92 protein-coding genes, 1 pseudogene and 1 riboswitch are annotated in these 111,055 nt (G+C 72.9%); of the genes and pseudogenes, 65 read left to right on the top strand and 28 right to left on the bottom strand.

The window, feature by feature from the left end; genetic code table 11:
- Window positions 1–97: 97 nt before the first annotated feature.
- On the bottom strand, window positions 98–601 hold the full coding sequence (gene bldD / locus LG395_RS36750; RefSeq protein WP_020938842.1) for a transcriptional regulator BldD: 504 nt from the start codon (window positions 599–601) through the stop codon (window positions 98–100).
- Between the two features lie 263 nt (window positions 602–864).
- Here bldD and pyrR point away from each other — a divergent pair, with 263 nt between their 5' ends.
- From pyrR to LG395_RS36680, 14 genes and pseudogenes are all read left to right on the top strand, one after another.
- Complete coding sequence (gene pyrR, locus LG395_RS36745) at window positions 865–1,446, top strand: bifunctional pyr operon transcriptional regulator/uracil phosphoribosyltransferase PyrR (protein ID WP_225813291.1); 582 nt, start codon at window positions 865–867, stop codon at window positions 1,444–1,446.
- Window positions 1,447–1,537: 91 nt separating this feature from the next.
- Window positions 1,538–2,515, top strand: coding sequence for an aspartate carbamoyltransferase catalytic subunit (locus LG395_RS36740; RefSeq protein WP_171158167.1), 978 nt, complete (start codon window positions 1,538–1,540; stop codon window positions 2,513–2,515).
- Between the two features lie 5 nt (window positions 2,516–2,520).
- Window positions 2,521–3,807, top strand: a complete 1,287-nt coding sequence (locus LG395_RS36735; protein WP_225813290.1) for a dihydroorotase — start codon at window positions 2,521–2,523, stop codon at window positions 3,805–3,807.
- Window positions 3,804–4,364 carry a PH-like domain-containing protein gene (locus LG395_RS36730; RefSeq protein WP_171158172.1) on the top strand — a complete coding sequence of 187 codons (561 nt, stop codon included), beginning with the start codon at window positions 3,804–3,806 and terminating at the stop codon, window positions 4,362–4,364. The genes LG395_RS36735 and LG395_RS36730 overlap by 4 nt, the downstream gene beginning before the upstream one ends.
- Window positions 4,361–5,503: a glutamine-hydrolyzing carbamoyl-phosphate synthase small subunit gene (carA, locus tag LG395_RS36725; RefSeq protein ID WP_225813289.1), complete on the top strand. Its 1,143-nt coding sequence runs from the start codon at window positions 4,361–4,363 to the stop codon at window positions 5,501–5,503. Before LG395_RS36730 ends, carA begins: the two co-directional genes overlap by 4 nt.
- The gene (gene carB / locus LG395_RS36720; protein WP_225813282.1) at window positions 5,496–8,804 is read left to right on the top strand and encodes a carbamoyl-phosphate synthase large subunit; all 3,309 of its coding nucleotides are present in this window, start codon (window positions 5,496–5,498) and stop codon (window positions 8,802–8,804) included. Before carA ends, carB begins: the two co-directional genes overlap by 8 nt.
- 75 nt (window positions 8,805–8,879) lie before the next feature.
- A complete protein-coding gene (locus LG395_RS36715; RefSeq protein ID WP_171158178.1) occupies window positions 8,880–9,986 on the top strand; it encodes a quinone-dependent dihydroorotate dehydrogenase in 1,107 nt (368 codons plus the stop codon).
- Window positions 9,983–10,828 carry an orotidine-5'-phosphate decarboxylase gene (gene pyrF / locus LG395_RS36710; protein WP_171158180.1) on the top strand — a complete coding sequence of 282 codons (846 nt, stop codon included), beginning with the start codon at window positions 9,983–9,985 and terminating at the stop codon, window positions 10,826–10,828. The genes LG395_RS36715 and pyrF overlap by 4 nt, the downstream gene beginning before the upstream one ends.
- 298 nt (window positions 10,829–11,126) lie before the next feature.
- Window positions 11,127–11,450, top strand: a complete 324-nt coding sequence (locus LG395_RS36705) for an integration host factor (RefSeq protein WP_003977346.1) — start codon at window positions 11,127–11,129, stop codon at window positions 11,448–11,450.
- A 27-nt stretch (window positions 11,451–11,477) separates the two neighbouring features.
- Window positions 11,478–12,068 (top strand): annotated as a pseudogene (gmk, locus tag LG395_RS36700) (guanylate kinase); the annotation flags it as partial.
- A gap of 53 nt (window positions 12,069–12,121) precedes the next feature.
- Entirely contained in the window at window positions 12,122–12,394 is a 273-nt protein-coding gene (gene rpoZ, locus LG395_RS36695) for a DNA-directed RNA polymerase subunit omega (RefSeq protein ID WP_003982715.1), read from the top strand.
- A 126-nt stretch (window positions 12,395–12,520) separates the two neighbouring features.
- Complete coding sequence (gene coaBC / locus LG395_RS36690) at window positions 12,521–13,723, top strand: bifunctional phosphopantothenoylcysteine decarboxylase/phosphopantothenate--cysteine ligase CoaBC (protein WP_171160152.1); 1,203 nt, start codon at window positions 12,521–12,523, stop codon at window positions 13,721–13,723.
- A 249-nt stretch (window positions 13,724–13,972) separates the two neighbouring features.
- Window positions 13,973–15,181: a methionine adenosyltransferase gene (metK, locus tag LG395_RS36685; protein WP_171158183.1), complete on the top strand. Its 1,209-nt coding sequence runs from the start codon at window positions 13,973–13,975 to the stop codon at window positions 15,179–15,181.
- A gap of 114 nt (window positions 15,182–15,295) precedes the next feature.
- The gene (locus LG395_RS36680; RefSeq protein ID WP_171158185.1) at window positions 15,296–17,443 is read left to right on the top strand and encodes a primosomal protein N'; all 2,148 of its coding nucleotides are present in this window, start codon (window positions 15,296–15,298) and stop codon (window positions 17,441–17,443) included.
- A 110-nt stretch (window positions 17,444–17,553) separates the two neighbouring features.
- On the opposite strand, the gene LG395_RS36675 is transcribed toward LG395_RS36680, so the two are convergent.
- On the bottom strand, window positions 17,554–18,087 hold the full coding sequence (locus LG395_RS36675) for a hypothetical protein (RefSeq protein ID WP_171158186.1): 534 nt from the start codon (window positions 18,085–18,087) through the stop codon (window positions 17,554–17,556).
- Window positions 18,088–18,301: 214 nt separating this feature from the next.
- Between LG395_RS36675 and fmt the strand changes: the two genes are divergently transcribed.
- The 11 genes from fmt to LG395_RS36620 all read left to right on the top strand — a co-directional run bounded on the left by fmt (window position 18,302) and on the right by LG395_RS36620 (window position 30,310).
- Window positions 18,302–19,234, top strand: a complete 933-nt coding sequence (fmt, locus tag LG395_RS36670; protein ID WP_225813277.1) for a methionyl-tRNA formyltransferase — start codon at window positions 18,302–18,304, stop codon at window positions 19,232–19,234.
- 161 nt (window positions 19,235–19,395) lie between these two features.
- On the top strand, window positions 19,396–20,814 hold the full coding sequence (locus LG395_RS36665; RefSeq protein ID WP_225813276.1) for an RsmB/NOP family class I SAM-dependent RNA methyltransferase: 1,419 nt from the start codon (window positions 19,396–19,398) through the stop codon (window positions 20,812–20,814).
- 120 nt (window positions 20,815–20,934) lie between these two features.
- Complete coding sequence (gene rpe / locus LG395_RS36660; RefSeq protein WP_225813275.1) at window positions 20,935–21,621, top strand: ribulose-phosphate 3-epimerase; 687 nt, start codon at window positions 20,935–20,937, stop codon at window positions 21,619–21,621.
- A gap of 90 nt (window positions 21,622–21,711) precedes the next feature.
- Window positions 21,712–22,755: a sugar-binding transcriptional regulator gene (locus LG395_RS36655; RefSeq protein WP_171158193.1), complete on the top strand. Its 1,044-nt coding sequence runs from the start codon at window positions 21,712–21,714 to the stop codon at window positions 22,753–22,755.
- A gap of 60 nt (window positions 22,756–22,815) precedes the next feature.
- A complete protein-coding gene (locus tag LG395_RS36650; RefSeq protein ID WP_171158195.1) occupies window positions 22,816–23,232 on the top strand; it encodes a guanyl-specific ribonuclease in 417 nt (138 codons plus the stop codon).
- Window positions 23,229–23,582 carry a barstar family protein gene (locus tag LG395_RS36645; protein WP_225813274.1) on the top strand — a complete coding sequence of 118 codons (354 nt, stop codon included), beginning with the start codon at window positions 23,229–23,231 and terminating at the stop codon, window positions 23,580–23,582. The genes LG395_RS36650 and LG395_RS36645 overlap by 4 nt, the downstream gene beginning before the upstream one ends.
- 108 nt (window positions 23,583–23,690) lie before the next feature.
- The gene (locus LG395_RS36640) at window positions 23,691–25,133 is read left to right on the top strand and encodes a GuaB1 family IMP dehydrogenase-related protein (protein WP_171158198.1); all 1,443 of its coding nucleotides are present in this window, start codon (window positions 23,691–23,693) and stop codon (window positions 25,131–25,133) included.
- A 370-nt stretch (window positions 25,134–25,503) separates the two neighbouring features.
- A complete protein-coding gene (locus tag LG395_RS36635) occupies window positions 25,504–26,991 on the top strand; it encodes an amino acid permease (protein ID WP_225813272.1) in 1,488 nt (495 codons plus the stop codon).
- A gap of 27 nt (window positions 26,992–27,018) precedes the next feature.
- Entirely contained in the window at window positions 27,019–27,471 is a 453-nt protein-coding gene (locus tag LG395_RS36630; protein WP_014671501.1) for an Lrp/AsnC family transcriptional regulator, read from the top strand.
- Window positions 27,472–27,776: 305 nt separating this feature from the next.
- Entirely contained in the window at window positions 27,777–28,565 is a 789-nt protein-coding gene (locus LG395_RS36625) for a carbon-nitrogen hydrolase family protein (protein ID WP_225813269.1), read from the top strand.
- A 47-nt stretch (window positions 28,566–28,612) separates the two neighbouring features.
- Entirely contained in the window at window positions 28,613–30,310 is a 1,698-nt protein-coding gene (locus LG395_RS36620) for a flavin monoamine oxidase family protein (RefSeq protein ID WP_171158203.1), read from the top strand.
- A gap of 75 nt (window positions 30,311–30,385) precedes the next feature.
- Here LG395_RS36620 and LG395_RS36615 read toward each other — a convergent pair whose 3' ends face one another.
- Complete coding sequence (locus LG395_RS36615; protein ID WP_225813268.1) at window positions 30,386–31,072, bottom strand: DUF5995 family protein; 687 nt, start codon at window positions 31,070–31,072, stop codon at window positions 30,386–30,388.
- 76 nt (window positions 31,073–31,148) lie between these two features.
- Window positions 31,149–32,564 carry a uracil-xanthine permease family protein gene (locus LG395_RS36610; protein ID WP_171158207.1) on the bottom strand — a complete coding sequence of 472 codons (1,416 nt, stop codon included), beginning with the start codon at window positions 32,562–32,564 and terminating at the stop codon, window positions 31,149–31,151.
- 149 nt (window positions 32,565–32,713) lie between these two features.
- On the opposite strand from LG395_RS36610, the gene LG395_RS36605 reads away from it, so the two are divergent.
- Window positions 32,714–33,973, top strand: coding sequence for an alginate lyase family protein (locus LG395_RS36605; protein WP_225813267.1), 1,260 nt, complete (start codon window positions 32,714–32,716; stop codon window positions 33,971–33,973).
- A 116-nt stretch (window positions 33,974–34,089) separates the two neighbouring features.
- A complete protein-coding gene (locus LG395_RS36600; RefSeq protein WP_225813266.1) occupies window positions 34,090–34,548 on the top strand; it encodes an acyl-CoA thioesterase in 459 nt (152 codons plus the stop codon).
- On the opposite strand, the gene LG395_RS36595 is transcribed toward LG395_RS36600, so the two are convergent.
- A complete protein-coding gene (locus tag LG395_RS36595) occupies window positions 34,508–35,719 on the bottom strand; it encodes an MFS transporter (protein WP_171158212.1) in 1,212 nt (403 codons plus the stop codon). The two genes, LG395_RS36600 and LG395_RS36595, sit on opposite strands and share 41 nt — an antisense overlap.
- A 139-nt stretch (window positions 35,720–35,858) precedes the next feature.
- On the opposite strand from LG395_RS36595, the gene LG395_RS36590 reads away from it, so the two are divergent.
- On the top strand, window positions 35,859–37,397 hold the full coding sequence (locus tag LG395_RS36590) for an ROK family transcriptional regulator (protein ID WP_225813265.1): 1,539 nt from the start codon (window positions 35,859–35,861) through the stop codon (window positions 37,395–37,397).
- Between the two features lie 53 nt (window positions 37,398–37,450).
- On the opposite strand, the gene LG395_RS36585 is transcribed toward LG395_RS36590, so the two are convergent.
- Window positions 37,451–37,789, bottom strand: coding sequence for a hypothetical protein (locus LG395_RS36585; protein WP_225813264.1), 339 nt, complete (start codon window positions 37,787–37,789; stop codon window positions 37,451–37,453).
- A 300-nt stretch (window positions 37,790–38,089) separates the two neighbouring features.
- A riboswitch (FMN riboswitch) is annotated at window positions 38,090–38,220 on the top strand.
- Window positions 38,221–38,383: 163 nt separating this feature from the next.
- On the opposite strand from LG395_RS36585, the gene LG395_RS36580 reads away from it, so the two are divergent.
- The 9 genes from LG395_RS36580 to LG395_RS36540 all read left to right on the top strand — a co-directional run bounded on the left by LG395_RS36580 (window position 38,384) and on the right by LG395_RS36540 (window position 45,711).
- The gene (locus tag LG395_RS36580; protein ID WP_171158216.1) at window positions 38,384–38,989 is read left to right on the top strand and encodes a riboflavin synthase; all 606 of its coding nucleotides are present in this window, start codon (window positions 38,384–38,386) and stop codon (window positions 38,987–38,989) included.
- A complete protein-coding gene (locus tag LG395_RS36575; RefSeq protein ID WP_171158217.1) occupies window positions 38,986–39,627 on the top strand; it encodes a nicotinamide mononucleotide transporter family protein in 642 nt (213 codons plus the stop codon). The genes LG395_RS36580 and LG395_RS36575 overlap by 4 nt, the downstream gene beginning before the upstream one ends.
- Window positions 39,624–40,937, top strand: coding sequence for a bifunctional 3,4-dihydroxy-2-butanone-4-phosphate synthase/GTP cyclohydrolase II (locus LG395_RS36570; protein WP_225813263.1), 1,314 nt, complete (start codon window positions 39,624–39,626; stop codon window positions 40,935–40,937). Before LG395_RS36575 ends, LG395_RS36570 begins: the two co-directional genes overlap by 4 nt.
- Window positions 40,938–40,960: 23 nt before the next feature.
- A complete protein-coding gene (gene ribH / locus LG395_RS36565; RefSeq protein ID WP_225813262.1) occupies window positions 40,961–41,446 on the top strand; it encodes a 6,7-dimethyl-8-ribityllumazine synthase in 486 nt (161 codons plus the stop codon).
- 34 nt (window positions 41,447–41,480) lie between these two features.
- Entirely contained in the window at window positions 41,481–41,753 is a 273-nt protein-coding gene (locus LG395_RS36560) for a phosphoribosyl-ATP diphosphatase (protein ID WP_171158221.1), read from the top strand.
- Window positions 41,754–41,808: 55 nt separating this feature from the next.
- On the top strand, window positions 41,809–42,657 hold the full coding sequence (hisG, locus tag LG395_RS36555; protein ID WP_171158223.1) for an ATP phosphoribosyltransferase: 849 nt from the start codon (window positions 41,809–41,811) through the stop codon (window positions 42,655–42,657).
- Window positions 42,658–42,671: 14 nt separating this feature from the next.
- Window positions 42,672–43,142, top strand: coding sequence for a PH domain-containing protein (locus tag LG395_RS36550; RefSeq protein WP_225813259.1), 471 nt, complete (start codon window positions 42,672–42,674; stop codon window positions 43,140–43,142).
- Window positions 43,143–43,306: 164 nt separating this feature from the next.
- Complete coding sequence (locus tag LG395_RS36545) at window positions 43,307–44,641, top strand: hemolysin family protein (protein WP_171158226.1); 1,335 nt, start codon at window positions 43,307–43,309, stop codon at window positions 44,639–44,641.
- Window positions 44,638–45,711 carry a hemolysin family protein gene (locus tag LG395_RS36540; RefSeq protein WP_171158228.1) on the top strand — a complete coding sequence of 358 codons (1,074 nt, stop codon included), beginning with the start codon at window positions 44,638–44,640 and terminating at the stop codon, window positions 45,709–45,711. Before LG395_RS36545 ends, LG395_RS36540 begins: the two co-directional genes overlap by 4 nt.
- A 76-nt stretch (window positions 45,712–45,787) precedes the next feature.
- Here LG395_RS36540 and LG395_RS36535 read toward each other — a convergent pair whose 3' ends face one another.
- Both LG395_RS36535 and LG395_RS36530 read right to left on the bottom strand, forming a co-directional pair.
- Complete coding sequence (locus LG395_RS36535) at window positions 45,788–47,659, bottom strand: AAA family ATPase (RefSeq protein ID WP_171158230.1); 1,872 nt, start codon at window positions 47,657–47,659, stop codon at window positions 45,788–45,790.
- Between the two features lie 430 nt (window positions 47,660–48,089).
- Window positions 48,090–48,689, bottom strand: coding sequence for a uridine kinase family protein (locus LG395_RS36530; RefSeq protein ID WP_225813256.1), 600 nt, complete (start codon window positions 48,687–48,689; stop codon window positions 48,090–48,092).
- Between the two features lie 261 nt (window positions 48,690–48,950).
- Between LG395_RS36530 and LG395_RS36525 the strand changes: the two genes are divergently transcribed.
- From LG395_RS36525 to LG395_RS36505, 5 genes are all read left to right on the top strand, one after another.
- Window positions 48,951–49,907 (top strand): hypothetical protein, encoded by a 957-nt coding sequence (locus tag LG395_RS36525; protein ID WP_225813255.1) that lies wholly within the window; start codon window positions 48,951–48,953, stop codon window positions 49,905–49,907.
- A 53-nt stretch (window positions 49,908–49,960) separates the two neighbouring features.
- A complete protein-coding gene (locus tag LG395_RS36520; protein WP_263983469.1) occupies window positions 49,961–51,487 on the top strand; it encodes an amino acid permease in 1,527 nt (508 codons plus the stop codon).
- A gap of 226 nt (window positions 51,488–51,713) precedes the next feature.
- Window positions 51,714–53,081 (top strand): C39 family peptidase, encoded by a 1,368-nt coding sequence (locus tag LG395_RS36515; protein WP_171158236.1) that lies wholly within the window; start codon window positions 51,714–51,716, stop codon window positions 53,079–53,081.
- Between the two features lie 118 nt (window positions 53,082–53,199).
- Window positions 53,200–53,340: an SCO1431 family membrane protein gene (locus LG395_RS36510; RefSeq protein WP_103816500.1), complete on the top strand. Its 141-nt coding sequence runs from the start codon at window positions 53,200–53,202 to the stop codon at window positions 53,338–53,340.
- A 100-nt stretch (window positions 53,341–53,440) separates the two neighbouring features.
- Window positions 53,441–54,088 (top strand): TetR/AcrR family transcriptional regulator, encoded by a 648-nt coding sequence (locus tag LG395_RS36505; protein ID WP_171158238.1) that lies wholly within the window; start codon window positions 53,441–53,443, stop codon window positions 54,086–54,088.
- A gap of 14 nt (window positions 54,089–54,102) precedes the next feature.
- On the opposite strand, the gene LG395_RS36500 is transcribed toward LG395_RS36505, so the two are convergent.
- Entirely contained in the window at window positions 54,103–55,335 is a 1,233-nt protein-coding gene (locus tag LG395_RS36500; protein ID WP_225813253.1) for a glycoside hydrolase family 18 protein, read from the bottom strand.
- Window positions 55,336–55,667: 332 nt separating this feature from the next.
- Between LG395_RS36500 and LG395_RS36495 the strand changes: the two genes are divergently transcribed.
- The gene (locus tag LG395_RS36495) at window positions 55,668–56,840 is read left to right on the top strand and encodes an acyl-CoA dehydrogenase family protein (protein WP_171158242.1); all 1,173 of its coding nucleotides are present in this window, start codon (window positions 55,668–55,670) and stop codon (window positions 56,838–56,840) included.
- Between the two features lie 575 nt (window positions 56,841–57,415).
- Here LG395_RS36495 and LG395_RS36490 read toward each other — a convergent pair.
- The gene (locus LG395_RS36490) at window positions 57,416–57,850 is read right to left on the bottom strand and encodes a hypothetical protein (protein WP_225813252.1); all 435 of its coding nucleotides are present in this window, start codon (window positions 57,848–57,850) and stop codon (window positions 57,416–57,418) included.
- Window positions 57,851–58,087: 237 nt separating this feature from the next.
- Between LG395_RS36490 and LG395_RS36485 the strand changes: the two genes are divergently transcribed.
- The 4 genes from LG395_RS36485 (at window position 58,088) to fxsA (ending at window position 62,215) form a co-directional block, all read left to right on the top strand.
- Entirely contained in the window at window positions 58,088–58,528 is a 441-nt protein-coding gene (locus tag LG395_RS36485) for an Lrp/AsnC family transcriptional regulator (protein WP_014671472.1), read from the top strand.
- 83 nt (window positions 58,529–58,611) lie between these two features.
- Complete coding sequence (locus LG395_RS36480) at window positions 58,612–60,219, top strand: amidohydrolase (protein ID WP_225813251.1); 1,608 nt, start codon at window positions 58,612–58,614, stop codon at window positions 60,217–60,219.
- Between the two features lie 557 nt (window positions 60,220–60,776).
- The gene (locus LG395_RS36475; protein ID WP_171158247.1) at window positions 60,777–61,571 is read left to right on the top strand and encodes a polyprenol monophosphomannose synthase; all 795 of its coding nucleotides are present in this window, start codon (window positions 60,777–60,779) and stop codon (window positions 61,569–61,571) included.
- Window positions 61,572–61,663: 92 nt separating this feature from the next.
- Complete coding sequence (fxsA, locus tag LG395_RS36470; protein ID WP_225813250.1) at window positions 61,664–62,215, top strand: FxsA family membrane protein; 552 nt, start codon at window positions 61,664–61,666, stop codon at window positions 62,213–62,215.
- Between the two features lie 93 nt (window positions 62,216–62,308).
- Here the strand turns inward: fxsA and LG395_RS36465 are convergent, their stop codons facing one another.
- From LG395_RS36465 to yczE, 4 genes are all read right to left on the bottom strand, one after another.
- Complete coding sequence (locus LG395_RS36465) at window positions 62,309–62,683, bottom strand: RNA polymerase-binding protein RbpA (protein ID WP_003977404.1); 375 nt, start codon at window positions 62,681–62,683, stop codon at window positions 62,309–62,311.
- A 278-nt stretch (window positions 62,684–62,961) separates the two neighbouring features.
- Entirely contained in the window at window positions 62,962–64,308 is a 1,347-nt protein-coding gene (locus LG395_RS36460) for an MFS transporter (protein WP_225813247.1), read from the bottom strand.
- Between the two features lie 57 nt (window positions 64,309–64,365).
- On the bottom strand, window positions 64,366–65,142 hold the full coding sequence (locus LG395_RS36455) for a glycerophosphodiester phosphodiesterase family protein (RefSeq protein ID WP_225813246.1): 777 nt from the start codon (window positions 65,140–65,142) through the stop codon (window positions 64,366–64,368).
- Entirely contained in the window at window positions 65,139–65,810 is a 672-nt protein-coding gene (gene yczE / locus LG395_RS36450) for a membrane protein YczE (protein WP_171158255.1), read from the bottom strand. Before yczE ends, LG395_RS36455 begins: the two co-directional genes overlap by 4 nt.
- 103 nt (window positions 65,811–65,913) lie before the next feature.
- Here yczE and LG395_RS36445 point away from each other — a divergent pair, with 103 nt between their 5' ends.
- Window positions 65,914–67,422 carry an SCO1417 family PLP biosynthesis transcription factor gene (locus LG395_RS36445; protein ID WP_225813244.1) on the top strand — a complete coding sequence of 503 codons (1,509 nt, stop codon included), beginning with the start codon at window positions 65,914–65,916 and terminating at the stop codon, window positions 67,420–67,422.
- A gap of 45 nt (window positions 67,423–67,467) precedes the next feature.
- Here the strand turns inward: LG395_RS36445 and LG395_RS36440 are convergent, their stop codons facing one another.
- Together LG395_RS36440 and LG395_RS36435 are read right to left on the bottom strand one after the other, a co-directional pair.
- Window positions 67,468–69,117, bottom strand: coding sequence for a hypothetical protein (locus LG395_RS36440; protein ID WP_225813242.1), 1,650 nt, complete (start codon window positions 69,115–69,117; stop codon window positions 67,468–67,470).
- Between the two features lie 40 nt (window positions 69,118–69,157).
- Window positions 69,158–69,352 carry a hypothetical protein gene (locus tag LG395_RS36435; RefSeq protein ID WP_014671463.1) on the bottom strand — a complete coding sequence of 65 codons (195 nt, stop codon included), beginning with the start codon at window positions 69,350–69,352 and terminating at the stop codon, window positions 69,158–69,160.
- A gap of 294 nt (window positions 69,353–69,646) precedes the next feature.
- On the opposite strand from LG395_RS36435, the gene LG395_RS36430 reads away from it, so the two are divergent.
- The 5 genes from LG395_RS36430 to LG395_RS36410 all read left to right on the top strand — a co-directional run bounded on the left by LG395_RS36430 (window position 69,647) and on the right by LG395_RS36410 (window position 75,326).
- The gene (locus LG395_RS36430; RefSeq protein WP_171158262.1) at window positions 69,647–70,039 is read left to right on the top strand and encodes an ankyrin repeat domain-containing protein; all 393 of its coding nucleotides are present in this window, start codon (window positions 69,647–69,649) and stop codon (window positions 70,037–70,039) included.
- Window positions 70,040–70,339: 300 nt separating this feature from the next.
- Entirely contained in the window at window positions 70,340–71,758 is a 1,419-nt protein-coding gene (locus LG395_RS36425; protein WP_225813239.1) for a HEAT repeat domain-containing protein, read from the top strand.
- Window positions 71,759–71,986: 228 nt separating this feature from the next.
- Window positions 71,987–73,114: a glycosyltransferase family 4 protein gene (locus tag LG395_RS36420; RefSeq protein WP_171158265.1), complete on the top strand. Its 1,128-nt coding sequence runs from the start codon at window positions 71,987–71,989 to the stop codon at window positions 73,112–73,114.
- On the top strand, window positions 73,111–74,286 hold the full coding sequence (locus tag LG395_RS36415) for a glycosyltransferase (RefSeq protein ID WP_171158267.1): 1,176 nt from the start codon (window positions 73,111–73,113) through the stop codon (window positions 74,284–74,286). Before LG395_RS36420 ends, LG395_RS36415 begins: the two co-directional genes overlap by 4 nt.
- The gene (locus LG395_RS36410; protein WP_225813238.1) at window positions 74,283–75,326 is read left to right on the top strand and encodes an SGNH/GDSL hydrolase family protein; all 1,044 of its coding nucleotides are present in this window, start codon (window positions 74,283–74,285) and stop codon (window positions 75,324–75,326) included. Before LG395_RS36415 ends, LG395_RS36410 begins: the two co-directional genes overlap by 4 nt.
- An 88-nt stretch (window positions 75,327–75,414) precedes the next feature.
- Here LG395_RS36410 and LG395_RS36405 read toward each other — a convergent pair whose 3' ends face one another.
- From LG395_RS36405 to LG395_RS36385, 5 genes are all read right to left on the bottom strand, one after another.
- Window positions 75,415–76,284: a 5-oxoprolinase subunit C family protein gene (locus tag LG395_RS36405; protein WP_225813237.1), complete on the bottom strand. Its 870-nt coding sequence runs from the start codon at window positions 76,282–76,284 to the stop codon at window positions 75,415–75,417.
- 223 nt (window positions 76,285–76,507) lie between these two features.
- Entirely contained in the window at window positions 76,508–77,125 is a 618-nt protein-coding gene (locus tag LG395_RS36400) for a 5-oxoprolinase subunit B family protein (RefSeq protein ID WP_225813236.1), read from the bottom strand.
- The gene (locus LG395_RS36395) at window positions 77,122–77,880 is read right to left on the bottom strand and encodes a LamB/YcsF family protein (protein ID WP_225813234.1); all 759 of its coding nucleotides are present in this window, start codon (window positions 77,878–77,880) and stop codon (window positions 77,122–77,124) included. The genes LG395_RS36400 and LG395_RS36395 overlap by 4 nt, the downstream gene beginning before the upstream one ends.
- A gap of 75 nt (window positions 77,881–77,955) precedes the next feature.
- Window positions 77,956–78,795 carry a putative hydro-lyase gene (locus LG395_RS36390; protein WP_171158276.1) on the bottom strand — a complete coding sequence of 280 codons (840 nt, stop codon included), beginning with the start codon at window positions 78,793–78,795 and terminating at the stop codon, window positions 77,956–77,958.
- A complete protein-coding gene (locus LG395_RS36385) occupies window positions 78,792–80,117 on the bottom strand; it encodes an MFS transporter (protein WP_225813233.1) in 1,326 nt (441 codons plus the stop codon). The genes LG395_RS36390 and LG395_RS36385 overlap by 4 nt, the downstream gene beginning before the upstream one ends.
- 127 nt (window positions 80,118–80,244) lie before the next feature.
- Between LG395_RS36385 and LG395_RS36380 the strand changes: the two genes are divergently transcribed.
- The 4 genes from LG395_RS36380 to LG395_RS36365 all read left to right on the top strand — a co-directional run bounded on the left by LG395_RS36380 (window position 80,245) and on the right by LG395_RS36365 (window position 88,285).
- The gene (locus LG395_RS36380; protein ID WP_225813232.1) at window positions 80,245–80,946 is read left to right on the top strand and encodes a GntR family transcriptional regulator; all 702 of its coding nucleotides are present in this window, start codon (window positions 80,245–80,247) and stop codon (window positions 80,944–80,946) included.
- A gap of 175 nt (window positions 80,947–81,121) precedes the next feature.
- Window positions 81,122–82,651, top strand: coding sequence for a hypothetical protein (locus LG395_RS36375; RefSeq protein WP_225813231.1), 1,530 nt, complete (start codon window positions 81,122–81,124; stop codon window positions 82,649–82,651).
- Between the two features lie 40 nt (window positions 82,652–82,691).
- Window positions 82,692–83,570: a hypothetical protein gene (locus LG395_RS36370; protein ID WP_171158284.1), complete on the top strand. Its 879-nt coding sequence runs from the start codon at window positions 82,692–82,694 to the stop codon at window positions 83,568–83,570.
- Between the two features lie 71 nt (window positions 83,571–83,641).
- Window positions 83,642–88,285: a hypothetical protein gene (locus LG395_RS36365; protein ID WP_171158286.1), complete on the top strand. Its 4,644-nt coding sequence runs from the start codon at window positions 83,642–83,644 to the stop codon at window positions 88,283–88,285.
- A gap of 161 nt (window positions 88,286–88,446) precedes the next feature.
- On the opposite strand, the gene LG395_RS36360 is transcribed toward LG395_RS36365, so the two are convergent.
- Window positions 88,447–88,980 carry a hypothetical protein gene (locus LG395_RS36360; RefSeq protein ID WP_225813229.1) on the bottom strand — a complete coding sequence of 178 codons (534 nt, stop codon included), beginning with the start codon at window positions 88,978–88,980 and terminating at the stop codon, window positions 88,447–88,449.
- Between the two features lie 421 nt (window positions 88,981–89,401).
- Here LG395_RS36360 and LG395_RS36355 point away from each other — a divergent pair, with 421 nt between their 5' ends.
- The 5 genes from LG395_RS36355 to LG395_RS36335 are packed head-to-tail and all read left to right on the top strand — an operon-like array spanning window position 89,402 to window position 97,345.
- Entirely contained in the window at window positions 89,402–92,260 is a 2,859-nt protein-coding gene (locus tag LG395_RS36355; RefSeq protein WP_225813228.1) for a nitrate- and nitrite sensing domain-containing protein, read from the top strand.
- Window positions 92,257–92,691, top strand: a complete 435-nt coding sequence (locus LG395_RS36350) for a roadblock/LC7 domain-containing protein (protein WP_225813226.1) — start codon at window positions 92,257–92,259, stop codon at window positions 92,689–92,691. The genes LG395_RS36355 and LG395_RS36350 overlap by 4 nt, the downstream gene beginning before the upstream one ends.
- A gap of 9 nt (window positions 92,692–92,700) precedes the next feature.
- On the top strand, window positions 92,701–93,096 hold the full coding sequence (locus tag LG395_RS36345) for a DUF742 domain-containing protein (RefSeq protein ID WP_171158294.1): 396 nt from the start codon (window positions 92,701–92,703) through the stop codon (window positions 93,094–93,096).
- Window positions 93,097–93,120: 24 nt separating this feature from the next.
- Window positions 93,121–96,759 carry a hydantoinase B/oxoprolinase family protein gene (locus LG395_RS36340; RefSeq protein ID WP_225813224.1) on the top strand — a complete coding sequence of 1,213 codons (3,639 nt, stop codon included), beginning with the start codon at window positions 93,121–93,123 and terminating at the stop codon, window positions 96,757–96,759.
- Window positions 96,740–97,345: a GTP-binding protein gene (locus tag LG395_RS36335; RefSeq protein ID WP_225813222.1), complete on the top strand. Its 606-nt coding sequence runs from the start codon at window positions 96,740–96,742 to the stop codon at window positions 97,343–97,345. Before LG395_RS36340 ends, LG395_RS36335 begins: the two co-directional genes overlap by 20 nt.
- A 102-nt stretch (window positions 97,346–97,447) precedes the next feature.
- On the opposite strand, the gene glpK is transcribed toward LG395_RS36335, so the two are convergent.
- The 3 genes from glpK to LG395_RS36320 form a co-directional block, all read right to left on the bottom strand.
- Window positions 97,448–98,968, bottom strand: a complete 1,521-nt coding sequence (gene glpK, locus LG395_RS36330; protein ID WP_225813220.1) for a glycerol kinase GlpK — start codon at window positions 98,966–98,968, stop codon at window positions 97,448–97,450.
- A gap of 82 nt (window positions 98,969–99,050) precedes the next feature.
- Window positions 99,051–99,800, bottom strand: a complete 750-nt coding sequence (locus LG395_RS36325) for an MIP/aquaporin family protein (protein WP_225813213.1) — start codon at window positions 99,798–99,800, stop codon at window positions 99,051–99,053.
- A gap of 347 nt (window positions 99,801–100,147) precedes the next feature.
- Entirely contained in the window at window positions 100,148–101,800 is a 1,653-nt protein-coding gene (locus LG395_RS36320) for a GGDEF domain-containing protein (RefSeq protein WP_225813212.1), read from the bottom strand.
- A 425-nt stretch (window positions 101,801–102,225) separates the two neighbouring features.
- Between LG395_RS36320 and LG395_RS36315 the strand changes: the two genes are divergently transcribed.
- Entirely contained in the window at window positions 102,226–102,762 is a 537-nt protein-coding gene (locus LG395_RS36315) for an NUDIX domain-containing protein (protein ID WP_171158306.1), read from the top strand.
- A gap of 60 nt (window positions 102,763–102,822) precedes the next feature.
- Here the strand turns inward: LG395_RS36315 and LG395_RS36310 are convergent, their stop codons facing one another.
- The gene (locus tag LG395_RS36310) at window positions 102,823–105,183 is read right to left on the bottom strand and encodes a glycoside hydrolase family 31 protein (RefSeq protein WP_225813211.1); all 2,361 of its coding nucleotides are present in this window, start codon (window positions 105,181–105,183) and stop codon (window positions 102,823–102,825) included.
- Between the two features lie 215 nt (window positions 105,184–105,398).
- Here LG395_RS36310 and LG395_RS36305 point away from each other — a divergent pair, with 215 nt between their 5' ends.
- Both LG395_RS36305 and LG395_RS36300 read left to right on the top strand, forming a co-directional pair.
- Window positions 105,399–107,366, top strand: a complete 1,968-nt coding sequence (locus LG395_RS36305) for an acetoacetate--CoA ligase (protein WP_225813210.1) — start codon at window positions 105,399–105,401, stop codon at window positions 107,364–107,366.
- A 163-nt stretch (window positions 107,367–107,529) separates the two neighbouring features.
- Window positions 107,530–108,423: a DUF8829 domain-containing protein gene (locus LG395_RS36300; RefSeq protein ID WP_171158311.1), complete on the top strand. Its 894-nt coding sequence runs from the start codon at window positions 107,530–107,532 to the stop codon at window positions 108,421–108,423.
- A 111-nt stretch (window positions 108,424–108,534) separates the two neighbouring features.
- Here LG395_RS36300 and ptsP read toward each other — a convergent pair whose 3' ends face one another.
- Both ptsP and LG395_RS36290 read right to left on the bottom strand, forming a co-directional pair.
- Complete coding sequence (ptsP, locus tag LG395_RS36295; RefSeq protein ID WP_225813209.1) at window positions 108,535–110,205, bottom strand: phosphoenolpyruvate--protein phosphotransferase; 1,671 nt, start codon at window positions 110,203–110,205, stop codon at window positions 108,535–108,537.
- A gap of 79 nt (window positions 110,206–110,284) precedes the next feature.
- On the bottom strand, window positions 110,285–110,734 hold the full coding sequence (locus LG395_RS36290; protein WP_171158315.1) for a PTS sugar transporter subunit IIA: 450 nt from the start codon (window positions 110,732–110,734) through the stop codon (window positions 110,285–110,287).
- Between the last annotated feature and the right edge of the window lie 321 nt (window positions 110,735–111,055).

The raw sequence follows: 111,055 nt of genomic DNA, 5'->3' as shown, positions 1-111,055 counted from the left end.
GGGGGGCGCGCCCGGCCCCCCCCCCCCCGGGGGGGGGCCCCCCCCCGCCGGGGCCCCCCCCCCCGGCGGCACGTTTCTGCTGAGGCGTACGAGGCGGTTAGGCGTCTTCGTGCGTCGCCACCGCGCGGCGCGCGTCCGCGTCCAGGACGCCCCAGCTGATCAGCTGCTCGGTGAGGACCGAGGGGGACTGGTCGTAGATGACGGCGAGTGTGCGCAGGTCGTCCTGGCGGATGGAGAGCACCTTGCCGTTGTAGTCACCGCGCTGGGACTGGATCGTCGCCGCGTAGCGCTGCAGGGGGCCCGCCTTCTCGGCCGGCACGGTGGCCAGCCGCTCCAGGTCCAGGACCAGCTTCGGCGGCGGCTCGGCGGCGCCGCCCGGCGTGGTGCCCGGCAGGAGCTCCTGCACCGGAACGCCATAGAAATCGGCCAGCTCGGCCAGGCGCTGCACGGTCACGGCGCGGTCGCCGCGCTCGTAGGAACCGACCACCACGGCCTTCCAGCGACCCTGGGACTTCTCCTCGACACCGTGGAGGGAAAGGCCCTGCTGGGTGCGGATGGCCCGGAGCTTGGCCCCGAGCTGTTTGGCGTATTCGCTGGACATATAGCTCCCCGGACACTGTGTCGACGCGGCCGGCTGCATTCCCGCCGCGCGGCTGGTAACTCACTGTGAGGTTACGCAGCGTGACTCTGATGCGTCAAGCCGAATGGTCCACACCGACTCTTCCGTGGTAGTGACGACCGATTGAGCCAAGCGGGTGACAGGGGGGCGTCCGGGGCCGGTCAGGTGACCTGCTACCGTGGTTGGCGCAATTCCGACGTCCTTTAAGGTCCGTCCCGTGAGGCGGAGAAGGAGGTCCGTTTCGTATGGACAAGCACGTCACGCCCGCGCCCGCGCAGGCTTCCGATGCCCGGCCCGTTCTCGAGGGCCCCGACATCGCACGGGTGCTCACCCGCATCGCCCACGAGATCGTCGAGCGCGCCAAGGGCGCCGACGACGTGGTGCTCCTCGGCATTCCGACCCGCGGCGTCTTCCTCGCCCAGCGGCTCGCCGCCAAGCTGGAGCAGATCACCGACCGCGCGGTCCCGGTCGGCTCGCTCGACATCACCATGTACCGCGACGACCTGCGCATGCACCCGCCGCGCGCGCTGGCCCGCACCGAGATCCCGGCCGACGGCATCGACGGCCGGCTGGTCGTCCTCGTCGACGACGTGCTCTTCTCCGGACGCACCATCCGCGCCGCCCTCGACGCCCTGAACGACATCGGGCGCCCGCGCGCGGTGCAGCTCGCGGTCCTGGTCGACCGCGGCCACCGGGAACTGCCCATCCGCGCCGACTACGTCGGCAAGAACCTCCCCACGTCGCTGCGGGAGACGGTCAAGGTCCAGCTCGCCGAGGAGGACGGTCGCGACACCGTGCTGCTCGGTGCGAAGCCGGCCGCTCAGTAGCAAGTCAGGCGCACGGCCGCTGCGGCGTGCCGTGAACACGCGCCCGCATGCCCGAAATCTCCTGAATGAACTGCCTTACGGAGCCTGACAGATGCAGCGTCATCTCATCTCGGCCGCCGACCTCACCCGCGACGACGCCGTCCTGATCCTCGACACCGCCGAGGAGATGGCCCGGGTGGCGGACCGGCCGATCAAGAAGCTGCCGACCCTGCGCGGCCGGACGATCGTCAACCTCTTCTTCGAGGACTCCACGCGCACGCGCATCTCCTTCGAGGCCGCCGAGAAGCGCCTGTCCGCGGACGTCATCAACTTCTCCGCCAAGGGGTCCTCGGTGTCCAAGGGCGAGTCCCTGAAGGACACCGCGCAGACCCTGGAGGCCATGGGCGTCGACGCGGTGGTCATCCGGCACGGCGCCTCCGGTGCCCCGTACCGCCTGGCCAACTCCGGCTGGATCGACGCGGCCGTCATCAACGCCGGCGACGGCACCCACCAGCACCCCACCCAGGCCCTGCTGGACGCCTTCACCATGCGCCGCCGGCTCATCGGCCGCGACGCCGGGCTCGGCCAGGACCTGTCCGGCAAGCGGATCACCGTCGTCGGAGACGTCCTGCACAGCCGGGTCGCCCGCTCCAACGTCGACCTGCTACACACCCTCGGCGCCGAGGTCACCCTGGTCGCCCCGCCCACGCTGGTGCCGGTCGGCGTCGACTCCTGGCCGTGCGCGGTCTCCTACGACCTCGACAGCACGCTGCCCAAGTCCGACGCCGTGATGATGCTCCGCGTCCAGCGCGAGCGCATGAACGCCGCCTTCTTCCCGACCGAGCGCGAGTACTCGCGGCGCTACGGTCTCGACGGCGACCGGATGGCGCGGCTGCCCGAGCACGCCATCGTCATGCACCCCGGCCCGATGGTGCGCGGCATGGAGATCACCGCCGAGGTCGCCGACTCCGGCCGCTGCACCGCCGTCGAGCAGGTCGCCAACGGCGTCTCCATCCGGATGGCCGTCCTGTACCTGCTGCTCGGCGGAAACGAGCCTGCCGTCACCCACTCCCGTACCGAGGAGAAGTAAGACACATGAGCAAGATCCTGATCCGTGGTGCGAAGGTGCTCGGCGGCGCGCCGCAGGACGTGCTGATCGACGGCGAGACCGTCGCCGAGGTCGGCACGGGGCTGTCCGCCGACGGCGCCGAGGTCGTCGAGGCCGGCGGCAAGGTGCTGCTGCCGGGCCTGGTCGACCTGCACACCCACCTGCGCGAGCCGGGCCGCGAGGACTCCGAGACCGTCCTCACCGGCACCCGCGCGGCGGCGAGCGGCGGCTACACGGCCGTCTTCGCCATGGCCAACACCTTCCCGGTGGCCGACACCGCCGGTGTGGTCGAGCAGGTCTGGCGGCTCGGCCAGGAGCACGGCTACTGCGACGTCCAGCCCATCGGCGCCGTCACCGTCGGCCTGGAGGGCAGGAAGCTCGCCGAGCTGGGCGCCATGCACGAGTCCGCCGCCGGCGTCACCGTCTTCTCCGACGACGGCAAGTGCGTGGACGACGCCGTGATCATGCGCCGCGCGCTGGAGTACGTGAAGGCCTTCGGCGGTGTCGTCGCCCAGCACGCGCAGGAGCCGCGGCTCACCGAGGGCGCCCAGATGAACGAGGGCGTCGTCTCCGCCGAGCTGGGCCTGGGCGGCTGGCCGGCCGTCGCCGAGGAGTCGGTCATCGCCCGTGACGTCCTCCTCGCCGACCACGTCGGCTCCCGGGTCCACATCTGCCACCTGTCGACCGCCGGCTCCGTGGAGATCGTCCGCTGGGCCAAGTCCCGGGGCATCCAGGTCACCGCCGAGGTCACCCCGCACCACCTGCTGCTCACCGACGAGCTGGTGCGCACCTACAACCCGGTCTACAAGGTCAACCCGCCGCTGCGCACCGAGCGCGACGTGCTGGCCCTGCGTGAGGCGCTCGCCGACGGCACGATCGACATCGTCGCCACCGACCACGCCCCGCACCCGCACGAGGACAAGGACTGCGAGTGGGCCGCGGCCGCCATGGGCATGGTCGGCCTGGAGACCGCGTTGTCGGTGGTCCAGGAGACGATGGTGGACACGGGCCTGTTGGACTGGGCCGGCGTCGCCGACCGCATGTCCTTCAAGCCCGCGCGGATCGGACAGGCCACCGGCCACGGCCGTCCCGTCTCGGCTGGTGAGCCCGCCAACCTCACCCTGGTCGACACGGAATACCGTGGCCGGGTGGACCCCGCGGGCTTCGCCTCGCGCAGCCGCAACACCCCCTACGAGGGGCGTGAGCTGCCGGGCCGTGTGACGCACACGTGGCTGCGGGGCAAGGCCACGCTCGTCGACGGGAAGCTCACGTGACACCTGTAATCCTGCTGGCCGAGGCCAAGCGGTCGGCCGACGTCACCGACTGGCCGGCCCGTATCGGCTGGCTCGTCGGACTGGTCCTCTTCATCGCGCTCGTCTACTGGCTGATGCGCGAGGGCTGGAAGTGGCGCGGCACCCTCCAGAGCGACCTGCCGGAGCTGCCTGCCGCGCCGGAGGAGACCGGCCCGGCCAGACTGAGCATGAGCGGCCGCTACCACGGCTCCACCACCGCCGGACAGTGGCTGGACCGCATCGTGGCCCACGGCCTGGGCACCCGCAGCCGGGCCGAGCTCACCCTGACCGACGCGGGCCTGGAGGTCGAGCGCCCCGGCGCGACCGACTTCTTCGTCCCCAAGGCCGCGCTGCGCGGGGCCCGGCTGGACAAGGGCATCGCCGGCAAGGTCCTCACCGAGGGCGGACTGCTGGTGGTGACCTGGGCGCTCGGCGACAAGCTGATCGACTCGGGCTTCCGCTCCGACCACGCGGCCGAGCACACCGAGTGGGTCGACACCCTGAACCAGATGACCAACGACACGGAAGGCGCACGATGACGACCTCCACCAGGGGAGCCGCGAAGACTCCCGCCGTACTCGTCCTGGAGGACGGCCGCACCTTCCGCGGCCGCGCCTACGGGGCCGTGGGGGAGACCTTCGGCGAGGCCGTGTTCTCCACCGGCATGACCGGCTACCAGGAGACCCTCACCGACCCGTCCTACGACCGCCAGATCGTCGTCGCGACCGCCCCCCAGATCGGCAACACCGGCTGGAACGACGAGGACGACGAGTCCGGCCGCATCTGGGTCTCCGGCTACGTCGTGCGCGACCCCGCGCGCGTGCCGTCCAACTGGCGGGCCAAGCGCTCCCTGGACGACGAGCTGGAGCGGCAGGGCGTGGTCGGCATCTCCGGCATCGACACCCGCGCCCTCACCCGTCACCTGCGCGAGCGCGGCTCCATGCGCGCCGGCATCTTCTCCGGCGAGGCGGTCGCCCCGGAGGCCGAGCTGCTCCGGCGCGTGCAGGCGCAGCCGCACATGAAGGGCGCGAGCCTCTACGAGGAGGTCGCGACCAAGGAGGCGTACGTCGTCCCGGCGGTCGGCGAGAAGCGGTTCACGGTCGCCGCCATCGACCTCGGCATCAAGGGCATGACCCCGCACCGCATGGCCGAGCGCGGCATCGAGGTGCACGTCCTGCCCGCCACCGCCACGGCCGACGACGTCTACGCCGTCGAGCCGGACGGGGTGTTCTTCTCCAACGGTCCCGGCGACCCGGCCACCGCCGACGGCCCGGTCGCGCTGATGACCGCCGTCCTGGAGCGCAGGACCCCGCTGTTCGGCATCTGCTTCGGCAACCAGATCCTCGGCCGCGCCCTCGGCTTCGGCACCTACAAGCTGAAGTACGGCCACCGGGGCATCAACCAGCCGGTCCAGGACCGTACGACCGGCAAGGTCGAGGTCACCGCGCACAACCACGGCTTCGCCGTGGACGCGCCGCTCGACAAGGTCAGCGAGACGAAGTTCGGCCGTGCCGAGGTCTCGCACGTCTGCCTGAACGACGACGTCGTGGAGGGGCTCCAGCTGCTCGACCAGCCGGCCTTCTCCGTCCAGTACCACCCCGAAGCGGCAGCCGGCCCGCACGACGCCGCCTACCTCTTCGACCGCTTCGTTTCCCTGATGGAGGGCCAGCGTGCCTAAGCGCACCGATATCCAGTCCGTCCTGGTCATCGGCTCCGGCCCGATCGTCATCGGCCAGGCCGCCGAGTTCGACTACTCCGGCACCCAGGCCTGCCGTGTGCTCAAGGCCGAGGGGCTGCGCGTCGTCCTCGTCAACTCCAACCCGGCGACGATCATGACCGACCCGGAGATCGCCGACGCCACCTACGTCGAGCCGATCACCCCCGAGTTCGTCGAGAAGATCATCGCCAAGGAGCGCCCGGACGCCCTGCTGCCCACCCTGGGCGGCCAGACGGCCCTGAACACCGCCATCTCCCTGCACGAGAACGGCGTCCTCGCCAAGTACGGCGTGGAGCTGATCGGCGCCAAGCCCGAGGCGATCCACAAGGGCGAGGACCGCGACCAGTTCAAGGCGGTCGTGGAGGAGGTCCGCCGCAAGATCGGGCACGGCGAGTCCGCCCGCTCGGTCATCTGCCACTCCATGGACGACGTCCTCAAGGGCGTCGAGACCCTCGGCGGCTACCCGGTCGTCGTCCGCCCGTCCTTCACCATGGGCGGCGCCGGCTCCGGCTTCGCGCACGACGAGGAGGAACTGCGCCGCATCGCCGGCCAGGGCCTCACGCTCTCCCCGACCACCGAGGTCCTCCTGGAGGAGTCCATCCTCGGCTGGAAGGAGTACGAGCTGGAGCTGATGCGCGACAAGAACGACAACGTCGTGGTCGTCTGCTCCATCGAGAACTTCGACCCGATGGGCGTGCACACCGGTGACTCCATCACCGTGGCGCCCGCGATGACGCTCACCGACCGCGAGTACCAGATCCTGCGGGACGTCGGCATCGCCGTCATCCGCGAGGTCGGCGTGGACACCGGCGGCTGCAACATCCAGTTCGCGGTGAACCCCGAGGACGGCCGGGTCATCGTCATCGAGATGAACCCGCGCGTGTCGCGGTCCTCCGCCCTCGCCTCCAAGGCGACCGGTTTCCCGATCGCCAAGATCGCCGCCAAGCTGGCCGTCGGCTACACGCTGGACGAAATCCCGAACGACATCACGCAGGAGACCCCGGCCTCCTTCGAGCCCACGCTCGACTACGTGGTCGTCAAGGCCCCGCGGTTCGCCTTCGAGAAGTTCCCGCAGGCCGACTCCACGCTGACCACCACCATGAAGTCGGTCGGCGAGGCCATGGCCATCGGCCGCAACTTCCCGGAGGCCTTCCAGAAGGCGCTGCGCTCCCTGGAGAAGAAGGGCAGCCAGTTCGCCTTCACGGGCGAGCCCGGCGACAAGGAGACCCTGCTGCGCGAGGCCGTACGGCCCACCGACGGCCGGATCAACACGGTCATGCAGGCCATCCGCGCCGGCGCCACCCCCCAGGAGGTCTTCGAGTACACGAAGATCGACCCCTGGTTCGTCGACCAGCTCTTCCTGATCAAGGAGATCGCCGACGAGCTGGCCGAGGCGCCCGAGCTGACCCGCGAGCTGCTCGCCGAGGCCAAGCGGCACGGCTTCTCCGACCAGCAGGTCGCCGAGATCCGCGGCCTGCGCGAGGACGTCGTCCGCGAGGTGCGGCACGCCCTCGGCGTCCGCCCGGTCTACAAGACGGTAGACACCTGCGCCGCCGAGTTCGCCGCGAAGACGCCGTACTTCTACTCCTCCTACGACGAGGAGAGCGAGGTCGCGCCGCGGGAGAAGCCCGCCGTGATCATCCTGGGCTCCGGCCCGAACCGCATCGGCCAGGGCATCGAGTTCGACTACTCCTGCGTCCACGCCTCCTTCGCGCTGTCCGACGCCGGGTACGAGACCGTGATGGTCAACTGCAACCCGGAGACCGTCTCCACGGACTACGACACCTCCGACCGCCTGTACTTCGAGCCGCTGACGCTGGAGGACGTGCTGGAGATCGTCCACGCGGAGCAGCAGGCCGGCCCGGTCGCGGGCGTCGTCGTCCAGCTCGGCGGCCAGACCCCGCTCGGCCTGTCGCAGGCCCTGAAGGACAACGGCGTGCCGATCGTCGGCACGTCCCCCGAGGCCATCCACGCGGCCGAGGACCGCGGCGCCTTCGGCCGCGTCCTCGCGGAGGCGGGCCTGCCGGCGCCCAAGCACGGCACCGCCACCACCTTCGCGGAGGCCAAGGCCATCGCCGACGAGATCGGCTACCCGGTCCTGGTGCGGCCGTCGTACGTCCTCGGCGGGCGCGGCATGGAGATCGTCTACGACGAGACCCGCCTGGCCTCCTACATCGCCGAGTCGACCGAGATCAGCCCCTCCCGGCCGGTCCTCGTCGACCGCTTCCTGGACGACGCCATCGAGATCGACGTCGACGCCCTGTACGACGGCGAGGAGCTGTACCTCGGCGGCGTCATGGAGCACATCGAGGAGGCCGGCATCCACTCCGGCGACTCGGCGTGCGCCCTGCCCCCGATCACCCTCGGCGGCTTCGACATCAAGCGCCTGCGCGCCTCCACCGAGGCCATCGCCAAGGGCGTCGGCGTGCGCGGCCTGATCAACATCCAGTTCGCGATGGCCGGCGACATCCTCTACGTCCTGGAGGCCAACCCGCGCGCCTCCCGCACGGTCCCCTTCACCTCCAAGGCGACCGCGGTGCCGCTCGCGAAGGCGGCCGCCCGCATCTCGCTGGGCGCGACCATCGCCGAGCTGCGCGCCGAGGGACTGCTGCCGAAGGACGGCGACGGCGGCGAGCTGCCGCTGGACGCGCCGATCTCCGTCAAGGAGGCCGTCATGCCGTGGTCGCGGTTCCGCGACATCCACGGCCGCGGTGTCGACACCGTCCTCGGCCCGGAGATGCGCTCCACCGGCGAGGTCATGGGCATCGACTCCGTCTTCGGCACGGCCTACGCCAAGTCGCAGGCGGGTGCGTACGGCCCGCTGCCCACCAAGGGCCGCGCGTTCATCTCGGTCGCCAACCGCGACAAGCGCTCGATGATCTTCCCGGCGCGCGAACTGGTCGCCCACGGCTTCGAGCTGCTCGCCACCTCCGGCACCGCCGAGGTCCTCAAGCGCAACGGCATCAACGCCACGGTCGTGCGCAAGCAGTCCGAGGGCACCGGCCCGAACGGCGAGCGGACCATCGTCCAGCTCATCCACGACGGCGAGGTCGACCTCATCGTCAACACCCCGTACGGCACCGGCGGCCGACTCGACGGCTACGACATCCGTACGGCGGCCGTGGCGCGGTCCGTGCCGTGCCTGACGACCGTCCAGGCGCTCGCGGCGGCCGTCCAGGGCATCGACGCCCTCAACCACGGTGACGTGGGCGTCCGCTCGCTCCAGGAACACGCGGAACACCTGACCGCGGCCCGCGACTAGCAGCCCCGAGGGGGACACCGGAAACGGTGTCCCCCTCGTCATGAGGGCTCCCTGAAGCTTCAGAAGGACACGCACATGTACGAGCTTTTCTTCCGTCTGGTCTTCCGCCGGATGGACCCGGAGCGGGCCCACCACCTCGCCTTCCGCTGGATCCGCCTCGCCGTCCGCGTCCCGGTGCTGCGCACCTTCCTCGCCGCCGCCCTCGCGCCCCGCCACGAGGAGCTGCGCACGGAGGCGTTCGGACTGCGCATGCACGGCCCGTTCGGGCTCGCGGCCGGGTTCGACAAGAACGCGGTGGCCATCGACGGGATGTCGATGCTCGGCTTCGACCACGTCGAGATCGGCACGGTGACGGGGGAGCCGCAGCCCGGCAACCCCAGGAAGCGGCTGTTCCGCCTCGTCGCGGACCGCGCGCTGATCAACCGCATGGGCTTCAACAACGACGGCTCCCTGGCCGTGGCGGCCCGCCTGGCCACCCGTGAGCCGGTCTTCAGGACGGTGGTCGGCGTCAACATCGGCAAGACCAAGGCGGTCCCGGAGTCCGAGGCCGTCGCCGACTACGTGAAGTCCGCCGAGCGCCTCGCGCCGTACGCGGACTACCTGGTCGTCAACGTCTCCTCGCCGAACACGCCCGGTCTGCGCGACCTCCAGGCCGTGGACCACCTGCGTCCGCTGCTCACCGCCGTGCGCGAGGCCGCCGACCGCACGGTGGCGAACCGGCGCGTCCCGCTGCTGGTGAAGATCGCCCCCGACCTCGCCGACGAGGACGTCGACGCGGTCGCCGACCTCGCCGTGGAGCTCGGCCTGGACGGCATCATCGCCACCAACACCACCATCGCGCGCGAGGGCCTCGGACTGCGGTCCTCCGCCGCGCTGGTCAAGGAGACCGGCGGCCTGTCCGGCGCCCCGCTCAAGGAACGCTCCCTGGAGGTCCTGCGGCGCCTGTACGCGCGCGTGGGCGACCGGATCACCCTGGTGGGCGTGGGCGGCATCGAGACCGCCGAGGACGCCTGGCAGCGCATCCTGGCCGGTGCCACGCTGGTCCAGGGCTACAGCGCCTTCATCTACGAGGGCCCCTTCTGGTGCCGCGCCCTCCACAAGGGCCTCGCCGCCCGCCTGCGCACCAGCCCGTACGCCACCCTCGCCGACGCGGTCGGCGCCGACGTGAGGAAGCCCGCATGAGCCCGTTGGAGCCCTTCGGCGCCCGGCTGCGCCGCGCCATGGACGAGCGCGGGCCGCTGTGCGTCGGCATCGACCCGCACGCGTCGCTGCTCGCCGAGTGGGGCCTGGACGACGACGTCGCCGGCCTGGAGCGGTTCAGCCGCACGGTCGTCGAGGCCCTGGCCGGCCGGGTGGCCGTCCTGAAGCCGCAGAGCGCCTTCTTCGAGCGGTTCGGCTCGCGCGGCCTCGCCGTCCTGGAGAAGTCGGTCCAGGAGGCGCGCGCGGCCGGCGCCCTGGTCGTGACGGACGCCAAGCGCGGCGACATCGGCTCGACCATGGCCGCCTACGCCGAGGCGTTCCTCCGCCCGGACGCCCCGCTGTTCTCCGACGCCCTGACGGTCTCGCCCTACCTCGGCTACGGCTCGCTGAGCCCGGCCGTCGCGCTCGCCCGGGAGAGCGGGGCCGGCCTGTTCGTGCTGGCGCTGACCTCGAACCCGGAGGGCGGCGAGGTGCAGCACGCCGTCCGCGCCGACGGCCGGACCGTCGGGGCGACGGTGCTGGCCCACCTGGCGGCCGAGAACGCGGGGGAGGAGCCGCTGGGCTCCTTCGGCGCGGTCGTCGGGGCCACGCTCGGCGACCTGTCCTCGTACGACCTGGACATCAACGGGCCGCTCCTCGCGCCCGGCATCGGTGCCCAGGGCGCGACCCCGGCCGATCTGTCCCGGGTCTTCGGGGCGGCCGTCCGCAACGTGGTGCCCAACGTCAGCCGGGGTGTTCTGCGTCACGGTCCCGACGTCAGCGCGCTGCGCGGGGCGGCGGAGCGGTTCGCGGCGGAGATCCAGGCCGCCGTCACGGCCGCCTGAGCAGCGGCCGCGTGCTCGGCTGAGCGGTCCCGCGCCGACTTGAGCTTGAATACATGCTCAAATCGAGGGCAGTATGTCTGAAATGTCTGGCCTCACGGAGGCTGACCAGGACTTTTCCGCTGTTCTCGCTGACTCCGGCGGACTTGCCCGCTAGTCTCCGAGCAGTGGGGGCACCTCCCGCGCCCCTCAGGCAGTGGGGGAGAACGGGCAGCGTGTTGCTCGTGGCTCCCCAGGTGTGGGGCGACTAGGTTCCTCACCGGTCCGTATCCGACAGTTCGACATCCGAGGTGACGTAGGCGTGGCTCTTCCGCCCCTTACCCCTGAACAGCGCGCAGCCGCGCTCGAAAAGGCCGCCGCGGCTCGCCGGGAGCGGGCCGAGGTCAAGAATCGACTCAAGCACTCCGGCGCCTCCCTGCACGAGGTCATCAAGCAGGGCCAGGAGAACGACGTCATCGGCAAGATGAAGGTCTCCGCCCTGCTCGAGTCCCTGCCGGGCGTGGGCAAGGTCCGCGCCAAGCAGATCATGGAGCGTCTGGGCATCTCCGAGAGCCGCCGCGTGCGCGGTCTCGGTTCCAACCAGATCGCCTCCCTGGAGCGTGAGTTCGGCAGCACCGGCTCCTGAGTCCGCCGCCCGGCGGACCGGGAGTCCCGGGCACTCCGGGATTGCTGGAATAATCGCTGCATGAGTGAACGTCCGCGGCTGACCGTGCTCTCCGGCCCCTCGGGGGTCGGCAAGAGCACGGTCGTCGCCCATATGCGCAAGGAACACCCCGAGGTCTGGCTCTCGGTGTCGGCGACGACCCGCAAGCCGCGCCCCGGTGAGCAGCACGGAGTCCACTACTTCTTCGTCACCGACGAGGAGATGGACAAGCTGATCGCCAACGGCGAGCTGCTGGAATGGGCCGAGTTCGCCGGCAACCGCTACGGCACGCCCCGCGCGGCGGTACTGGAGCGGCTGGAGAACGGCGAGCCCGTCCTGCTGGAGATCGACCTCCAGGGCGCCCGGCAGGTCCGCGAGTCCATGGCCGACGCCCAGCTGGTGTTCCTCGCTCCGCCCTCCTGGGAGGAGCTGGTGCGCAGGCTGACCGGCCGGGGGACCGAGCCGCCGGAGGTCATCGAGCGCCGCCTGGCGGCGGCGAAGACCGAGCTGGCGGCCGAGCCGGAGTTCGATACGACCTTGGTCAACACCTCCGTCGAGGACGTGGCCCGTGAGCTGCTAGCCTTGATGGACGTTGTGTGATCGTGACTGTGATCACGATGTCTGATTCTTTCCCATCCATCGGAAGGTAGAGCGTGTCCTCTTCCATCACCGCGCCCGAGGGCATCATCAACCCGCCGATCGACGAGCTTCTCGAGGCGACCGACTCGAAGTACAGCCTCGTGATCTACGCGGCCAAGCGTGCCCGCCAGATCAACGCGTACTACTCCCAGCTCGGTGAGGGCCTCCTCGAGTACGTCGGTCCGCTCGTCGACACCCACGTCCACGAGAAGCCGCTGTCGATCGCCCTGCGCGAGATCAACGCCGGTCTGCTGACCTCCGAGGCCGTCGAGGGCCCGGCGCAGTAGTACCTTCAGATTGCGCCTGACGTATCCGCAGGCCCGGCAGTCACTCCCCCTGCCAACGCCGGGGGACCCCTGCCGGGCCTGTGGTGTGTCAGGGGTGGTGCACATTCTCGAACGCGAGGAGCCATGGTGGACAAGCCGAAGGTCGTGCTGGGGGTCAGCGGTGGCATCGCCGCCTACAAGGCCTGTGAGCTGCTGAGGAGGTTCACGGAGTCGGGCCACGACGTCCGCGTCGTGCCGACCGCCTCCGCGCTGCACTTCGTCGGCGCCGCCACCTGGTCCGCGCTGTCCGGGAACCCGGTCGCCACCGAGGTCTGGGACGACGTCCACCAGGTGCCGCACGTCCGCATCGGCCAGCACGCCGACCTGGTCGTCGTGGCCCCGGCCACCGCCGACATGCTCGCCAAGGCCGCCCACGGCCTCGCCGACGACCTGCTGACCAACACCCTCCTCACCGCCCGCTGCCCGGTCGTCTTCGCCCCGGCCATGCACACCGAGATGTGGGAACACCCGGCCACCCAGGAGAACGTGGCCACGCTGCGCCGCCGCGGCGCCGTGGTCGTCGAGCCCGCCGTCGGCCGCCTCACCGGCGTCGACACCGGCAAGGGCCGGCTGCCCGACCCGGCGGAGATCTTCGAGCTGTGCCGGCGGGTGCTGGCCCGCGGTGTCACCGAGCCCGACCTCAAGGGGCGGCACGTCGTCGTCTCCGCCGGCGGCACCCGCGAGCCCCTGGACCCGGTCCGCTTCCTCGGCAACCGCTCCTCCGGCAAGCAGGGCTACGCCCTCGCCCGCACCGCGGCGGCCCGTGGTGCCCGGGTGACCCTGGTCTCCGCCAACGCCGGCCTGCCCGACCCGGCGGGCGTGGACGTCGTCCGGGTCGGCACCGCCGTCCAGCTGCGCGAGGCCGTCCTCAAGGCCGCCGCGGACGCCGACGCCGTGGTGATGGCCGCCGCCGTCGCCGACTTCCGCCCGGCCGCCTACGCCGCCGGGAAGATCAAGAAGAAGGACGGCCAGGACCCGGACCCGGTCGTCCTGGTGCGGAATCCGGACATTCTCGCGGAGATCTCCGCCGACCGGGCCCGGCCGGGACAGGTCGTCGTCGGCTTCGCCGCCGAGACCGACGACGTCCTCGCCAACGGCCGCGCCAAGCTCGCCCGCAAGGGCTGCGACCTGCTCGTGGTCAACGAGGTGGGGGAGCGCAAGACCTTCGGTTCCGAGGAGAACGAGGCGGTCGTGCTCGGTGCCGACGGCAGCGAGACCCCGGTGCCGCACGGTCCCAAGGAGGCCCTGGCCGACACCGTCTGGGACTTGGTCGTACGGCGTCTGGACTAACCCCCGGCAGGCGATCGGGCGAACTCGGCATCACGTTCACGCCACGCCGAAATCCGGTGTGGCGGCCCTGGCCAAGGCCGCTCGCCATTGTGCAGAATGCCCGTGCCGCAGGTCACAGCGCTCCCGAGAGGCGAGACGGTGGCCCGCCGGTCGAGTGCGACCGATAAACTGTTCACGGTCGGCGCCAGGCGCAGCCCCGCGCCGACCGTAAATGATCAGCCAGCAGCCGCTGCAACCACAGGGAGCGTTGTGTCCCGTCGCCTGTTCACCTCGGAGTCCGTGACCGAGGGTCACCCCGACAAGATCGCTGACCAGATCAGCGACACCATTCTCGACGCGCTCCTGCGCGAGGACCCGTCTTCCCGGGTCGCCGTGGAGACGCTCATCACCACCGGCCTGGTGCACGTGGCCGGCGAGGTGACGACGAAGGCGTACGCGGACATCGCGACCCTCGTCCGCAGCACGATCCTGGAGATCGGCTACGACTCCTCCAAGAAGGGCTTCGACGGCGCCTCCTGCGGTGTGTCGGTGTCCATCGGAGCGCAGTCCCCGGACATCGCGCAGGGTGTCGACGCGGCGTACGAGGCCCGGGTCGAGGGCGACGAGGACGAGCTCGACCGGCAGGGCGCGGGCGACCAGGGCCTGATGTTCGGCTACGCCTCCGACGAGACGCCGACCCTGATGCCGCTGCCGATCTTCCTGGCGCACCGGCTGTCCAAGCGCCTGTCCGAGGTCCGCAAGAACGGCACCATCCCCTACCTGCGCCCCGACGGCAAGACGCAGGTCACCATCGAGTACGACGGTGACAAGGCCGTCCGCCTGGACACGGTGGTGGTCTCCTCCCAGCACGCCTCCGACATCGACCTGGAGTCGCTGCTCGCCCCGGACATCCGTGAGTTCGTGGTGGAGCCGGAGCTGAAGGCGCTGCTGGACGAAGGCATCAAGCTGGACACCGAGGGCTACCGGCTGCTGGTCAACCCCACCGGCCGCTTCGAGATCGGCGGCCCGATGGGCGACGCCGGTCTGACCGGCCGGAAGATCATCATCGACACCTACGGCGGCATGGCCCGGCACGGCGGCGGCGCCTTCTCCGGCAAGGACCCCTCCAAGGTGGACCGCTCGGCGGCGTACGCGATGCGCTGGGTGGCGAAGAACGTGGTGGCGGCGGGCCTGGCCTCCCGCTGCGAGGTCCAGGTCGCCTACGCCATCGGCAAGGCCGAGCCGGTGGGTCTGTTCGTCGAGACCTTCGGCACCCACAAGATCGAGCCGGAGAAGATCGAGAAGGCGATCGACGAGGTCTTCGACCTGCGTCCGGCCGCGATCATCCGCGACCTCGACCTGCTCCGCCCGATCTACGCCCAGACGGCGGCCTACGGCCACTTCGGCCGCGAGCTGCCCGACTTCACCTGGGAGCGCACCGACCGCGTGGACGCCCTGCGCAAGGCCGCCGGTCTGTAACCCGGCGCCGCCCGCTGCCGCCGAGGCCCGGTTCCCTTCGGGGGGCCGGGCCTCGGCGTCGCCGTCGACCCGCGGACCGGCCGCGTTGTCAGTGGGGTTTGCAAGAATGCAAGCGTGAGCAGCGAGAACGGGTCGGGGGGCGGCGGGGCCGAGGGGTCGCCGCCAGAGCAGCTCGCGCTCATCCGGGAGAGCGTGCGGAAGGCGAAGGTGCCGCGGGCCAAGCCCCGCACCTGGCGGGGAGCCGCGCTCGCCGAGAACCTGCCCGTGGCACGGGTGCTGGTCGACAAGGGCGTGCTGCACCTCGACCGGTACTTCGACTACGCCGTGCCCGCGGAGCTGGACGCGGACGCCCGGCCCGGGGTGCGCGTGCGGGTGCGGTTCGGGGCCGGCCGGCACCGGGTCCGCGACGGACGCCGGGAGGGCGGCGGGCTCATCGACGGCTTCCTCGTCGAGCGGCGCGCCGAGTCCGACTACTCCGGACCGCTGGCCGCGCTCGCCCAGGTGGTGTCGCCCGAGCCGGTGCTGAGCGAGGAACTGCTCGGCCTCGCCCGGGCCGTCGCCGACCGGTACGCGGGCAGTCTCGCCGACGTCCTCCAGCTGGCCGTGCCCCCGCGCAGCGCCCGCGCCGAGCAGCGCCCGTCCCCCGAGCCGCTGCCCCCGCCCCCGGCCCCGGAACACGGCTCCTGGGCCCGCTACGAGCACGGGGGCGCCTTCCTCGACGCCCTGGCGTCCGCGGGGGCGCCCAGGGCCGTGTGGACCGCGCTGCCGGGACCGCTGTGGAGCGAGGAGCTGGCCCGCGCCGTCGCCGCCACCCTCGCCTCCGGGCGCGGCGCCCTGGTCGTCGTACCGGACGGGCGCTCGGCCGCGCGCGTGGACGCCGCGCTCACCACGCTGCTCGGCCCCGGCCGGCACGCGCTGCTCACCGCCGACGCCGGGCCCGAGAAGCGGTACGCGCAGTGGCTGGCGGTGCGGCGCGGATCCGTGCGCGCCGTCGTCGGGACCCGGGCGGCGATGTTCGCGCCCGTCCAGGACCTGGGGCTCGTCGCGATCTGGGACGACGGGGACGACAGTCACAGCGAGCCGCACGCCCCGCAGCCGCATGCCCGCGATGTCCTGCTGCTGCGCGCCGCGCTGGACAAGTGCGCCTTCCTGCTGGGCAGTTGGGGCTGCACCGTGGAGGCGGCCCAGCTCGTCGAGAGCGGCTGGGCCCGGCCGCTGGTCGCCGGGCGGGAACAGGTGCGCCGGGCCGCGCCCCTGGTCCGGACGGTCGGGGACGGCGACCTCGCCCGCGACGAGGCCGCCCGTGCCGCCCGGCTGCCCACGCTCGCCTGGCAGGCGGCCCGTGAGGGGCTGCGGCAGGGGCCGGTGCTGGTGCAGGTGCCCCGGCGTGGTTACGCGCCCCGCATGGCGTGCGCCCGGTGCCGGGCGCCCGCCCGGTGCCGGCACTGTTCCGGCCCGCTCCAGGGGCAGGACGCGGGCGTCCTGCGCTGTGAGTGGTGCGGGCGCGAGGAGGGCGCCTGGCACTGCCCGGAGTGCGGCGGTTTCCGGCTGCGGGCCCAAGTCGTGGGCGCGCGCCGGACCGCCGAGGAGCTGGGGCGCGCCTTCCCCGCCGTACCGGTGCGCACCTCGGGGCGCGAGCACGTGCTGGACACCGTCCCGGACACCCCCGCGCTGGTCGTCAGCACCCCGGGCGCCGAACCGGTCGCCGAGGGCGGCTACGCGGCGGCCCTGCTGCTGGACGGCTGGGCCATGCTCGTACGGCCCGACCTGCGGGCCGGCGAGGACGCGCTGCGCCGGTGGATCGCGGCCGGGGCGCTGGTGCGGCCCCAGAGCGAGGGCGGCACGGTGGTCGTGGTGGCCGAGCCGACCCTGCGGCCCGTCCAGGCGCTGGTGCGCTGGGACCCGGTCGGGCATGCCGTGCGGGAGCTGGCCGAGCGGGCCGAGCTGGGCTTTCCTCCGGTGTCCCGGATGGCGGCCGTGTCCGGGCCGGCCGCGGCCGTCGCCGAGTTCCTGGCGGCCGTCGACCTGCCGCCGGACGCCGAGGTGCTGGGACCGGTGCCGCTGCCCCCGCCCCCGCCCGGCGGAGCACGCAGACCCGGCGCGCCGCCGCCCGGCGAACACTGGGACCGGGCGCTGGTGCGCGTACCACCGGGCAGCGGTGCCGCCCTGGCCGCGGCTCTGAAGACCGCGCAGGCGGCGCGGATGGCACGAGGCAGCGGGGAGGCGGTCCGGGTGCGGATCGATCCGCCCGACATCGGGTGACGGGGGACGCCCGGCCGGACGGGGTCCCCGGGCACACGCGACGGCCCCGGCCGGGTGGGAGACACACCTGCCCTCCCGGTCATGGGCCGGGAGGGGCAGCGGTGGGGGCGTCAGCCGTTGCGGGGGCCCGGGAAGGCCGTCGGGCGGGCGTCGTCGCGCAGTGTGGGGCTGCCCGCCGTCGGCTGCGTCGGCATGGAGCGGGCCGCCGGAACCGTGGGCAGTCCGGTGTTCACGTTGATCGTGCGGGTGCCGGACGGCTCCGGCGTCCGCTCCGTCTCCGCCGCCGCCTGGGCCGCGGCGCGGCGGGCGCCGTACCGGCGGTGCACGGCCTGCTTGGTGACCCCGAGCGCGGAGCCCACCGCGTCCCACGAGAAGCCGAGCGAGCGGTCGAAGTCCACGGCGGCCGTGACCAGGGTCTCCACACTGTCCCGGAGTTCCTGGGCGAGGCGGACCGTCGGGGCCGGGGCGCGTCCGTAGACGACGAAGCCCGTGGACGGGCCGGAGCGGCGCGGGCGGTAGACGTTGCCCAACTGGGCGGTGAGCGTGCGCAGCGCGTCCACCTGCCGGCGGACCCTCTCGATGTCCCGCACCAGCAAGTGCAGGCTGGCCCGGGCCTGGGCGTCGTGGGTTGCGTGGTCGGCCATGAACAAGCCTCTCGAACCGGCGTTGAAAGGAATTGGGCCGCGACAGCGGCCCGATGTGGTCAACTCTTTCTTGACCAACGCGCTTACGCTCCGCTGGTCACGGGGTGGGGGCGTACGGGCATATGCGTACGCCGCCCACCCGCTCGTGCGCCGCCCATGGTCATAGACTGGTGCGCTGCCCGCGCATCCCCGCCCGAGAGGCCCGATCCCGCCCATGAAGCTCGTCTTCGCCGGTACCCCCGAGGTCGCCGTTCCCGCTCTGGACGCTCTGCTCGCCTCCGGGCGGCACGAGGTGGCCGCCGTCGTCACGCGGCCCGACGCGCCGGCCGGGCGCGGACGCAGGCTGGTCGCGTCACCCGTGGCCGAGCGTGCGGAGGAGGCCGGGATCGAGGTGCTCAAGCCGTCGAAGCCACGGGACGCGGAGTTCCTGGAGCGGCTGCGCGAGATCGCCCCGGACTGCTGCCCGGTCGTCGCCTACGGCGCCCTGCTGCCGAGGGCCGCTCTGGACATCCCCGCCCACGGCTGGGTGAACCTGCACTTCTCGCTGCTGCCCGCCTGGCGCGGTGCCGCGCCGGTCCAGCACGCCATCATGGCGGGCGACGAGATCACCGGGGCGTCCACCTTCCTCATCGAGGAGGGGCTGGACTCCGGGCCCGTCTACGGCACCGTCACCGAGGAGATCCGCCCCACCGACACCAGCGGCGACCTGCTCACCCGGCTCGCCTTCGCGGGCTCCGGGCTGCTCGCGGCCACCATGGACGGCATCGAGGACGGCACGCTGAAGGCCGTGCCGCAGCCCGCCGAGGGCATCACCCTCGCGCCGAAGATCACCGTCGAGGACGCCCAGGTGGACTGGGCGGCGCCCGCGCTGCGCGTCGACCGGGTCGTGCGCGGCTGCACGCCCGCGCCCGGCGCCTGGACCACCTTCCGCGGCGAGCGGCTCAAGCTCGTCCAGGTCACGCCCGTGCCAGGGCGCACGGACCTCGCGCCGGGCCGGCTGGCGGTGGGCAAGAACAGCGTCCACGTGGGCACGGGGTCGTACGCCGTCGAGCTGCTGTGGGTCCAGGCCCAGGGCAAGAAGCCGATGCGCGCGGCCGACTGGGCCCGTGGAGTACGCATCGCGGACGGCGAGACGCTGGGCGGCTGACCTCCCGAGCGAGGGTGAGGACGGGGGAGCGCAGGCCGGCGTTCCCGGGCGACGCCGTGCGAGCCTGCGCGGCGGCACACGCGAGCCCGGGCGGTGGGCCCGTGCGTCCGGCGACGTAGGCTGGAGGCGCATCCCCTCTTCACACCCGGAGCACCTTTTTCGTGAGCGAGCAGTCCCGGCGGCCCCGCAAGCCCGCCAAGCCCTACCGCCGTCCCCAGAAGGACCCCGTCCGCATCCTGGCCTTCGAGGCGCTGCGCGCGGTGGACGAGCGGGACGCGTACGCCAACCTCGTGCTGCCGCCGCTGCTGCGCAAGGCCCGCGAGCAGGGCGACTTCGACGCCCGGGACGCCGCCCTCGCCACCGAGCTGGTGTACGGCACACTGCGCCGCCAGGGCACGTACGACGCCGTCATCGCCGCCTGCGTCGACCGGCCGCTGCGCGAGGTCGACCCGCCGGTGCTCGACGTGCTGAGCCTGGGCGCGCACCAGTTGCTCGGCACGCGCATCCCCACGCACGCGGCCGTGTCCGCCTCGGTCGAGCTGGCCCGGGTCGTGCTCGGTGACGGACGGGCCAAGTTCGTCAACGCCGTGCTGCGGAAGGTGGCCCAGGACGACCTCGACGGCTGGATCGAGAAGGTCGCGCCGCCCTACGACGACGACCCTGAGGACCACCTCGCCGTCGTGCACTCGCACCCCCGCTGGGTCGTCTCCGCGCTCTGGGACTCCCTCGGCGGCGGCCGGTCCGGCATCGAGCGGCTCTTGGCGGCGGACAACGAGCGGCCCGAGGTGACGCTCGTCGCCCGGCCGGGCCGCGCCAGCACCGGGGAACTGCTCCGCGAGGACGCCGCCGTACCCGGACGCTGGTCGCCGTACGCCGTGCGGCTCGCCGAGGGCGGCGAGCCGGGCGCGGTCGAGGCCGTGCGCGAGGGACGCGCCGGCGTCCAGGACGAGGGCAGCCAGCTGGTCGCCCTCGCGCTGGCCAGCGCCCCGCTCGACGGCCCCGACGAGAAGTGGCTCGACGGCTGCGCCGGACCGGGCGGCAAGGCCGCGTTGCTGGCCGCGCTCGCCGCCGAGCGCGGGGCCGCGCTGCTCGCCTCGGAGAAGCAGCCGCACCGGGCCGGGCTGGTGGCCCGTGCCCTGCACGGCAATCCGGGGCCGTACCAGGTCATCGCCGCCGACGGCACCCGCCCGCCGTGGCGGCCCGGCAGCTTCGACCGGGTGCTGGTGGACGTCCCGTGCACCGGCCTCGGCGCCCTGCGCCGCCGCCCCGAGGCCCGCTGGCGCCGCCGTCCCGAGGACCTGGACAACTTCGCCCCGCTCCAGCGCGGTCTGCTGCGCACGGCCCTCGACTCCGTCCGCGTCGGCGGCGTCGTCGGCTACGCCACCTGCTCGCCGCACCTGGCGGAGACCCGCGCGGTCGTCTCCGACGTGCTCAAGCAGCTCCCGGAGACGGAACTGATCGACGCCCGCCCCCTCCTGCCCGGCGTCCCCGACCTGGGTGAGGGCCCGGACATCCAGCTGTGGCCGCACATCCACGGCACGGACGCGATGTACCTGGCCCTCATCCGCCGAACCGGATAACGCACGGTCCCGAAAGGGGCGCGGGGAACCGCGCGATCGACCCCCGCCGGCCCGGCCGCCAACCCCCACCTCGAGGGACCGCCGCTACAGCCCGGCGCGGCGGCATGGCAGGCTTGGGTCATGGCCGTGCAGATCAACCCCAGCATCCTGTCCGCCGACTTCGCCCGCCTCGCGGAGGAGGCCGAGGCGGTCCGAGGCGCCGATTTCCTCCATGTCGACGTCATGGACAACCACTTCGTCCCGAACCTCACGCTCGGCGTGCCGGTGGTGGAGTCCCTGGCCCGTGCGACGGACACCCCGCTGGACTGCCACCTGATGATCGAGGACCCCGACCGGTGGGCGCCCGGGTACGTCGAGGCGGGGGCGTCGTCGGTCACCTTCCACGTGGAGGCCGCCGCCGCTCCGGTACGGCTCGCCCGGGAGATCCGCGCCAAGGGCGCCCGCGCCTCCATGGCGCTCAAGCCGGCGACGCCGATCGAGCCGTTCGAGGATCTGCTGCCGGAACTGGACATGCTGCTCGTCATGACGGTGGAGCCCGGCTTCGGCGGCCAGGCGTTCCTCGACATCATGCTGCCGAAGATCCGCCGCACCCGTGAGCTGATCAAGAAGCACGGTCTGGAGCTGTGGTTGCAGGTCGACGGCGGGGTCTCGGCCTCGACGATCGAGCGGTGCGCGGACGCGGGAGCGGACGTCTTCGTCGCCGGCTCGGCCGTCTACGGTGCGAAGGACCCGTCCGAAGCCGTACGTGCCCTGCGCGCCCAGGCGGAGGCGGCCACCGGCAAGGCGTCCTGGGCATGCGACCACTGAGCCACGGCCAAGTGAACGGTTAAGTGAACGGCGCCCATCAGGGCAGATCAGTCGCCCCGAATCTGCAAGGATGAACGGCGAATCCAGAGTGTGAACAGCAGTGAGGAGATCGCCGTGTCGGGTATGTCGGCGGGCCGGTCAGCCATGCGGATGGGACCCGCTGAGCTGGTGCAGGCGGCGGCCATGGCCCGCCGCTTCTACCTCGAGGGCAAGTCCAAGATCCAGATCGCGGAGGAGTTCGGCGTCAGCCGCTTCAAAGTGGCCCGGGTACTGGAGACTGCCCTCGAAAGGGACCTCGTACGCATCGAGATCCGCGTGCCGGCCGAACTGGACGCCGAGCGCTCCGACGCGCTCCGCGCCCGCTACGGCCTGAGGCACGCCGTCGTGGTCGAGTCCCCGGCCGATGCCGAGGAGACCCCCGACCCCGAGAACCTCGGCGAGGTCGCCGCCGACCTGCTCGGCGAACTCGTCAACGAGGGGGACGTGCTCGGGCTGGCCTGGGGCCGGTCCACCATCCACATGGCGGCGGCGCTCGACCGGCTGCCGCCGTGCACGGTGGTGCAGCTGACGGGCGTGTACGACGCCGGGACCGCCGAGCGCGGCTCGGTCGAGGCCGTCCGCCGGGCCGCCCAGGTCTCCGGTGGCGACGCCCACCCCATCTACGCGCCGATGCTGCTGCCGGACGCGGCCACCGCGGCGGCGCTGCGCCACCAGACCGGGATCGCCCGGGCCTTCGAGTACTTCGACAAGGTCACGGTCGCCTGTGTCTCCATCGGCTCCTGGGAGCCGGGCATCTCGACCGTGCACGACATGCTCAGCGACGAGGAGCGCGCGCACTACGCCTCGCTCGGGGTCGCCGCCGAGATGTCGGCACACCTCTTCGACACCGAGGGGCGCCGGGTCGGACGGGACCTGGGGGAGCGGTGCATCACGGTCAAGGCCGACCAGCTGCGCCGTGTCCCGGAGGTCGTGGCCATCGCGGGCGGGCAGCGCAAGGCCGCCGCGATCGACGCGGTGCTGCGCTCCGGGCTGGTCACCAGCCTGGTGACCGACACCTCGGCCGCCGACTACCTGATGACGGCGGGCCCGGCCCCGAAGCCGGCGCTCAGCCGTCAGGACCCCGACGGCGTCTGACGGAGTCCGGCCGGGCCCGGTGGCGGGTCGTGACGGGACGGCCGTGGCAGCATCGTCCGCATGCTGCCACGGTTCGTCCCGCGTGCCCTCGCCGGGCTGCTGGTCTGTCTCGCCGTTCTCCTGACGGGGTGCGCCGGCGACCCCGGCCCCGCCTCCCGGGCGTCCCCTGCGTCCCGTACGTCCCCCGCGTGGGCGCGGGGCACGGCCACCGTCGAGGAGTCCCGGCTGCCGGCCGAGGCCCGCAGGACACTCGCCCTCATCGACCAGGGCGGCCCCTTCCCCTACGCCAAGGACGGGACCGTCTTCGGGAACTTCGAGGGACGTCTGCCGGAGCACCGGCGCGGCTACTACCACGAGTACACCGTGCCGACCCCCGGCTCGCCCGACCGCGGTGCCCGGCGCATCGTCACGGGGCAGGGCGGGGAGTACTACTACAGCGGTGATCACTACGAGTCGTTCCGGGCGGTGCTGAGATGAGCGAAGACCTGAGCGGCCGCCTCGTGGTCGCGCTCGACCTCGCGGGCGTCACGGACAAGGCCGGCCTGATGGACCGAGCCGCGCGGGCCCTGTCGCTGCCCGACTGGTTCGGCCGGAACTGGGACGCGCTGGCCGACTCCCTGTCCGACCCGTCCGTGTGGCCGGCCCAGGCCGAGGACAGGGGCCTTCTGGTCGTCGTTCAGGACTGGGAGGCCTACGCGCGGGAGCGGCCCGAGGAGTGGGAGACCGCTCAGGAGGTGTTCACGCACGCCATGAGCGTGCTGCCGGCGCTCACCGTCGCCCTCGCCCTTGGAGGAACCTCCCAGCCGGTCCGCGACGACCCTGGATGATCCGTCGGGGCATGACACCGACCCCGACATGGGACAATGAAGTACGTGCTCTTTCCCCCTGGCACACCTGTCAGGGGGTCGCCTCTGATCGACTGGGATGTGCAGCACGTGCGTTTCCTCAATGACATCCAGCCCGCGTACGACCTGACGTACGACGACGTGTTCATGGTGCCGAGCCGTTCCGCGGTCGGCTCGCGTCAGGGCGTGGACCTCGCCTCTCCGGACGGCACGGGCACCACCATCCCGCTCGTCGTCGCCAACATGACCGCCATCGCCGGCCGCCGCATGGCCGAGACGGTGGCCCGCCGGGGCGGCCTGGTGGTCATCCCGCAGGACATCCCGATCGACGTCGTCACCGACGTGATCTCCTGGGTGAAGAGCCGCCACCTGGTGCTCGACACCCCGATCGTGCTGGCCCCGCACCAGACCGTCGCCGACGCCCTGGCGCTGCTGCCCAAGCGGGCGCACAACGCCGGCGTCGTCGTGGACGAGAACCAGCGGCCCGTCGGTGTCGTCACCGACGCCGACCTCTCCGGCGTCGACCGCTTCACCCAGCTCGAGGTGGTCATGTCCAAGGACCTGCTCCTGCTGGACGCCGACATCGACCCGCGCGAGGCCTTCAACACCCTCGACCAGCACAACCGCCGCTACGCCCCGGCCGTCGACAAGGACGGCAAGCTCGCCGGCATCCTCACCCGCAAGGGCGCGCTGCGCGCCACGCTGTACACGCCGGCCGTGGACGCGAACGGCAGGCTGCGGATCGCCGCCGCCGTCGGCATCAACGGTGACGTGGCGGGCAAGGCCAAGCAGCTGCTCGACGCGGGCGTGGACACGCTCGTCATCGACACCGCGCACGGCCACCAGGAGTCGATGATCAACGCCATCAGGGTGGTGCGCGCGCTCGACCCGCGGGTGCCGATCGCCGCGGGCAACATCGTCTCGGCCGAGGGCGTCAAGGACCTGATCGACGCCGGCGCGGACATCGTCAAGGTCGGTGTCGGGCCGGGCGCCATGTGCACCACCCGCATGATGACCGGCGTGGGCCGGCCGCAGTTCTCCGCCGTCCTGGAGTGCGCCGCCGAGGCGAGGAAGTACGGCAAGCACGTCTGGGCCGACGGCGGTGTCCGCCACCCGCGCGACGTCGCCATGGCGCTCGCCGCCGGCGCGTCCAACGTGATGGTCGGTTCCTGGTTCGCGGGCACCTACGAGTCGCCCGGTGACCTCCAGCACGACGCGGGCGGACGCGCCTACAAGGAGTCGTTCGGCATGGCCTCGGCGCGTGCGGTGGCCAACCGCACGTCGGAGGAGTCGGCGTACGACCGCGCCCGCAAGGCGCTGTTCGAGGAGGGCATCTCCACCTCCCGCATGTTCCTCGACCCCGCCCGCCCGGGCGTCGAGGACCTGATCGACTCGATCATCGCGGGCGTCCGCTCCTCCTGCACCTACGCCGGTGCCGCCAGCCTGGAGGAGTTCGCCGACAAGGCCATCGTCGGCATCCAGAGCGCGGCGGGCTACGCCGAGGGCAAGCCGCTGCACGCCAGCTGGAGCTGATCCCCGCTCCGCACCCGCGAACGGCCCTCTCGATTCCCTGGCACGGGAATCGACGGGGGCCGTCGTCGTGTCCGTGCGGCCGGGAAGCCGGCCGGGAAACGAACGCCCGGGAAACCGTGTGCAACGGTCGCCAGGTGGCGCGCAACGATTTGTCGTTCCGCCCCGATGAACGCAATGATCATGCGGGAATACGCAAGGTTGCTGCATTACGCCCGTGAAGGCCCGCCTCATAGGGTGCTGCGCTAGTACGTGGCGTGGCGGGGACCCCGCTCGGCGGTCCCTGCCCCATCGGGGTCCGCCGGTTCCCGCGCACGAGGGCCGGCGCTCTTGCCGGTCCGCCCGACCACCGGCAGCGATAAGGAGCCAGCGCGTGCTCGACCAAGGCGCACCCCCGCACAACCAGATACCGGCCGCCCCCGCGTCCCCGGGCGTCGCCGCGCGCCTCATGCGTCGCAAGCCCGTGGAACGCCTGGTCGCCGAGGGCGGCCACGGTGAGGGAGGGCAGCTTCGGCGCTCTCTCGGACTGTGGCAGCTGACCATGATCAGCATCGGGGCCACCCTCGGCACCGGCATCTTCGTCGTCCTCGGCGACGCCGTGCCCAAGGCCGGTCCGGCGGTCACCCTCGCCTTCGTCATCGCCGGTCTCACGGCGCTGTTCTCGGCCCTGTCCTACGCCGAACTGGCCGGCAGCATCCCGGTCGCCGGCTCCTCCTACTCGTATGCGTACGCAACGCTGGGCGAACTGGTCGCCTGGGTCTGCGGCTGGTGCCTGGTGCTGGAGTACGGCGTGTCGGTGGCCGCCGTCGCCGTCGGCTGGGGCCAGTACCTGAACGAGCTGCTGGACGGCACCATCGGCGTCACCATCCCGGCCGCGCTGTCCTCCGCGCCGGGCGAGGGCGGCATCATCAACCTGCCGGCCCTCATCGTCGTCCTGCTGGCGATGGCCTTCCTGCTCGGTGGCGCGCGGGAGTCCGCCCGCGCCAACACGATCATGGTCTGTGTGAAGATCGCCGCGCTGGTGCTGTTCTGCGCGATCGGCGTCATGGGCTTCAAGTCCGGCAACTACGCCGACTTCATGCCGCTCGGCATGAGCGGGGTCAGCGCCGCCGGTGCCACGCTGTTCTTCTCGTACATCGGCTTCGACGCCGCCTCCACCGCCGGTGAGGAGGCGAAGGACCCCAAGCGTGACCTGCCGCGGGCGATCATGCTGTCGCTGATCATCGTGACGGCGCTGTACGTGCTCGTCGCGGCCGTCGCCGTGGGTGCCTGGAACTGGAAGAAGTTCGACGGTTCCGAGGCGTCCCTCGCCGGGATCATGAACGACGTCAGCGGCCAGACCTTCTGGGGCACGCTGCTCGCGCTCGGCGCCGTCATCTCCATCGCGAGCGTGGTGCTCACCGTGCTCTACGGCCAGACCCGCATCCTCTTCGCGATGGCCCGCGACGGCCTGGTGCCGAAGGCGCTCGGCAGGATCCACCCGAAGACCCGCGCGCCCCGCCTCAACACGGTGATCGTGTCCCTCTTCTGCGGAGCGCTCGCCGCCCTCATCCCGCTGGGCAAGCTCGTCGACGCCACCAGCATCGGCACGCTGTTCGCCTTCGGCCTGGTCAACATCGCGGTGATCGTGCTGCGGGTCAGGCGCCCGGGTCTGGAGCGCACGTTCAAGGTGCCGTTCGGCCCGGTCCTGCCGGTGCTGGGCTTCCTGTTCTGCGCGTACAACATGTCCAGCCTCGACACCGTCACCTGGGTGGTCTTCGGATGCTGGATGGCCGCCGGGCTCGTGTTCTACTTCCTCTACGGCTACCGCCGTTCCCGTCTCGCGACCGATGACGCCCTCGCGGCGACGGCAGAGAAGTGACCGGACCGAAGAAGTGAACGACCCCCTGTGCTGAACGATCTCGACGAACGCATCGTGCACGCCCTCGCCGAGGACGCCCGCCGCTCCTACGCGGACATCGGGCAGATGGTAGGCCTGTCCGCGCCCGCCGTGAAGCGGCGCGTCGACCGGCTGCGGGCCACCGGGGCGATCACCGGCTTCACCGTGCGGGTGGATCCGGCGGCGCTCGGCTGGGAGACCGAGGGCTTCATCGAGATCTACTGCCGGCGGAACACCTCGCCGGAGACGATCCAACGGGGGCTGGAGCGGTACCAGGAGGTCGTGGCCGCGTCCACCGTCACCGGGGACGCGGACGCCGTCGCGCAGGTCTTCGCCTCCGACATGCGTCACTTCGAGCGGGTGCTGGAGCGGATCGCCGGGGAGCCGTTCGTGGAGCGGACCAAGTCGGTGCTGGTGCTGTCGCCGCTGCTGCGCCGCTTCTCCTCCGGGGCGCCCGGGTAGGAGCGGACACCTGGGCTCGGGGCGCCTCGTCGTCACCGGGAGCGGATCAGCGCTCCGACGGGGCGCGGGGGACCGCGCGAGCCCCCCCGGACCACCCGCACCCGGCCGGCGACGAGGCGCCCCGAGCCGTTTTCCGCCCTCCTCGCCGGCACCCTCACCGGCCCGCGCAACGAATCGCCGCCCGGACCCCCTTCGGCGCAACAAACCCCGCACCGGCGCGCAACGGCTCCTTCTTGTCCCGCCGCGCGCGCCGAACGTACCTTCTTCCTGACCCCCCAAACCCTCCGTTCCGGTGAGGATCACGCATGCGTACCGCCCTGCTCCAGAGCTCCGGCCGTCCCGGCTCGGTCACCGAGAACCTGAAGGTCCTCGACGAGGCCGCGGGCCGGGCCGCCGCCGCGGGCGCCGGGCTGCTGGCCGCACCGGAGATGTTCCTCACCGGGTACGCGATCGGCGACGACATCGCCCGCCTCGCCGAGCCCGCCGACGGCGACTCCGCCGACGCGATCGCCGAGATCGCCACCCGGCACGGCCTCGCCCTCGCCTACGGCTACCCCGAGCGCGACGGCGACGCGGTCTTCAACTCCGCCCAGCTGATCTCCGCCGACGGAACCCGGCTCGCGAACTACCGGAAGACCCACCTCTTCGGCTGCTTCGAGCGCGACCACTTCACGCCGGGCGGGCAGCAGGTCGTCCAGGCCGAGCTGAACGGCCTCACCGTGGGCCTGCTGATCTGCTACGACGTCGAGTTCCCGGAGAACGTCCGGGCCCACGCCCTGGCCGGCACCGACCTCCTGGTCGTGCCGACCGCGCAGATGCACCCCTTCCAGTTCGTCGCCGAGTCGATGATCCCGGTGCGCGCCTTCGAGAACCAGATGTACGTCGCCTACGTCAACCGCGTCGGTCAGGAAGGCGAGTTCGAGTTCGTCGGCCTCTCCGTCCTCGCCGGTCCCGACGGCGTCGCCCGCACCCGCGCCGGCCGGGCCGAGCAGCTGGTGCTCGCCGACGCCGACCCCGCCTTCCTGGCCGTCTCCCGCGAGCACAACCCGTACCTGAAGGACCGCCGCCCCGGTCTGTACGGGTCCCTCGTCTGACACCCGAGCCTTCCCCCGAACCACCCCGTGCAAGGAGTCCGTACCCCATGACGTCCACGGTGCCCAACGCCGTCGAGCACACCGACGAGCAGCAGCCGCCGATCACCATGTTCGGCCCGGACTTCCCTTACGCCTACGACGACTTCCTCGCCCACCCGGCGGGCCTCGGCCAGGTCCCGGCGACCGAGCACGGCACCGAGGTCGCGGTCATCGGTGGCGGCCTGTCCGGCATCGTGGCCGCCTACGAGCTGATGAAGATGGGCCTCAAGCCCGTCGTCTACGAGGCCGACCAGATCGGCGGCCGGCTGCGCACGGTCGGCTTCGAGGGCTGCGACGACTCGCTGACCGCCGAGATGGGCGCGATGCGCTTCCCGCCGTCCTCCACCGCGCTCCAGCACTACATCGACCTGGTCGGCCTGGAGACCAGGCCCTTCCCGAACCCCCTGGCCGAGGCGACGCCGTCCACCGTGGTCGACCTCAAGGGCGAGTCGCACTACGCCGAGACGATCGACGACCTGCCCCAGGTGTACCGGGACGTCGCCGACGCCTGGAACAGGTGCCTGGAGGAGGGCGCCGACTTCTCCGACATGAACCGCGCGATGCGCGAGCGGGACGTCCCGCGCATCCGCGAGATCTGGGCGAAGCTCGTCGAGAAGCTGGACAACCAGACCTTCTACGGCTTCCTCTGCGACTCCGAGGCCTTCAAGTCCTTCCGGCACCGCGAGATCTTCGGCCAGGTCGGCTTCGGCACCGGCGGCTGGGACACCGACTTCCCGAACTCCATCCTGGAGATCCTCCGCGTCGTCTACACCGAGGCCGACGACCACCACCGCGGCATCGTCGGCGGCTCCCAGCAGCTGCCGCTGCGCCTGTGGGAGCGCGAGCCGGAGAAGATCGTCCACTGGCCGTACGGGACGTCCCTGAAGTCGCTGCACGTGGACGGCGAGCCGAAGCCCGCCGTGACCCGGCTGCATCGCACGGCCGGCAACCAGATCACCGTCACCGACGCGAACGGCGACATCCGCACCTACAAGGCGGCGATCTTCACCGCCCAGTCCTGGATGCTGCTGTCCAAGATCGCCTGCGACGACTCGCTCTTCCCGATCGACCACTGGACCGCGATCGAGCGCACCCACTACATGGAGAGCTCCAAGCTCTTCGTGCCCGTGGACCGGCCGTTCTGGCTGGACAAGGACGAGGACACGGGCCGGGACGTCATGTCGATGACGCTCACCGACCGTATGACCCGCGGCACCTACCTGCTGGACGACGGCCCGGACAAGCCCGCCGTGATCTGCCTGTCCTACACCTGGTGCGACGACAGCCTGAAGTGGCTGCCGCTGTCCGCGAACGAGCGGATGGAGGTCATGCTGAAGTCGCTCGGCGAGATCTACCCGAAGGTCGACATCAGGAAGCACATCATCGGCAACCCGGTGACGGTCTCCTGGGAGAACGAGCCCTACTTCATGGGCGCGTTCAAGGCCAACCTGCCCGGCCACTACCGCTACCAGCGGCGTCTTTTCACGCACTTCATGCAGGACCGGCTGCCCGAGGACAAGCGGGGCATCTTCCTCGCCGGCGACGACATCTCCTGGACGGCCGGCTGGGCCGAGGGTGCCGTGCAGACGGCGCTGAACGCGGTCTGGGGCGTCATGCGCCACTTCGGTGGCGAGACCGACGCGGCGAACCCGGGCCCGGGTGACGTCTACGACGAGATCGCGCCGGTGGAGCTTCCCGAGGACTGACCCGGGGGACCTACCAGGGCGCGGGCGGCCGGTCACGGACCTCGGCCGCCCGCGCCCTTTCCACGCGCCGCAACCTCAGCCGGCCAGCGGTGTCAGCAGCATCCGGCCGGCGAACCCCACCGCCGCGTCCAGCCGTTCGGCGAACTCCCCGGCCACGTCGGCGCAGTGCCGCAGAGCCCACAGGGCCCGGGCCGCCGCCCAGGTCGCCTCCCGGGCCCGCTCCAGGCTCCAGGAGCCCAGCAGATGGGTGAGCGGGTCGGCGATCTGGAACAGGTCGGGGCCCGGCATCAGATCCTCGCGGATGCGCTCCTCCAGCGACACCAGCAGATCGCCGACGCGGTCGAACTCGTCCTCCAGGTCGGCCGGTTCACAGCCGAGCGTGTGGCAGGCGTCGACCACGGCCAGGGCGAGGTCGTGCCCGATGTGCGCGTTGATGCCGGCCAGCGCGAACTGCAGCGGTCGTACGCCGGGGTGGCGGCGGAACTGGAACAGGGGCCGCCAGCAGGCGGGCGGGCGGCGGTCCGCGGCGGCCGCGTCCACCGCCGCCAGGTAGCGCTCGGCGAACCGCACGTCCAGCGCGGTCGCCGCGCGGGGGTCCGCGAACTCCCCGGCGTCCAGGCGCCGGTCGACCTCCTCGGTGACGGCGAGGTAGACCCGGTTGAACACGGCGACGCCGTCGCGCGGGTGGAGCGCCGCGTCCAGCGCGCGCATCCGGGCGACGACGGCGTCGACGGGGGCGGTGAGGTGTTCCAACTGCACCATGGGGGAAGGGTCCCAGCCCGGGGCCGGCCGGCGTGCCGACCGGCCCGGTGCTTCGCCGGAACGGGGGAACGCCGGGCTACGGCTCGGCGCGCGGGGCGGGCGTGTCGGAGTCGGGGTCCGCCCCGGTGTCGTAGGAGGACGTGCCCTCGTCCAGCAGCGGCTCCTGCTTCTTCAGGTGGGCCGGCGCGAAGGCGCGCAGCGCGTGGTAGCCGGTGATGACGACCAGCGTGCCGAGGGCGATGCCGCTGAGCGAGAAGGTGTCGGTGAACTTCATGGTGACGTTGCCGACGCCGATGATGATGCCCGCCGCGGCCGGGACCAGGTTCAGCGGGTTGCGCAGGTCCACCTTGGCGTTCAGCCAGATCTGGGCGCCGAGCAGGCCGATCATGCCGTAGAGGATGACGGTGATGCCGCCGAGCACCCCGCCCGGGATCGCGGCCACGACCGCGCCGAACTTGGGACAGACGCCGAAGAGCAGCGCGAAGCAGGCGGCGGCCCAGTAGGCGGCGGTGGAGTACACGCGGGTCGCGGCCATCACGCCGATGTTCTCGGAGTAGGTGGTGTTGGGCGGTCCGCCGACGGCCGTCGACAGCATGGAGGCGACGCCGTCCGCCGAGATCGCCGTACCGAGCTTGTCGTCCAGCGGGTCGCCGGTCATCTCGCCGACGGCCTTGACGTGGCCCGCGTTCTCGGCGACCAGCGCGATGACGACCGGCAGTGCGACCAGGATCGCCGACCACTGGAAGGACGGGCCGTGGAAGGACGGCAGGCCGATCCAGTCGGCCTTGGAGACGCCGGAGAGGTCCAGGCGCCAGTGGTCGGTGACCTTGCCGCTCGCGTCCACCGAGTGGATCCTGCCGAAGACCCGGTCGGAGGCCCAGGACAGGCCGTACCCGAACACGAGGCCCAGGAAGATCGCGACGCGGGACCAGAAACCGCGCAGACACACGACCGCCAGGCCGGTGAAGAGCATCACCAGCAGGGCCGTCCACTGGTCCTGCGGCCAGTAGGTGGACGCGGTCACGGGCGCCAGGTTGAAGCCGATCAGCATGACGACCGCGCCGGTGACGATCGGCGGCATGGCCGCGTGGATGATCCGCGCGCCGAAGCGCTGCACGGCGAGGCCGACCAGGAAGAGCACGGCACCGACGACGAGGATCGCGCCGGTCACGGTCGCGCTCGTACCGCCCTGGGCGCGGATGACGGCGGCCACGCCCACGAAGGACAGGGAGCAGCCGAGGTAGCTCGGCACCCGGCCCCGGGTGGCGAGCAGGAAGATCATGGTCGCCACGCCCGACATCATGATCGCCAGGTTGGGGTCCAGGCCCATGAGCACGGGGGCCACGAACGAGGCGCCGAACATCGCGACCACGTGCTGGGCGCCCAGGCCCACGGTGCGGGGCCAGGACAGCCGTTCGTCGGGGCGTACCACCGCTCCGGGCGCGGGCGTGCGCCCGTCACCGTGCAGCTTCCAGCGCACGCCGAGATCCATGAGGGGTTTCGCTTTCTCTGTACGTGAAGAGGGTCCGCACCATTGTCAGGGGTACCTGGCGGCTCTACGCTCACACGGTCCTCCTCATGAACTGCGTTCACATACCTGATCGGGTGCTGATCGGGTCGAGCGAAGATCGGAGTGCCTGAATGAGTGGCAGAACCCGTGCGGCCGCGCTCCTCACCGCGGTGGTGGCCTTCGGAGCCCTGCTCGTCCCCTCCGCCCACGCGGCCCCGTCCAAGGTCCCGCGGACCGCCGTCCTCGACGGCGTCCGCCTCCAGCAGACCCGGGCCCGCCTGCCCCGCGACCCCCGGCTGCGGCACGCACTCGCGGCCCTGACCGCCCGCGCCGACGCCTGGCTGGACCAGGGCCCCTGGACGGTCGTCGACAAGCCGAAGCCCGCCCCCGGCGGTGACGTCCACGACTACCTGAGCCAGGCCCCCTACTGGTGGCCCACGACCGCCCCCACCGCCGACAACCCCTGGGGCTGCCCGTACGTCCAGCGCGACGGCCAGCGCAACCCGGAGGTCGACAGCGGGACCGACCGGCAGGACGCGGAGAAGGTCTTCGACGCGTCGTACGACCTCTCGCTCGCCTGGTACTACACCGGCAGGCGCAGCTACGCCGAGAAGGCGGGACAGATCCTGCGCACCTGGTTCCTCGACCCGGCCACCCGCATGAACCCCGGCCTCGACCACGCCCAGTTCATCCCGTGCAAGTACGACGGCCGGGCCATCGGCATCATCGACTTCTCGCAGTCCTACACCAGCGTCCTGGACGCGCAGGCGATCCTCGCCACCGGCGCACCCGGCTGGACGCCCGCCGACCGCACCGCGATGACCCGGTGGAACGAGGACTTCCGCGACTGGCTGACGGACAGCGACTTCGGCCGGCAGGAGGGCGCGGCCGCCAACAACCACGGCACCTTCTACGACATGCAGCTCGCCGCCCTCGCCTACGCCACCGGCGACACCGCGCTCGCCCGGCGGACCGTGCTGGACGCGCGCGCGAGGCGGATCGACCCGCAGATAGCGGCCGACGGCAGTCAGCCCCAGGAGCTGACCCGGACCCGCAGCTGGCACTACTCGACCTTCGACCTGGTCGCCTACACCCGGCTCGCGGCCATCGGCCGGCACGTGGGCGTGGACCTGTGGGCCTACGCGGGGCCGGACGGGCAGAGCCTGTCCAAGGCGGTCGACTACCTGCTGCCCGCCGCGACCGGCGCCGCCGCCTGGCCCCACCCCGAGCTGGAGTTCCACCGCTACGCGGCGGCCGACGTGGTGCACGCGGCGGCCGACGCCGGTGACCCGTCGGCCAGGGCGGCCGTGCCGAAGCTGGAGGCACCGCCCGGGGGAGACCTCTGGGCGCTGCGGCCGGCCGCCGAGCAGCTGGACTCGATAGCGGGCTGAACCCCGCCGCCCCGCCGTCCTCGGGAGGCTTGCCGACCAGGCTCCTGAGCGGTCGCTTAGTATGGTGGCGTACGAGGGTGTCGCCACCCCAACAGCGCTGCTCAGGAGCCCTTCCCGTGACCGCCGAAGCCCCGACCGCCCCCGCCGTCTCCTACGGCCGGCTGATCCCCGTCACCGTCCACTTCGACGACCTCGACGCGCTCGGGCTGCTGCACAACGCCCGCTACCCGCTGATGGTCGAGCGCGCCTGGACCGAGCTGTGGAACGAGCACGGCGTCCGCTTCGACGGCGACTGGGCGGCGGCCGGCGACGCCTGCAACGCGGTCCGCGAACTGCGCATCGGCTACGAGGCGCCGGTCACCCGCCCCGGCACCTACGCCGTCCACCTCTGGCTGGAACGCCTCGGCACCACCGGCCTCACCTACGGCTTCCGGTTCTGCTCGGCCGACGGGACCGAGACCTACGCCCGGGGCACCCGGGTGCTGGTCCGGCTGGACGCGTCGACCCTGCGTCCCGCGCCCTGGAGCGAGACCTTCAGGGCCGTGGGTCGGGAACTGCTGCGGCCCGCCGGCTGACCTCGCCGCCGCCGCGCTCGGCGGTGCGCAGCACGCCCGCGCACACCGCCAGCCCGCACGCCAGCGCCGTCACCACCACGAAGGACACCATCAGGCTCGTCGCCTGGGCCACCCCGCCGATCAGGCTCGGCGCGACCAGCCCCGAGGTGTAGGTGATGGTCGCCACGCCCGCGATGGCCTGGCTGGGGTTCGGGCCCGCGTGCCCGGCCGCCGCGAAGCACAGCGGTACGACCACCGCGATGCCGAGCCCCATCAGCGCGAACCCGGTCATCGCCACCACCGGGTGCCCGGCGAGCACGATCAGCAGCCCGCCCAGCCCGGCCAGGACACCGCCGGCGCGCACCGTGCGGACCGCGCCGAATCGGTTCACCACCGCGTCCCCGGCGATCCGGGCCACCGCCATGGTCAGCATGAACCCGGTCGTGGAGGCCGCCGCCAGCCCGGCCGAACTGTCCAGCCGGTCCCGCAGGAAGACCGCGGACCAGTCCAGGCTCGCGCCCTCCGCGAACACCGCGCAGAAACCGACGGCGCCGATCAGCAGGGCGGAGCGCGGCGGCAGCGCGAACCGCGGGGGCGGCTCCTCGTCCTCGGCGGGCTGGAGGTCCAGCACCCAGGTGCAGGCCACCAGGCCGAGCAGAGTGAGGACGGCCGACGCCAGGGCGAAGTGCACGCGCGCGTCCGCGCCGAGATGCGCGGCGAGGGTGCCGGCCGCCGAGCCGATCAGGGCGCCCGCGCTCCACATGCCGTGCAGCCCCGACATGATCGACTTGCCGAGCCGCCGCTCGACCTCCACGCCGAGCGCGTTCATCGCGACGTCGGCCATGCCCGCGCTCGCGCCGTAGACGAACATCGCCAGGCACAAGGTGACCAGGTTCGGCGCGACCGACGGCAGGATCAGGGACAGCGTCCACAGCGCGAGCAGCCCGCGCAGGGCCGCGCGGCTGCCGAAACGGTGGGTGATCCCGCCCGCCAGCGGCATCGCGCACGAGGCGCCGAGCGCCGTGAAGGCCAGCGCGAACCCCAACTGGCCCGCGCCGAGCGAGGTGTGGTCCTGGACCCATGGCACACGGGTCGCGAACGAGCCGGTCACGGCGCCGTGCACGGCGAAGACGGCCGCCACGGCGTACCGGGCGCGCCTGACCTCGTGGCCCGCACGCGTCACGTCACTCATGATCCTGTCCCCTCCCCGGGAGTGCCCGGCCCCGTAGCGCCGCTCCAGTGCGACGCGCCGTAAACTATCAGGAACCCTGCCTGATAGATAGCGCGTACCAGGCCAGGTGCCGCCACGGCGATCTGGGAGGATTCCCGTCATGCCCGCATCACCCAGCACCGCCCGGGCCCTCAACGACCGGCTGGCCCTGCGGCTGTTGCAGCAGGAAGGCCCGCTCACCGCGGGGCAGTTGAAGCAGCTGACCGGTCTGTCCCGGCCCACGGTCGCCGACCTGGTCGACCGGCTCACGGCCTCCGGGCTGATCACGGTGGTCGGCGAGTCCGGCGAGCAGCGCCGGGGCCCCAACGCCAAGCTCTACGGCATCGTCGCCGACCGCGCCCTCCTCGCCGCGCTCGACGTCCGCACCGAGGGCGTCTTCGTCCTCGTCTCCGACCTGGTCGGACGGGTGCTCGCCGAGGCGTCCGTGCCGATCGGCCCCGATGCCGGGACCGGGCCCGCCGTGGAACAGGCGGTGGCGGCGGTGGAGAGCGCCGCGAAGGAGGCCGGCGCCATGGGGGCGCCCCCGCGCGAGGGCGTCCGGGCGTGGGGGACGCTGCACACCGTCGGCATCGGCGCGCCGGGCCTGATCGACCCGGCCACCGGCGACCTCCGCGACTCGGCGGGGCTGCCCGCCTGGCACCGCAGCCTGGCCGCCACCCTCCAGGAACGGCTGCCCGGCGCGCGGGTGACCGTCGAGAACGAGACCAACCTGGCCGCCCTGGCCGAACAGCGCGAGGGCGCCGCGCGTGACCGGGACACCTTCGTCCTGCTCTGGCTCGGCCACGGCGTCGGCGCCGCGGTCGTCCTGGACGGCAGGTTGCGCCGCGGGGCCTCCGGCGGCACCGGCGAGATCGGCTTCCTGCCGGTCCCGGGAACGGCCACCCTGCCCTCGGGGACCGACTGCGCCGGCGGCTTCCACTCCCTCACCGGCGCGGCGGCGGTCGTGGCGCTGGCCGCCGAGTGCGGCCTCCCGACTCCTGCCGCACCGGACGGCCCCGGGGCGGCGGAGGCGGTGCGGGCCGCGGTGGCGCGGGCCGAGAAGGCGGGGGAGGCGGCGGCTGAGCCCGTGGCGGAGCCGGGCGGGGCGGTGCCGGCGCCGATGGAGCGGGCGAGCGCCAGGGTGCCGGTGGCGGGGCCTGTCGCGGAGGCGAGCGGGGCGGTGTGGGAGGCGGGTCCTGTGACGGGACCGAGCGGGGCGGTGCCCGTGGCGTCGCTCGTGGCGGGGCCGGGGGCCGGTGCGGAGCGGTCGGACGGGACGGACCTCGAAGCGGGCACGGGGCCGGGTGCCGTCACCGCGGCTGCCTCGGGGGAGGGGCCCGAGACGGGGCGTACGGGTGCCGGGCAGGACCCCGCCGCCCGTTTCCTCCGCGTCCTCGCGGACCGGATCGCCGTTGGTGCCGCTTCCGTGGTGGCCGTGCTGGACCCTGGCTGCGTGGTGCTCGGCGGGGAGGTCGGCCAGGCCGGGGGCGCGTTGCTCGCCGGGCTGGTGGAGGAGCGGCTGCGCCGGATGTCGCCGCTGGTCACCGAGGTGCGGGCGAGCAGCCTGGGCGGGGCGGCCGTACTCCGCGGCGCTCTCCTCACCGCCCGGGAACGGGCCCAGGACGAACTGTTCGCGCCTCCCGAGCGCCCGGGCGGCTGACCCCCGGCCGGAGCAGCGGGCCACCCGGCGCCGCGCTGCCGGACGTCGGGGCGTTACCGGCTCCCGCTAGGGCCTCTCGGCCACGGCACCCACGGCAGCGCCTCGCGCCAGCCCGGCCGATCGAACGCCCAGGCCCGCACCACCTCGGCGACGGGCTCGACCGCGAACACCTCGTGCTCACGGGGCACCCGGGCCTGGAAGTGCCGGTCGGGGCCGCCCTCGCGGTACTCCACCCGGTAGCTCAGGTCGTCGTCGAGACACACCTGCGTGTAGTGGTGCCCGGCAGGCTCCCGGTCCAGCCGCTCGACGATGACGACGCGCCAGGTCAGGCTCATGTCCGCGAGCAGGCCGTGGAGTTGGTCCTCGGAAGGGTCGTCCCACGCCCGTCCCACGCCGTCCCGTCCCACGCGACCGCGCGGATCACCGGTGCCGTCATGCGGTGACCGTACCCGGCGCGGTGGCGGCCCGGCGGCGGGCAAGGGCCGTCGTCACCGCCGCCGGGCCCGACCGCACCCTAAAAGGACTAGACCAGTACGGTCAATGGTCCGTACCTGGTCAACCCTGCTCGCGTGCCCGCCAGTTGGCGAGTGGGTCGCGTCGCGCAAGGCCGGCGACACGTACTGTGAGCGACCCCACACCCGTCACCCTCATGGACGCCTGCCGGGCGTGGCACACTGGCTCTGTACCAGAAGCAGCGCACTCCGGGGTCGGTGAAACTCCGAACCGGCGGTTACAGTCCGCGACCCGGTCGCTTCCAGCGGCCGGTTGACCAGGTGAAATTCCTGGACCGACGGTTAAAGTCCGGATGGGAGGCAGTGCGCGGCGGGCGGGCATGCGTCTTCCGTGTGCGCGCCGCCGTATCCGGACGTGTCCGTACGCGGACGCGTTCCTTTCGGCGACGCTCCCGGTGTGTGCTCATCCGTTTCTTTCTGTCGTCATCGACAGGCCCCGGAGTCCGTGCCCGAAGAGGCAGGAGGACCCGGGAAGTGTTCACCGGAATCGTCGAAGAACTGGGTGAAGTCACCGCCGTCGAGAACCTCGGCGACTCCTCCCGCTTCCGGCTCCGCGGCCCCGTCGTGACCGAGGGCGCACGCCACGGCGACTCCATCGCCGTGAACGGGGTCTGTCTCACGGTCGTCGAGCACGAGGGCGACGAGTTCACCGCCGACGTCATGGCCGAGACGCTGAAGCGCTCCAGCCTGGGCGCGCTGACCCTCGGCTCCCGTGTCAACCTCGAGCGCCCCACCGCCGTCGGCGCCCGCCTCGGCGGACACATCGTGCAGGGCCACGTGGACGGCACCGGCGAGATCCTGGCCCGCACGCCCTCCGAGAACTGGGAGATCGTGAAGATCTCCCTCCCCGCGGACCTCTCCCGCTACGTCGTGGAGAAGGGCTCCATCACCGTCGACGGCATCAGCCTCACCGTCGTGGAGGCCGGCCCCGCCCACTTCACCGTCAGCCTCATCCCGACCACCCTCGCCCTGACCACGCTCGGCGTGAAGCAGCCCGGCGACCCGGTCAACCTCGAAGTCGACGTCATCGCCAAGTACGTGGAGCGGCTGCTCGCGGCCGGACAGGGGGCCGGCAGGTGAACTGGATGAACTCCGAGGCGTTCACCCTCTTCGGCCAGCACATCATCTGGTCCGACATGACCGGCAACATCCTGGGCCTCATCACCCTCGCCCTGGGCTGGCGCCGCTCCCTGTGGACCTGGCCCGTGCAGTTCCTGTCCGGCCTGGTCCTCTTCGCCGCCTTCTACGGCCACCTGACCGGCAGCGCCGGCAAGCAGGTCGTCGTCATGGCCGTGGCGCTGTACGGCTGGTGGCAGTGGCAGCGCACCAAGGACCGTGCCGGCGACGGCCACATCACCCCCCGCTTCGCCACCTGGCGGGAGCGCGCGGCCATGCTCGCCGCCGCCGCCGCGGGCACGGTCGCCGTCGCCCTGCTCTTCACGGCCTACCCGAAGCTCTCCTGGGACCCCTGGCCCGACGCCTACATCTTCGTCGGCACCGTCGTCGCGATGTACGCGCAGGCCAAGGGCATGGTCGAGTTCTGGATCGCCTGGCTGCTCGTCGACGCCGTCGGCGTCCCCCTCAACTTCGCCAACGGCTACGCCTTCTCCGGCTTCGTCTACGTCATCTACGGCGCACTCGTCCTGTGGGGCATGCGCGACTGGTGGCTGCGCTCCCGCCGGGGCCCGCAGCCCGCACTGGAAGGAGCCCCGGCATGACCTCGGCACCGCCGCTGTACGGCACCGACGACATCGAGAACTTCGCCCTCGACCCGGTCGAGCAGGCCATCGCCGACATCGCGGCGGGCCGCCCGGTGGTCGTCGTGGACGACGAGGACCGGGAGAACGAGGGCGACCTCGTCATCGCCGCCGAGAAGGCGACCCCCGAGATCGTCGCCTTCATGATGAGCGAATGCCGGGGCCTGATCTGCGCCCCCATGGAGGGCGAGGAGCTGGACCGGCTGCGGCTGCCGCAGATGGTCCAGGACAACACCGAGTCGATGAAGACCGCGTTCACCATCTCGGTGGACGCCTCCGCCGCCCACGGCGTGACCACCGGCATCTCGGCCGCCGACCGCGCGACGACGCTCCAGCTGCTCGCGAGCGGCACGGCGGAACCCACCGACCTCGTCCGCCCCGGCCACGTGTTCCCGCTGCGCGCCCGGCCCGGCGGCGTCCTCGTGCGCAACGGGCACACCGAGGCCGCCGTCGACCTCGCCCGGCTCGCGGGGCTCCGCCCGGCCGGCGCCATCGTGGAGATCGCGGGCGAGGACGGCCGGATGCTCCGGCTGCCCGAGCTGATCCCGTTCGCCCGCAAGCACGGCCTGACGATCATCTCCATCGCGGACCTGATCGCCTACCGACGCGGCAGCGAGCCCACCGTCCGCCGCGAGGCCGAGACCCGTCTGCCCACCCGGCACGGCACCTTCACCGCCTACGGCTACCGGTCCGCCGCCGACGGCGTCGAGCACGTCGCCCTCGTCCACGGCGAGATCGGCGACGGCGAGGACGTCCTGGTCCGCGTCCACTCCGAATGCCTCACCGGCGACGTCTTCGGCTCCCTGCGCTGTGACTGCGGCCCTCAGCTGGACACCGCCCTGGAACGCATCCAGGCCGAGGGCCGGGGTGTCGTCGTCTACCTGCGCGGACACGAGGGACGCGGCATCGGCCTGCTGTCCAAGCTGCGCGCCTACGCGCTCCAGGAGCAGGGCCACGACACCCTGGACGCCAACCTGGAACTCGGTCTGCCCGCCGACGCCCGCGATTACGGCGCCGGCGCGCGGATCCTCGCCGACCTCGGCGTCCGGGGCGTCCGGCTGATGACCAACAACCCCGAGAAGACCGAGGCGCTGCTGCGCCACGGCCTGAAGGTCACCGGCCGCGAGCCGATGCCCGTCCAGGCCGGCGAGCACAACCTCCGGTACCTGCGCACCAAGCGGGACCGGATGGGACACGACCTGCCCTGGCTCGACACGCCCGCCGTGTCGGCTCCGGTGGCCGCGTCCGCGACCACCTGCGGCAACCAGTAAGCACGAGAGCACTGAGGAGAGACGTGAGCGGCAAGGGTGCACCGGAGCTGTCCGTACACAATGTGAGCGACCTGCGGGTCGCCGTCATCGCAGCGCAGTGGCACGAGCAGGTGATGGACGGTCTGGTGAACGGCGCCCTGCGCGCCCTGAGTGACCTGGGCATCGACGAGCCGACCCTGATCCGGGTCCCCGGCAGCTTCGAGCTGCCGGTCGCCGCCAAGGTCCTGGCGGGCCGCGGCTACGACGCCGTGGTCGCCCTCGGCGTCGTCATCCGGGGCGGCACGCCCCACTTCGACTACGTGTGCCAGGGCGTCACCCAGGGCCTCACCCAGGTGTCCGTCGAGACCGGCGTGCCCGTCGGCTTCGGCGTGCTCACCTGCGACACCGAGGAGCAGGCCCTGGACCGGGCCGGCCTGGAGGGCTCGAACGAGGACAAGGGCCACGAGGCGGTGACCGCCGCCGTCGCGACCGCGGCGACGCTCCGCTCGGTATCCGAACCCTGGCACTGAGGAGCCGGCCCGACCGCGTAGGGTGGGCAGCACCATGTCCAAGAAGACGTTCGAGGAGCTCTTCACCGAGCTCCAGCAGAAGGCCGCCCAGGGCGATCCCGCCACGTCCCGCACCGCTGAGCTGGTCGGCAAGGGTGTCCATGCCATCGGCAAGAAGGTCGTCGAGGAGGCCGCCGAGGTCTGGATGGCCGCCGAGTACGAGGGCAAGGAGGCGGCGGCCGAGGAGATCTCGCAGCTGCTGTACCACGTCCAGGTAATGATGGTCGCCCGCGGGATCTCCCTGGACGACGTCTACGCCCACCTCTGACCCGCCCGCCGCACACACCTGTAGAAAAACCCTTCACGCAAAGGAAGCCGACCTCATGCTGCGCATCGCCGTCCCCAACAAGGGTTCACTGTCCGGCCCTGCGGCGGAGATGCTGCATGAGGCCGGCTACCAGCAGCGCCGCGAGTCCAAGGAGCTGCGCATCGTCGACCCGGAGAACGAGGTCGAGTTCTTCTACCTCCGCCCCCGGGACATCGCGATCTACGTCTCCTCCGGCCGCCTCGACATCGGCATCACCGGGCGTGACCTGCTGATCGACTCCGGCGCCGACGCCGAGGAGATCCTGCCGCTCGGCTTCGCCCGCTCCACCTTCCGCTTCGCCGCCAAGCCCGGCACGGCCGACCACATCGAGGACCTCAAGGGCAAGACGGTCGCCACCTCCTACGAGGGCATCGTCGACAAGCACCTGGCGGACCGCGGGGTCGACGCCTCCGTCGTCCACCTGGACGGCGCCGTGGAGACCGCGATCGAACTGGGGGTCGCCGAGGTCATCGCCGACGTCGTCGAGACCGGCACCAGCCTGCGCAACGCGGGTCTGGAGGTCTTCGGCGAGCCCATCATGAAGTCCGAGGCGATCGTGATCCGCCGCACCGGGGCCGACGCCGACGAACCGAAGGTCCAGCAGTTCCTGCGCCGCCTCCAGGGCGTCCTGGTGGCCCGCACGTACGTGATGATGGACTACGACTGCCGGGTCGAACAGCTGGAGAAGGCCGTCGCGCTCACCCCCGGCCTGGAGTCCCCGACCGTCTCCCCGCTGCACAACGAGGGCTGGGTCGCCGTCCGTGCCATGGTCCCCGCCAAGGAGGCCCAGCGGATCATGGACGACCTCTACGCCATCGGTGCACGCGCCATCCTGACCACGGCCATCCACGCCTGCCGCCTGTAAGAGGTACGCCCGAGATGTCCGACCTGACCCCTCCTTCCCGCCTCCCCGTCACCTTCCGGCCGGGACACACCCGGGCGATCCTGCTCACCGCCGGGGTGGTGATCTTCCTGGTGATATCCGGCATCGGCATGCTGCTGGAGCACCTGGGCCCGGGCTCGCGGCTCAGCTTCGTCGTCACCGGGGCGCTGATCTTCTGGGCCCTGGCCCGGCTCGCCCGGGTGAAGGTGGTCGCCGACGAGTCCGGCGTCACCGTCGTCAACATCGCCGGCAAGCGCCGCCTGGCATGGGCGGAAATCCTCCGGGTGAACCTCCGGCCGGGTGACCCGTGGGTCTTCCTCGACCTCAGCGACGGCACCAGCCTGCCCGCGCTCGGCATCCAGCCGGGCATCGCCAAGCAGCGTGCCATCGCCGACGCACAGGCCCTGCGCGCGCTCGCCGAGGCCCACTCGGCGCCCTCCGCCCTGCCGCATGAGCCCAGATCTTGATTAATCTGGTGGGCGGAGGTCGTTTCGCTGCGCCTCCGCCCCTGCGTGCCGCCCGGTGCACAGGGGTTCCTGCTACCCGAGGAGTGACTCCCTCCGGCGATGGACGGATCGTCCTGTAGTACCTGCGCCACCCCTGCCCGACGGAACGGGAAGGCGGTGGCAGCGTGACCATCCCCCTGCTGCTCCTCGGAGCGGCGTTCCTGCTGATTCTCGCCAACGGTTTCTTCGTGGCCGCCGAGTTCGGCCTGGTGACCGTCGAGCGCCCGGAGGCCGAGAAGGCCGCCGCGGACGGCGACCCCCGCGCCCGTACGGTCGTGGAGTCGCTGAAGGAGCTGTCCTTCCAGCTCTCCGGCACCCAGCTCGGCATCACCATCACCTCCCTGGTCGTCGGCATGCTCGCCGAACCGGCCCTGGCCGAGCTGCTGCGCGGCCCGTTCGCCGCCCTCGGCATCCCCGAGGGCGCCGCCTCCGGCGTCGCCGTGGTCGTCGGCATGCTGCTGGCTTCCGCGATCCAGATGGTGATCGGCGAACTCGTCCCCAAGAACTGGGCGGTGTCCCGGCCGCTGCAGGTCGCGCGCTTCGTCGCCGGCCCGCAGCACCGCTTCGCCCGCCTGTTCCGCCCGGTGATCTCGGCGCTGAACACGGTCGCCAACCGGCTGGTCCGCGCCCTCGGCGTGGAACCCGCCGACGAACTGGCCTCCGCCCGAACCCCCGGCGAACTCGTCTCCCTGGCCCGGCACTCCGCCCAGGCCGGGGCCCTGGAGCAGGACACGGCCGACCTGTTCGTCCGCACCCTGTCCCTGGGCGAGCTGACCGCGCAGCACGTCATGACCCCGCGTGTGAAGGTGAGCGCGCTGCAGGACTCGGCCACCGCCGAGGACGTCGTGAACCTCACCCGGGCCACCGGCCTGTCCCGCTTCCCCGTCTACCGGGAGAAGATCGACGAGATCGTCGGCATGGCCCACCTCAAGGACGCGCTGGCGGTCCCCGTGCACGACCGGCTGCGTACGCCGGTCGGCCGGATCGCCCGCAGGGCGCTCCTGGTCCCCGAGACCCTGCCGGTCCAGCCCCTGCTCGCCCGCCTGCGCAGCGAGCAGCCCATCGCGGTCGTCGTCGACGAGTACGGCGGCACGGCCGGTGTGGTCACCCTGGAGGACATCGTCGAGGAACTCGTCGGCGAGGTCCGCGACGAGCACGACGCCAAGGACGTGCCCGAGCTGGCCCCCGCCCCGCCCGAGGACGGCAGGCCCGCCTGGGACGTGGACGGCAGCTGCCGCGTCGACATCCTCCAGCGCATAGGCCTCGACGTGCCCGAGGGGCCGTACGAGACCGTCGCCGGCCTGGTCGCCGACCTGCTCGGCAGGATCCCGGCCCCCGGTGACCGGGCCGAGCTGCCCGGCTGGCGGCTCTCGGTCCGCCAGGTCGGCCACTACCGCGCCGAACGGGTCCGCCTGGTCAGGACGGTCCCGGTGGCGAACGTGATGGAGGCCGCCCGATGAGCGTCCTCCAACTGGTCTTCGCGGCGCTGCTCGTCCTCGCCAACGGTTTCTTCGTCGGCGCCGAGTTCGCCCTCGTCTCCGTCCGCCGCAGCCAGATCGAACCGCTCGGCACCGCCCGGGCCCGGCAGGTGCTGTACGGCCTCGAACACCTGCCGCAGATGATGGCCGCCGCCCAGTTCGGCATCACCGTCTGCTCGCTGACGCTCGGCGCGGTCGCCGAGCCGACGGTGGCGCACCTGCTCGAGCCGGTGTTCGAGTGGATCCACCTCCCGGACGGCGTGATCCACCCGCTGGGCTACGTGATCGCGCTGGCCGCGGTGGTCTTCTTCCACCTCGTGATCGGCGAGATGGTCCCGAAGAACCTCGCGATGGCCGCCCCGGAGAAGGCCGCGCTGTGGCTCAGCCCGGGCCTGGTCTGGTTCGCCCGCCTGTGCAGGCCGATCACGGTCGCCCTCGGCGCCTGCGCCCAGGGCATCCTGCGGCTGTTCCGGGTCGAGCCGAAGGACGAGGTGGAGGCGGTCGTCACCACCGAGCAGCTCAACCGGCTCCTGGAGGACTCCGGCCAGGCCGGTCTCCTCGACCCGGAGGAGCAGGAGCGCCTGGAGGACGCCCTGGAGCTGGGCTCGCGCCCGGTGACGGACGTCCTGCTGCGCCGGGAGACCCTGGTCACGGTGACCCCGGCGGTCACTCCGGGCGAGATCGTGGAGCTGACCGCCCGCACGGGCTACTCCCGCTTCCCGGTCGCGGCCGGGGAGAAGGGGCCGTTCATGGGGTACGTGCACGTGAAGGACGTCCTCGACCTGGAGGACTCCGACCGGGCCGTCCCGCAGCACGTGTGGCGCCCGATGGCCACGCTCCGCGCCGAGCTGCCGCTGGACGACGCGCTGACGGTCATGCGCCGGGCGGCCACGCACCTGGCCCAGGTGGCGGACGCGACCGGCAGGGTGCTCGGCCTGGTGGCCCTGGAGGACGTGCTGGAGATGCTGGTGGGCGAGGTGCGGGACCCGGCGCACCGGGAGATGCCGGAGCCGCGGGTGAGCGGGGAGCCGGAGGAAGCGCTCGCGGGCTAGGTGTGCTGTCCCGGGGTGGAGTCGGGGAGCTGTGTGACCGCCGGCCGGTCGCGCGGCTCCCCGCGCCCCGGGCGCTTCACATGCCCGGCGGGTCCTGGGGCCCCCGCCCCGACAGCACCTCACCGTAGGCCTGCATCAGGTCCGGCAGCCGGAGCGTCGCCAGGTCGTTCCGGGTGAGCGGACCGGCGTACACCGACAGCCGCAGGTCCCGGTACGCACAGCTCTTCTCGTACAGCGTCCGCAGGAACCGCCCGTTGCCCAGCTCGTCGATCCACCCCTGGTCGACCACGTGCCCGGCGATGGACCGCAGCTCGTCCAGCGCCTCCTCGTCCCACAGGTCCCCGTTCTCCGCCGCGAGCACCTTGCCGATCTCGGTCAGCTCCAGCGGCCGGTAGGAGGGGAAGTCCACCCGGGTGGTGAAGCGGGAGGACAGGCCGGGGTTGGCGGCGAGCAGGCGGTCCATGCCCTCCGGGTAGCCGGCCAGGATCACCACCAGGTGGTCCCGGTTGTCCTCGGCCCGCTTCAGCAGCACCTGGAGGGCCTCGTCGCCGTAGGCGTCCCCCTTGCCGTACCCGGAGTTGGACAGCGAGTAGGCCTCGTCCACGAACAGCACCCCGCCGATCGCGGAGTCGATCAGCTCATTGGCCTTCACAGCCGTCTGCCCCAGGTACTCGCCGACCAGGTCGGCGCGCTGGGCCTCCACGAGGTGGTCCCCGCCCAGCAGCCCCAGCGCGTAGAACACCCGGCCGAGGATCCGCGCGACCGTGGTCTTGCCCGTGCCGGACGGGCCGGAGAAGACGAAGTGCCGCTTGGGCGGCTGGACCGGCAGCCCCTGCCCCGCCCGCAGCCGGGCCATGTTCAGCTGCGCCGACAGCGCCTTGACCTGGCGCTTGACCGGTTCGAGTCCCACCATGCGCTCCAGTTCGGCGAGCGCCTCCTCCAGTAACGCGGGGTCGGTGGGTCCGGCCGGGATCGGGGCGGTGGACACCCCGGGCATCCCCGTCTTGGTCCGCACCGAGGGGTCGGCCACCGACGGCAGCGGCCCGGTCGGCAGATCGGGCTCCGGCAGCCGCAGATCACGGCCCTCCGTGCCGAAGAGCGGATCGAACGCGTCCGGTCCGTCCACCACGTCCTGCCCCGCGCCGGTGAGCGTGATCGCGGCGTAGTCGGCCGTCTCGTCGTACCCGTCGCCCTCGGAGATCGCGGCGAGCCGGGCGGAGGTGTCCATGAAGGCCGGGTCGACCCGGTGCACCGCGCGGTACAGGGGGAGCGCGGCGGCCGAGCGTCCCGTTCCCTCGTGCGCCCTCGCCAGCCAGTACCGCAGCTCCTTGCGCTGCGGCTGCTCGCTGCGGCACCGCATCAGCGCCGTCGCCAGCAGGGGCTCGGCCTGGCCGTACATCTCCAGCCGGACCCGGGCCATGCCGCCGAACAGGCCGGCCTCGATGCCGAGCAGGGGGTCGTCCAGCAGGGGATCGGTGTGCCGGACGAGCTGCTCCCAGTCCTTGATCAGATAGGCGCGGCAGGCGTGCAGGAAGCGGACCTGCGGGTCGGCGTCGACCGGTGGCAGTCCGGCGAGGGCGCGGTCCAGCTCGGGCACGTGGCGGCCGTCCAGCCAGTGCGAGGCGTGCGCCAGCAGCAGATCGCGCGGGCTCTCCAGCACCGGCTGCACCCACCAGCCCAGCCAGTACCAGGAGTTGAGGCTGCGGCGGTGCCGGGCGCGCTGTTCGCCGAAGCGGTCGCGGTGCCGGAACATCCGCAGCAGCGCGGTGGTCGTGTCGACCCGGAGCGCGTGCAGTCCGAGCCAGGCGTCCGCCATGCCCGGGTCCATCCGCACCGCGGTGCGGAACTCCTCCTCCGCCTGCGGGTAGGCGCCCATCGTGTAGGCGTCCACACCCCGCAGCCAGGCGAGGTCGGCCGGGGCCTCGGGGCCCTGCGTGCCGAAGTCCATCACGTCCCCCCACAGACCGTGTCCCCGTGGTTCACCACCGGGCGGTCGCCCGACGGCCGCCGCGGTCGAACCGCTGTGCCGCGGACCGGAGTTGCAGGTGCGCGAGGCAGCCGCTCGAAGGTCGCACCGAGGGCATCGTACCCGCGGTACCGCGCGGGCCGAAGGGTGCCGCACAGGGCGTTCGACGAGGTGGGAGCAGACGGGGCGCACGGCGTTTCGTGACCGAGGGTGAGACCGCGGGTGCGCGGGGCGCCGGGAATCGCGCCTGCGCGGGCAGAACGAAGCCCCCGGTCACGGGGGAACAACCGGGGGCTTCGCGTCGGTGGGCGGCTCCGAAAGCCGCACATTGAGAACGTAAGACCTGTACGGCCCCCCGGTCAAGCGGAGTTGGGGCACTGGGAGAAGTTGCCCCGCAAGGCCCTTCACGAGTTCACCACATCCGGGAGGGTCCGTCACCCAGCGTCACATCCGGCCCGGCTTCGGGAGCTGTCGCGGGTCCCGGCAGCACCTCATATCCCTCAGGTCCTTGAAGTACCAGCAGATCGGCGTGGGGGCGCGAGGGGTCCCCGGCGAAGTGCGCGCGCTCCGCCGCCACCCAGCCGTCCCAGAACTCGCGTTGCTCCGCGCCGTCCCGTCGCCGGCCGCGCGACCAGGACTCCTCCCGGGGCAACTCCATCCACAGCAGCCGGGCCAGGTGCGGCCTCAGGGCACGGCGGCCGGCGCCGACGCCCTCGATCAGCACGACGGGTGCGGCCGGCAGCGGGCGGGGGGCCCCGAAGGCGCGGGTCCGCCAGTCGTAAGGGGTGTAGTGGGCGCTCTCGCCGCGGGCCAGGGGTTCGATCACCTGGGTCATGAGCCGGTCGGTCCAGGAGAAGAGCCGCTCGTGGCAGGCGATGTCGTCGAGGTGGAGCACCGGAGCCCCGCCCAGCGCGTGCGCCAGCCGGCCGGCGAAGGTGGACTTGCCCGAGCCGGCGTGCCCGTCGACGGCGACGAGCCGGACCGGTCCCAGGGAGGGCGGGAGCCCGCGCAACCGGGCGGCGAGGTCGTGAATGGTGATTCCCGGGGTCGTGCCGTGTGTGGGGTGAGATCGGTGTTGTGGGTTTTCCGTGAAACAGTCTAGTGGTGGTTGTCTCGCGTTGAACCATCGGCTGGCGGCCAGTCAAAGGTCCTCGATAAATCAGGCCGAATCCGCTGACCGATATGTCGAATTCGGCGTTCCGGCTGTGCCCCACGCTGAGTAAGGTGCCTTCTGCGCAACGTGATGCGTCGAACGGGGACCGGCAGGGGGACCATGGCCGCGGAATTATTCGAAGGGCACTATGTGTGGCACCCGGCCGCCGACGACCGGGTCCTGGCGAGCGTATGCGTGGACGTGCGCGCCGGACGGCACCGGTACGCCCACGAGGCACTCGTCGAGACACGGACCGACTTCGCCCTGCGGGCCCACCGCTCGCTCGTCCTCGCCTCCGAGGCGGCCGGCACCGACCTCGTGGAACGCTGGCTCGCCGAGGAGCCGACACCCGAGGCCGCGCTCATGTGGGCGCGGGTCGCGGTGCAGCGCGCCCTGCGGGCCGCCGACGCCCGTGACGAGCGCGCCGAGGCGCTGGAGCGGATCGCGCTGACCGCCTGCGACCGGGCCGCCGAGGCGGCCCCCGCCGACCCCACCCCCTGGGTGGCCCGGCTCTCCATGGCCCGGCTGCACCGGCTCGGCGACCCGGCCCCGCGCGGCCTGCTCACCGCCCCGCCCGGCCCCTGGCGGCTGTTCGCGCACATCCTGTCCCTGGACCCCTGGCACCGCGAGGCCCACCACCGCTTCCTGTCCTGTTTCTTCACGCGCTACGGCGGCTCGGTCACCGCCGCCTGGGACGTGGCCGCCTTCCTCAGCCAGCGGGCGCCCGCCGACTCCGCCCTCCGGCTGCTGCCCCTGGTGGCCCTGGTGGAGAGCTACAACCCCACCCAGCTCCTCGCCGACCGGGTCTGGGAGCAGCCGCAGTGGCGCTCCACCGCGCTGGCGATCTACCAGAACTGGCTGCCCACCGTGGCCGGTTACCGCTTCACCCCCGTGCTCGACCTGGCCTACCTCGCGCACGCGCTGGTCATGGCCCAGCGCGTGTTCGAGGCCCGGGCCGTCTTCACGGCGATGGGCCCGTACGCCTCGCGCATGCCCTGGAGCGCGTTCGGCGACCCCGCCGAGCAGCTCTCCCGGGCCCGGCGCGCCTGCGGCCTGCCCGTCCCGGGACCCGCCTGACCCGCTCGTCCCCCACCCCCCACCCAGAGAAAGGCCGATCTGTGTCGGAACGGATGTCGACCCCCCGGGCCCGCGCCCGCGCGGCGGACCCCGTCGTGCTCGACGACGACGCCACCCTGCACGCGATGGGTTATCCGCGGAAACTCACCCGGCGCTTCCGGGCGTTCGACAATTTCGCGATCTCGTTCACCATCATCAATATTCTCTCGGGTATTTTCTCGTCCTTCGGATTCGGTATGAACGCGGGCGGCCCCCGTATTCTCGTGTTCGGCTGGATAGGCGTCTCGCTCATGGTGCTGCTCATCGGAGCGGCCATGGCGGAAGTCGCCTCCGCCTATCCGACGAGCGGTGCCCTGTATTTCTCCGCCGGTAAACTCGCCAAGCGGCACAAAGGCGCCTGGTCGTGGTTCACCGGCTGGCTGAACTTCGTCGGCCAGATCGGCGGCACCGCCGCCACCGGCTACGCCGCCGCCACCTTCATCCAGGTGTTCGTGCAGTTGCAGTGGCCCTCCTACCGGCCGACCCCCCACCAGACGGTCCTCCTCACCGCCCTGATCATCGTGCTCCAGGGGCTCGCCAACACCTACACCATCCAGCTCGTCGCCCTGCTGAACCGCATTTCCGTGTGGTGGCTGCTGATCGGACTCGTCGTGATCGTGGGTGCACTCATCGTGATGCCGGATCACCACCAGTCCGCGTCCTTCGTCACCCATTTCGAGAACAACACCGGCTTCACCAGCGGGCTTTACGGCGGCATGCTCGGCCTGCTGGTCACCAGCTGGACCTTCACCGGGTTCGACGGCAGCTTCCACATGTCCGAGGAAACGGTCCACGCGACGGTCAGCGCACCGAAGGGCATCACCCGCGCCATCGGCTGGTCGGCGATCACCGGTCTCGTCCTGATGCTGGCACTGGTCTACAGCATCGGTGACTACGCCGAGGTGGCCGGCGCCGCGGCGCCGCCGGTCCAGATCCTCATCGACGGCCTCGGCCTGCCCACCGCCAAGGTGATGCTCCTCATCGTCATCGGCGCGATGCTCTTCTGCGGTCTGGCCAACCTCACCAGCAACACCCGGCAGATCTTCGCCTTCTCCCGGGACGGCGCCATGCCCGGCTCGCGCTGGTGGCACTCGGTCTCGCTGCGCACCCGTACGCCGGTGAAGGCGGTCTGGCTCGCGGTCGCCTGCTCGCTGGCCCTGGTGGTGCCGGGGTGGTGGTCGCACACGGCCTTCACCGCCATCGTCAGCGTCAACGTGGTCGGGCTCTTCCTGGCCTACGCCGTGCCGATCTTCCTGCGGCTGCGGCTCGGCGACGCCTTCCAGCCCGGCCCCTGGCACCTGGGCCGCTGGGGCAGGCCGATCGGCTGGCTGGCGGTGACCTGGATCCTGCTCAGCAGCGTCCTGTTCATGCTGCCGCAGGCGTCTCCGATCACCGTCGACTCCTTCAACTACGCGCCGATCGCGCTCGCCGTCGTCCTGCTGGTGGCGACGGTGTGGTGGTTCGCCACGGCCCGTCGCCGCTTCCAGGGGCCGGTCAGCTACGGCCGCCCGGACGAGGTCGCCGCGATGGACCTCGTCTGAGCGCGTGCCGGGTGCGGGTGCGGGCGCGGGTGCCTGGGGGGTCGGTCGCGCTCGCGCGGCCGGCCAGTGGTGCCCCGGCCCGCGCCTCCCCGGACGCCCTCACCAGTGGTCCAGACCAATATTCCTGCGGCGGCATGCGCCGAAGTGCTGGCAGCGAGATCCGGCCTGCTTCATAGTTACCGCACCGGATCAAGCCCGTCTCGGAACCCTGGGGGTCATCGCGCCCATGAGCAGAGCCCAACAGCCGTCCCGCAGAACCGTTCTGGCCGTGGCCGTCGCCGCGGCGCTGACCGGCACGGCGGTTCCCGCCGCCGTCGCCGCACCGCGGCCCGCCGACAGCGACGACCCCGGCCAGGCGCAGGCCCGCCCGATCGACTACCACTGCTGGACCACCTTCCGCGACTGGCGCTGCGGCACCCCCGAGGGCGTCCGGCCCGTCGCCGGAAGCCGCCCCGGCGTCGTGATCGGTGCCGCCGCGGGCCGTACCGACTACACCGACCCGCACACCGGGACCACCGCCACCTGGGAGTACGCCACCTGGACCTCCCCGGTGCACCGGCTCACCGTGCCCGCGACCGAGGTCATCGCCTCCTGGAACGCGCACACCCCCGCCGGTACCTGGCTCCAGGTCGAACTGCACGGCACGTACTCCGACGGCACCGAGACACCCTGGTACGTGATGGGCCGCTGGGCCGCGGGCGACCAGGACATCAAGCGGACCTCGGTGGACGACCAGACCGACGGCAAGAGCACGATCTGGACGGACACCTTCGCCATCGACGACGCGAGCACCGGTCTGCGCCTGGCGTCGTACCGGCTGCGCCTCACCCTCTACCGCCGGCCCGGCACGCACCTGACACCGACGGTCTGGCGGCTCGGCGCGATGGGATCCGACATCCCGGACCGCTTCACCGTGCCGGCCTCCACCCCCGGTCTCGCCCAGGAACTCGCCGTCCCGCGCTACTCGCAGGAGATCCACAAGGGCCAGTACCCCGAGTACGACAACGGCGGCGAGGCCTGGTGCAGCCCCACCTCCTCGCAGATGATCATCGAGTACTGGGGCGGGCGGCTCACGCCCGAGCAGCTGTCCTGGGTCGACCCGTCCTACGCCGACCCGCAGGTCTGCCACGCGGCCCGGTCCACCTACGACTACCAGTACCAGGGCTGCGGCAACTGGCCGTTCAACGCCGCCTACGCGGCCACCTTCGACGGTCTGCAGGGCGTGGTCACCCGGCTCGCCTCCCTCGCCGACCTGGAGACGCTGATCGCGGCCGGCATCCCGGCCATAACGTCCCAGTCGTTCCTCAAGGAAGAGCTCACGGGGGCGGGTTACGGCACCTCCGGCCATCTGATGACCGTCATCGGCTTCACCGCGGACGGGGACGTGATCGCCAACGACCCCGCCTCGCCGAGCGACGAGGCGGTGCGGCGCGTCTACAAGCGGCGCGAGTGGGAGAACATCTGGCTGAGGACCAAGCGGTACAACGCCTCCGGCAAGGTGGTCTCCGGCACCGGAGGGGTCTGCTACCTCTACTTCCCGGCCCACCCGACCCCGCGTCAGCGCAAGGCGCTCGCCGCGGTGGGCGTGTACTGAGTCCCGGTGCGCGCGGCGTGTGACCAAGCTCATCGCCGCGCGCGCCGTCGCGGGTGGCATGGTGGACGGAGGGGTGGGGGATTTCCGCCGTGTACGTCCGACCTCTGCGAGTAACACCATGACCGCACATCCGGCCACCGCCACCCGCGCCGTCACCGGCGGCCCGCAGGAAGACGGCCCGAAGATCGTCGAGCACGTCCTGGGCTGGGTCCTCGTCGCGGTGTTCGCGATGCTCGTGACCCAGCTCGGCCTGCTCTGAACCGCCGCGTACCTGTCTGTGGACGGACCGCTCACGCGAGCGGATTGTTCTGACATACTGCGGCTGTCCCGTCGTCCCCGCATCAGGGCCGGTCTTGAACATGCCGCAGCAGCGTGCCGTCGTCCAGCCGCGCGGCACCGAGCGCTCCGTGGCGCGTCGCGCCGAACTCATCGCCATCGGGCGGAAGTTGTTCGCCGACACGTCCTACGACGCGCTGTCCATGGATGACATCGCCCGCCAGGCGCAGGTGGCCAAGGGCCTCATCTACTACTACTTCCGGTCCAAGCGCGGCTACTACCTGGCGATCATCCAGGACTCCGTCGCCGACCTGGTCACCTCCGCCGCCGGCGGGCTCCACCTCCCCGCCGTGGACCGCGTGCACCGCACGATCGACGGCTACCTGCGCTACGCCGAGCATCACCAGGCCGCCTACCGCACCATCGTCAGCGGCGGCGTCGGCTTCGACACCGAGGTGCAGGCGATCCGGGACGGTGTGCGCGAGGCGATCGTCACCACGATCGCCGAGGGGGCCTATGGCCGCGCCGACATCTCCCCGGTGGCCCGGATGGGCCTGCTCTCCTGGGTGTGCGGCGTGGAGGGCGCCACCCTGGACTGGATCGGCCACCCCCGGCTGCCCCGCGAGACCATGTGCGCGCTGCTGGTGAAGACGCTGGGCGGGGCCCTGCGCGCCATCGAGGAGCTGGACCCCGCCCACCCGGCCCCGCCGCCCGCCCGCCGGGACGGCTGACCCGGGAGGAACCGTCAGTTGATGGCCTTGATCAGCTCACCGTTCGCGGTGTCGCCGCTCAGCTCCCAGAAGAAGGTGCCGCCGAGGCCCTGCTGGTTCTTGTACGTCATCTTCGTGGCGATGGTGGACGGGGTGTCGTAACTCCACCAGTCGCTGCCGCACTTGGCGTAGGCGGTGCCGCCCACGGTGCCGGTCGCCGGGCACTTGGTCTTGAGCACCTTGTAGTCGTCGATGCCCTGCTCGTACGTCCCGGCGGCCGGGCCCGTGGCGGTGCCGCCGGGTGCCGCCTGGGTGACGCCGGTCCAGCCGCGGCCGTAGAAGCCGATGCCGAGGAGGAGCTTCGAGGCCGGGACGCCGAGGCCCTTGAGCTTGGCGATCGTCGCCGACGTGTTGTAGTCCGCCTTGGGGATGCCCGAGTAGGAGGTCAGCGGCGAGTGCGGGGCGGTCGGTCCGGTCGCGTCCCAGGCGCCGAAGTAGTCGTACGTCATCGGGTTGTACCAGTCGACGTACTGGGCGGCGCCGGCGTAGTTCGCCGCGTCGATCTTCCCGCCGCTGGTGGCGTCCGCGGTGATCGCCGCCGTCACCAGGCTGCCGGAGCCGAACTTCGAGCGCAGGGCGGCCATCAGGTTCTTGAACGCCTCGCGCCCGCTGGTGTCACAGGTGTTGCCGCAGGCGTTCGGGTACTCCCAGTCGATGTCGATGCCGTCGAAGACCCCCGCCCACTTGGAGTTCTTCACCAGGTCGTAGCAGGACTGGGCGAAGGCGGCCGGGTTCTTCGCGGCCTCGCCGAAGCCGCCGGACCAGGTCCAGCCGCCGAAGGACCACAGGACCTTCAGACCGGGGTGCTTCTTCTTCAGCTTCAGCAGCTGGTTGAAGTTGCCGCGCAGCGGCTGGTCCCAGGTGTCGGCGACGCCGTCGACGGACTCGGCCGCGGTGTAGGCCCGGTCGGTGGCCGCGTAGGAGTCGCCCATGGCGCACTTGCCGCCGGTGACGTTGCCGAAGGCGTAGTTGATGTGGGTCAGCTTGGCGGCGGAGCCGGAGGTCTCGATGTTCTTGACGTAGTACTTGCGGTCGTAGGTGCCCCATTCGGTGAAGTAGCCGACGACCTTGGATCCGGCCGCCAGCCGCGGGGCGCTCGGTGCCGCCGCGGTCGCCGTGCCCGTCCCGGCCAGCAGGCCGGCGCCCAGGGCGGCGGTACACGCGGCCGAGACGAGGGCCCGGACGGTGAAGCGGTGGGGAGTGTGCATTCGGGTGTCTCCTCGTGGGGGAGAGGGGGACGCGCGCCGATTGGCATGAACGCGGTAAAGCGTTGGTCATGCACCCTAGGAGGACTAGACCATTAGGTCAATGGTTCGGACCAATCTCGGCCCCCGCGCGGGCCCCGGCTGGACTCCTGAAGTAAGCGGTCGTTAACTGGTGACGGGAGGTCGCTGATCGGGCATACTCACTGCGCATGCCGCTGGTCAGCAGCTTCCGAGACCCGGGAGCGGGCGCCTTCGGCGAAGCGCGATCACCAGACGGAGCCGCCCCCCACCCCGGGCCGGACCGCCGGTGTCCGAACAGGGAGGAGCCCGACGCCATGTCCGACCGCGACCCGCAGCCGGTGGAGCGTCAACTGCCGACGGAAGAGGCGAGGGATCTGCTCGCCCTCGTCCGGGAGATCGCCCAGCGCGAGATCGCGCCCAGGGCCGCCGAGGAGGAGGACGCGGGACGCTTCCCGCGCGAGGTCTTCACTCTGCTCTCCGAATCAGGCCTGCTGGGCCTGCCGTACCCGTCGGAGCACGGCGGCGGCGACCAGCCCTACGAGGTCTACCTCCAGGTGCTGGAGGAGCTGGCCGCGGCCCGGCTCACCGTCGGCCTGGGCGTCAGCGTGCACACGCTCGCGTCCTACGCCCTCGCCACCTACGGCACCAAGCAGCAGCAGGTCGAGCACCTGCCCGCGATGCTGGGCGGCGGTCTGCTCGGCGCGTACTGCCTGTCCGAGCCGTCCTCCGGTTCGGACGCCGCCTCCCTGCGCACCAAGGCCGTCCGCGAGGGCGACGGCTGGGTGATCGACGGCACCAAGGCATGGATCACCCACGGCGGGATCGCCGACTTCTACACCGTGATGGCCCGCACCGGGGAGGACGGCCCGCGCGGGATCACCGCCTTCCTCGTGCCCGGCGACGCCCCCGGCCTGAGCGGCGCCGCGCCGGAGAGGAAGATGGGCCTGAAGGGCTCGCCCACCGCGCAGGTGCACTTCGACGGCGTCCGCGTCCCGGACGACCGGCGCATCGGCGAGGAGGGCCAGGGCTTCTCCATCGCCCTGGCGGCGCTCGACTCCGGCCGGCTCGGCATCGCGGCCTGCGCCGTCGGCCTCGCCCAGGCCGCACTGGACGAGGCGGTCCGCTACGCCACCCAGCGCCGCCAGTTCGGCCGGACCATCGCCGACTTCCAGGGCCTGCGCTTCATGATCGCCGACATGGCCACCCAGATCGAGGCGGGCCGCGCGCTGTACCTCGCCGCGGCCCGGCTGCGCGACGCGGGCAGGCCGTTCGCCAAGCAGGCCGCCATGGCCAAGCTGCACTGCACCGACACCGCCATGAAGGTCACCACGGACGCGGTGCAGATCCTGGGCGGCTACGGCTACACCGCCGACTTCCCGGCCGAGCGCTATATGCGCGAGGCCAAGGTCCTGCAGATCGTCGAGGGCACCAACCAGATCCAGCGGATGGTCATCGCCCGTCACGTGGCGGGGCCAGAAGGTCGCTGAACTGGCCCGTGAGCACCGTCGGGGCCGCCAGCCTGATCCACTCCGGGTCGTGGCGGCCCGGCAGGGTGCGCCCGCGGTCGGCCCAGGCCCGCATGAGGTCGCGGTAGATGGGCGGGTCCGGCGGCGCGGCCGGCGGAACCGCTTCTCCGGGGCGGGGGACGAAGATACGGCGCTGACGCCCGGTCGCCGAGTACATGGGGGTCATACCAGGGCAACGCGGCGACGGCCGGACAGGTCACCCTGCCACGGAATCGAGCTTCAGTTCATCTCCGTCCGGTTCCCCTCCCGGGTTCGCCGCGCGGTCCTGACGACGCGTCAAGTGCACGCCGGCCAGGGGGCGTTCGGGAGCGAGGGCCGTCCCGTGCCGCCCGGCCGGCGCATCGGTGCGCGAGCGTCCGGGGGCGGCGACTGCTGTACGCCGCCCGGCGGCACGCGCACGTCACGCTGCGCGTCCTCTGCTGCCGGGCGTGCTCCGGGCAGGCCGCCGTGCCCGTGGACCCGGACCCGCCGGCCCGCGCCACGGCACCGTGCGCGCCCGGTCCAGGGCGCGAACGGGTGGGTGTCGGTGAGCCGGCTCAGGCGGCCTGGCGGCGCATCGACGGCACGCGCATCGGGCGTGAGCCCGGGCCGCCGACGTGCGAGAAGGGCTGCGTCCGCCAGTTCAGACCCTGGGGAAGCGTGAGCAGCAGGGCGGTGTCCTGCTCCTGCGGCTCGAAGGACTCGTCCGCGGGGCGGGCGTCGGCCGCCGCACGGCCCGTGCCCGCGCACACCGTGAGCCCGAACGGGTTCCACGGCGAGGCGCACAGCGCGTGCTCCGGCAGGACCTCCTCGTCCGCCAGCAGCGCGATCGGCTGCGCGCAGTCCGGGCAGATCACCCGGTACATCTCGAAGGTGTCGCAGGCGTCCGGCTCCTCGTCGAAGGCGTCGGCTTCGACGCCCTCCGGCTCGGGTTCGGCGACCGACTGCCGGTGCGTGGACGCGGATCGACCAGGGCGATGGGTACTCTGCATGGGATTCTCCCCCTAAGGCTGGGCCGTGAAGGCGCTGCGGCCTCGACCACAGCAAGCACTTCCCGTCCGGTCTCGGCGGTAATCACGAGGACATCACGGAGCCTGTGTCCGGGGCGTGTGGTCTTCGTCACATGCCGTGCGCAGGTGCCCGTCCCGGTGCATTTTCTGCCGAAACAGGGAATGACCTGCACCTCTGAGGTATCCGTGGAGATCAGGCGCACTGTAGGTTTTGGCGGCATGGAGGAGCTGGACCGTCAGATCGTGCAGCTGCTCGTCAAGGACGGGCGGATGAGCTACACAGACCTGGGCAAGGCCACGGGCCTGTCCACGTCGGCCGTGCACCAGCGGGTGCGCAGGCTGGAGCAGCGTGGCGTCATCCGCGGCTACGCCGCGGTGGTCGACCCCGAGGCCGTCGGGCTGCCGCTGACCGCGTTCATCTCGGTGAAACCGTTCGACCCCAGCGCCCCCGACGACATCGCCGACCGCCTCGCCGGGGTCCCCGAGATCGAGGCGTGCCACAGCGTGGCGGGCGACGAGAACTACATCCTCAAGGTCCGTGTGTCCACCCCGCACGAACTGGAGGAACTGCTGGCCCGGCTGCGCTCGCTGGCGGGGGTCTCGACACGCACGACGGTGGTCCTCTCGACACCGTACGAGGCCCGGCCGCCGAAGATCTGACCGTCCGGGCGCCGGCGGCGCGCGGGTGCCGTCCGGGCGACCCGGGTGCGGCGCCCGCCCGGCGCCGGGAGAAACTGTCGGCTATGAGCAACCGCACCGCCGAGCCCCTCCAGACCGTCCTGCTCCGCCGCGGCGAGGTCCACAGCCCCGCGGACCCCTTCGCGACGGCCATGGTCGTCGAGGCGGGCCACGTCGCCTGGGTCGGATCCGAGGGCGCGGCCGACGCCTTCGCCGACGGCGTGGACGAGGTGGTCGATCTCGACGGCGCCCTGGTCACCCCGGCCTTCACCGACGCCCATGTGCACACCACCGCCACCGGCCTCGCCCTGACCGGTCTCGACCTGTCCGGCGCCCCCTCCCTGGAGGCCGCCCTGGCCCGGGTCCGCGAGTTTGCCGCCGCCCGGCCCGACGACCGAGTCCTGCTGGGCCACGGCTGGGACGCCGCCCGCTGGCCCGGCGGCCGGCCGCCGGCCCGCGCGGAGCTGGACGAGGCCACCGGCGGACGCCCGCTGTACCTGTCCCGCATCGACGTGCACTCGGCGGTCGTCAGCACCGCCCTGCTGGACCTGGTCCCCGGCGATCTCCCGCGCGCGGACGCCCCGCTCACCAAGGACGCCCACCACGCCGTCCGCGAGGCCGCCCTCGCCGCCATCACCCCCGCCCAGCGCGCCGAGGCCCAGCGCACCGCACTGGAGCACGCGGCCTCTCTCGGCATCGGCACCGTGCACGAGTGCGGCGGCCCGCGGATCTCCTCCGAGGACGACTTCACCGGCCTGCTGCGGCTCGCCGCGGAGATGCCGGGCCCCCGGGTGGTGGGCTACTGGGCGGAAGAGGACACCGCCAAGGCCCGCGAGCTGGGTGCCGCCGGCGCGGCGGGCGACCTCTTCGCCGACGGCGCGCTCGGCTCCCACACCGCCTGCCTGCACGAGCCGTACGCCGACGCCGGCCACAGCGGCACCGCCTTCCTGGACGCCGACGCCGTCGCCGCCCACGTCGTGGCCTGCACCGAGGCGGGCCTCCAGGCCGGCTTCCACGCCATCGGCGACGCCGCCGTCGCCGCCGTGGTGGACGGCGTGCGCGCCGCCGCCGAGAAGGTGGGCCTCGCCCGGATCCGGGCCGCCCGGCACCGCGTCGAGCACGCCGAGATGCTCACCCCCGACACCGTCGCGGGCTTCGCCGAGCTGGGCCTGATCGCCTCCGTCCAGCCCGCCTTCGACGCCCTGTGGGGCGGCGAGGACGGCATGTACGCCCGGCGTCTGGGGGTGGAGCGGGCCCGCACACTCAACCCCTTCGCCGCACTGCTCCGCTCCGGTGTACCGCTCGCGTTCGGCTCCGACAGCCCCGTCACGCCGCTGGACCCCTGGGGCACGGTCCGTGCCGCCGCCTTCCACCGCACGCCCGGGCACCGGATCTCCGTCCGCGCCGCCTTCACCGCGCACACCCGCGGCGGCTGGCGGGCCGTCGGCCGCGACGACGCGGGTGTCCTGGTCCCGGGCGCCCCCGCCGACTACGCCGTCTGGCGTACCGACGAACTGGTCGTGCAGGCCCCCGACGACCGGGTCGCCCGCTGGTCCACCGATCCGCGCTCCGGCACGCCCGGCCTGCCCGACCTCACTCCGGGCCGTGACCTGCCGGTCTGCCTGCGGACCGTGGTCGGCGGGCGGACGGTGTTCGTACGGCCGGGCGAGTGATCTCCCGGGGTGGCGTCGGCCGCCCCGGCCGCCGGGGCCCCGCCGCCCGACCTGCGCGTCCTCCCCGGCGGCCGGTCCGCCGGTGCCGGCCGCCCGGTTCGCAGGGCTGTTGACAGTCTGCGGCCGGGGGCCGGTAGGTTCGTCCGAGTCCACCACCGGACGCCCGACCGGGGGACGTTCAGCCGACTCGTCGCAGCGCCGCTGGGTCAGGGACGGTGTGCCGCACCGGAGCACCGTCGCTGGGAGCCAGGCTCAGCGCCCGCGCCGACGAGGGGGACGTTCCCGCGGGTCGGCCAGGTGTGACCCGGGTGGGGCCCGGGCTCAGTAGACAACGGCTTCCGGTCGACCCGCAGCCAGCGGGTCCCGGGTCGGACCGAAGGGCGCCGGGCCCCCATCCGTCGTGGTACGAAGGTGTTCAGCGCCTGGCGGGAAGGTACCGGAAGAGAACTTTTTACCCCGCTCTTGCGGAACCGACACCACCGTACGCACGCACTGTCACGTCCGGCCAGGCCGCGGCCACTATGGTGGACCCCTGTGTACGACATGAAGGGGCAGTAGTGAACGACGGCGACGGGACCCTCGCGGCCCAGGCCCAGGGGAGGCAGTTCGGTCCGCTCGGCACGGCCTTGGTGATCATCCCGACCTACAACGAGGCGGAGAACATCAAGTCCATCGTCGGCCGGGTGCGCAAGGCCGTCCCCGAGGCGCACGTACTGATCGCGGACGACAACAGCCCCGACGGCACCGGCAAGCTCGCCGACGAACTGGCCGCCGAGGACGAGCACGTCCACGTGCTGCACCGCAAGGGCAAGGAGGGCCTGGGCGCCGCCTACCTCGCGGGTTTCCGCTGGGGCCTGGAGCGGGACTACGGCGTGCTGATCGAGATGGACGCCGACGGCTCCCACCAGCCCGAGGAACTGCCCCGGCTGCTCACCGCCCTCAAGGGCGCCGACCTGGTCCTCGGCTCCCGCTGGGTGCCCGGCGGCCGGGTGGTGAACTGGCCGAAGTCCCGGGAGTTCCTCTCGCGGGGCGGCTCCACCTACTCGCGGCTCATGCTCGACGTGCCCATCCGGGACGTGACCGGCGGCTTCCGTGCCTTCCGCCGCGGGACGCTGGAGGGCCTCGGCCTCGGCGAGGTCGCCTCGCAGGGCTACTGCTTCCAGGTCGACCTGGCCCGCCGCGCGGTGAAGGCCGGCTACCACGTCGTCGAGGTCCCCATCACCTTCGTCGAGCGGGAACTGGGCGACTCCAAGATGAGCCGGGACATCGTGGTCGAGGCGCTGTGGCGGGTCACCTCCTGGGGCGTCGGGGACCGCCTCGGCAAGCTCACCGGCAAGGGCAAGCAGGCGTAGCGGCGGATCCACGGACCGGCCGCGCGGCCGGTCCGGGCCGGGCTGATCACCCCCTTATCCCGCGCTGAGGCACACCCAGGCACACTGGGGGCATGACGACTGGCGCTCCGACCTCTCCGTACACCGCCCGCCGCCGGCGTTCCCGGCTGCGCAGGTACCTGCCGCTGGGCCTCGCCGTGTGGCTGGTGCTGGAGATCTGGCTGCTGACCCTGGTCGCGGGCGCCGCGGGCGGCCTCACGGTGTTCCTGCTGCTGGTCGCGGGTCTCGTGGCGGGATCCGTGGTCATCAAGCGGGCCGGCCGCCGCGCCTTCCAGAACCTGAACGAGGCGTTGCAGCGGGGCGGCTCCCCGGCGCGCGGCGGCGGCAACGGCCTGATGATGCTCGGTGGTCTGCTGCTGATGATCCCCGGCCTGGTCTCGGACGCGGCGGGCCTGCTCCTGCTGCTCCCGCCGGTCCAGAAGGCGGTGAGCCGCTTCGCGGAGAACGCCGTGGAACGGAGTCTGCGCAAGGCCGCCCCGGGCAGCCTGGGCGACGCGTTCCGGCAGGTCCGCATCCACCGGCCCGACGGCAGGGTGGTGCAGGGCGAGGTCATCAGGGATGACCGCCCCGAACCGGGGGAGCACCGGCCGCCGCTCACGCGCTGAGCGTCCGGCACCGCGAGCACAGCACAGCACAACGACCGCGGGCGCCGTACGTATCTCACGTACGGCGCCCGCGGTCGTTGTGCTGTGTGCGCGTTACGCGCTCTTGCGGCTGTCCCTGGGGTGGACCGCGATGTTCATCGCCCCAGAGCGCAGTACCGCCAGACGCTCCTCGAGGACCTCTTCGAGTTCCTCACGGGTGCGTCGCTCCATCAGCATGTCCCAATGGGTACGCGCGGGCTTGGCCTTCTTCTCCTCAGGGCCGTCGCCGTCCACGAGGAGTGCCTGGGCACCACAGACCTTGCACTCCCACTCCGGCGGGATCTCCGCCTCGACCGAGAAGGGCATCTCGAAGCGGTGCCCCTTCTCGCATGCGTACTCCACGGCCTGGCGCGGGGCCAGGTCGATACCGCGGTCCGTCTCGTAGCTGGTCACCACGAGGCGCGTACCGCGAAGAGCTCGCTCACTCATGAATCGTGCCTCCCGGGCTTGTCGCCCACAGGACAGGTGTCGCTGTCGTCGTCATCCGGTCAACGTCCGGTCGGCGGTAAAGATTCCCGTTCCGAGTCCCGTTCCGGGTCATGCGTCGCCGTCGTAGCCGCCCCTTGTTCTACCCACAGGCGCCCGGTTTGTCACATCTGCTAGCAGATGTCACCCAGCGTTTCGGCATCTTTGACGCGCAGTAACGGTACGCCTGGCAGGCCAAACGCGTACACTACCGCCCTTTCACGCCGAGCGCTAAATCGGCGCTAGACCTTCTCCGGAACCGGGTTCCCCGCCTCGCGGACCGCACGCCGTACCGGGACCCGCGCGAGCAGGACGAAGCCGATCACGAAGAACGCCACCAGCGAGAAGATCGCCGACCGGTAGCTGCCGGTCAGCTGGTAGGTGAGCCCGAACAGCAGCGGCCCGAGCCAGCTCATCCCGCGGTCGCTCATCTCGTACGCCGAGAAGTACTCGGCCTCCTTGCCCGGTGGCACCAGGTGGGAGAACAGCGACCGGGACAGCGCCTGACTGCCGCCGAGGACCAGGCCGATCGCGGCGGCCAGCGCGAAGAACCACACCGGCGCCCGCGCGGGCAGGAACCAGCCGGCCGCCAGCGTGAGCGTCCACGCCACCAGCGAGCCGAGGATCGTGCGCCGCGCGCCGTACGCCCGCGCCAGCCGCCCCATCACCAGCGCCCCCGCCACGGCCAGCACCTGCACCAGCAGGACCGCCCCGATCAGCGTCGACTGGCCGAGACCCAGCTCCTCGGAGCCGTAGACCGAGGCCTGCGTGATCACCGTCTGGATGCCGTCGTTGTAGACGAGGTACGCGAGCAGGAACGCCAGGGTCAGCGGGTACCGGCGCATCTCCCGGACCGTCGCGGCCAGCTGCCGCAGCCCCGGTGCCGTGGCCCGGCCCACGCGCGCGTGGCGGTCACGCAGCCTGCGCAGCGGTACGAGCGTGAACGCCCCCCACCACAGGCCGGCCGTGGCCAGGCAGACCCGGACGGCGGCGGCCTCGGACAGGCCGAAGGAGTCGTGCGCCGAGTACAGCACCAGGTCGGCGACGAGGACGAGCGAGCCCGCCGCGTAACCGAAGGCCCAGCCGCGGGAGGAGACCGCGTCGCGCTGTGCGGGCGGCGCGATCTGCGGCAGGTACGAGTTGTAGAGCATCATGCCGACGGACTGCGCCGCGTTGGCCACGACGAGCAGCGCCCCGCCGAGCAGATACCGGTCACCGTCCAGGAAGAACATCCCCGTGGTCGCCGCCGCACCGGTGTACGCCGCCGCCGCGAGCAGCGGCTTCTTGCGGCCCGTGCGGTCGGCCGCGCCGCCCGCCAGCGGCATCACGACGACGGCCAGGACCACCGACAGGGACACGGAGTACGCGAAGAAGGAGCCCGCCCGGACCGGGACGCCCAGTGGGTGCACATAGCCATCGGCGTCCGCCGCGTGCTCGGCGACCGAGGTGAGGTACGGACCGAGGAAGACGGTCAGGACACTCGTCGAGTAGACGGAGCACGCCCAGTCGTAGACGTACCAGCCGCGCTGCTCGTGCCTGAGGCCGGCGGCGTCGTCCGCCGCCTCCGCCCGCACGGTGCCGGTGCTCACCCGGTGCCCTCGCCTCCCCGCTCCACCGCGACGGCCCGGGCCGGGCCGGCCGGGCGGTCAGACCCAGACGCCCCGGTCCTCCATGACCTTGCGCAACGTGTCGATGTGATCGGTCATGATGCCATCCACCCCGAGGTCCAGGAGCCGGTGCATCCGTTCCGGTGCGTTGATCGTCCACACGTGCACCTGGAGCCCGACGGCGTGGGCGGCGCGGACGAAGCGGTGGTCGACGACGGGCACGCCGGACCGGGACTCCGGCACCTGCGCGGCCACGGCCGACCGGCGCACGGCGGCCGGCAGCCCCCACGAACGCAGCCGCAGGCTCAGCACCCCGCGCGTGCCGAACGAGGTGGCCAGCCGTGGCCCCGCCAGCCGCTGGGCCCGCAGCACGCGCGCCTCGGAGAAGGAGCCGACGCAGACCCGGTCCCAGGCGTCCGTGCGCTCGATCACCTCCAGCAGGGGCCGCAGCGCGGGCTCCGCCTTGACGTCGACGTTCCAGCGCACCCCGGGAAAGGTCTCCAGCAGCTCCTCGAACAGCGGCACCGGTTCACGGCCGCCCACGCGCGCGTGCCGTATCTCCGCCCACGGCAGGTCGGCGATCCGGCCCGCGCCGTCGGTGACCCGGTCCAGGGTCGTGTCGTGGAAGGCGACCAGCCGGCCGTCCCCCGTGGCGTGCACATCCGTCTCGATGTACCGGTAGCCCAGCTCCACCGCGCGCCGGAACTGGGCCACGGTGTTCTCCAGGCCGTCGGCCGCCCCGCCCCGGTGGGCGAAGGCGATCGGCCCCGGGTGGTCCAGGAACGGGTGGCGCGGGCGCGGTGTCGTGAGGCTCACGGTCGCAGTATCGCCCGCCGGGGTGTCGCCGCGGCAACGACCGTGCCGACCGCCGGTGCCGGCGAAACGGCGAACACGCGCAGGAAGGCCTGCGCCAGCGGTCCGATGGACACGGCGTAGAGCACGGTGCCCACCCCGATGGTGCCGCCCAGGACGAATCCGGTGGCCACCACCGCGACCTCCACCGCCGTCCGCATCAGCCGGATCGACCGGCCGGTGCGCCGGTGCAGCCCCGTCATCAGACCGTCGCGCGGGCCGGGCCCGAACCGGGCCGCTATGTACAGGCCGGTCGCCGCGCCGTTCAGCACGATCCCCGCGAGCAGCAGCGGGACGCGGGCGGCCAGGGAGTGCGCCGCCGGGAGCACGGCGAGCGTGCCGTCCATGGCGAGGCCGACCACGAAGACGTTGGAGACAGTGCCCAGCCCGGGGCGCTGGCGCAGGGGGATCCACAGCAGGAGCACCGCCGCGCCCACGATGATCGACACCACCCCGATGCTCAGCCCGGTCAGCTCCGCGAGGCCCTGGTGCAGCACGTTCCACGGTTCCAGGCCCAGCCCCGCCGCCACGAGCAGCGCCGAGCTCGCACCGTAGAGCGCCAGCCCCGTGTACAGCTGGACCAGCCGCCGTCCGAGGTGGCGGGCGGGAGCGGATGGACTGGGAGTGGACATGGAATTACCCCCCTGGGTGGTGGCAGTGGCCTGACACATGACACTCTGTGGCTTGGGACCAATCGTCATCCATGGCCAATCCGGGGAAGGTGGACTGATCTTCATGGCGCAGTGGACCTCGGCCGTGGGGGCCGCGCAGCTCGCCCGGCTCCTCAACTCCCAGCAGGACCGCCCGGCCGGCCCCGGCACCCGCCGTCCCCCCGCCTATCGCGCCCTCGCCGACGGCGTCCGGCTGCTCGTGCTGGAGGGCAGGGTCCCGGTGGCCGCGCGCCTGCCCGCCGAACGCGAACTGGCCTTGGCCCTCTCGGTCAGCCGCACCACCGTCGCGGCGGCCTACGAGGCGCTGCGCGGCGAGGGCTTCCTGGAGTCCCGGCGCGGCGCCGGGAGCTGGACCGCCGTACCGGCCGGCAACCCCATTCCCGCCCGTGGCCTGGAACCCCTGCCGCCCGAGGCCCTGGGTTCGGTGATCGACCTCGGCTGCGCCTCGCTCCCGGCGCCCGAGCCGTGGCTCACCCGGGCCGTGCGGGGCGCCTTGGAGGAACTCCCGCCGTACGCCCACACCCACGGCGACTACCCGGCCGGGCTGCCCGCGCTGCGCTCGATGATCGCCGAGCGGTACACCGCGCGCGGGATCCCCACCATGCCGGAGCAGATCATGGTCACGACCGGCGCCATGGGCGCCATCGACGCCATCTGCCACCTCTTCGGGGGGCGCGGCGAGCGGATCGCCGTGGAGTCCCCGTCCTACGCCAACATCCTGCAGCTGATGCGCGAGGCGGGTGCCCGGCTCGTGCCCGTCGCGATGGCCGAGGGCCTGTCCGGCTGGGACCTCGACCGCTGGCGCCAGGTGCTGCGCGAGGCCGCGCCGCGGATCGCCTACGTGGTCGCCGACTTCCACAACCCCACCGGGGCGCTCGCCGACGAGGACCAGCGGCGCCGGCTGGTGGACGCGGCCCGCTCGGCCGGCACGGTGCTCGTCGCCGACGAGACGATGAGCGAGCTGTGGCTCGACGAGGACGTCCGGGACGGCGGCATGCCCCGCCCGGTGTGCGGCTTCGACCCGGCCGGCTCCACGGTGATCACGGTCGGCTCGGCCAGCAAGGCGTTCTGGGCGGGGATGCGGATCGGCTGGGTGCGGGCGGCGCCGGACGTCATCCGCAGCCTGGTCGCCGCGCGGGCCTACGCCGACCTCGGCACACCGGTGCTGGAGCAACTGGCCGTGAACTGGCTCTTCAGCACCGGGGGCTGGGAGCAGGCGGTCGAGCTGCGCCGGGCGCAGGCCCGGGAGAACCGGGACGCCCTGGTGACCGCGCTGCGCCGGGAACTGCCCGACTGGGAGTTCGAGGTGCCCCGGGGCGGCCTGACCCTGTGGGTGCGTGCGGGCGGACTCTCCGGTTCCCGTCTCGCGGAAGCGGGCGAACGGACGGGGGTGCGTGTCCCGTCCGGTCCTCGCTTCGGCGTCGACGGCGCGTTCGAGGGGTACGTGCGGCTTCCGTTCACCGTCGGGGGAGCGGTGGCGGACGAGGCGGCGGTACGGCTCGCCGCCGCGGCCCGGCTGGTGGAGTCGGGCGCGACGGGGGCGGGCGAGGCGCCGAAGACGTTCGTGGCGTAGGCCGGGAGCGTGGCGCCCGGCGGTCCGGGGCACCGGGTCCGGGCGCTACGACGGCTCCGCCGCCAGGGCCTCCGCGGGAACCGGTGCCTTCTTCGCCGCCGGTTGTGAGACCTCCGCCTGCTTCGAGACCTCCGCCGGCTTCGACAGTGCCGTGGGCTCATCCTCGACGGCGGTGGCCCGCGGCGGCAGCAGCTCCAGCACCGCCTGGCGGTCGGCGTCGCTCGTGGCGTCGTCGTACGGGTCCGGCGTCCGCGGCACCTGAAGCCGGTGCACCGGTCCGGACCCCAGCCGGGCGTACCCCCGCCCGGGCGGCACCTGCGTCGTCGACGTCGTGTGCGGCGGCGCCCCCAGCACCGCCTCCACCTGCTCCGGCGCGGCGGACCCGAGCACGACACGCGCGCGCGTGTGCTGCCGCACCGCGTCGGTCAGCGACTCCGCGCTGTCGAACTGCTCGGCCACGACCACGGTGACGTTCGCCGCGCGGCCGTGCCGCAGCGGCACCTGGAGCAGCACTTGCGGATCCTTGCGGCCGTCCGCCGGCGCGAGGTGCGCGAAGACGCTGGGGCGGTCCAGCAGGATCCACAGCGGACGCCGGGTGTCCGGGGGCGGCGGGTCGCCCGCCTGCCGCGCCAGGTTGATCGCGATGAGCCGCCGCTCGGTCTCCCGCGCGGCCCACTCCAGGCTGGCCAGCGCCCCGGCCAGCGCGCACTCCACGGCCAGGACGCCGCTGCGTCCGGTCAGGCAGGCGTACTCGCCGGTGCCGCCGCCGTCGACGATCAGCACGTCGCCGTACTGGAGGGCCTGGATGGCGACGGAGCGCAACAGGGTGGAGGTGCCGCTGCCGGGGTGGCCCATGGCCAGCAGGTGGGGCTCGGTGGAGCGGATGCCGGTGCGCCAGACGACCGGCGGCACGTCGACCCGTTCCTCCCCGTAGGACAGGGGGAGCGTGCGCTGGACCTCGCTGGGGTCGGTGAAGCCGAGGACGGTCTCGCCGGGCGCGGTGACGAAGCGCTGGGCGGGGATGTCGGCGGGCAGCGGGGGCAGGGCGGTGACGGTGAGCTGGTTGCCCGCCTCCTCCCACGCGAAGTGGTACTCACGGCTCCGCCCGGCCTTGGCGGTGAGCAACTGCTCGATCCGCGCGCGGGCCGCGGGCTCGCCGTCCGGGAAGTAGGCGGGGTAGCGGATCACGAGGCGGCCGATGCGCCCGGCGTCGTCGAACTCGTGCGCCGCGTAGGCCTTGTCCCACTCCCCGCCGTGCGCGTACATCGGCGCCGGGTCCCCGGAGCTGGAGAAGTACGGCACCAGGGCCTCGTACAGCGCCTGGAGCCGTTGGGCCTGGGACTCGTCGGGCCCCTCGGGCGCCGCCGGGGTGCGGTCGCGGCCGTGCCAGGCCGCTGCCGCCATCACGGCGATGACGGCGAGCAGCGGCCCGTACGGCATCAGGGCCACGGCCAGGACCAGGGAAGCCACGAAGAACAGCAGTGGCCCGCGCTTGTCCTTGGGCGTGTCCGCCCACCTGCGCCGGCTGGCCGAGGCCAGCAGGCGCAGCCCGCGCGACACGGTGATCAGCGGCTGGAGGACGTCGGTGGCGCTGTCGGCCGCCGTCCGGGCCAGCTCCCTGCTCCGGGCGATCTGCGTCCGGGCGATCTGGGCGCTGTCCTTGCTCAGGACGCGGGGGAGGGGGCGCCGGGCCACTGCTGTCTCCTGAGGGTGCGTGCGGGCGGGACGGGAGGGGTCAGAACTTGATGCCGCCCAGGAGGCTGGCCAGGCTCTCTCCTCCGGCTTTGATGCTCGGGGCGATGCCCGTGGTCGACAGGTAGAAGCCGAAGAGCGCCGACACCGTGGCGTGCGATCCCTTCAGTCCGTCCTTGCGGAAGAACAGGAAGACGACGACGCCGAGCAGCAGCACGCCTGAGAGCGAGAGGATCATTTGGGGCCTCCTGGTGTCGATGGTGGGGGACAGTCACCATGAGTTCTTCCAGGATCACAGGATGTATCCATACGATTAAAGGTGCAACTGGGTGAAAAACGGGGGATTTCGCTCGCTCGGGTCAGCGTGCCGGACCGCGATTGACCAGGTGTGTTGCCGGTGCGGCGCCGTCGGCGGGCACTGCCGTTGATCCTTACCTCGGGCAGATCGGGTCATGTGCCGCGCGAGCCAGTACGCTGGCGATTCACCCGTACGAAGCAGTCACCGAATCAGCATGGAGAGGCGGTCCGGCCGATGAGTGAAGTTCCCGACCCCGAGGTCGTGGAGCTGGCGACCAAGATCTTCGATCTGGCCCGGCGGGGGCAGACCGAGGCGCTCGTGGCGTACGTCGACGCGGGTGTTCCGGCCAACCTCACCAACGACCGCGGCGACTCCCTCGTGATGCTCGCCGCCTACCACGGCCACGCCGGCGCGGTGCGCGCGCTGCTCGCCCGCGGCGCGGCGGCGGACCAGGTCAACGACCGGGGCCAGACCCCGCTCGCGGGTGCCGTCTTCAAGGGTGAGACGGACGTCATCAAAGCCCTCCTGGAGGGCGGAGCCGATCCTTCCGCAGGCACGCCGTCGGCCGTCGACACGGCCCGGATGTTCGGCAAGAAGGAGCTCCTGGAACTGTTCGGCGTCCACTGACGTCGACGCACTGACCAGGTACGACACGGAAAACGGGGGAGGCGGTACAGGGCCGCCGGAAATACGGTCGCGGCAGCACACACCGCGGGTCATCATGACGTCGTGATTCACGGACGCGATGGCTGGGCAGGTGTTGCCGCACCGCGCGGGCCGTGATGCGGTCCGCATGGGCCACCGACGAGAGGCAGAGAGAGATGGTCTACAGCAAGCAAGAGACGGCGGGCGCTCCGACGTTGTGTCACGCGGCCAGGTAATGCGTGTTTCCCGGTTGCGTCGACGCTTGATGTGAGGCTGTTTCCCATGTTCGATCCGGTCATAGCGCCCAGCGGTACGCTGCTCGGCCTGCTTCAGCGCGGCCGTGGCGACGGCACGCTGCACGCGCTCACGGCCCCGCGCGCCGAGGCGCTCGCGGCCCTGAACCACTGTGTGCTGCGCGACCCCCGCCACGACTGGCAGGTGGAGAACCGCTCCCTGTACTACGCCCGGCTCTACCTCGACCTGAACGGCGGGCTGGAGGCCGTGGAAGCGCACCTCTTCGACCCCGAGGACGTCGTCGACGCCGACGAGTCCCGCACCGGCCTGGCCCTGGCCGTCCTCGGCCACCTCGCCTCCTACGGCAGGCGGGACGCCCTGGAACTGCTGCGCAGGTACGCCGCGCACGGCTCCAACTGGGCGTGGGCCCTGGACGAGCTGGCCCTCAGGGACGACGACGCGGGCCTGCGCGCCCTCGCCGCCCCCGTCCTGGCCCGCTTCGCCACCGACCCCGAGGGCGAGGCCGAGCTGGCCGCCGCCGTACGCGACGCCTTCGAGCCACGGCCCTGGCGGCTGTGGGCCGAGGATCCGCGCGCGTCGATCGCCACGCGGGTGCGTGCCGCCCAGGAGGCCGGCTGTTTCGACCGCTGGCAGCGGCAGATGCGGCCCACCGGCCCCCGCCCCGACTGGAGCGTGCGCGCCGTCTTCGAGTGGGCCCAGCAGGGCATGGAGCGCGGTGCCGCCCTCCATGTGCCCGCCGCCCGCTGCCTGGTGGCCGTGGCCGGCCCGGAGGACCGGCCCGAGATCCTCCAGGCCGCCCGCGCCGGCACCGACGGCGCCCGCTGCACCGCACTGCGCTACCTCGCCGACAGCAACGACCGCGACGCGCTCGACCTGATCGAGGCGGCCGTGGCCGACGGCACGGCACCCGTCGTGGAGGCCGCCGTCGACGCCTTCGAACGCATGCGCAGCTTCGCCGCCGTCGACCGCGCGCGCGGCTGGGCCCAGCGCCCCGACGCGCTCGGTGCCGCCGCCGGACGCATGCTCGCCTGCCGCGGCGGCACACAGGACCGCGACCTGGTCCTCGGCGCCCTCCGCGAGGCCGTGCGCGGCGAGGGACCCGACGCCCCCACCCTGTGGACGCTCGTCGACGGCGCCGGCCGCCTCGGCATCGTCTGCGCCGCCCCCGTCCTGCGCCATGTCTACCGCGAGACGGCCTCCTCCCACCTCCGCGGCCGCGCCGCCCGCGCGCTGGCCGCCACCGATCCCTCCTTCGCCACCGGCTTCGCGGTCGAATGCCTGTGGGACTGCGAGGAGACCACCCGCGAACTGGCCGCACGGCACGCCGAGACCGGCGACGCCCGGGTCGTGGAACGCCTGCGCCGCCTGGCCGCCGATCCGGCCGAGGAGGACGAGGTGCAGACCGCGGTACGCAGCCGCTTCGGACCGGACGCGGCCCTCGGCTGAACCGCGCCGCACCCGGGAGCCTCGGCTGAGGCGTGTCCGCCGGCACCCGGCCGGACAGCCGCTCCGGCGGACGAGCGCCCGCCTGGTGAACGCCGGATGACCCGCGGGTCAGGTGGCCATGACGGCCGCCTGACCCGCTCGGGTGTGCAGCCCAACGCTCATGGGACGTTCCCCGCGCCGAAAGATCCAAGTTGACGCGGGCACGTCCAGCGCGGCGACAACACCCGTATGCGTGTCGTCATCGTGACCGAATCCTTTCCCCCCGATGTGAACGGCGTGGCCCACTGCGCGCTCCAGACCGCCCGGCACCTCGTGGACCGCGGTCACCTCCCCCTCGTCGTCGCCCCCGCTCCCGCGCCCGGCAGCGGCCCGGACACGGACGCCCCGTGCCCGGTCGTCCGGATCCCCTCCCTCCCGCTCCCCGGCTACCCCCAGGTCCGCGTCGCCCTGCCCAGCCGGCGTCTCGCCGCCGCCCTCGTCGCGCACCGCCCCGACGTGATCCACCTGGCCAGCCCCTTCGTCCTCGGTGTCCGCGGCATGGCCGCCGCCGCCCGGCTCGGGGTCCCGGCCGTCGCGGTCTACCAGACCGACCTGGCCGGCTACGCCCGTACCTACATGGGCGCCGGAGAAGCCGCGGCCTGGCGGCGCATCCGCTCCGTGCACGGCGCCGCCGACCGCACCCTGGCCCCCTCCAGCGCGGCCCGGTCCGACCTTCAGGCGCACGGCGTACCCCGGGTGCGGCTCTGGCCGCGCGGGGTGGACACCGTACGTTTCCGGCCACAGCACCGGGACGAGACACTGCGCCGCGACCTCGCCCCGAACGGCGAACCGATCGTCGGCTACGTCGGCCGGCTCGCCCCGGAGAAGCACGTCGAACTCCTCTCCGGAGTCTGCGGGCTGGCCGGGGTGCGGGTCGTGGTCGTCGGCGACGGACCCAGCCGGGCCCACCTGACCGAGGCCCTGCCCGGCGCCGTCTTCCTCGGCCGTCGCACCGGCGACGAACTGGCCCGGATCTTCGCCTCACTGGACGTGTTCGTGCACACCGGCCCCTTCGAGACGTTCTGCCAGACCGTCCAGGAGGCCATGGCCAGCGGAGTCCCGGTCGTCGCACCGGCCGCCGGCGGTCCGCTCGACCTGGTCGACCACGGCCGTACCGGCCTGCTGGTCCCGCCGCGCGACGCCGCCGCCGTACGGGAGGCCGTCCGCGCCCTCGCCGCCGACCCCGCGCGGCGCGCCGCGTACGGCGCCACCGCCCGCGCGACGGTCGAGGGCCGCACCTGGGCCACTGTCGGCGACCAGTTGATCGCCCACTACGACGACGTTCTCGCGGACCGGACCACGGCGGTGGCGGCATGACCGGGCCGGCCCTGCGCATCGTCCGCCTCGCCAACTTCGTCGCCCCCGCCTCCGGCGGGCTGCGCACCGCCCTGCGGGAACTCGGCAAGGGCTTCCGGGCCGCGGGCCACGAACCGGTCCTGATCGTGCCCGGCGAGCGGCACACCGACCGCGACACCGAGCAGGGCCGGGTCATCACCCTGCCCGGCCCGCTGCTGCCCGGTACCGGCGGCTACCGCGTCCTCACCGACAAGCGGCGCGTGGCCGCGCTCCTGGAGGAACTCGCCCCGGACCGCCTGGAGGTCTCCGACCGGACCACCCTGCGCTGGACCGGCCGCTGGGCCCGCCGCGCACGCGTGCCCGCCGTGATGGTCTCCCACGAGACCGCCGACGGCGTACTGCGCACCTGGGGCCTGCCCGAGCACCTGGCGCGGCGCGCCGCCGACTCCCTGAACACCCGGACCGCGCACGCCTACTCGCGGGTGGTGTGCACCACCGAGTTCGCCGAGCGCGAGTTCGTACGCATCGGCGCGCGCAACGTCGTACGCGCCCCCCTGGGGGTCGACCTGATGGAACGGCACCCCGCGCTGCGCGACCCCGGGCTGCGCGACCGCCACGCGCGCGGGGACGAGGCGCTGCTCGTGATGGCGTCCCGGCTGTCCGTCGAGAAACGCCCCGGCACGGCCCTGGACGCCCTGGAGGCGCTGCTGCGGCGCGGGCGGCGGGCGGTGCTCGTGGTCGCCGGGGACGGGCCGCTGCGGGCCCGGCTGGAGCAGCGCGCGCGGGACCGCGGGCTCCCGGTGACCTTCCTCGGGCACGTCTGCGACCGGACGTCCCTCGCCGCGCTCCAGGCGTCCGCCGACGTGTGCCTCGCGCCCGGCCCCGCCGAGACCTTCGGACTGGCCGCGCTGGAGGCCCTGGCCTGCGGCACACCCGTGGTGGCGAGCGCGTCCTCCGCGCTGCCCGAGGTCGTCGGGTCGGCGGGAGCCACCGCGGCGGGCGGCGGCGAGGCGTTCGCGGACGCCGTGGAACTGCTGCTGGACCGCGCCGAGCCCGAGCGGCGTGACGCGGCACGCGCGCGTGCGGAGTGCTTCGGCTGGGCGACGGCCGTGGAAGCCTTCCTGGCGGCCCACGACACGGAGGTGCTGCGCCCCGCCGACACCCGGCCCGCCGTACCGGAGGGCGTGGCATGAGCGCCGATGCCGCGACGGGGGGCGGCGGCTGCGCGCGCGTGCGTGGGTGTGGCCCGCGAGCCGACGCGGCGCCGGGACGCGGTGGCCCGTCTCGTTTCGTCGCGCTCGGGGACTCGCTGACCGAGGGCGTGGGCGACCCGGTCGGCGCCGGATGGCGGGGCTGGGCGGCGCTGCTGGCCGCTTCCCTCGCCGGGGACGGCGAAGAGGTGTTGTTCACCAACCTCGCGGTCAGCGGGGCGCAGACGCGGGACGTGCTGGAGAAGCAGACGCCGGCCGCCCTGGAGCTGCGCCCCGACCTGGTGTCCGTGGTCGTCGGCGTCAACGACACGCTGCGCCGCACCTTCGACGTCCACGCCGTGGCCGCCCACCTCGACCAGGTCTACGGCGCCCTGACCCGTCAGGGTGCCACCCTGCTCACCGCCTGCCTGCCCGACCCCGGCGCCATGCTCCGGCTCCCGGACGCCCTGGCCCGACCGCTGGCGCGGCGGCAACGGGCGGTCAACGCGGTCGTCCACGCGCTGTCCGAGCGGTACGGCGCCCTCCACCTGCACGCGGCGGACGACCGCTGGACCAGCGACCGGAGCCTGTGGAGCGCGGACCGGCTGCACCCCGCGGAGCGCGGTCACCGCCGGTTCGCCGTCCGCTGCCACGCCCTGCTCGCCGAGGCGGGCCACGCGGCCGGGGAACCTCCCTCACCCGAACCCGAGTCCCCCGGACCGAGCCGCACGGCGAGCCTGTGGTGGCTGGCCACGGCGGGAACCGCCTGGGTGCTCCGGCGCTGCGACGACCTGCTGCCGCAACTGCTGCTCCTGGCCGCCGGCGAACTGCGCCACCGCGCCCGGGGCACCGGGGACCACCTGGACCTGCGCGCGTCCGCGACGGTGTCGGCAGCGCTGGCGGCCCTGCCGGACGCCTGCGCCGAGGGGGCGGGGGCTCAGTGGCGCGGCGACGGGAGGGACGGGGCGGTCGGGGTGGCCGGCCTCGGAGCGAGGGAGGTGGTGGAGACGGCCGCCTCCGCGGGGGCCGTTCCGGCCGGTTGAGGCCGTCGGCGCCGCCCGCTGGCCTCGCCGGGGCAGCGGGGCAGCGGGGCGGCGGGGGAGCGGGGACTGCCGTCCCGGGCCCGGGGGCTCAGCGGCGGCGCACCGGCACGAAGCGGACCGGGGTGCCCGGCAGTGCCTGGGCGGCGGACGGGAGGTCGGCGGCGCGCACGACCGCGATCACCGGGTAGCCGCCGGTGGTCGGATGGTCCGCCAGGAAGACCACCGGGCGCCCGTCCGGCGGGACCTGGACCGCGCCCAGGACCATGCCCTCGCTGGGCAGTTCACCGGTCCGGGCCCGCTCCAGCGGGGGCCCCTCGGTGCGCAGTCCGATGCGGTTGCTCGCCGCGGAGACCCGGTACGCGCGCGTGGTGAGATCCCGCACCGCCCGCCCCGTGAACCAGTCGTCGCGCGGGCCGAGCGTCACCCGCAGCACGAGCTCGGCCGGCGGACCCGGCTGCGGCACCCCGTCCACGCGCGCGGGAGGGCCGGCCGGGGCGCCCAGCGGCAGCACCGTGCCGTCCGTGAGCGGCGCCGGACCGAGGCCGGACAGCAGGTCGGTGGCGCGGCTGCCGAGGACCGGCTCCACGGTGACTCCGCCGCCGACCGCGACGTAGCCGCGTACGCCGGCCGTGGCCGTGCCCACGTCCAGCAGTTCGCCCGCCGGTACCACGACCGGCGCGCCCCACGCGGCCGGGCGACCGCCCACCGTCACCGGGCACGGCGCACCGCCGACCGCGACGGTCACCGTCGAACGCGGGCGCAGCGCGCAGCCGTTGAGGGTGGTCTCCAGGACGGCGGCGTCCGGCGGATTGCCGACGAGCCGGTTCACCAGCGCGGCGGCGGGCCCGTCGAGCGCTCCGGAGCGGGGCACGCCGAGGTGCGCGTGGCCCGGCCGCCCGCGGTCCTGCACGGTGGTCAGCGCCCCGGCGCGCACGACGACCAGCGCACGATCGGTCATGGGGCCTCCCAGGCCACGGGCCGGGCGGGCACCGGGCACGCGCGCGCGTGCGCTGCCCGGCGCCGCCCGGCCACACCGTTTCCCCCGGGCCGTACGACCGCCGGTCCGGCTGCTTCCCCGGTGCGTGCCGATACGGCTGTGGCCGGTTTCCCGGTGCGTGCCGTCACGGCTGCGGCCGGTTCTCCGGTGCGCGTCCCCGCCGGTGCGCCCCCGTACTCCCCGCTCATGCGTCCCCCACCGGCACGAACCGCACGCGCGTGCCCGGTTCCAGCAGGGCCGCCGGGACGCGTGCCGGGTCCCACAGCACCGCGTCGGTCGTGCCGATCAGTTGCCAGCCACCGGGCGAGGAGCGCGGGTAGACGCCGGTGTACGGGCCGGCCAGGGCCACGGCGCCGGGCGGAACCGCCGTGCGCGGGGTGGCGCGGCGCGGCACGTGGTAGCGCTCCGGGAGCCCGGTGAGGTAGCCGAAGCCGGGGGCGAAGCCGCAGAAGGCCACCGTGAACTCGGTGCCGGCGTGGACGCGGGCCACCTCCCGTTGCGGCACCCGCCAGTGCGCGGCGACCGCCGCCAGGTCAGGACCGTCGTACCGCACGGGCAGCGTGACCAGCTCGCGCGCGCGGACAGGCACCTCCGGCACCCGCGCACCGGTCAGTTCCGCCGCCCAGCGGGCCGGCTCGGCCAGCCCGTCGAGCAGGACCGTACGGGCCGCCGGGACGATCTCGCGCACGGTGAGCGAGCCCTCCGCGCGGCGCCGCAGCAGCTCCGCGTGCACGGCCTGCGCCTCCTGCCCGGAGGCGACCTCGACGAGCAGCGCGTCGTCGCCGACGGGAAGCGCCCTCACGCGAACGCCTCCACCCGCACGCCCGCCGCCGCCAGCCGTTCCCGCACCCGCCGGGCCAGGCCGACCGCGCCCGGGGTGTCGCCGTGCAGGCACAGCGACCGGGCGCGCACCTGGATCCGCGCGCCGGAGCGCGCGATGACAGCGCCGGAGCGCGCGAGGCTCACCGAGCGCTCCACGACGGCGTCCGGGTCGGTCACCACGGCACCCTCGTGACCTCGCGGCACCAGCGTGCCCTCGTCGGTGTACGCGCGGTCCGCGAAGGCCTCCGTGACGGCCGGAAGACCCGCCTCGGCCGCCAGCTCCAGCAACCGCGAGCCGGGCAGGCCCAGCACCGGCAGCGAGACGTCCGCGAGGCGCACGCCCTCGATCACCGCGCCGGCCTGTTCCTCGTCGTGCACCACGCGGTTGTAGAGCGCGCCGTGCGGTTTGACGTACGCCACGCGCGCGCCCGCCGCTCGTGCGAACACCTCCAGGGCGCCGATCTGGTAGGCCACTTCGGCCGCCAGCTCGGCGGGCGGCACATCCATCGCGCGCCGCCCGAAACCGGCCAGGTCCCGGTAGGAGACCTGCGCGCCGATCGTCACCCCGCGTTCGGCCGCCCGTTCGCACACCCGGCGCATGGTGGCCGCGTCCCCGGCGTGGAAGCCGCAGGCCACGTTGGCACTGGTGACGACGGACAGGAGCTGGTCGTCGTCGGTCAGGTGCCAGCGGCCGAAGCCCTCGCCCAGGTCGGCGTTCAGATCGATCGCGGTCATGGTGTTCTCGCGTCTCCGGTTGTCGTGGCGCTCTCTCGTGCGCGGGGTCGGGGTTGCGGTACGCACGGTCGCGGCTCAGTCGACGCCGACCAGCCGGTACTGCTCGTCCCGTGCGTCGGTCAGGAACATCTGGCCCGGCGCGTGGGTGATCGCGAACGGCGGCCGGGACGCCATCACGGCCGCCTGTGGGGTCACCCCGCAGGCCCAGAACACCGGGATGTCGCCGTCGGCGACGGTCACCGGGTCGCCGAAGTCGGGCCGGCCGAGGTCCTCGATGCCGAGGGCCGCGGGATCCCCGCAGTGCACCGGACCGCCGTGCACGGCCGGCAGCAGGCTGCTCTCCCGGATGGCCGCGCCCAGACGCTCGGGCGGCACCGGCCGCATGGAGACCACCATCGGCCCGCGCAGCCGGCCCGCCTCCCGGCAGGCCCTACTGGTCACGTACATCGGCACGTTCCGGCCCTGCTCGACGTGCCGGATCGGCACGCCCGCGCGGGCCAGCGCCCACTCGAAGGTGAAGCTGCACCCCAGCAGGAACGACACCAGGTCGTCCCGCCAGTACGCGCGCGCGTCCGTGGGTTCGTCCACCAGCTCGCCGTCCTGCCACACCCGGTAGCGCGGCAGATCGGTGCGCAGGTCGGCGCCCTCGGCGAGGACGGTCGTCGGGGAACCGGCGTCCGTGACGTCGAGCACGGGGCACGGCTTGGGGTTGCGCTGGCAGAACAGCAGCATGTCGTAGGCCCAGTCGGCGGGCACCGCGATCAGGTTGGCCTGGGTGTGGCCCGCCGCGACCCCGGCGGTCGGCCCGGTGAGGCCGCCGCGGAAGCGGGCCCGCGCGGTTTCCGGGCTCCACGCGTGCGCGTGCGCGTCGACGGTGGTGACGGGCCGGTCCTCGGTACGGTTCACCCGCGTCATGCCAGTTCCTTCCCGCGCGTCTCCGGCAGCCCGAGCAGCGCCAGCGCCGCGAGGCCGTAGCCGATCGCGCCGAAGACCAGCGCGCCGCCGACGCCCCAGCTGTCCGCCAGGAAGCCCACCAGGGTCGGGAACACCGCGCCGACCGCGCGGCCGGTGTTGTACGTGAAGCCCTGCCCGGTGCCGCGTACCGCCGTCGGGTACAGCTCGCTCAGGTAGGAGCCGAAGCCGCTGAAGATGGCCGACATGCAGAAACCGAGCGGGAAACCGAGCACCAGCAGCAGGGTGTTGGCGCCGTGCGGGATGTTCGCGTACGCCAGGATGCACACCGCCGACAGCAACGCGAACAGCCAGATGTTGTTCCGCCGGCCGAGCCGGTCGGTGAGGTGACCGCCGGTCAGGTAGCCGAGGAAGGCGCCGGAGATCAGGAAGGCCAGGTAGCCGCCGGTGCCGACGACCGACAGGCCGCGGTCGGACTTCAGGTACGTCGGCACCCAGGTCGCCAGGGTGTAGTAGCCGCCCTGCACGCCCGTGGAGAGCAGGCTCGCGAAGACCGTGGTGCGCAGCAGGCCGGGGGCGCCGTCTGCGCGGGCCGGCCGGAAGATCGCGGCGAACGAGCCCCGGCGCGGGTCCTGTTCGCGGGCCGCCGTCGCCGTGGGGGCGTCGTGCACCGAGCGGCGCAGCCAGACCACGAGCAGCGCGGGCAGGGCTCCGGTCCAGAACATCACCCGCCAGGCCAGGTCGTCGCCGGCGAAGGAGAACACCAGGGTGTAGACGACCGCCGCCAGACCCCAGCCGACCGCCCAGGAGCTCTGGATGGCGCCGAGCGTACGGCCCCGGTGGCGCGCGCTCGCGTACTCGGCGACCAGGATGGCGCCGACCGCCCACTCGCCGCCGAAGCCGAGGCCCTGGAGGGCGCGGAAGACCAGCAGGGTCTCGTAGGTGGGCGCGAAGCCGCAGGCGACCGTGAAGACGGCGTACGTGACCACCGTGATCATCAGGGCCCGGACGCGGCCCACCCGGTCCGCGATGACGCCCGCGGCGGCGCCGCCGACCGCCGATACGACCAGGGTGACGGTGGTGAACAGGCCGGTCTGGCCGCTGCTGAGGCCGAAGTACGCCGAGAGCGCCACCATGCTCAGCGGCAGGGTGAAGTAGTCGTACGAATCCAGGGCATAGCCGCCGAAGGCTCCGGCGAACGCGCGCCGGCCGCGCGGGCCGAGGGCGCGCAGCCAGGTGAACGCGCCGTCCTCGGCGGTGTGTTCGGCCGGTGCCGGCCGCGATTCGGTGGAGGGCACGGAACGTGGCGGTGGGGTCGTGCTCATGGGCACCTCGCAGAAGAGGGACGGAGGGTGCTGGGAAGTGAGCCGTGCGGAGCACCGTAGAGGATCGTTCAACGATCCTTCAATACCCGTGTTGTTTCATCCTGGTGTCTGCGATTGAATTCCGGGCATGGCAGAGGAGCTGACGGGACTGGCCGGCGACCGGGTCCTTCTGGGCCGCACGAGCACCGCGGAGCGCGTTTCGGACATTCTCAGAAGCCGCATCTCCGAGGGGTACTTCCCGCCCGGCACCCGGCTGTCCGAGGACGGCATCGGGGGGGCGCTCGGCGTCTCCCGCAACACCCTGCGCGAGGCGTTCCGGCTGCTCACCCACGAGCGCCTGCTCATCCACGAACTCAACCGGGGCGTGTTCGTCCGGGTCCTGACCGTCGAGGACGTGGAGGACATCTACCGCACGCGCTCCCTCGTCGAGTGCGCCGTCGTCCGCGGGATGGGCGAACCGCCGTACCGGCTGGACGGGCTGGTCGCCGCGGTCGAGGAGGGACGCGCGGCGGCCGCGGAGAATGACTGGAAAGGGCTGGGCACGGCCAACATCCACTTCCACCGGGAACTGGTCGCCCTCGCCGGCAGCGAACGCACCGACGAGCTGATGCGCAGCGTCTTCGCCGAGCTGCGCCTGGCCTTCCACGTCGTGGACGACCCGCGCCGGCTGCACGAGCCGTACCTCGTCCGCAACGCCCAGATCCTCCAGGCGCTCCAGGCCGGCGACCGGCACGGCGCCGAACGCCTCCTGGAGACCTATCTCACGGACTCGCTGGAACGGGTCGTCGAGGTGTACCGGCGCAGGGTGGGCGAGGAGGGCACCCCGTAGCGGGACGGGGAACCGCGCGACGGGCCGGACGGCCGGGCGAGGACCCCGTGGCGGCGCGGGAACCGCGCGACCGGCCGGGCGGAGCGCTTGCCGGCGACGGCCGCGGCCGTCGCCGGCGAACCGGCGGAACCGCTCGTTTGGGCCGATGTCAGACCCAGGACCTAGTCTGTGCACCGTGACTTCGCCTGCATCGACGGACCGTGTTCCGCCCCAGCTCAGCGCGGGGCCGCGCCCGGCTCCGGGCCCGGCCGCCGACGAGGGGCTGGCGCGTCGGCTGCGCGCCCTCGCCTGCACGGCGCCGCTGCACGACCTGGACGCCCGCAAGACCAACCTGGCCGGCGAGTACTCGGTGTACGGGATGGCCGAGGTGGCGCTGGCCGCCATCGACCTGGTCACCCTGAACATGGACTTCGACACCGGCGCCGACCACGAGCAGATCGTGGCCCGGCTCCTCCCGCGCATCGCCGCCCAGGCCCCGGGCCGGCCCGCCGCCGAACACGAGCGCGTGGCCCGCTGGGTGCTGGAGAACCTGATCAACGTCGGCAGCGTGGACCGCGGCTTCCGCGCGGTCTACGGCACCTTCGCGCCCGACGGCACGTACGTCCGCCGCGACTACGACTTCAAGCTGATCGAGGAGGTCCCCGGCCCCGGCGGCACGGTCTACCTGCGGACGACGGACGAGGCGGTCAACGTCCTGGTCGGCGCCCTCGACACCGACGTCACCAGCGCCCAGATCGCCGCCGAGGTCAAGCTCGAGGTGCTGATCAGCCGCGGCCGGCTCGCCGACGCCCAGCTCGCCGCCGAGCAGGCCCGCTACCGCACGGTCCAGTACTCCGAGACGCTGCGCCGGGCCCTGGAGGCCACCCGGCGCAACGTCCGCGCGGTCGACTGGCTGGGCGCCGTCCCCGACATGATCGCCGAAGCCCTGGACCACGTGGCCGAGCGCTACCGCCACGAGAACGCGATCCTCACCAACATCCGCAAGGCCCGCGACGAGACCGAGGACCCAGGGCACAAGCGCCGCGCCGCCGAACTCGTCGACATCGTCAAGGACTGCATCCGGCGCCACACCCAGCTCCAGTCGCGCCTGCTGGAGGCGGGCCCGCTGTTCCGCGCCGAACAGGACCGGCAGGCCTTCGCCACGCCGGCGACGGCGTCCGGGATCGACCTCTACGGCCATCTCGTCGCCCCCGTCCTGCCGCTGCCGCTGGAGCAGGCGATCCGGGTCACCGACGCCTTCTTCGCCCGCGGCACGGGACTGCGCACCCCGGTGTCCGTCCGGGTCGGCGACCTCGTGGACATACTGCTGACCCCGCCCGTGGAGCGGGAGCACCTGGGCGCGGAGATGCCCGAGCCCGACCTGATCGCGACACCGGACGACAGCCGCTTCAGCGAGGAGCAGCTGGCCGCGGCGCGGGACCTGCTGGACCTGCCCGCGGACGCCCCGAGGAGACTGTCCGGGCTGCTGGCCGAGGCCCGGCGGACCGGGGACCCCGACCTCGCCTACCTGGTGGCGCTGCTGGCGGTCCACGCGGCCAGCCCGCCCGTCGGCACCGCCTACCGGCAGGGCGAGGAGAAGCTGCTGTTCGCCGTGGACGACGGCACCGAGCTGGACGATCCCGAGTTCGGCGGGGCGGACCTGATCGTGGGGACCGCCCTGCTGGACGCGGCCGGGATGGCCGCGGACCGGACGGAAGCGGCATGAGCGGCATGAGTGGACAAGAGCACGACAAGGAGCCGAACCCGTGACCGAGCACGTCGACCGGAGTGAACCCGAGCCTGCCGCCGCCCCGGCGGGTTCCGCCGTCACCCCCGCCGACGCCGCCGACGCGGCGCGGCTCGTCGCCTTCGGACTCCAGCCCAAACTGGCGCCCGCCCGCGACCAGGAGTACACCGAACTGCTGCGCCGCTACCGCGAGGACCCGGCGTTCGCCCGGCTCGCCGACGCCGTCGCGGCCGGTCTGGGGCTCGTCGTGCTGGAGGTGTCCCCGCGCGCGGGCATGGCCGTGACCGCCGCCGAGGACTCGGTGTTCGCCGTCCGCATGGGCGACTACGCGCGTCGCACCGCCGCCGACTCCGGCGACCGCTTCCTGCACGGACTCGCCCATCTCGCGGTCGCCGCGCTGGCGTTCCCGCGCCCCGAGGACCTGGCCGACGACTCCTACATCGGCCGGGTCACCGTCAACGGCGTCGACGCCTTCGTCCGGCAGGCCTGCCGCCGCCTGGAGGAGCGCGCCGAGGAACAGGGCGAGAACACCGACCCGGCGACCGACGCGCCCGGCCTGGAGGCGGCCTGGCGGATCTGGGCCAGACGCAGCGCCACGGGCGCCACCAAGGACGCCCGCCGGCCGGCCGCCTCCACCACCGGCATCGTGGCGAAGGCCATGGCCTTCCTCACCGACTCGGGCTTCCTGCAGCGCACCGGCGACGACAACGGCGGCACCTACCGCACCACGGCCCGCTACCAGCTCCAGGTCCGCGACCTGGCCGGCAGCGCCGCCCTGGCCGAACTGGTCGAGCTGGGCATCGTCCCGGTCACCGACGGCACGGCCACCCTGCTGCCCGCCCAGGACACCGACGACCTGGAGCTGGTGGCCGACGCCGGACTGCCGTTCCACTCCTGACGCGCTGAAGCTCCCGCAGCTCCAGACGATTCGAACCACCGCACCTTTCACCAGACTTACGAGAGTCCGCCATGTACGAGCTGTCCCGGGTCCGCCTCTACTCCATCGGTCCCGCCGGTGCGCGCTACGCCGACACCGTGCTGGACCTGCGGGGTGTCGGCGAGCCCGTGCCCGACCCGGCGCCCGCGCAGGCGGAGTTCTTCGAGGAGGAGCCGTCCGGTCCACCGCGCCGGCCCGCGCCCGCGGGCGTGCTCTTCCTGGAGAACGGCGGCGGCAAGTCCGTCCTGCTCAAGCTGATCTTCTCGGTGATGCTGCCGGGCCACCGCAACACCCTCGGCGGCGCCAGCTCGGGCGTGCTGCGCAAGTTCCTGCTCGCCGACGACTGCGGCCACGTGGCCCTGGAGTGGCAGCACGTGCTGACCGGCGAGTGCGTCGTCGTCGGCAAGGTCAGCGAGTGGCGCGGCCGGCAGGTCTCCAACGACCCGCGCAAGTTCGCCGAGGCCTGGTACTCCTTCCGGCCCGGCCCCGGCCTCAGCCTGGACAACCTGCCCGTCGCCGAGTCCACCGCCGTACGGCCGCCCGCCGAGGGCACCTCGGGTGCGCACGGCCGCCGCCGCACCATGAAGGGCTTCCGCGACGCCCTCATGGAGGCCGGCAAGGTCTACCCGCACCTGGAGGTGCACTGGGAGGAGATCCACGAGCGCTGGACCGAGCACCTCGGCGACCTCGGCCTCGACCCCGAACTCTTCCGCTACCAGCGCGAGATGAACGCCGACGAGGGCGAGGCGGCCGGCCTCTTCGCGGTCAAGAAGGACTCCGACTTCACCGACCTGCTGCTGCGCGCGGTCACCGACACCCGGGACACCGACGGCCTCGCCGACCTCGTCAGCGGCTTCGGCAACAAGCTCGGGCGGCGCGCCGAGCTGATCGCCGAACGGGACTTCACCGCCGGCTCGGTCGACCTGCTCGGCCGGATCGTCGAGGCCGCCGAGACGCGTTCCCGCGCGCGTGACGTCCACGCGGGCGCCGAGCGCCGCACCCGCACACTGGCCAGGCGGCTGTCCGCGCGAGCCGTGCGGGAGCGGATCCGTGCCGCCGACCTCGCCCAGCGGGTGACGGCCGCCGCGTACGCCGTCACGCACTCCGAGGGCGCCCGCGAGCGCAGCGCCCTCGTCGCCGCCGAACTCGCCTACCGGCACGCCTCCCTGGCGCTGGCCGCCGCCGAGAAGTCCGCCGCCGCGCAGAAGCGCGAGCTGGCCGACGCCCGCACCCTGCACTCCGCCTGGCAGGCGGCCGAGGCCGTGCTGCGCCACCGCGCCGCCGCCGACCGCGTCGCGCGCGTGTCCGCCGCCATCCAGGAGGCCGAACGGGACGCGGCGCCCGCGCTCGCCGCCCGCGCCAAGGCCGCCGTGGACCTCGTACGGGCCCTGCACGCCGCCGCCGGGAGCGCCGAGGCCCTCGCCAACGAGGAGGAGGAGCGTTCCGCGGCCCTCCAGGAGGCCGGCGACACCGCCTACCGGGACTCCACCGCCGCCGCCACCGAGGCGCAACGGGCCCGCAGCGAGGCCGGGCACCTGCGCCAGCGGCTCGGCGAGGTCGAGCAGGAGACCGCCGAGGCCGTCCGCGCGGGCTGGCTGGACGACAGCGCCCCGGACGCCGACCCGGCGCGGGCCGCGCTCGCCGCCAGCGACGCCGAGAAGACCGCCGTGGCCGCCTGGGACGCGGCCCGCGAGGCCGCCCGCAAGGCCGCCGAGCAGGCGCGCGAGGCAGCCTCCGCCGAATCCCGCGCGGAGCTGACGGCGGCCCGCGCGGCGGACGCGGCCACCGCCGCCGAGCGCGCCCACGAGGCCGAGCGGCGCCTCGCCGAGTCGCTGGCCGCCGAGGAACGGCTCGCGGAGCTGCTGAGCCTGCCGGGCGCGCCGAGCGTGGCCCGGGTGCCCGCGCCCAGGACGGAGGAGGCCGGCCACACCCGCGCACCGGCGGCCGAGCCCGCCCACGGCGTCCTCACCCCCGAGGAACTCGACCGCTGTGCCGACGAGTTGCGCGAACTCCTCGACGGGGCCGTGTCCACCGCCGAACGGCACCTGTTCGACCTGCGGACGGCCGCCGCCGACGACGCCCGCATCCTCGGCGCCCTCGGCGACGGCGGGCTGCTGCCGCCCGGCCCGGACGTACTGGCCACCGTCGAGTTCCTCGGCGAACACGGCATCCCGGCACTGCCCGGCTGGCGCTACCTGGCACAGGCCGTCGACCCCGCCGACCACGCGCGCGTGCTCGCCGCCCGCCCCGAACTGGTCGACGGCGTGATCATCACCGACCCGGACACGCACGCGCGTGCCCGCGAGGCCCTCGGCGACGCCGCGCTGCTGCCCCGCTCCGCCGTCGCCGTCGGCACCGCCGCCGCGCTGCTCGCCCCGCCCCCCGCCCAGGGCACCACCTCCGGCGACGTCTTCCTCGTGCCGCCGAACCCGGCCATGCACGACGAGCACGCCGCCGACGAGGAACGCCAGGCACTGCGCGCCCGGGCCACCGCACGCGACGAGGAGATCCGCGCCCTCGCCGCCCGCCTCGGCAAGGACCGCGAACTGGCCGCGCGGCTAGCCTCCTGGCGCACCGGCTGCCCCGCCGGGCGCCTCACCGAGCTGGCCCGGGCCGCCGAGGAGGCCCGCGCCTTCGCCGAGGAGGCCGAAGCGGAACTCGCCGAGGCACGCACGGTACGGGCGGAGGCCGACGAGTCCGCCGCCGAGGCCGCCCGGATCCGCGACGAACGGCAGGAGGCCGCGCAGAAGGCCCGGCGCGCCGCCGACGCCCTCGCCGGCCTCGCCTTCCGGCTCCGCGAACGCGCCGGCTGGCAGGTGAGACTGCGCGAACTCGCCGACGAGGCCGCCGAGTCCGAGGCCCGGGCACAGACCTGCCTGGAGCGCGCCCGCGCCGCCGACGAGGACCGCCGCGCCGCCCAGCGCGCGGCCGACGACGCCCGCCGCACCGCGCGCGCCCTGCGCGCCGAGCGCGCCGAGATCGCCGGCGCCCCCGACGACGTACCCGTCGCCGACGACGACGCCCCGAAGGCCTCCCTGCCCGCCCTGCGCGAGGCCTACCGGGCCGCCTCCCAGGTGTACGAGAAGGTCGGCGTCGGTGCCGACCTGCGCGCCGAACAGGCCCGCGCGGAGAGCGACGAGAGCGCCGCCCTGGCCGAACTGGACCGGCTCAGCAACAAGGTCCGCACCCGGGCCGAGCAACTGCTCCAGTCGCCCGACGGCGCCGACGGGCCCTCCCGTCAGGCCGCCGCCGCACGCGCGGAGGAGCTGGTGCAGCTGCTGGAGACCCGGATGTCGACCGCGAGCGAGCAGCTCGGCCGGCTGCGCGGCGAGGCCGAGCGGCACGCGCCCGAGGACGGCGAAGCCCACACCGAGCTGCCCGGGGAACTCGTCCCGCGCGACGCGGAGCACGCCCAGGCGCTGCTGCGCACCGCCACGGCCGAACTCGCCGCGCGCACCGAGGCGCTGGCCGAGGCCCGCGAGGCGCACGCCGAACTGCTGGACGCCCACCGCGCCGCCGAGGACGCGGCCGGCGGCTTCGACGAGATCGCCGCGATGCTCCGCGACCTGCTGCGCGAACACGCCCCCGAGGAGGAGCAGGAGGACCCGGAGCCGTACCCGGGCACCCTGGAGGAGGCCCGGCACTCCGCCGCCGAGGCCCGCCGTTCGCTGCGGGGCTGCGCCGCCGACCTGTCCGCCGCCGAGGCGGCCGTGCGCGAGGCGAGCGACGTCCTCGTCCGGCACGCCAACTCCACGCGCTACGAGCAGGTCCGCACTCCCGCCCGGCAGCAGATCCGCGAACTGCCCGCCTCCGCGCTGCCCGAGCACGCCCAGAAGTGGGCGGACGCCTTCGCGCCGCGGCTGCGCGTCCTGACGGACGAACTGGCCCAGCTCGAACGCAACCGCGACTCGATCGTGGACCGGCTGCGCGGTCTCGTGGAGTCGGCACTGGCGACCCTGCGCTCCGCCCAGCGGCTCTCCCGGCTGCCGGAGGGGCTCGGCGAGTGGTCCGGCCAGGAGTTCCTGCGCATCCGCTTCGAGGAGCCCGACCACGCCACGCTCACCGAACGGCTCGGCGAGGTCATCGACGAGGCCACCCGCGCGGCCGTCAGGAAGAACTCCGACCTGCGCCGTGACGGCATGTCCCTGCTGCTGCGCGGCGTCGCGGCCGCCCTCCAGCCGAAGGGCGTGGCCGTCGAGATCCTCAAGCCCGACGCCGTGCTGCGCGCCGAGCGTGTCCCCGTCGGCCAGATGGGCGACGTCTTCTCCGGCGGCCAGCTGCTCACGGCGGCCATCGCCCTGTACTGCACGATGGCCGCGCTGCGCTCCAACGACCGGGGCCGGGACAAGCACCGGCACGCCGGCACGCTCTTCCTGGACAACCCGATCGGCCGGGCCAACGCGACCTACCTGCTCGAACTCCAGCGAGCGGTGTCCGACGCGCTGGGCGTCCAGCTGCTCTACACCACCGGTCTGTTCGACACCACCGCCCTCGCCGAGTTCCCCCTGGTCATCCGCCTGCGCAACGACGCCGACCTCAGGGCGGGCCTGAAGTACATCAGCGTGGAGGAACACCTCCGGCCCGGCCTTCCCCAGCCGCCCCGCGCCGGAGAGGCGGTGCACAGCGAGATCACGGCGACGCGGATGTTCAAGAAGCCCGCGCCGAGCGCCCCCTAGACGCGCGGTTCCTGGCCGCGGGGATCCTGCGGCCCGGGGTTCGGCGGCCGGGCTTCCGTACGCTGCGTCGCCAGGTCACCGGACGCGCGGCCACCGGGCTCGCGGCAGCCAGGACTCCGGTGAGACCGACCGCCTGCGGTCCGAACGCCGTCCGTCAGGCGTCAGGAGTGCGACAGCCGCCCCGCGCCGCCGGTCCGGCGTATCCGCTCCTGGTCGCCCACGCTCACCCGCTCCTGGCGCCGGCGGGCTCGCCGCTCCCGGCGCAGGGCCCGGGCCGTGCTGCTCGGTTCGGAGACCACGCCGTACCGCTGGTTCCACACCTGGCGGGTGACCCACACGTCGACCACGGCCCAGGTGGCCACCACCGTGCTGGCCACCCCGCTGATCACCATGGGGAACGCCAGCCAGGACCCGGCCAGCGTGCACAGGAACGCCACCATCGCCTGGATCAGCGTCACGGATATGACGAGGACCGCCCGCACCGCCGCCCTGCGCACCGGATCGGGCAACGGATGCCGGCGCGCGGGCTCCTCGACCCACAACGGGCGGTAGTCCTGCCGCGGTTCGTCACCGCCGCGCCCCGCGGAACGCTCCGTCCCCGATATGTCCCGATCCGGCGCCTGCTTGTGCCGCCGCGCCTGCGAGCGCTCCGCCACACTCTCCCCGGGCGCCCCGCGCCGCTCAGCCGTGCCCATCACCGTGTCACTCCCCACCGCCGGCCAACCGTTCGCCCCGGCATCCGAAGACCCCGACTCCCCAGTGGCTGCCCGGCTTGCGCTGTTTTACGCCGCCGGAGCGCGGGATGCAGCTCACCTGTGGCCCATTCCGCCCCCGTCTCCCATGGAGAAGGACGCACGAGATCCCCCGAAGATTCCCAACGGGCGAAAAATTCCGGCCAACCGCCCGGCCGTGCGCCGGTCATGCGCACGGCGTGGGTGTCCGGATCGTGGTGGCGATCTCCCCCCATGCCCGGACAACTCGCCATGTCTGGCAGCCGGTACGGAAGTTCGCCCTCCGGACATGTCTTCGAGTTAACTGTGAGGCGGTAGTAGGCTCGCGCCGTTTGTTGACGGACATGAGCACCCCCGGCCGGCGGGGGTCGAGCTGGGGGAGGCCATGCGCTTTCGCGGGAAGTCGATCCGCCGGAAGATCGTGGCGCTGCTTCTCGTGCCGCTGGTGTCCCTGACCGCCGTCTGGGGCTTCGCCACCGTGCTCACGGGGCGCGAGGTCACCCAGCTGTTCCGCGTGACCGACATCGTCGAGGACATCGGCTACCCCACCGAGGATACCGTTCGCGCCCTGCAGCAGGAGCGCCGCCAGACCCTCGTCTACCTCGCCGACCCGCGGGCCTCCGAGGCCCTTTCGGCGCTGCGCCGCACCCGCACCGCGACCGACCGGGTGATCGCCACCGTCCGCCGGAACGCCGAGGACGAGGACATCCGGGACGGCGTGGACGTGGACGACGGCGAACACCTCACCGCTCTCCTGGACGCCCTGGACGGTATCGGTCCCCTGCGCCGCAGCGTCGAGGCAGGCACCCTCACCCGCGCCCAGGCGTTCGACCTCTACAACCGCCTCGTGGACCCCTGCTTCGCGCTCCTCGCGTCCCTCGACGGCCTGGACGACGTCGAACTCGACAAACAGGCCCGCGCCCTGGTGAACGTCACCCGCGCCCGCGAGCTGCTCTCCCGCGAGGACGCCCTGCTCGGCTCCTCCCTCGTCGTCGGCCGGCTCACCCGCGACGAGACCCACGACATCTCCGACCTCGTCGCCCAGCGCACCCTCCTGTACGACATCAGCCTCCCCCTGCTGCCCGCAGCGGAGCGCGACCGCTACGAACGCTTCTGGAAGAACGCCACCACCGCCACGCTGCGGGGAGCCGAACGGACCGTCATCGCCTCGGACGCCGGCACCCCCGGCGAGGTCACCGCCAAGAGCTGGGACTCCTCAGCGGCGACCGTCCTGGACGAACTCGGCACCCTGGACGACCAGGTGGGCGACCGCTTCGAGGACCGTATGCGCCCGGTGGCCATCGGCGTCATCGTGCAGGCGGCAGTCGCCGGCGCCCTCGGCCTGGTCGCGCTCCTGCTCTCCGTCGTGCTCTCCATCCGGGTCGGCCGCGCCCTCATCCGCGACCTGCGCCAGCTGCGCCTGGAGGCGCACGACGCGTCCGGTGTCCGGCTGCCCAGCGTGATGCGCCGGCTGTCGGCGGGCGAACAGGTCGACGTCGAGACCGAGGTCCCGCGCCTGGAGTACGACAAGAACGAGATCGGCGAGGTCGGGCAGGCCCTCAACACCCTGCAGCGCGCGGCGGTCGAGGCCGCCGTCAAACAGGCCGAGCTGCGGGCCGGCGTCTCCGAGGTCTTCGTCAACCTCGCCCGACGCAGCCAGGTGCTGCTGCACAAGCAGCTCACCCTGCTCGACAGCATGGAGCGCCGGACCGAGGACACCGACGAACTCGCCGACCTGTTCCGCCTGGACCACCTAACCACCCGCATGCGCCGGCACGCCGAGGGCCTCGTGATCCTCTCCGGGGCCGCGCCCTCCCGGCAGTGGCGCCGGCCCGTGCAGCTGATGGACGTGGTCCGCGCCGCCGTCGCCGAGGTCGAGGACTACGAGCGCATCGAGGTCCGGCGCCTGCCGCGGGTGGCCGTCACCGGGCCGGCCGTGGCCGACCTCACCCACCTCGTGGCCGAACTCCTGGAGAACGCCACCGTCTTCTCGCCCCCGCACACCGCAGTCCAGGTCCTCGGCGAGCGGGTCGCCAACGGATTCACCCTGGAGATCCACGACCGGGGTCTCGGTATGACGGCCGAGGCACTCCTGGACGCCAACCTGCGCCTCGCCGAGACACCCGAGTTCGAACTCTCCGACACCGACCGGCTCGGACTCTTCGTGGTCAGCCGCCTCGCCCAGCGCCAGAACGTGCGGGTCTCCCTCCAGCCGTCGCCGTACGGCGGCACCACCGCCGTGGTGTTCATCCCCGACGCGCTGCTCACCGACGACGTGCCGGACACCAACGGCGTCGGATTCCGGCTCGACCGGAACCGTCCGGCGAAGGGTGCCGAGCAGGCGCTGGGCCGCGGTGCCGGACGGTCCCCGGCCCCGCTGCAACTGCCCGGCCTGCCGACCTCCCTGCTGGACGGCCCGGTGGAGCTGGAGGCGCCCGTCGATCTCGACACGCTGGACGACTTCCCCGGCGCCCTCCCGGACGACGACAGCGAGCGCGGCGGTCTGTTCCGCCCGCGCAGGATCCGCCCGGACGACGAGGAGCAGGCAGCCACCCCGCCGGCCGGCCACCCGCCGCACGGCGGCACCCCGGAACACGGGGCCGTACCGCTGCCCCGGCGGCAGACACCCAAGCTCGTCAGCTCGCACGGCAAGCCCGTCACCGGCCAGCGGCCCCGCCGCGGCGAACCGGATCCCGGGCCCTCGGCCGTCACGCGCCGCGCCGACACGGACGGACCGGCCCCGCTGCCCACCCGCCGCCGCATGTCCTCCCGGGGGCCCGCCGCACGCACCGACCCCGCCGAGGACGGCACCGCGACGCCGGCCGGGAGCACCGCAGCGGCTTCCGGGGCTCCGGCGCTGCCCAGGCGCACCCGGACCGAGACCCCGTCCGGCACCCGCGGCCCGGAGGACACCGCACCTCCCCGCCCCGGCACCGGCGGCCCGGCGGACACAGCCCCGCCCCGCTCCGGTACCGCCGCACCCGACACTGCCCCGGCACCGCAGCCGGGCACCGGGCCGCTGCCCCGGCGCGTACGCCAGGCGAGCCTGGCACCCCAGCTCAAGCACGGCACCGACCGGCGCGACGAGCGCGCCACGGATCCCGCCGACCGCGACGCCGAAGAGGTCCGCAGCCGCATGGCCTCGCTCCAGCGCGGCTGGCAGCGCGGCCGCGAGGAGAACGCCGCGGGCGACGAGGCCCGAACCGGCACAGCACAAGGAACGACTAAGGGGGACGGTCGATGACCGCACCGAAGGCGACCGGCCACACGGCGACGGACAAGGGGGAGCTGAACTGGCTCCTGGACGATCTGGTCGACCGGGTCGCCAGCATCCGCAAGGCCGTCATCCTGTCCGGCGACGGGCTGGCCACGGGGGTGTCCAAGGACCTGACCAGGGAGGACAGCGAGCATCTGGCCGCCGTGGCGTCCGGCTTCCACAGCCTCGCCAAGGGCGTCGGCCGCCATTTCGAGGCGGGCAGTGTCCGGCAGACGGTGGTCGAGCTGGACGACGCCTTCCTCTTCGTCACCGCCGCCGGGGACGGCAGCTGCCTCGCCGTCCTCTCGGACGCCGACTCCGACGTCGGGCAGGTCGCCTACGAGATGACGCTCCTGGTGAAGCGGGTCGGCGTCCATCTGGGTACCGCCCCGCGCACCGATCTGCCCGCAGGCGGGTAGTGGGATGACATGAGCGCAGACGGTCAGGCAAGAAACCACTGGTTCGACGACGAGGCCGGCCCGGTCGTCCGTCCGTACGCCATGACGCGTGGCCGCACCACGAGCGAGGGTCAGCACCGCCTCGACCTGATCGCGGTGGTCGTCACGGAGCCGGACACGGGCGACCCGGACTCGGACCCGACGCTGTCCCCCGAACACGTGGAGATCGTCGGGCTCTGCCGGGACGTGCCCCAGTCGGTCGCCGAACTGGCCGCGGAACTCGACCTGCCCATCGGCGTCGTCCGCGTCCTCATCGGCGACCTGGTGCACGCCGAACTCGTCCACGTGACGCGTCCGGTCCCCCCGGCCGAGCTGCCGGACGAGAGTGTTCTGCGCGACGTGATCAACGGCCTCCGGGCGCTGTGACCGGCGCGGAAGCGAGGTGGTGACGTGACTGGCTGGCAGTTCTGGGTCGACCGGGGCGGCACCTTCACCGACATCGTCGCGCGCCGTCCGGACGGCCGGTTGCTCACGCACAAGCTGCTGTCCGACAACCCGGCGCGGTACTCCGACGCGGCGGTCGCCGGCGTACGCGCACTCCTCAGCGGCTCCCGGGAGCCCGTCGAGGCCGTCCGCATGGGCACCACGGTCGCCACCAACGCCCTGCTGGAACGCAGGGGAGAGCGCACCCTCCTCGTCGTCACCCGCGGCTTCCGCGACGCCCTGGGCATCGCCTACCAGAACCGCCCCCACATCTTCGCCCGCCGCATCGAGCTGCCGGAGCTGCTCCACGAACGGGTCGTGGAGGTGGACGAACGCATCGCCGCCGACGGCACCGTCCTGCGCGCGCCCGACCTGGACGCCCTGGAGGGTCCGCTGCGGGAGGCGTACGACGACGGCATCCGCGCGGTCGCCGTCGTCTGCCTGCACAGCCATCTCCACCCCGCCCACGAACGCGCCGTCGGCGAACTCGCCGCCCGCGTCGGCTTCCCGCAGATCTCGCTGTCCAGCGAGGTCAGCCCCCTGATGAAGCTCGTCCCGCGCGGGGACACCACCGTCGTGGACGCGTACCTCTCGCCCGTGCTCCGCCGCTACGTGCGGCACATCGCCGACGAACTGCGCGGCGTACGGCTGATGTTCATGCAGTCCAACGGCGGACTGACCGAGGCCGGACAGTTCCGCGGCAAGGACGCCGTCCTCTCCGGACCGGCCGGTGGCATCGTGGGCATGGCCCGCATGTCGCAACGCGCCGGCTTCGACCGCGTCATCGGCTTCGACATGGGCGGCACCTCCACCGACGTCTCGCACTTCGCCGGTGCGTACGAGCGGGTCTTCACCACCCAGATCGCGGGCGTCCGGCTGCGGGCACCCATGCTGGATATCCACACCGTCGCCGCCGGCGGCGGCTCCGTCCTCCACTTCGACGGCTCCCGCTACCGGGTGGGCCCCGACTCGGCCGGCGCCGCCCCCGGTCCCGCCTGCTACCGCGCGGGAGGCCCGCTCACCGTCACCGACGCCAACGTCATGCTCGGCCGCGTCCAGCCCGCTCACTTCCCGAGCGTGTTCGGTCCCGGTGGAGACCAGCCGCTGGACGCCGCCCTCGTCCGTGACCGGTTCACCGCCCTCGCGCGCGAGATCCACGAGCGCACCGGTGACGACCGCACTCCGGAACAGGTGGCCGAGGGTTACCTGAGGATCGCCGTGGCCAACATCGCCAACGCCGTGAAGCGGATCTCCGTCCAGAAGGGCCACGACGTCACCCGCTACGCCCTGACGACCTTCGGCGGGGCGGGCGGCCAGCACGCGTGCCGGGTCGCCGACTCGCTCGGCATCCGCACCGTCCTCGTGCCCCCCATGGCCGGCCTGCTCTCCGCGCTCGGCATCGGCCTCGCCGACACCACGGCCATGCGCGAGCACTCCGTGGAAGCGCCCCTGGAAGCGGCCTCCATGCCCGGTATCAATAGGACGGCCGACGATCTGGAGGCCGCCGCGCGGGCCGAACTCGTCGCCGAGGAGGTCCCGGAGGACCGCATCCGGGTCACCCGCCGCGCCCAGCTCCGCTACGACGGCACCGACACCGCCCTCACCGTCGAACTGGCCGGGCCCGACGCCATGCGGAACGCCTTCGAGGAACGTCATCGCGCCACGTACTCCTTCACCCTCGACCGCCCGGTCGTCGTGGAAGCCCTCTCCGTCGAAGCCACCGGCATCACCGCACCCCCCGATCTCTCCGCCCTCGCCCCGTACGAGGGCCGTGCCCAGACGCCCGGTACCGTCCCTCTCCACACCGGCGGAGCCTGGCGCGAGGTACCCCTCCACCGCCGGGAGGCCCTTCCTCCCGGCGAGACCGTCACCGGTCCGGCGGTCATCACCGAGGCCGGGGCCACGACCGTCGTCGACGACGGCTGGCGGGCCGCCGCCACCGATGACGGACATCTGCTCATGGAACGCACGACGGTCACGCAGAGTTCCGACGCGGACACGGAATCCGATCCCGTCCTGCTCGAGGTCTTCAACAACCTCTTCATGTCGATCGCCGAACAGATGGGCGCGCGACTGGAGTCCACGGCCCAGTCCGTCAACATCAAGGAGCGGCTGGACTTCTCCTGCGCGCTGTTCGACCCGGACGGAAACCTGGTGGCCAACGCCCCCCACATCCCCGTCCACCTGGGGTCCATGGGCACCAGCGTCAAAGAGGTCATCCGCAGGCGCGGCTCCGCCATGCGGCCGGGCGACACCTACGCCGTCAACGACCCCTACCACGGCGGCACGCACCTGCCCGACGTCACCGTGATCACCCCCGTCTTCGACACCGACGTGGCCGCGGACACGCTCAGTGAACCACGGGTCCTCTTCCACGTCGCCTCACGCGGTCACCACGCCGAGATCGGCGGCATCGCCCCGGGCTCCATGCCGGCCCACAGCCGCACCACCGAGGAGGAGGGCGTCCTCTTCGACAACTGGCTCCTCACCGAGGACGGCCGCTTCCGGGAGGAGGAGACCCGCCGCCTCCTCACCGAGGCGCCGTACCCGTCCCGCAACCCGCGCACCAACCTCGCCGACCTGCGCGCCCAGATCGCCGCCAACCAGAAGGGCGTCGACGAGGTGCGGCGCATGATCGAGGAGTTCGGCCTCGACGTCGTCCAGGCCTACATGCGGCACGTCCAGGACAACGCCGAGGAGGCCGTCCGCCGGGTCATCGACGCCCTGGACGACGGCGAGTACGCCTACGAGACCGACTCCGGGGCCGTCATCCGCGTCCGCGTCCGCGTCGACCGCACCGAGCGCCGGGCGACGATCGACTTCACCGGCACCTCTGCACAGCTCACCACCAACTTCAACGCGCCCTTCGCGGTGGTCGGCGCCGCCGTCCTGTACGTCTTCCGCACGCTCGTCGCCGATGACATCCCGCTCAACGACGGTTGTCTGCGCCCGCTGGACATCATCGTGCCCCCGGGTTCGATGCTCGCCCCCGAGCCGCCCGCGGCCGTGGTCGCGGGCAACGTGGAGACCTCCCAGGCCATCACCGGCGCCCTCTACGCCGCGCTCGGCGTCCAGGCCGAGGGCTCCGGCACCATGAACAACGTCACCTTCGGCAACGAACGGCACCAGTACTACGAAACCGTCGCCTCCGGATCCGGCGCCGGCGACGGTTTCCCGGGCGCCGACGTGGTCCAGACCCACATGACCAACTCCCGGCTCACGGACCCCGAAGTCCTGGAATGGCGGCTACCGGTCCGGCTGGAGGAGTTCGCCGTCCGCCGGGGGAGCGGCGGTGCCGGGCGGTGGCGCGGCGGCGACGGAGCCGTGCGCCGGATCCGCTTCCTCGAACCGATGACCGTCTCCACGCTCTCCCAGCACCGCCGCGTGCCGCCGTACGGCATGGCGGGCGGCGGTCCCGGAGCACTCGGCGCCAACCGGGTGGAGCACGCCGACGGCACGGTCACCGACCTCGGCGCGAGCGGCTCGGCCGACGTCGGCCCGGGCGACGTACTCGTCATCGAAACCCCCGGGGGCGGCGGCTACGGCCCACCGTCCCCGCACCCCCGTCAAGCAGGAGAAGAGATCGATGATCTTCGGGCGTTCTGAGCGTGGCAAGGCTCCGGTGGAACCCGTCACGCTCAAGATCCTCGTGGCCGGCGGCTTCGGCGTGGGCAAGACGACCCTCGTCGGCGCGGTCAGCGAGATCAGGCCGCTGCGCACCGAGGAACTGCTCACCGAGGCCGGGCGGCCCGTCGACGACACGAGCGGTGTGGAGGGCAAGCGCACCACCACGGTGGCCATGGACTTCGGCCGCATCACCCTGCGCGAGGACCTCGTGCTCTACCTCTTCGGCACGCCCGGGCAGGAACGGTTCTGGTTCATGTGGGACGAGTTGGCCGAGGGCGCGCTCGGAGCCGTGGTCCTGGCCGACACGCGCCGCCTGGAGGACTGCTTCGCCGCCGTCGACTACTTCGAGCGGCGTTCCATCCCCTTCCTCGTCGGCGTCAACTGCTTCGAGGGAGCGGCCCGCCACCCCGTGGAGTCCGTCCGTCAGGCCCTCGACCTGGACGACGACGTGCCCCTCCTGCTGTGCGACGCCCGTGACCGGGAGTCCGTCAAGGAGGTACTCGTCCAACTCGCCCAGCACGCGATGGAGTACACGGCCGGCCGCCGCGGGGCCGTCGTGCGCTGACCGCCGGCACGGCCCGTACCCCCGCCGACCGGGGTACGGGCCGTGGTCCTGTGCGGAGCGCCCACGCGCGCGTGCGGCGACTCCCCGGCTTCCTCGCCGTTGCTACTCCCCGTCCTCCTCCAGCCAGCCGAAGCTCTTCTCCACGGCCCTGCGCCAGTTCCGGTACTCGCGGTCGCGGTCCGGCGCCCGCATGCCGGGCGTCCACTCCGCGTCCTTCCGCCAGTGCGACTTCAGCTCGTCCAGCCCGTTCCACACGCCCGTGGCCAGTCCGGCCGCGTAGGCGGCGCCCAGGCACGTCGTCTCCGACACGCGGGGCCGGATCACCGGTACGCCGAGAACGTCCGCCTGGTGCTGCATGAGCAGGTCGTTCCGGGTCATGCCGCCGTCGACCTTCAGCGTGCTGATCCGCACCCCGGAGTCCTGGTACATCGCGTCCACGACCTCCCGGGTCTGCCAGCTCGTCGCCTCCAGCACCGCGCGCGCGAGGTGGGCCTTGGTGACGTACCGGGTGAGGCCGGTGACGACGCCCCGCGCGTCGGAGCGCCAGTAGGGCGCGAACAGGCCGGAGAAGGCCGGCACGATGTAGGCGCCGCCGTTGTCGTCGACGCTCGCCGCCAGGGTCTCGATCTCGTCGGCGGTCCGGATGATCCCGAGCTGGTCGCGGAACCACTGCACCAGCGCGCCCGTTATCGCTATGGACCCCTCCAGGCAGTACACCGGCACCTCCCCGCCGATCTTGTAGCCCACCGTCGTCAGCAGTCCGTTCTTCGACGGCACCGGCCGGTCGCCGGTGTTCAGCAGCAGGAAGCTGCCGGTGCCGTAGGTGTTCTTCGCCGTGCCGATGTCGTAGCAGGCCTGACCGAACACGGCGGCCTGCTGGTCGCCCAGCGCGGAGGCGACGGGCACCCCGGCCAGCTGCCCGACGGCGGTCCCGTACACCTCGGCGGAGGACCTGATCTCGGGCAGTACGGCCTCGGGCACGTTCATCGCGGACAGGACGGAGGGGTCCCACTGGAGGGTGTCCAGGTTCATCAGCATGGTGCGGCCGGCGTTCGTGACGTCGGTGACGTGCCGGCCGCCGTCGGGGCCACCGGTGAGGTTCCAGATCAGCCAGGAGTCGATGGTGCCGAACGCGATCTCACCGCGCTCCGCCCGCTGCCGCAGACCGGGGACGTGGTCCAGCAGCCAGGCCGCCTTGGGCCCGGAGAAGTAGCTGGCCAGCGGCAGCCCGGTCGTCTCGCGGAAACGGTCCTGGCCGTCCGCTCCGCCCAGTTCGCCGCACAGGGCCGCGGTACGGGTGTCCTGCCAGACGATCGCGTTGTGCACGGGCTTGCCCGTGGCGCGGTCCCACAGGACCGTGGTCTCCCGCTGGTTGGTGATGCCGAGGGCGCTCAACTGGTCGGCGCGCAGTCCCGCCCGGGCGAGCGCCCCGGCCACCACGGCCTGCACCTTGGACCAGATCTCGGTGGCGTCGTGTTCCACCCAGCCGGGCCTGGGAAAGATCTGCCGGTGCTCGCGCTGGTCGACGGCGACGATCGCGCCGCCGTGGTCGAAGACGATGCAGCGGCTGGACGTGGTGCCCTGGTCGATGGCGGCGACGTACGTGCCGGCGGTGTCCGTCATGGCTGCCCCTGGGTCGCTGGGTCGGATCGCTGGTCGGAAGGACGCGTGCGGATCGTGGATCGCGGTGGCGGGAGCGGGGGGCTCAGAAGGCCGCGTTGTAGACGAGGCCGGCCAGTGCTCCGCCGATCAGCGGTCCGACGGCCGGGATCCAGGCGTACCCCCAGTCGGACCCGCCCTTGTGGGGGATCGGCAGGAAGGTGTGCACGATGCGCGGGCCGAGGTCGCGCGCCGGGTTGATGGCATAGCCGGTGGGACCGCCGAGGGAGAGGCCGATGCCCACGACCAGGAGGGAGACGATGAGCACGGTGGTGCCGGACTCGCCGAGCCCCTTGGTGAGCCCGAAGGCGAGGACCGGCAGGACGAGCGCGACGGTCGCGATGATTTCGGTGAGCAGGTTGGCGACCGGGTTCCTGATCTCCGGAACAGTGGAGAAGATGCCGAGGGTCGGCACGGGTTCGCCCGCGGTGCCGTCCGTGGTGCCTCCGGTGCGCACGTTGGCCTGGAACTGGGCGAGGTAGACGAGGTAGACCAGCACGGCGCCGAGCATGGCGCCGACGAACTGCCCGAGCAGGTACACCCAGACCTTGCCCCACGCGCCGGTGTCCACCGCGATGCCGAGGGTGACGGCGGGGTTGAGCTGACCGCCGGAGAGGGGAGCGGCGGTGTACGCGCCCGCGAGGACGCCGAAGCCCCAGCCGAACGCGATCACGATCCAGCCCGAGGCGCGTGCCTTGGAGTACCTGAGGGTGACGGCGGCGCAGACGCCCGCGCCGAACAGGATCAGGATCGCGGTGCCGATGACCTCGCCGACGAATATGTCTCCGTTGCTCATGGCGGCTCCCTTGGCGCCGGCGGGGGCGATCGGCCCCCTGCCTGAAGGGCAGGACGGTTCCCTTGGCGACTTCAGCCGGAAGGCAGGGAGGGCCCCGCGCCCCGCCCGGCGTCGGTGACGAGCGTGCCGTCGCAGCCGGACCGCCCTCGAGCACCGGGCCGTGAACAGGACAGACCCGTGCCGCGGTGCCTGATAACGCCGAGAATGTACGGCGATGTCGGCTGACACCGGGAAGTGTTCACCGGCGCCCCGGGGGCGTCAAGGTTGCGGGCGACGACGGTGACACGGGCGCTGCGCCGGCCTCGGCGGAGCGCCCGTGCCGCAACGGACGTGGACGGGTGGGTTGTTCACCACCGTGGCTCGGCGGTCGCGTAGCCGGCCCCTGACGGGGCAGCGCCCGGGCCGCCGCGCAGGATCTCGTGGCCGGGGAGCCCGGCGCGCCCGAGCACCCAGCTCCCGCCGTTCAGCGCCTTGGCGGCCTGCTTCAGCGGGGCCAGCTCGGCGGCGGCCTGGTGATGGTCGCTCACGCTGCCCGGGCCGCAGACGACCGTGGCCAGGGAGAGCGTGACCGGCCGGCCGCCCGCCGCCCAGGGAACGTCCAGCACGGCGGTGACCAGCGGACCGAGCGCCTGCTCGTCCGCCAGCACCAGGAAGTCGTCCCCGCCGATGTGCCCCACGCGCGCGTGCTCCGCGACCGCCTGCCGGAGCGCGTGGCCCACCGCGCGGATCAGCTCGTCCCCCGCGGCGAATCCGGCACCGTCGTTGACCTGCTTGAAGTGGTCGATGTCCAGCCAGCTGAGCGTGAACGCCCGCCCGTCGGAGATCCGCCGGTCCACCTCGCTCACGATCGCGTCCGAACCGGGCAGCCGGGTCAGCGGGTTGAGCCCGGCCGCCTCCTCCACCCGGCTCTCGGCCAAAGCCCGCACGAGGTCCGCCAGCCGTACGACGCCGACGCACCGGCCGTGTCCGTCGACCACCGCCACATCGTCGGAGGTCCGGTCCCGGCCGCCGACCGCCACCACGTCCAGCACCTGCCAGGCCGTGGCGTCGACGCCGACCGTGCGGGGGGCGTCGCCCAGTTTGAAGGCCGGCCGGTCGGCGTACAGGGCGTGCCCGTAGCGCCCCGACATCGACAGCAGGAAACGCGACCGGTGCACCGACCGGACGGGCCTGCCGTACTGGTCCACCAGCAGCACGCCGGAGACGTCCGGGGAACCGGTCAGCAGCGACCGCACCTGTCCGGCCGAGGCGGTCAGCGGCAGCACGGCGGCCGGCCGTACGAACTCCCGCACGGACGGCCCGGGGCGGGGGACGGTCCCGGCGCCGGGTGCCAGGGACGGAACGTACACGTCCGCTGCGGGAATGCGGGCAGGCGGAGCGAACAGCTCGCCCTGGGCCAGTTGCGCACCGGCCGACAGCGCCGCCGCGCACTGGAGTTCCGTCTCGACCCCCTCCACCGCGACCAGGGCGCCCAGCTCCTCGCACAGCGTGCGCATCGCCCGCACCGCGGCCGGCCGGGTGAGCAGCGAGGCGTCGAGTTTGACCAGGTCGGGGGAGAGGTCGGTGAGCAGCCTGAGCGGAACGTCCCCGTCCCCGATGCCGTCCGCGCTGATCCGGAACCCCTGCGCGCGCAGTGAGGCCACGGCCTCCAGCAGGGCCCGCTGTGGCACGTGGGTGTACGGCGGGACGATGTCGAGCGTCACCTCCCAGGCCATGCGTCCCACCGCGCGGACGGCGTCGTACAGCGGTGTCAGGCCGCCGAGGTCGGCGAGCGTGGCCGCGAACACGTTCAGGTGCAACGGCAGCAGGGTCTCCTTGCGGGCCGCGGCACGGAGCGCCGACACGGTCAGCCTGCCGTCCAGCCCGGGATCCCGGCGGGCCTCGGCCAGGATGTCCCCGGACTCCGGGCGGGCGAGTATCTCCAGTGCGGCGACCGCGCCCGTCCTCAGGTTGACCACCGGCTGGAACGCGAAGCGGAGAGTATCCGTCCAGGAGTGCACGGGAGCATGATGGCGCTGCCCCGGTACGCCCAGGCGCGGTTCACGAGACGTTCACGCAGGATTCCGGAGTGATCACGGAGAGTGGGCGGCGTCGCCGGCCCCCTCGTGGCGCAGGAGGCTCCGACTCGGCCCAGGTGGCCCCGGCGACGGAGGTGCGGAAGGTCCCCGCCCGCCGGCGCCGCCGGGGCCGCCGAGTGCGTCGCGACGTCCTGCCGAGGTCTCACCTGACGACCCGTCAGGAGCTGCTGTGACCGTCCGGAAAAGGGCAGGACGATCCGTGAACCGAACGGCGGCGCACGGCGTCGTGGTACACGAGGGGCGGCCGGGACCGACGGGGGTGATTCCGGCCGCCCCTTACGGATCCGCTCGTTTCTGATGCCTCACTAGCGGAACACGCCCCTCCCCTGATCGGATACAGTCCGCGCGTGTCCGAAACTCAGCAACCAACTGCCAACTCCGCGCCCGGCTCCCACTGTTCGAGCTGCGGGGCGTCCTATGGAGAGGGCGTTTCCGGATGGCCGCGCACCTGTCCGTCCTGCGGCACCATCGCCTACCGCAATCCGCTACCGGTCGCGATCGCCCTCCAGCCCGTGTACGACACCAAGGGCACCGCCCTCGTCGTCATCACCCGGACCGTCGCCCCCGCGCGCGGCGGCATCGCCCTGCCCGGCGGGTACATCGACGACCGCGAGGACTGGAAGCAGGCCGTCGTACGGGAACTCAAGGAAGAGACCGGCATCGAGGCGGCCGCCCGTGACGTGCGGCTCGTGGACGTCATGAGCGCACCCGACGGTCACCTGCTGCTGTTCGGTGTACTGCCGGAACGTCCGGCCGACGGACTGCCGCCCTCCGGTCCCACGGACGAGACCGAGGGCTGGCAGCTGCTGCGCAGGCCCGAGGAACTCGCCTTCCCGCTGCACACCGTGGCCGTCAAGGCATGGTTCGAGGGCCGCTACGTCTGAGCCCGCGGTCCGTCTGAGCCCGCGGTCCGTCTGAGCCCGCGGTCCGTCTGACCCCGCGGTTCAGCAGAGCCCGCGCACGCGCACCGGGTAGGGCGGTTCCGTCACGCCGTCCTCCCGGTCCCGGGTGACCACCACCCGCCCGCCGTGCCTACGGGCGACGTAGCGTTCGATCTCCGGTTCCTCCCCCCCGTCGCCCGGGTCCGCCACGACCAGGCCGGCCCCGGTGCGTCCGCGCGCGGGCGCCCACACCTCCAGCTCCAGCCCCCCGTCGGCACCCCGCACGGGCACCACCGCTCCCGCGCGCGCGAGCACCGGTATCCGGGACAGCGGCGCGTCCATCACGACCCGCCCCGGTCCCTCGTGAACCTCCTCCGTCACCGTGTCGTACCAGCGGCCCCGCGGCAGCCGCACCGCGCGCCGACGGACACCGGCGTCCAGGACGGGGGCCACCAGCAGGCCGTCGCCCAGCAGAAACGTGTCCTCACAGTCGCGCAGCGCCCGGTCCTCCGGCGCCCCCCACCACAGCGGCCGCACGTAGGGCGCGCCGGTCCGCCGGGCCAGATGCGCCAGCGTCAGGAAGTACGGCAGCAACCGCCGCCGTTCGAGCAGCGCCACGCGCGCGTGCTCCAGCACCTCGGCACCGAACTCCCAGGGCTCCCGGCGCCCCGCCCGCAGACCCGCGTGCGTGCGGAACAGCGGCAGATACGCGCCCAGCTGGAACCAGCGCAGATACAGCTCCGGCGACGGACTGCCGTCGAAACCGCCCACATCCGGACCCGAGTACGGCACCCCGCACAGTCCCAGGCCCAGCACCAGAGACAGCGACGCCCGCAGCCCCGGCCAGCCGGTCGCCACGTCCCCCGACCAGGTGCCCCCGTACCGCTGCAGCCCCGCCCAGCCGGAACGGGAGAACAGGAAGGGCCGTTCCTGCGGCGCCAGCGCGCGCAACCCCTCGTAGGCGGCCTGCGCCATGCACAACGCGTACACGTTGTGCCCTTCCCGGTGGTCGCCGCCGCGCCCCTCCAGGGCGTGCCGGGCCGAACGCGGCAGCGTCGGCTCGCCGAAGGCGCTGAACGACGTCGGCTCGTTCATGTCGTGCCAGAAGCCGGTGAAGCCCTGCTCCAGCCGCTCCTCGTACAACCCGCCCCACCACGCACGCGCGCGTGCGTCCGTGAAATCGGGAAAGACCGACTCGCCGGCCCACGCGACACCCCGCACCGTCCGGCCGTGCGCGTCCCGCACGAACGCGTCCACGGCCGTGCCGCTCTCGAACACGGCGTTGCCCGGCTCCGCCCGCACCGCCGGCTCGACGATCGACACCAGCCGGATCCCGTCCCGGCGCAGCTCCTCCGCCAGCACCGGCAGCTTGGGAAAGCGCTCCTGGTCGACCGTGAACACCTGATGGTCGTCATGGTGATCGATGTCGAGGTGCACGGCGTCCAGCGGCAGCCCGTGCTCGTGGTAGCCCGCGACGATCCGGCGTACCTCCTGCTCGCTGCCGAAGCCCCACCGCGCGTGCTGGTGGCCCAGCGCCCAGGCGGGCGGCAGGGCGGGTGCCCCGGTCAGCGAGGCCCACGTGTGCAGCACGCGCGCGGGGGTCCCCACCACCACCCAGCAGCGCAGCGGACCGCCGTCCATCCGCACCTCGCAGTGCCCCGCCCGGTCGTGCCCGGACCCGGCACCCTCCTCGCCCTCCCGCCAGACCACCGTGCCGTCCCAGCTGGTGTCGTGGAACACCAGATGAGTGCCGGCATCCGCCACCACCAGCTGCACCGGCATCGTCAGATACAGCGGATCGTCGCCGGGCCCGAACGCCCGGCCGGGATCGGTGTTCCACAGCCGGTACCTGCCGTCGCGCAGCCGGGGCCCGCCCGCGCGCCCGCCCAGGCCGAAGATCCGGGCGTCCGCGGCCACCTCCGACCGCTGCATCCACCGCGCCGCACCCCCGTCGACCGGCTCCCACCAGCGCGGCGGCAGATCCCGTCGCAGCGTCACCCCGCCCGGCGTGCACACCTGGACCGCGCCGTGCCGCGAGACCACGACGGTCGCCCGCTCGGCCACCACGCGCCAGCCGCCGTCCTTGTCCGGCTCCAGCACCGCCCGCGGATCCGGCTCGGGACCGCTGCCCGCGAGCGCGTACGACGGCTGCGGGCCGGCCCCGTCCCACCCCCAGAAGACCGCCCCGTTCACCGCCACGACGATCCGCAGCTCCGAGCGGCCGAACCGGATCAGCCCGCCACCGGGACCCGGCTCCGCGTCCCGCACCTCGCCCGGCACCCGGGCCCGCTCGGGCCCCCGCCGCGGCAGCCCGGCGGCGTCGATACGCCTCCTGCGCCACGCGGCCCGTACGGTACGCAACCCCTGCGCCGCCCTGCCCGAACCGACCACACTCACCGAACGCACCAGGTCACGACCGTCCATGCTGCTCACCCTGCCACTGAGCGCCCCACGCGCGCGTGTCGTTCAACTGCCGTTCACCCGTGCCCGGACCACATCTTCATGACGTGGACTGTGTGGAGCGCACCCTGGTGCAGAAGTCGATCACATGGCATCGTCCCTGTCAGCCGCGTCACGCGCACACCCCAGCCCGTGCGCGGACCGACGCACACGACGCGCACAGCCCGGGAGCCGCACCAATGTCGACCGCGAACCCCCAGCCGCTCTGGCAGCCCGATCCCCAGCGGATCGCCCAGGCCCGCATCACCCGGTTCCAGGCATGGGCCGCCGAACACCACGGCGCCCCGGCCGAGGGCGGATACCCGGCCCTGCACCGGTGGTCCGTCGACGAGCTGGACACCTTCTGGAAAGCCGTCACCGAGTGGTTCGACGTACGGTTCTCCACGCCCTACGCGCGCGTGCTCGGCGAGCGCACCATGCCCGGCGCCCAGTGGTTCCCGGGAGCCACCCTCAACTACGCCGAACACGCCCTGCGCGCCGCCGCCGACCGCGCCGACGAACCCGCGCTCCTGCACGTGGACGAGACGCACGAGCCACGCCCGGTGAGCTGGACCGCGCTGCGCCGCCAGGTCGGCTCCCTCGCCGCCGAACTGCGCGCCCTCGGCGTCCAACCCGGCGACCGGGTCAGCGGCTACCTGCCCAACATCCCCCAGGCCGTCGTCGCCCTCCTCGCCACGGCCGCCGTCGGCGCCGTCTGGACCTCGTGCGCCCCCGACTTCGGAGCCCGCAGCGTCCTGGACCGCTTCCAGCAGGTCGAACCCGTCGTCCTGTTCACCGTCGACGGCTACCGCTACGGCGGCAAGGAGCACGACCGCCGGGACGTCGTCGCCGAACTCCGCCGCGAGCTGCCCACCCTGCGCGCCGTCGTCCACATCCCCCTGCTCGGCACCGAGCCCCCCGAGGGAGCCCTGGAATGGGCCGCGCTGACCGCCGGGGACACCGAGCCGGTCTTCGAGCAGGTCCCGTTCGACCACCCCCTGTGGGTGCTCTACTCCTCCGGCACCACCGGCCTGCCCAAGGCCATCGTCCAGTCGCAGGGCGGCATCCTGGTCGAACACCTCAAGCAACTCGGCCTGCACTGCGACCTGGGCCCCGAGGACCGTTTCTTCTGGTACACCTCGACCGGCTGGATGATGTGGAACTTCCTCGTCTCCGGCCTGCTCACCGGAACGACGGTCGTCCTGTACGACGGCAGCCCGGGCTACCCCGACACAGGAGCCCAGTGGCGCGTCGCCGAACGCACCGGAGCCACCCTCTACGGCACATCCGCCGCCTACGTCATGGCCTGCCGCAAGGCCGGCGTGCACCCTGCCCGCGACTACGACCTGTCAAGGGTGAAGTGCGTCGCCACCACCGGCTCCCCCCTGCCGCCCGACGGCTTCCGCTGGCTGCACGACGAGGTCCGCGAGGACCTGTGGATCGCCTCCGTCAGCGGTGGCACCGACGTCTGCTCCTGCTTCGCCGGCGCCGTACCCACCCTCCCGGTGTACACCGGGGAACTCCAGGCACCCGGCCTCGGCACCGACCTGCAGTCCTGGGACCCCAGCGGGAAGCCCGTCGTCGACGAGGTCGGCGAGCTGGTCGTCACCCGTCCCATGCCGTCCATGCCGATCCACTTCTGGAACGACCCGGACGGCAGCCGCTACCACGACAGCTACTTCGACACCTACCCGGGCGTCTGGCGGCACGGCGACTGGATCACGGTCACGTCACGCGGGACCGTGATCATCCACGGCCGCTCCGACTCCACCCTCAACCGGCAGGGCGTCCGCATGGGCTCGGCCGACATCTACGAAGTCGTCGAGCGCCTGCCGGAGATCAAGGAATCCCTGGTCATCGGCATCGAGCAACCCGACGGCGGCTACTGGATGCCGCTGTTCGTGCACCTCGCACCGGGCGCCGTCCTCGACGAGGCCCTCCTGGACCGCATCAAGCAGGCCATCCGCGGGCAGCTCTCCCCGCGGCACATCCCCGACGAGATCATCGAGGTCCCCGGCGTCCCGCACACCCTCACGGGCAAGCGCATCGAGGTCCCGGTCAAACGCCTGCTTCAGGGCACCCCCCTGGAAAAGGCCGTGAACCCCGGCTCCATCGACGACCTCGCCCTGCTCGGTTTCTACGAAGAGCTCGCCCGCAAACGCGCCTGACCCCCCGGACGATCACCGTCCGCATCCGGGCCTGTGGGCGGCCCAGGCGCCGTGACCTGCGCAGACGACCTCACCACCGGACCATGACCACCGGCGGCACCGCGATTGTCAGTGCCGCCGGTTACGGTGAGTGAGTATTGATCGACCGCGCATTGGGGGATTCATGGCGCACACCGACCACCAGACCATGCGGCGCGTCCTGCGCCGCGAGATCGCCGGCACCATCGGCGTACTCACCGACGACCACGACTTCAGCGCCATGCGGCGCTACCGCAGCTTCACCTTCGACGACCACACCACCTACCTCCAGCAACTGGAGGCCGTCCTGCAGGACCGCGCCGCACAGGGCAACCACACCACGCTCGCCCTGTTCGACCCGGAGGACTACGCCGTGTACTGCGCGGACACCGGCCTCGACCCGGAGGCCCCGGCCAGCCGGACCCGCTTCACCGCGGAACTGGCGGCCACCGGCCCGACCATCCCCTACGACGGCCGCCCGCTCACCGTCCTCCTGCCCGCCCTGGTGGACGAAGCCGTACGCCAGGCCACCTGGGAGTACGCCACCACCCTCCTCACCCGCCTCGGCCCCTGCCCGACCTGCGGCGAGGACATCGGCAGGGCCGCCTTCACCCGCGCCTCCGACCTCCTCGTCCGCATCCTCGACACCGCCCCGCCCGGAGACCGGCACCTCGTCTGCACCGTGTCCGGACACCCGGACACCCTCGTCGCCGTCCTGCACGGCGACCAGGACCCCCAGGGCGCGACCCGCCTGGACGAGGCCGAAGCCCTCGAGTTCGCCGGCGTCCTCGCCCTCGGCCTCGCGACCCGCAGCCCCGGCGGACTCGTGATCCGCGTCAGCGCCGCAGGCACGCCGGACCGCGTCTACGGCTGGCGACTGCGCGGCGGCGCCCTCGAACCACTGACGGCGTCCGAAGTCTTCGACGCCTACTGCACCGACGTCGAATCCGGCGAGCCGATCTCCCCGGAGCCCGGCGTCGACTACCGCGAGCCGCCCGCCCTCGGAGAGGAGAGCACCGCCCCGCACCACCGCCACTGAGGCCCGCACCCACGACGACCGGAACGCGGCAGGGGCGCCCCGCCCGAAGGCAGGACGCCCCTGAAAGGCAGGACGCCCCTGAACCGACACCCCAGCGGGCGACCGGTACGGCTACTCGCCGGACAGCACGGCCTGAGCCGCGCCGCGCGCCTCCTCGGCACTGTCCGCGGCGCGCGCCGCCGCCGCGGCCCGCTCACACTGCGCCAGCGTGTACTTCGCCAGCGTCGCGCGGACGTACGGAATCGACGCCGCGCCCATGGACAGGGAGGTGACACCCAGACCGGTCAGCACACAGGCCAGCAGGGGATCCGACGCGGCCTCGCCGCACACCCCACAGCTCTTGCCCTCGGCCGTGGCCGCCTCGGCGGACAGCGCGACCAGGTCGAGCAGCGCCGGCTGCCATGGGTCCTGCAGACGGGACACCGCACCCACCTGCCGGTCCGCCGCGAACGTGTACTGCGCGAGGTCGTTCGTCCCCAGCGACAGGAACTCGACCTCCTGAAGGATCGAGCGCGCCCGCAGCGCGGCCGAGGGGATCTCGACCATCGCGCCGAACTTCGCCCGCAGCCCCGCCTCACGGCACGCGTCGGCGAAGGCCTTCGCGTCCTTGCGGTCCGCCACCATGGGCGCCATGACCTCCAGGTAGACGGGCAACCCCTCGGAGGCCTTCGCCAGCGCCGTCAGCTGGGTGCGCAGAACCTCGGGATGGTCGAGCAGCGTCCGCAGGCCCCGCACGCCGAGCGCCGGGTTCGGCTCGTCCGCCGGCGTCAGGAAGTCCAGTGGCTTGTCCGCACCCGCGTCGAGCACCCGCACGACCACACGGCTCTCGGGGAACGCCTCCAGCACCTGCCGGTAGGCCTCCACCTGCTTCTCCTCGGAAGGAGCGTTCTTGCTGTCGTCCAGGAACAGGAACTCGGTACGGAACAGACCGACACCCTCCGCCCCGGCCTCGACGGCCGCCGGCACATCCGCCGGCCCGCCCACGTTGGCCAGGAGCGGCACCTTGTGCCCGTCCGCGGTCACCCCCGGACCCGTCAAAGCGGCCAGGGCGGCCTTGCGCGCGGCAGCCGCGGCCTCCAGCTCCGCCTTCTTCTCCTCGCTCGGATTGACGAAGACGTCACCGGTGCTGCCGTCGACGGCGATCAGCGTGCCTTCGGCGAGCTCACCGGCACCCGGCAGCGCCACCACGGCCGGCACACCCAGTGCCCGCGCCAGAATGGCGCTGTGACTGGTCGGACCGCCCTCCTCGGTCACGAAACCGAGGACCAGCGACGGGTCGAGCAGCGCGGTGTCGGCAGGAGCCAGATCACGGGCCACGAGCACATAAGGCTGGTCGCTGTCCGGGACGCCCGGCATCGGCACGCCCAGCAGCCGGGCGACGATACGGTTCCGCACGTCGTCGAGGTCGGCCACCCGCCCGGCCAGGTACTCACCGGCACCGGCCAGCAGCTCCCGGTACGCCGCGAAGGCGTCGTACACCGCACGCTCGGCGGTGCTGCCGACGGCGATCCGCCGGTCGACGTCGGCCATCAGCTCGGGGTCCTGCGCCATCATGGCCTGGGCCTCCAGCACGGCCTGGGCCTCGCCCCCCGCCAGATTGCCGCGCGCCATCAGGTCGGCGGCCACGGCGTCCACGGCCTGCCGGGCACGTCCCTGCTCACGCTCCGCTTCCTCGGCGGGAATCTGCTTGGCCGGCGGCTCCAGGACCGCCGTGCCCATGTGCCGTACCTCGCCGATCGCCACGCCATGGCTCACGCCGACGCCTCGCAGCGTTGTCTCCATCTCACCCGTCTCCGGATAGTGCGGCGGGTCCCGCCGCCGCGGTGGTTGTCCTGTTCGCCGCCTTACGACGGCAGTGCTGTCAGTTCCAGGAGAAGAGGCTGTCGCCGACCTTCACGTCCCCGTCCTCACGGAGGTCGGAGAGGGACTCGGCAGTGGCTTCCAGCGCGACGACCGGGCACACCGGAGACTTGCCGGCGGCCTCGACCGCTGCGGGGTTCCAGCGCACGACGGCCTGGCCACGGGTCACGGTGTCGCCCTTGTTGACGAGCAGCTCGAACCCCTCGCCGTTGAGCTGGACCGTGTCGATGCCGAGATGGGTGAGCACGCCGTGCCCGCTCTCATCGACCACGACGAACGCGTGCGGATGCAGGGAGACGATGATGCCGTCGACGGGCGCCACGGCCTCGGAGATCTCACGCACGGGGTCGATCGCGGTGCCCGGGCCGACCATGGCCCCGGAGAAGACCGGATCCGGCACTGCGGCCAGTCCGATGGCACGCCCGGCAAGAGGGGACGTCACGGTGGTCATGGGAAGCCTCCCAAGGAGTGGAGCTGTTCACGGGCCGTCACTGGCAGTCCCGGACGGCGCACTGAGCAGCAGCGTATGTCATGTGAACTGGCGGTTCCGGATGGAAGCTACCAGTTAGTGGTCTAGACCACCAGCTCACCGGATTTGCATGGCCTCCAAGGCTCCGTGTACAGTCGTACTCCTGCCGGGGGGCAGTGAGGCGTGCAACCGCATCCTCCTCCGACAGCAACCAAACTCATCAGATCCTATCTCTGGATCTCCATCCGCATGCTCGCGGAGGGTCGGACAGAGAGACGGAAAAACCCTGGTAGAGTTTGAAAC

Source organism: Streptomyces spinosus (assembly GCF_020400655.1).
GTDB lineage: Bacteria > Actinomycetota > Actinomycetes > Streptomycetales > Streptomycetaceae > Streptomyces > Streptomyces argyrophylli.
The sequence above is the reverse complement of the archived record's forward strand: the minus strand, read 5'-3'. Positions and strand labels throughout refer to the sequence as shown.

Coding starts and splice junctions, on each gene's coding strand:
- LG395_RS36735 (WP_225813290.1), top strand. CDS start 2,521: ATGAGCAAGATCCTGATCCGTGGTGCGAAGGTGCTCGGCGGCGCGCCG.
- LG395_RS36675 (WP_171158186.1), bottom strand. CDS start 18,087: ATGGCCGACCACGCAACCCACGACGCCCAGGCCCGGGCCAGCCTGCAC.
- LG395_RS36480 (WP_225813251.1), top strand. CDS start 58,612: ATGAGCAACCGCACCGCCGAGCCCCTCCAGACCGTCCTGCTCCGCCGC.
- fxsA (WP_225813250.1), top strand. CDS start 61,664: ATGACGACTGGCGCTCCGACCTCTCCGTACACCGCCCGCCGCCGGCGT.
- LG395_RS36615 (WP_225813268.1), bottom strand. CDS start 31,072: ATGGTGCAGTTGGAACACCTCACCGCCCCCGTCGACGCCGTCGTCGCC.
- LG395_RS36510 (WP_103816500.1), top strand. CDS start 53,200: ATGACCGCACATCCGGCCACCGCCACCCGCGCCGTCACCGGCGGCCCG.
- LG395_RS36385 (WP_225813233.1), bottom strand. CDS start 80,117: ATGAGCACGACCCCACCGCCACGTTCCGTGCCCTCCACCGAATCGCGG.
- pyrF (WP_171158180.1), top strand. CDS start 9,983: ATGAGCCCGTTGGAGCCCTTCGGCGCCCGGCTGCGCCGCGCCATGGAC.
- LG395_RS36410 (WP_225813238.1), top strand. CDS start 74,283: ATGAGCGCCGATGCCGCGACGGGGGGCGGCGGCTGCGCGCGCGTGCGT.
- LG395_RS36625 (WP_225813269.1), top strand. CDS start 27,777: ATGCGTACCGCCCTGCTCCAGAGCTCCGGCCGTCCCGGCTCGGTCACC.
- LG395_RS36740 (WP_171158167.1), top strand. CDS start 1,538: ATGCAGCGTCATCTCATCTCGGCCGCCGACCTCACCCGCGACGACGCC.
- LG395_RS36350 (WP_225813226.1), top strand. CDS start 92,257: ATGACCGCACCGAAGGCGACCGGCCACACGGCGACGGACAAGGGGGAG.
- LG395_RS36325 (WP_225813213.1), bottom strand. CDS start 99,800: ATGAGCAACGGAGACATATTCGTCGGCGAGGTCATCGGCACCGCGATC.
- LG395_RS36420 (WP_171158265.1), top strand. CDS start 71,987: ATGCGTGTCGTCATCGTGACCGAATCCTTTCCCCCCGATGTGAACGGC.
- LG395_RS36360 (WP_225813229.1), bottom strand. CDS start 88,980: ATGGGCACGGCTGAGCGGCGCGGGGCGCCCGGGGAGAGTGTGGCGGAG.
- hisG (WP_171158223.1), top strand. CDS start 41,809: ATGCTGCGCATCGCCGTCCCCAACAAGGGTTCACTGTCCGGCCCTGCG.
- LG395_RS36715 (WP_171158178.1), top strand. CDS start 8,880: ATGTACGAGCTTTTCTTCCGTCTGGTCTTCCGCCGGATGGACCCGGAG.
- LG395_RS36435 (WP_014671463.1), bottom strand. CDS start 69,352: ATGATCCTCTCGCTCTCAGGCGTGCTGCTGCTCGGCGTCGTCGTCTTC.
- LG395_RS36465 (WP_003977404.1), bottom strand. CDS start 62,683: ATGAGTGAGCGAGCTCTTCGCGGTACGCGCCTCGTGGTGACCAGCTAC.
- LG395_RS36310 (WP_225813211.1), bottom strand. CDS start 105,183: ATGGACGGTCGTGACCTGGTGCGTTCGGTGAGTGTGGTCGGTTCGGGC.
- LG395_RS36505 (WP_171158238.1), top strand. CDS start 53,441: ATGCCGCAGCAGCGTGCCGTCGTCCAGCCGCGCGGCACCGAGCGCTCC.
- pyrR (WP_225813291.1), top strand. CDS start 865: ATGGACAAGCACGTCACGCCCGCGCCCGCGCAGGCTTCCGATGCCCGG.
- LG395_RS36540 (WP_171158228.1), top strand. CDS start 44,638: ATGAGCGTCCTCCAACTGGTCTTCGCGGCGCTGCTCGTCCTCGCCAAC.
- LG395_RS36515 (WP_171158236.1), top strand. CDS start 51,714: ATGAGCAGAGCCCAACAGCCGTCCCGCAGAACCGTTCTGGCCGTGGCC.
- LG395_RS36380 (WP_225813232.1), top strand. CDS start 80,245: ATGGCAGAGGAGCTGACGGGACTGGCCGGCGACCGGGTCCTTCTGGGC.
- LG395_RS36495 (WP_171158242.1), top strand. CDS start 55,668: ATGTCCGACCGCGACCCGCAGCCGGTGGAGCGTCAACTGCCGACGGAA.
- LG395_RS36645 (WP_225813274.1), top strand. CDS start 23,229: ATGAGCGAAGACCTGAGCGGCCGCCTCGTGGTCGCGCTCGACCTCGCG.
- LG395_RS36485 (WP_014671472.1), top strand. CDS start 58,088: ATGGAGGAGCTGGACCGTCAGATCGTGCAGCTGCTCGTCAAGGACGGG.
- yczE (WP_171158255.1), bottom strand. CDS start 65,810: ATGTCCACTCCCAGTCCATCCGCTCCCGCCCGCCACCTCGGACGGCGG.
- LG395_RS36500 (WP_225813253.1), bottom strand. CDS start 55,335: ATGCACACTCCCCACCGCTTCACCGTCCGGGCCCTCGTCTCGGCCGCG.
- rpe (WP_225813275.1), top strand. CDS start 20,935: ATGGCCGTGCAGATCAACCCCAGCATCCTGTCCGCCGACTTCGCCCGC.
- LG395_RS36550 (WP_225813259.1), top strand. CDS start 42,672: ATGTCCGACCTGACCCCTCCTTCCCGCCTCCCCGTCACCTTCCGGCCG.
- LG395_RS36300 (WP_171158311.1), top strand. CDS start 107,530: ATGGCGCACACCGACCACCAGACCATGCGGCGCGTCCTGCGCCGCGAG.
- LG395_RS36425 (WP_225813239.1), top strand. CDS start 70,340: ATGTTCGATCCGGTCATAGCGCCCAGCGGTACGCTGCTCGGCCTGCTT.
- LG395_RS36305 (WP_225813210.1), top strand. CDS start 105,399: ATGTCGACCGCGAACCCCCAGCCGCTCTGGCAGCCCGATCCCCAGCGG.
- LG395_RS36620 (WP_171158203.1), top strand. CDS start 28,613: ATGACGTCCACGGTGCCCAACGCCGTCGAGCACACCGACGAGCAGCAG.
- LG395_RS36355 (WP_225813228.1), top strand. CDS start 89,402: ATGCGCTTTCGCGGGAAGTCGATCCGCCGGAAGATCGTGGCGCTGCTT.
- LG395_RS36290 (WP_171158315.1), bottom strand. CDS start 110,734: ATGACCACCGTGACGTCCCCTCTTGCCGGGCGTGCCATCGGACTGGCC.
- LG395_RS36365 (WP_171158286.1), top strand. CDS start 83,642: ATGTACGAGCTGTCCCGGGTCCGCCTCTACTCCATCGGTCCCGCCGGT.
- glpK (WP_225813220.1), bottom strand. CDS start 98,968: ATGACGGACACCGCCGGCACGTACGTCGCCGCCATCGACCAGGGCACC.
- LG395_RS36395 (WP_225813234.1), bottom strand. CDS start 77,880: ATGACCGCGATCGATCTGAACGCCGACCTGGGCGAGGGCTTCGGCCGC.
- LG395_RS36345 (WP_171158294.1), top strand. CDS start 92,701: ATGAGCGCAGACGGTCAGGCAAGAAACCACTGGTTCGACGACGAGGCC.
- LG395_RS36590 (WP_225813265.1), top strand. CDS start 35,859: ATGCCCGCATCACCCAGCACCGCCCGGGCCCTCAACGACCGGCTGGCC.
- LG395_RS36610 (WP_171158207.1), bottom strand. CDS start 32,564: ATGGATCTCGGCGTGCGCTGGAAGCTGCACGGTGACGGGCGCACGCCC.
- LG395_RS36605 (WP_225813267.1), top strand. CDS start 32,714: ATGAGTGGCAGAACCCGTGCGGCCGCGCTCCTCACCGCGGTGGTGGCC.
- LG395_RS36525 (WP_225813255.1), top strand. CDS start 48,951: ATGGCCGCGGAATTATTCGAAGGGCACTATGTGTGGCACCCGGCCGCC.
- LG395_RS36430 (WP_171158262.1), top strand. CDS start 69,647: ATGAGTGAAGTTCCCGACCCCGAGGTCGTGGAGCTGGCGACCAAGATC.
- LG395_RS36335 (WP_225813222.1), top strand. CDS start 96,740: ATGATCTTCGGGCGTTCTGAGCGTGGCAAGGCTCCGGTGGAACCCGTC.
- LG395_RS36560 (WP_171158221.1), top strand. CDS start 41,481: ATGTCCAAGAAGACGTTCGAGGAGCTCTTCACCGAGCTCCAGCAGAAG.
- LG395_RS36405 (WP_225813237.1), bottom strand. CDS start 76,284: ATGACCGATCGTGCGCTGGTCGTCGTGCGCGCCGGGGCGCTGACCACC.
- LG395_RS36390 (WP_171158276.1), bottom strand. CDS start 78,795: ATGACGCGGGTGAACCGTACCGAGGACCGGCCCGTCACCACCGTCGAC.
- ptsP (WP_225813209.1), bottom strand. CDS start 110,205: ATGGAGACAACGCTGCGAGGCGTCGGCGTGAGCCATGGCGTGGCGATC.
- LG395_RS36490 (WP_225813252.1), bottom strand. CDS start 57,850: ATGCAGAGTACCCATCGCCCTGGTCGATCCGCGTCCACGCACCGGCAG.
- LG395_RS36535 (WP_171158230.1), bottom strand. CDS start 47,659: ATGGACTTCGGCACGCAGGGCCCCGAGGCCCCGGCCGACCTCGCCTGG.
- carA (WP_225813289.1), top strand. CDS start 4,361: ATGACGACCTCCACCAGGGGAGCCGCGAAGACTCCCGCCGTACTCGTC.
- bldD (WP_020938842.1), bottom strand. CDS start 601: ATGTCCAGCGAATACGCCAAACAGCTCGGGGCCAAGCTCCGGGCCATC.
- LG395_RS36520 (WP_263983469.1), top strand. CDS start 49,961: ATGTCGACCCCCCGGGCCCGCGCCCGCGCGGCGGACCCCGTCGTGCTC.
- LG395_RS36415 (WP_171158267.1), top strand. CDS start 73,111: ATGACCGGGCCGGCCCTGCGCATCGTCCGCCTCGCCAACTTCGTCGCC.
- LG395_RS36650 (WP_171158195.1), top strand. CDS start 22,816: ATGCTGCCACGGTTCGTCCCGCGTGCCCTCGCCGGGCTGCTGGTCTGT.
- LG395_RS36595 (WP_171158212.1), bottom strand. CDS start 35,719: ATGAGTGACGTGACGCGTGCGGGCCACGAGGTCAGGCGCGCCCGGTAC.
- fmt (WP_225813277.1), top strand. CDS start 18,302: ATGAAGCTCGTCTTCGCCGGTACCCCCGAGGTCGCCGTTCCCGCTCTG.
- LG395_RS36445 (WP_225813244.1), top strand. CDS start 65,914: ATGGCGCAGTGGACCTCGGCCGTGGGGGCCGCGCAGCTCGCCCGGCTC.
- LG395_RS36570 (WP_225813263.1), top strand. CDS start 39,624: ATGACCTCGGCACCGCCGCTGTACGGCACCGACGACATCGAGAACTTC.